This window comes from Pseudomonas sp. PGPPP1 (assembly GCF_002255865.1).
GTDB classification, from domain to species: domain Bacteria; phylum Pseudomonadota; class Gammaproteobacteria; order Pseudomonadales; family Pseudomonadaceae; genus Aquipseudomonas; species Aquipseudomonas cremoris.
Genome location: NZ_NKIG01000002.1, coordinates 285,379 through 400,721 on the forward strand (window position 1 = coordinate 285,379; position 115,343 = coordinate 400,721).

A 115,343-nucleotide genomic window follows, 5' to 3' on the forward strand; every position below is an offset into this window, starting at 1 on the left:
TCGGGGTCCATTTCCATGGACTTGCCTATTTGCAATCCCGGTGTGGTGCTGCAGCCATGGGTGTCCGGGCCCAGCCACGGGTCGTCCACTTCCACCCAGCGTCCCGGGGCAAACCAGGGCACGCCGTTGACTTCCAGGCGGTTGACCTGCCCCGGATTGAAGCGCTCATGGGCACGGAACCAGTCTTCAATACGGTCGTCGATCCAGCCATGAAAGTGCCAGAACACCGGGTTCACGTGTGACGAAAACGGGTCGCCCAAGAAGTCGTTTTCCGGCCCGAACCAGCGTCCGGCGAAGTCGGCCGGGTCTCGCGCCAAGGGGGCTGGCGCGCCATTGGCCGGGTCGCGGGGCACCGAAGCCCAGCGCATGTGCAACCAGTCATGCAGGCCCAGTTCTATTTCGGAACCAAACTGGCCCAGGGTCAGGCGCGACAGGTAGGCCGGGTCGCGGTATTGCGACTCCCATACCTGGAAGTTGCTGTTGTAGGTCTCGGCACTTTTGATATCGCTGACCCACTGGGTAAAGGTGTCATCGCCACTGGAGACCCAGGTCGGGGGCACTGCAAACCCATCGTGGTTATCGAAATAGCGGATGAATCCCTGGCGGTCACGCACCAGTTCGGGTTGCGGCAAGGGAAAGCGCGACCAGGACGGTAAATCCTGCAGGCCACGCGCGGTGCCGAGCATGTGCCGATGCATGAAGAAGAAGTCGACGCCCGAGCCATTGCGGTCCTTGCGCGGCCCGCGAGCGTCCCGCTCGTTGTCGCGTGGCCCGGGCTGCCAACCAATGCCGCGCAGGGCGTCGCGCTTGTCGTCGGGCAGTTTGTGCCAGCGGTCACGCGAAGCATGCCAGAGCTGATGGAACAAGCGATGTTCCGGCGAAATCAGCCACGCTTCCAGCGCCGGGTTGAGCAGCGCACGTTCGCGGGCTTCAGGGAACCTCTGCTTGATCGCGACGAAACGGTTTTCGACTTCCGGCAAGGCCAGCGGTCGGTCGAGCCGTAATACGCGCCCGCTGAGGGAAACAACACCGGCATTGCCAAACGCTGCCCACACTTCGTCCAGCACAACCACACACTCGTAGCAGACAGTGCCGTTGCGACTGTCCACCAGGCGCCAGCTGAGATGGCCCTGCTTGACGTCCGCCAGGTCACCCAGCACTTCATAACGAGGGGCTGCGTCGCTGCGCAAAGCAGCCGCACTGTCGAGATAGCCCCGCACTCCGCGCCCACGTGCAACGATGTCGAGCAGCATTTCCAGGCCTTCGGCAGGCACGCCGTCGAGCCCTGCATCGCGGCCTTCAAAGCGAATAGTCCATACGCCGCGCAAGGCGTTGGCCAACTGCTGGCCGGCCTTGTCCGCCAGCTGTACCGACGCTTCACCGGGCGTAATGGGCTCGTCCGGCTGCGTCAATTGGCGGTGGGCGTAATAGGCCGCCGGCACCGCAGCACCGGTGAGTGCCAGGCCCGCGATGAAACCTCGTCGAGAAATCGTCATTGCCCTACCTGTGTCAGCCCTGAAGCAGGCTTTATCCAAGCTAGAACGAGCACTGTCACGGGAAATTTAGGCGGCTAAATTTCCCGCCTCGCCACTCGTTCCTCCCAGATAGCAAAGGCCTCGCCTGTACCTTGACCCTGGAAATCGACACTGAGATGGCAATGACCAAAAAGCGCTCGAAAAAAACCCTTCTGATCGGCCTGCCCCTGGCGCTGGCCATTGCCGCTGGCGGCGGTTTTCTGGGCTGGAAGTACCTGTTCGATAACGCTGGCTACTCACACAAGGTCATGAAGGAAGCCAGCGAGATGCAGGACCGAATCATCTCCTTTGACAGCCATATCACCCTGCCCCTGCGCTTCGGCGGCGAAGGCGATGAGGCCGATAAGGATGGCCTGGACAAGTTCGACCTGGTCAAGGCCCAGCGCGGGCGTCTGTCGGGCGCAGCACTGACGATCTTCGGCTGGCCGGAAATGTGGAACGGCCCCAACGCCCCACATAAACCCACGCCAGCGTTTGTCGACCAATCCCGCCAACAGCAGGAAGTGCGCTTCAAGGCAATCACCAGCATGGTCCGCGACTTCCCCAACCAGGTAGGCATCGCCTACACCCCGCAGGACTTCCGCCGCCTGCACGGCGAAGGCAAGTTCGCAGTGTTCATCAGCATGCTCAATGCCTACCCACTGGGCGAAGACATCACTCAACTGGACCTGTGGACCGCGCGCGGCATGCGCATGTTCGGCTTCAGCTACGTGGGCAACAACCCGTGGGCCGACTCGTCGCGACCGCTGCCATTTTTCAATGACACCCCGGACGCCTTCAACGGCCTGTCAGACCTGGGCAAACGCGCGGTGCACCGGCTCAACGACCTGGGCGTGATCATCGATGTGTCGCAGATGTCGACCAAGGCACTGGAACAGGTCGCGCAACTTAGCCGCACACCCATCGTCGCCTCGAACTCGGTGCCCCGCGCGCTGGTGGATATTCCGCGCAACCTCAGCGACAAGGAAATGCAGCTGATCAAGAACAGTGGCGGCGTGGTACAGATCGTGGCGTTTCCCGCGTATCTGAAGCCCCTGAGCCAGACCACCCAAAACAAGCTCAACCGCCTGCGCGCCAAGTTCGACTTGCAGCCCCTGCCCAACTTGCACGTGGCACTGATGCCCGGCGACCCGATCATCGCCGCGTGGCCCGAGCAGAAGTTTGGCCAGTACGCCAGCGCGCTCTACGACATTCTTGAGGAGGAACCCTTGGCCAGCGTCAAAGACCTGGGGGACGCCATCGACTATGCCGTGAAGAAAATCGGCATCGACCATGTCGGCATCGCCTCGGACTTCAACAACGGCGGAGGCCTGAAAGGTTTCAAGGATGTCAGCGAAATCCGCAACGTGACCGCCGAACTGATCACCCGTGGCTACTCCGAAGCGGACATTGCCAAGTTGTGGGGCGCCAACTTCCTCCGGGTCTGGGATGAGGTGCAGAAAGCCGCCCAACCTGTCGCCCTCACCACGCCTTGAATCAACAGCGAAGCCTCGTCATGACTGATCGCCGCACCTTTTTGAAAACCGCTGGCGTGCTGGCAGCCAGCCTGCCACTGACGCACCCATGGGCTCCCGCCACAGCCGCCGCTGCACCGCCGCCACCAAAGGACAAATGGCAAGCCCTGCGCAGCCTGTTTGCCCTCGACCCGGACTATGCGCACTTCGCCAACTTCCTGATCACCTCGCACCCTCGGCCAGTGGAGGAAGCGATCCAGCGCTTTCGTGCCGAGCTGGACAGCAACCCGGCCAAATGGCTGGACTGGGACAGCCAGATCGAATGGAAGCGCGAGCACGACGTGCGTGAATGGGCGGCTCGTTACCTGGACGTCAAACCCGCGCAGATCGCCCTTACCGGCAGCACCACCGAAGGCCTGGTGATGATTTACAGCGGCCTGCGGCTCAACGCTGGCCAGGAGATCCTGACCACCGAGCACGAGCATTACTCCACGCGCAACACCCTGAATTTCCGGGTCAAGCGCGAAGGCACCCAAGTGCGCAAGATCACCCTGTTCAAGGACCCACGCCATGTGTCCAGCGATGAAGTGCTGGGCAACATTGCGCGCAACATCCGCCCCAACACACGGGTACTGGGCATGACCTGGGTGCAGTCGGGCAGTGGCGTGAAGCTGCCGGTTGGAGAGATCGGCGACTTGGTGCAACAACACAACCGCCAGCGCGACGAGAAAGACCGGATCCTCTACGTGGTCGACGGTGTGCATGGCTTTGGTGTCGAAGACATGAATTTCGCCGACTTCAAGTGCGACTACTTTATTGCCGGCACCCACAAGTGGATGTTCGGCCCTCGCGGCACCGGGATTATCTGCGCCGCCTCGGAGCAAATGAACGACCTGATACCGACGTTTCCGACATTCTCTGAGAACAAGAATTTCGGCACCATCATGACGCCGGGTGGCTACCACGCCTTCGAACATCGCTGGGCGCTGGGCAAGGCGTTCGAACTGCACCTGGGCCTGGGCAAGGCCGACGTGCAGGCGCGTATCCACCAGCTCAACACCTACCTCAAGCAGCGCCTGCTCAAACACGCCAACCTCGAACTGGTCACGCCGCAAAGCCCGCAATACTCGGCGGGCTTCACCTTCTTCCGGGTCAAGGACCAGGACTGCGATGAGGTCGCCGCCTACCTCAATCAACACCGCATCGTGGTGGATGCCGTGGACCGCGACGTCGGCCCGGTGGTGCGCATGGCACCCGGCCTGCTCAACACCGAACAAGAGATTGACCGTGCGGTGGCGGTGCTCACCCAGAAATATCGAATCCTTTCCTGACACTGACGAAAAGGCTGTAGACCATGTCTCGAACCGCATTTTATCGCCTGTCCCTGGGCGTCATGCTTGCCGGCCTCGCTGCCGGTAGCGCCTACGCCGCCGCGCCTGTTCCGGGCAAGGTGTTCAAGGACTGCAAGGATGGCTGCCCCGAATTGGTGGTGTTGCCGGCCGGCAGTTTTGTCATGGGCACACCCGACGACGAACTGGGCCGCCAGCCGGACGAAGGCCCGTTGCATACCGTGACCTTTGCCAAACCATTCGCCATCAGCCGCTTTCAGGTCCAGGCCAGTGAATGGGATGCCTATATCCGCCAGAGCGGGGTCAAGATCGCCGACGGCGACACCCGCCCCGGCCGCGCCTGCAAGGCCAGCAAGCCGACCTATGCCCAGGGACCGAAGCAGCCTGCTGTGTGCATGGACTTCCAGGACGTCGAAAACTACGTGGCCTGGCTGTCGAAAAAGACCGGCCAGCATTACCGCATGCTCAGCGAAGCCGAACGTGAATACGCCGCGCGTGCGGGCAGCACCGGGCCTTTCCCGTTTCCCATGGACCCGGACACCGAATACGGTATCAGCCGGCACGCCAACACCTATGGCCCCAAGGATGGCTACAGCTTCACGTCGCCCGCCGGTAGCTACCCGCCCAACGCCTTTGGGGTCTACGACATGCATGGCAACGTCTACGAGTGGGTTGCCGACTGCTGGCATGACAGCTATGTGGGCGCACCCACCGATGGCAGTGCCTGGCAGGACAAAAACTGCGAAACCCGGCACATCCGTGGCAACGACTGGGGCGAAGCGCCGATCTTCTCGCGCTCGGGCAATCGCAATGACCGCCCCGCCACCACACGCGGTGACTGGCTGGGGTTGCGGGTCGCGCGCGAGCTCTAAAGCGCTGAGCGTCGCTAAATAACCCCCGCCATCACTCGTTCTTAGGTTAATCGCCTCGATTCCCATCGAGGCGTGCACTGTGCGCCCGGCCATCCGTCCATCGCTGACAAACGCCGCGCCCCGCACTGTCTTTTGTTCACCCCCTGCCTGAAACGGGAGACTTGAATGTCCAGCAAACCTCGCGGCGCCGTCAGCGAACTCTTCGGCCTGCTCAAACCTTTCTGGCCTCTGGTCACGCTGTCCATCGCCCTGGGCATGATCGGCGGCCTCAGTGTCACGGCACTGCTGGCGACGATCAACACCGCGCTGCATTCCCAGAGTGGGCTGACCCAAAACGTCGTGCTGCTGTTTGCCGGGCTGTGCCTGTTGGCACTGACCAGCTCGATTTTCTCCGACATCGGCACCAACTACGTAGGCCAGCACATCATCGCCAAACTGCGCCGCGAGCTGGGCGAGAAAGTGCTCGCCGCCCCCATCGACCAGATCGAACGCTACCGCAGCCACCGCCTGATCCCGGTGCTGACCCACGACGTCGACACCATCAGTGACTTTGCCTTCGCCTTCGCACCCCTGGCCATTTCCCTGACCGTGACGTTGGGTTGCCTGGGCTACCTGGCGATGTTGTCGTGGCCGATGTTCCTGATGATGCTGGTGGCGATCGTGATCGGCACGGCCGTGCAGTTCATCGCCCGCTCGCGGGGCATGCAGGGTTTCGAGTCGGCGCGGGAAGCCGAAGATGAGCTGCAGAAGAACTACAGCGCCATCGCCGAAGGTGCCAAGGAACTGCGCATCCACCGTCCACGCCGCCAGCGCATGTTCGTCAAGGGCATCCAGGACACCGCCAACCGCATCTGCGCGACGCAGGTCCGCTCGATCAATACCTTCGTGGTGGCCAAGGCCTTTGGTTCGATGCTGTTCTTTGTGGTCATCGGCCTGGCGCTGGCGATGCAAACGTTCTGGCCCAGCGGCGACCAGACCGTCATGAGCGGCTTTGTGCTGGTGCTGCTGTACATGAAGGGGCCGCTGGAACTGCTGATCGGCACCCTGCCGATCGTCAGCAAGGCGCAGATTGCCTTTCGTCGCATCGCCGAGCTGTCCAAGCAGTTCTCCTCGCCCGAACCGCACCTGCTGCTCAGTGACTCAGGGGCTGCAGCACCGGCGGTGCGCACCCTGGAACTGAATAACGTCAGCTACACCTTCCCGCGTGTCGAGGGCTTTGAGCCGTTCCATCTGGGCCCGGTAAACCTGCGTATCCAGGAAGGCGATATCACCTTTATCGTCGGCGAGAACGGCTGCGGCAAAACCACCTTGATCAAACTGCTGCTGGGCCTCTATGCGCCGCAAAAAGGCAGCATCGAGCTCAATGGCCAACTCATCGAAGCCGCCAACCGCGACGACTATCGCCAGTTGTTCACCACGATCTTTGCCGACTACTACCTATTCGATGACGTGATCCAGGGCGACAAGCCGATCCCGGCCGACGCCGACCGCTACCTCAAGCGCCTGGAAATCGGGCACAAGGTGACGATTACCGACGGTGTATTCAGCACCACCGACCTGTCCACCGGCCAGCGCAAACGCCTGGCCCTGGTCAACGCCTGGCTGGAAGAACGCCCGGTGCTGGTGTTCGACGAATGGGCGGCCGACCAGGACCCGACCTTCCGGCGGATTTTCTATACCGAGCTGCTGCCCGACCTCAAGCGCCTGGGCAAGACCATCATCGTCATTTCCCACGACGACCGTTACTTCAACGTCGCCGACCAGATCGTGCGCATGGAAGCCGGGCGCGTCGCCACCGAGCTGCAAACCGCCTGACAGCGTCACCGCAAACCCGGAGATAAATATTTTTTCCGGTTTTGCGGAGGACCTGCGTCTTATTGGTACTTAATACGAATCACTATCATTATAAACGCCACTTAAGAGCCCACGATGTCAGCCACTCACAACTTCTCGCCCCTCACCAAGGCCCTCATGATGCGCCGCGTGTTCCAGCCGCGCCTGCTGAGCGCCACCCTCGCCCTGGCCCTGCCCTTCGCTGCACAGGTACAGGCCCAGACCTTCAACTTCAATGTGCCGGCGCAGCCGTTGGCCAGCGCACTGCAGGCTTTTGGCCAACAAGCCAACCTGCAAGTGCTGTACAGCCCGGATGACGTGCAAAACCTGCGCAGCCATGCGATCAGTGGCGCACTGAGTCCTCAGGCCGGCATCGAGCAGCTGCTGGGGAGCAGCCGCCTGGCCTACAGCCTGGAAGGCAACACGCTGACCCTGAGCAACCGCAGCACCACCGGGTCCCTGGAGCTGGGCGCAACGCGTATTTCCGGCCAGGCCCTGGGCGCCGTCAGTGAGAACACCGGGTCCTACACCACCTGGTCCACCAACACGGCCACCAAGCTGAACCTGAGCCTGAAAGAAACCCCGCAGTCCGTCAGCGTCATCACCCGCCAGCGCATCGACGACCAAAACCTGCGCAGCATCGGCTCAGTGCTGGAGCAAACCCCGGGGATCAACGTGCAAAGCCCGGGCAGCGACCGCCTGTATGTGTTCTCCCGTGGCCTGGCCATCGACAACTACCAGTACGACGGCATGCCTACCACCTCGTTCGCCTTCAGCCAGGCATTGCCCCAGGCGCTGTCGGACATGGCGATCTATGACCACATCGAAGTGCTGCGCGGTGCGTCCGGCTTGCTCTCAGGTACCGGCGACCCATCCGGCACGGTGAACCTGGTGCGCAAGAAGCCAACCTCGACCTTCCAGGGTTATGTCAGCGCCGGCCTGGGTTCCTGGGACCTGTACCGCACCGAAGCCGATGTGTCCGGCCCCTTGACCCCTAGCGGCAATGTCCGTGGCCGTGCGGTGGCGGCCTATCAGCAAGGCAACAGCTTTACCGATCACCTGTCGACAGAAAAGACCATCGTCTACGGCGTGACCGAATTCGACCTGAGCGACACCACCTTGCTGACGGTGGGCGCCGAATACCTCTACAACGACCCGCGCGGTTTTTCCACCACCGGCCTGCCGATGCTGGACAACAAGGGCAAGCAGCTGAACCTGTCACGCAGCGACAACCCTGCCAGCCGCGACAGCACCAACCGCCAGGAGTCGGTGAACGCCTTTGCATCCCTTGAGCAAAAGCTGGACCACGACTGGACCCTGAAAGTCGCCGCCAACTCCATGTACGGCACCCGCGAGTACGATTCGGTCATCGTCGGCACCACCACCGGTTTCGTCAATTCGCAAACAGGCGCAGGCCTGGGCTACACCGCGACCAAGGGTGACAACACCCAGGAGCAACAAGGCCTGGACGTGTCGTTGTCAGGTCCGTTCCAACTGCTGGGTCGCGAGCATGAGCTGGTGGTGGGCTTCAACTACCAGAGCTACGAAAACCGCCGCAACGGCTTCGGCAACCTGCTGGCCGACGGCACCAGCAACAACGGCGTCAGCAACAAGCCGGTGAATATCTATAGCTGGAACAACTACGCGCCTCGCCCCTCGTACAACTTCAACCGCGAAGACGACAACATCGACCAATGGCAGAACGGTGTCTACCTGGCGACCCGCCTGAAGCCGACTGACGACCTGTCGGTGATCCTCGGTACTCGGGTCAGCAACTACCGTTACGACGCCATGCTGCATTACAACGTCGCCAACCTGAAAGCGTTCGAGACCAACGACACCCTGCGCGTCAACGGCAAGGTCACCCCGTACGCGGGCGTGGTCTACGACCTGACACCCAACCACTCGATCTACGCCAGCTACACCAGCATCTTCAAGCCCCAGCCTTACCGCGATACCGCCGGCCACATGCTCGACCCACGCGAAGGCGACAACTACGAGATCGGCCTCAAGAGCGACTACTATGATGGCCGCCTGAACACCTCCATCGCGTTGTTCGAGGTCGACCTGGAAAACGATGCGATCGCCGATGGCACGGTGGCTGGCAACAACAACATGAGCGCCTACAAGGCGGCTAAAACCAAGACCCGTGGCATCGACATGGAGGTCAGCGGTGAACTGCTGCCGGACTGGAACATGAACGCCAGCTACAGCCACAGCGTGGTCAAGGACGCCGACAACGAGCGCGTCAAGACCATCATCCCGGCCGACATGGTCAAGGTCTGGACCACCTACCGCCTGCCTGGCGAACTGGACCGCCTCACCGTGGGCGGTGGCGTGAACTGGCAGAGCGGCATCCACATGACCGTGGACAGCTGGCAGCTGACGACCCCGGCCAAAGTGAAACAAGGCGACTACGCGACAGCCAACCTGATGGCGCGCTATCAGCTGTCGTCGCAATGGTCGGCCACCGCTACCATCAACAACCTCTTTGACAAGAAGTACATCAGTTCCCTGGACGAGAACTTCTACAGCGGCTCCTACGGCGACCCGCGCAACGTGATGCTGAGTACCAAGTACCAGTTCTAAACAGCAGCAACAAAAAATGGCGAACCTGAGTGATCGGGTTCGCCATTTTTCATGCCTATCAAATCTTTAGCCGGCGGTGTTGACTGCCCACTGCAAGGCGCGGCGGTAGATATCGTCCACCGAGGCCACAATCCCGCCCATGCGCAAGAAGTCATGGGACAACCCGCGTTCAACCCCCAACGCCACAACGGTCTCGCCCGATGCCAAGGCTTCGGCGTACGCCATCCCCTCATCGAACAACGGATCGTATTGCGCCAGGCTGATATAGGCCGGAGCCTGGGCTGCGGCCAGCGGCGCCAGCAACGGCGAAGCGCGCCAGTCTTGGCGTGCAGCGGCATTGGCGTAATGCTGATAGAACCACTCCAGGGTCTCGCTCTCCAGCAAATAACCTTCGGCATAGGTGCGATGGGAGGTACGTTCGGTGGTCATGTCCGTGACCGGATAAAACAGCAACTGCGCCACGGGCTTAAGCGCGATGTCGGCAGGGTGATTGGCGGCGGTAATCGCCAGCACGGCCGCCAACGTGGCACCCGCGCTGTCCCCCGCCACCACCAGCCGCTGTGGGTCCAGGTGCAACTGCTCGGCCTGTGTGTTCAACGCCGACACGCTGTCGAGTGCATCGTGCACCGCCGTGGGGAACGGATACTCAGGCGCCAACCGATACGCCGGTGCCAGCACCGCGAACTCACCGCTCAGGGCCAGGCGACGGCAGACCGAATCATGGGAGTCCAGGCTGCCCACCACATAACCGCCGCCGTGGAAGTACAGGATCGTCGGCAAGACCTGATCGGCACCCGCCGCCAATCGGTAGAGGCGCCCTTCCAGCACACTGCCATCGCGGGTCGGCAGTTGCACGGTGCGCACGGTGATATCCCCCGGCGGGTTGGGGTCGAGAATCTGCGAAGTCCGTTCAAAATCGCCACGGCCCTGGGCCAATGGCAACGCGTGCAGGGGTTGGCTTTTGCCGGTCAGCCGGCCGAACTCCGCCAGTTCCAGGAACGCGGACAGGTCAGGGTGTACAGACATGGTGGTTATCCCATTGAAGAAAGACAAAACGGGCGACGTCAGACGACGTCGCCCGTGGGCTCAACCCGCGACAGGGCTGAGTGACGATACGTGTTGCTGCAACTGCGCCAGCAACGCCGGGTGCTTGACGATGGCGTAGTGGTCCGCGCCGATGCGCTCGCTCGACGCCACCGTCAGGCAGGCTTCGAACGCGCGCACCGAAGCGTGGGGTAAATCGGCACGCCACCAGCACAACGCCTGGCTGTGGGTCGCCGGCAACGACGATTGGCGACGGGACAAGGCCTTGAGCCGCAGCCCGACCTGGAACGCCCGCGCCGATTCTTCGCTGCCAAAGGTGGCGGTGCCTTGCGCACCCTGCGCCAGGGCGGCAAACAGGTCTGTGAGTGTCGCCAAGTCGGGCTCGGCCTGCGGCAAACGTTCTGCAAGAAACGCTGCATCGGCGTCCACGCCCAGGGTCTGGCGCAAGAACGCCGGCATGCCTTCACGCCAATCGCCATCTTCCAGCAACGGCTGCGGTGCCGGAATGAAGCTGTCCACCAGGCCCAGCAACGAAACGCGCTGCCCCTGTTTTTCCAGCTCACTGGCCACCAGCACCGCCAGGGTGCCCCCCAACGACCAGCCCAACAGCCGATACGGCCCGTGGGGCTGTTTCTGGCGGATGTACTGGGCGTAATCAATCGCCATGGAAGCCAGGGAATCGTCTTCCCAGTGACGGTCGAGCAACATCCGGCATTGCAGACCGTACACGCTGCACTGGCCCTCCAGTTGCCGGGCCAGCGGTTCGTAATCGAACACCGTGCCAAACCCGGCATGCAGGCAGAACAACGGCGCGGCCCCGGTAACGCTGGTATTGAGCAACAGCAGCGGGTCCAGGTCAGCCTCTTGCCCGGCATCGAACCCGGAAAGCTGGGCGATGGTCGGCTTGGCCAACATGTCGCGCAGTTTCAATTCAAACCCGGGGATCGCCTGGCTGCGGACCTTGCTCAACACCTTGAGGGTGCGCAGCGAGTCGCCCCCAAGCTCGAAGAAGTTGTCGGTCACGCCCACCGTTTCAAGCTCCAGCACGTCCTGCCAGATCGCCGCCAACTGCTGTTCAAGCGTGTTACGCGGCGCCACGTATTGCTGGCCCTTGAAGTCCGGGTCTGGCAACGCCTGGCGATCCACTTTGCCGCTGGGGTTCAACGGCAACGCCTGCAACACCAGCAACTGCGCGGGCACCATGTAGTCCGGAAGCTGACGGTGCAGCGCCTGGCGCAACTGTTCGGCCAGACCGGCCTGGGCGTCTGCCACGACGTAACCGATCAACTGCTTGCCGGACGTACAGTCACGCGCCACCATCACGGCGTCACGCACGTCTGGCAGGGTGCGCAGGCGCGCCTCGATTTCCCCCAACTCGATACGGAAACCGCGAATTTTCACTTGGTGATCCAACCGGCCGAGGTAATCGAAGACCCCATCGGCACGCCGCCGCACCAGGTCGCCGGAGCGATACAGGCGCCCGCCCGCTTCAAACGGGCTGGCCACAAAGCGTTCGGCGGTCAGCCCCGGGCGCTGGTGATAGCCCCGCGCCAGCCCTTCCCCACCGATGTACAGCTCGCCTGCCACACCGTCGGGCAACGGGTTCAATTGATCGTCCAACACGTACAGGGAGCGGTTGCCAACCTGTACACCAATCGGCGCATACGCGGCCTGGCACAGTTGGTCGGCGTCGGCAGTCCACAACAACGGGGTGACCACGGTTTCCGTCGGGCCGTAGCCGTTGGTGATCCAGGTCGGGCGCAAGGTGCGCTTGACCTGTTCGAAGGTTTCGTGGGCCACCGCATCGCCACCGAAGCAGTACACACGTACGGCGGGCGGCGTGTCCTGGCCCTCGGCGTAGTCAGCTAATTGCTTGAGATAAGCCGGCGGGAAACAGGCGATGTTGATCGCCTGCTCGTGCAACACCTGCCAGGTTTCTTCTGCCGTCCACAAGCTGTCGTCGCGCAGGACCAGGCAGCCACCGGCCAACAAGGTGGTGAGCCAACGTTCCTGGGCACCGTCGAAGGCGAACGACATAAATAGCAATTCGCGGGTGGTCGTATCCATGGCGTAGCGCTGGGCAATCGCCTGGCAATGCATGCTCAACGGGCCCCGCGCCACCGCCACGCCTTTTGGCTTGCCAGTGGAGCCGGAGGTGTAGATCAGATAGGCCAGGTGGTCGGGGTCCATCGGCAACGCCAGGCCGGTATCGGCGTAACGGCTCAAGTCGAGCGTGTCGATATCCAGCACCTGCACCTGCCCGCCCACCGGCAGGCGTTCACGCAGTGCGGCCCGCGTGATCAGCACCGCCATGTTGGAGTCTTCGACGATCCATTGCAGACGCTCCTTCGGGTAGTCGATATCCATCGGCACATACACGCCGCCCGCTTTGTGCACCGCGTAGAGCGTGACGATCATGTCCACCGAGCGATTCAACGCCACGCCGACGCGCACTTCCGGGCCTACGCCTTGCTCGCGCAGCCGATGAGCCATGCGGTTCGCGCGTTGTTCCAGTGCCAGGTAGCTCAATTGCTGGTCGCCACACACCACCGCCGGTGCCTCGGGCTGACGCTGCACATGGGCCTCGATACGCTCCAGCAACGACGCAGCCGTCGCCTGCGGTGCAGGCAGCACATTGTTGCGGCGCAACTGTTCACGCTGCGGCGCGGTGAGCATGCACAACTGGCCGACCATGCTGTCGTTCGCGTCCAGCATGGCCAACAGCAGCGCCTCGAAACTGCCGCGAATACGCTGCACCGATTCGTCACTGAAGCGGTTACGCAGGTAGAGGAATTCGATCACCAGTGACTCAGTCAGGTTGACCGCCAGGTCCATCGCGTAGTTGGTGACATCGCGGCCCGTGGCGGCGCCGAACTTCAGCGCGCCTTGTTCCATTGCCTGCAGGCGGTCATCCACCGGGTAGTTCTCAAACACAATGATGCTGTCAAACATCGCCCGGCCACTTTGCCCGGCCCAACGCTGGATATCCGCCAGGGACGCGTGCTCGTAATCGCGCGCATCCAGGTTGAACGCCTGCAACTGAGCCAGCCATTCGGTGAGCAACTGCTGGGGCTGGGGCGTCTGCACGATGGGCAGGGTGTTGATGAACAGCCCAAGGATTTCATCGGCCTGGGGCAGGCTCGCGGGGCGCCCGGCGACGGTGGCGCCGAAGCACACCGTGGCCTGCCCGGTGTAGCGCTGCAACAGCAGCAACCAGGCGGCCTGGATCAAGGTGTTGGGGGTCACGCGCCAGAGTTGCGCACGCTCGCGCAGGCGGCGGGTCTGGGTTGGGTTCCAGTCCAGGTAAATCGCCTCATGCCCGCCGGGCTGCTCGGTGGGACGCGGGTACACGTTGCCGGCCAGCTCGGTGGGCCCGGTAACGCCTTGCAGTTGAGTACGCCAGAAGCTTTCCAACGCCGCCGAACCCTGGCGTTGCAGCCAGGCGATGTAATCCTGGTAGCGGCTTTGCCGGGTCGCAGCCTGGCCGTTGTACGCCTGGAACACCTCGCCCAATAGGCGCGAGCTGCTCCAGCCGTCCATCAGGATGTGGTGACGGGTCCAGATCAGGTGGCAGCGGGACTCGTCCAGCCACACCAGGGTCACACGCATCAGCGGCGCCTGGAGCATGTCGAAACCTTGGCGACAATCGGCGCTGATCAACTCGGCCAGGTCATCCGGGCCCACCTCACGCTGGCGCCAGTCCACGATGTGGACCGCCGAGGCGGCTTGGCGGCTGACGACCTGCAGCGGCTCCGCCAGCTCGCTGGCGGTCCAGAAACCGGTGCGCAGGATGTCGTGGCACTGCTGCACCTGGTCCCAGGCCGCAGCGAAACGCTCGACATCCAGCCCCTGCACCGGCACGCAGGTCTGGTTGATATACAGGTCGCCCTCGCCGGCTTCCAGGCTGTGGTACAGCATGCCCTGTTGCATCGGCGACAACGGGTACATGTCCAGCACATTTCGGGCCGGCAGCGGCAGGCCGTCGAGTTGCGCCTGGGTGACACGGGCCAGGGGGAAATCAGCAGGCGTCAGGCCCACCACGTCAGGCGTCAGGCAGTGCTCGACCAGCGCTTGCAACTCCTGACCATAGTCATCGGCCAACGCCTGGATCACCGCGCTGTCGAACATCGCGCCACTGAAGGTCCAGCCCACATTCAACACGCCGCCGTACACCTGGCCGTTAAGGCTCAACAGATTGCCCAGCGGCGCTTCGCTGTCGCGTTCACTGCCCGCCGCCTCGCTGGACGGCACGAACAGCGCGCCCTGCGCTTGGTCGAAACTGGCATCGAATTGGCCCAGGTAGTTGAACGTCACACACGGCAATGCCTGGCTGCGCAGGCGTTGCTGGTCGGCATCCGTGCCCAGGTAACGCAAGGCGCCAAAGCCCAGGCCCTTGTTGGGCACGGTGCGCAGCTCTTCCTTGATCGCCTTGATGCTCTGCGCCAGGGTGGCGCCCGGCGTGAGGCTGACGGGGTATTTGTGGGTGTACCAGCCGACGGTACGGGTCAGGTCCAGCTCGTCGAACAGGTCTTCGCGACCGTGGCCTTCCAGCATCAGCCCCAGGCTGGCGCGCCCGGTCCAACGGCAGATCACCCGACTCAAGGCCGCCAGCAGCAACTCGTTGATGTGGGTACGGTAGGCCGCTGGCGCTTGCTGCAACAGTTGTCGGGTCAGCACCGGGTCGAGGCGCGTGGTGACGGTGATCGCTTCGCGCATCAGCGCGGCCGGTACGTCGCGGCGCCCTGGTAAATCACTGTGCATCGGCTGCAAACGGGCTTGCCAGTACTCGACTTCCTGGCTCAGCCCACCTTCGCTTGCCAGCGCGTGCAGGCGTTCGCTCCACGCCTTGAACGGGCTGGTCTTGGCCGGCAGCCGCAGCGGCTGACCGCTGTGCAACTGCTCGTAGGCCAACTGCAAGTCTTCAAACAGGATGCGCCACGACACGCCATCCACCACCAGGTGATGCACCGCGAGCAGCAAGCGTTGCCCACCCTCGGGCAAGGTCAGTAATACACCGCGCAGCAAGGGGCCGTTGCGTAGGTCCAGGCTGCACTGGACACGCTGGTAGATCGCCAGGCATTCGGCTTCGGTGTCGGCCGATTCACACCACAGCAACCCTTCGGGCGATTGCAGTGCTCGATGCTCGGCGCGCCAGCCCTGGGCGTCCTGGTGAAAACCCAGGCGCAGCGCATCATGATGGTTGACCAGCGCCTGCAGCGCCTGCTCCAACAGCGCGGCCTGCAACGGCCGCTGCGGCGCCAGCAACACCGACTGGTTCCAGTGATGACGTGCCGGAATCGGCGCCTCAAAAAACATCTGCTGGATCGGCAGCAAGCGCAGCGGGCCACTGACCGGACCTTGGTCGATGAGGATCGCGGTATCGCCAGTCTGTGCCACGCGGGCCAGGCTTTGCACCGTCTGGTGCTCGAACAGGTCCCGTGGAGTGAAGCGAATGCCCGCCTGGCGGGCACGGCTCACCACTTGGATCGAGATGATCGAATCGCCGCCCAGTTCGAAGAAGTTGTCCTGCGCGCCAATCTGCTCGCGCTTGAGCACGTCTTGCCAGACCTGGGCAATCCGCTGCGCCAGCTCGCCCTGCGGGGCCTGGTAGCGGTCGGCGGAGTCGAGGCAGACCGGCGCCGGCAGTGCCCGGCGGTCGAGCTTGCCGTTGGCGGTCAGCGGCAGTTGCGCGAGCACCTGCATATGGGCTGGCACCATGTAGGCCGGCAAGCGCTCGCGCAATTGCGCCAGCAAGCCAGTCACCGGCTCGTCGGAGACCACGTATGCCCACAATTGCGCGCCGCTGTCAGCCATGCCGACCACTACCGCTGCGTCACTGACCCGTGCCAGGCCGCGCAGGCAGGCGGCAACTTCCCCGGGCTCAACCCGATACCCACGGATCTTGACCTGATCATCGATACGCCCCTGGTACTCGAAAGCCCCCTCGTGCACCCGAACCTGGTCGCCACTGCGGTACAGCCGTGCGCCGTCGCGGGAGAACGGGTCCGGCACGAAGCGTTCCGCCGTGAGCGCCGGCTGTGCCAAATAGCCCGCCGCCAAGCCTGTGCCACCGATGTAGAGCTGGCCACTGCCGCCATTACCCACCCCTTGCAGGCTGGCGTCGAGCACATGGACACACGTGTTGGCCAGCGGCGTGCCCAGCGGCACTGTGTCGCCGGTCAAAGGCACCGGTGCCGCCAACACGCCAACGGTGGATTCAGTCGGGCCGTAGTGGTTCATCAGCACGCAATCGGGCGCCAGTTGGCGCACGCGATCGCGCAGGCTCGGCGAGCAAGCCTCGCCGCCCAGGATCAGTACCTTGCGCGGCAGCACGGCCGCAGGATGATCAGCACTGAGCAGTGCTGTGAGGTGCGACGGCACGATCTTCAACACATCCACCGCGTGAGTGGTCATGTACGCCGCCATGGCATTGGCGTCCATTGCCAATTGCGTGCCGATCAGGTGCAAGGTGCGCCCCGAGCACAACGCGCCAAACAACACGGTGTGCCCCAGGTCGGCGGCCACCGTGGAGATCATCGCCATGCGCGTGCCACTGTCGGCCGGCAAGCGCTGCAGCAGCGCCTGCACATAGTTGGCCAGCGCGCCGTGGCTGACCATCACGCCTTTGGCGGTACCGGTGGAGCCTGAGGTGTAGATCACATACGCAGTCTGCTCCGGCAGTGGCGCCTGTGCTCGCACAACGGGCAGCGCCTGGGCGGAGCGCTGGTTGACGTCGACCACCGTGAACGCGGCCCCTAGCTGGGCCAGAGGCGAGTCGGCCAGCACCACCTGCACATCGCTGTTGCGCAGCAGATCATGCATGCGCTGAGGCGCGGTGTCCGCTGCCAACGGCAGGTACGCCGCCCCGGCCTTGAACACGCCGAGGATCGCCACCACCAACGCCACCGAACGCTCCACTACCACGCCGACCCGTTCATGGGGGCGTACACCGGCCAGGCGCAAGCGCGCGGCCAGCTCTTCAGCCGCCTGTTCCAGCTCACGGTACGTCAAGGCACCCTGCTCATCGACGACTGCGAGCGCGTCGGGGGCTTTGTCCACTTGAGCGGCGAACAGCGCCAACACGTCCTGCTCGGCGAACGCCACGGGCTCGCCCACGCCCCACTCGCGTACCTGAAGCTGATCGTCGGCATCCAGCGCCGGCAGTGCTTCGATACGTTGTCGTGGGTTCTGCGCGACGGCCGCCAGCAGGCGCTGCCACTGGCCGGCCAAGGTGTCGATCAGCGCGGCGTCGAACAGCTCACGGCTGTAGATGATGTTGGCATCGATGCCTGTCGCGTGTTCGAAGGTATTGAGGGTGAGGTCGAACTTGGCGCTGCGCACCTCGGTCGCCAGGTTCTCGACACGCAACCCGCCGTCCAGCGCTCGCGCCTGGCTTGGCGCGTCATGCTGGTGGTTGAACATCACCTGGAACAACGGCGAATGGCTGAGGCTGCGTTCCGGCTGCAGCGCGTCCACCAGTTGCTCGAACGGCAGGTCCTGGAAGGTTTGCGCCTTGAGGGCCGTGTCGCGCATCTGGGCGAGCAACTGGCTGAAGGTGTCTTCGCCGCGCACCTGCGCCTTGAGCACTTGGGTGTTGACGAAAAAGCCGATCAGCCCTTCGGTTTCTGCGCGGGTACGGTTGGCCACAGGCACGCCCACGCGTACATCCGAGAGACCACTGAGGCGGTGCAGCAAGGCCTGGAAACTGGCCAGCAGCAACACAAACAGGGTCACGCCCTCTGCGGCGGCCAGGGCCTTGAGCTGTTCGGTCAGCGCCGGGCTCAAGCGGATCCGCGCCTGCCCACCGTCGTGACTGCGTGGCCCCACTGGCATGCGCTGACCAGGGAGGCGCAGCGGCTGCGGCGTATCCCCCAGGTGCCCAAGCCAATAAGCCAGTTGGCGGTCGCGCTCGCCATTGTCCATCCACTGACGTTGCCAGGCGGCGTAGTCGGCGTACTGGATGGGCAACGCCTTGGGTTGCGGCACCTGCCCACGACTGAACGCCCCATAGGCCGACAGCACCTCATCGACCATCACGCCCATCGACCAGGCGTCAGAGACGATGTGGTGCTGGGTCACCACCAGCACGTAATCGTCCTCTGCCACTTGCAACAGCGTGGCGCGCACCAAAGGCCCGGTTGCCAGGTCAAAAGGTTGCGCCATTTGTGCTTCGACAACGCGGCCGAGTGCCTCGGGAGACGCGTCGGGCAGCGCTTGCACCGTCAGCGATAACGCGGACGGTGGCTGAATCTGCGGGCTCACCCGGCCATCTTCGGCCTCGACGAACACCGTGCGCAGGCTCTCATGCCGGGCCACCAGCGCGTCGAAGCTGCGCTGTAAGGCCGGCACATCCAGCGAGCCACGCAAGCGAATCGCCAAGGGAATGGTGTACGCACAACTGTGGGGGTCCATTTTCCACAGGAACCACTGGCGTTGCTGAGCGTAGGACAGCAGGAGCGGCTCGTCCTTATCGCGCTGAAACACCGGGGCAATCCCATACAGGTTGATCCCCTTCTGCTTCAGCAGGACGGCCAACGCTTTCCTTTCCGGCACGGAAAGCGCACCTACAGACTCTATTAACTTTTGCACGCCAGCTACCTCGTCAGGAAATCAGTTTCTCAAGCTCTTCAGCAGATAGACGTTTGAGAGCCCCCAACGATTTAGTCAGCTCATCCTCCAGGCTTTGGTGCCCCGATTGCAGGGCGCGTACTTGTTCGCAAAAGGCTTCCAGGTTCGGGGTCTCGAACAGCAACTTGAGCGGCACTTCCACCCCTTGCTGCTGGCGCAGGCGCATCACCACTTGAGTCGCCATCAACGAGTGACCACCCAACTGGAAGAAGTTATCGGCCAAGCCGACCTGCGTGACACCCAGCACCGTTTGCCATACCTCGGCAACCGCCTGCTCATGTTCATCCCGAGGCGCCTGGAAAGCGCCGCGAGACAAGGCGAGATCCGGCGCTGGCAACAGCTTGCGGTCGAGTTTGCCGTTGGCGCTGAGTGGCATCTGCGCCAACACCACCAGATGCGCCGGCACCATGAACTCCGGCAAATGGCTGCGCAACGCCGCCCGAACCTCATCGAGCACCAACGCACCGTCGCCCACCAGGTAACCCACCAGCATCTGCTGGGCACCGGTGCCCGTCGCGACCACCACGGCTTCGCGCACCTGGGGAAGCTCCACCAGGCGCGCCTCGATTTCACCGAGTTCAATGCGCAAGCCACGGATTTTGACTTGATGGTCGATACGCCCGGCGTATTCGATTTCACCCGCCTGGCCAAACCGCGCCAGGTCGCCGGTGCGGTACATGCGCTGGCCCGCCACGAACGGGTCGACCACGAAGCGTTCGGCGGTCAACGCCGGGCGCTGGTGATACCCCCGCGCCAGCCCTTCGCCCGCCAGGTACAACTCGCCCACCACGCCCACCGGCAACGGTTGCAGGTTGGCGTCCAGCACGTAAGTGCGCAAGTTGGCGATCGGGCGGCCGATGGGCACGCTATGACGGTCGTCGTCGCGGCAGGTCCAGTGCGTTACATCGATCGCCGCTTCGGTAGGGCCGTAGAGGTTGTACAAGCCGGCGCCCGGCAAGTGCTTGAAGACCTGCTGCGCCGCTTCCGCCGGCAACGCTTCGCCACTGCAGACAATGCGGGTCAATGAGCGACACGCCTGTACGTTCGGGTCCTGCAGGAACACCTGCAGCATCGACGGCACAAAGTGCAAGGTGCTGATCTGCTCGCGGGTGATCACTTCGATCAACTGCGTGGGGTCGCGGTGCACACCCGGCGCGGCCATGACCAGACGGGCACCGGTCAGCAACGGCCAGAAAAACTCCCACACCGACACGTCGAAACTGAACGGGGTCTTTTGCAGCACGCTGTCCGCCGCCGTCAGGCCATAGGCCTCTTGCATCCAGCACAAGCGGTTGGTCAGCGCGCTGTGACGGTTGCCCGCCCCTTTGGGCTGGCCGGTGGAACCGGAGGTGTAGATCACGTAGGCCAGGTGCTCGCCTTCCACCGCCACGCCAGGGTTATGCTCGGCGGCGCCGGCCAGTGACAACTGGTCGAGCGACAGCCGTTGCACGCCGGCCACCTGCGGTAGCGCGTCGGTCAAAGCCGAATGGCTCAACAGCCAGCGAATGCCGCTGTCGGCTTGCATATAGGCCAGGCGTTCGGTGGGGTAATCCGGGTCCAACGGCACATACGCACCGCCCGCCTTGAGCACCGCCAGCAGGCCGACCACCATCTCTACCGAACGCTCCAGCGCAATGCCCACCAGCACATCCGGCCCTACGCCCAAGCCGATCAAGTGATGGGCCAGTCTGTTTGCACGACCGTTCAACTCGCGATAGCTCAGGTGCTGCGTGCCAGCCGTCAGCGCCACCGCGTCGGGGCTGCGCAGCACCTGCGCTTCGATCAGTTGCTGCACGCTGGACTGCAATGGGTACAGGGTTTGCGTGGCGTTCCACTGATCCAGTTGCTGGGTATATTCCTGCGGGCCCAGCAACTCCAGCTCCCCTACACAGCGCTCACTGGAACCGCTGCTGATAGCACCGATCAAGCGCAGCAGTTGCTCGGCCAAGGCCTGGATGGCGCTCCCATCGAACTCGGCTTCGGCGTACTTGAAGGTCAGCGTCAATTGCGCCCCCGCGTCCACCAGCAAAGTCAGCGGGAAGCTGGTCTGCTCGTGGCCCAGCACCTCACCAAACTGCAAGCCGGCAGGCGCACCGGCCGCCAGGGCTTCGGACACCGGGTAGTTTTCGAACACCAGCAAGTTGTCGAACAGCGCTTCGCCGCTGCGACCGGCCCATCGCTGGATCTCATACAGCGGCGTATGTTCCTGTTCGCGCAGGCTCAGGTTGAGCGCTTGCAGGTCCTGCAACCACTCGCCCAACGGCTGGTTGGCCTGGGGCTGGCTGATGACCGGCAAGGTGTTGATGAACAGGCCAATCTGCCCTTCGATGCCGCGCAACTCTGCTGGGCGCCCCGACACGGTGGCGCCAAACGCCACGGCCTGTTGGCCGGTGTAGCGTTGCAGCAGCAATGCCCAGGCTGCCTGGACCAGGGTGTTGAAGGTAATTTTCTGCTGGCGGGCAAAATGGCTCAGCCCTTGAGTGGCAGCCTGATCCAGCGTTCTGCGGTGCTCACCGCGCCCGCTGGTGCCCTCGCGTTGTGCGTGACGCGGGATCGCCGCTGCCAGCAACGTCGGCCCGGACAACGCAGCCGTCTGCTGCTTCCAAAAGGCTTCGCTGGCGTGCATGTCGCGGTCTTGCAGCCAGGCAATGTAATCGCGATAACGACCGGTGTTGGCGGGCGTGAACGTCCCCGCGTAACGCTGCAAGACTTCCCCCAGCAACTGCGCATTGCTCCAGCCATCCATCAGGATATGGTGGCTGGTGTAGATCAAGTGATAACGACTATCGGCTGTGCGCAGCAACGCCAGGCGCAGCAGCGGCGCACTGTCGAGGGCAAACCCGGCCGCCTTTTCCTCTTCGGCAAACCGGGCGAGCCGGTCCGCCTGATCGGTGGCACCGCGCACGTCGTGGGCGCTGAACGGCAGCACCACCTCATCGAACACCACCTGCACCGGTGTGCCTTGGTCGCCTTGCCAGTAGAAACCGCTGCGCAGTACATCATGGGCCTGCAACGTGGCTTGCCAGGCGCTACGGAATGCGTCGACATCCAGGCCGTCGATGTCCACCCGCAACTGGTTGATGTAGGCGCCGGAGTCAGCCTCGAGCAAGCCATGGAACAACATGCCCTGCTGCATCGGCGACAGCGGGTAAAGGTCGCTGACGTGACGCGGCTCCAGCGGCAACTGGTCGAGTTGCGCCTGGTCCAGGCCGCTCAGGGGAAAGTCTGACGGCGTGAAGCTGCTGTGTTCCGGCTGGCTGCAATGCTCGATCAACTCCAGCAGTTGCGCGGTAAACGCGTCGGCCAGTTGCTGCACGGTGTCGGCGGCGAACATTTCGCGGCTGAACGTCCACTCCAGGCTCCATTCGCCGCCGTACACTTGGCCATTGATACTCAGCCAGTTGCCCAGCGGGGCGTCGTCACCCTGCTCGGCGCCGGCACTTTCCCTGGCCGGGGCGAACAAGGCAGCGTCGTCGTCAAAACTGCCGTCGAACTGCCCCAGGTAGTTGAAGGTGATACGTGGCACCGGCAAGCGTGCCAGTGCCGTCTGTTGCTCAGGCGCGCCGAGGTAGCGGAGGATGCCGAAGTCCAAGCCTTTGTTGGGGATGGCCCGCAGTTGCTCCTTGATCGACTTGATCGATGTGCCCAGTGCCGCGTGGGGCGTCAACCGCGCCGGGAACGCGCTGGTGAACCAGCCGACCGTGCGGGTCAGGTCGATGTCGGTAAACAGCTCCTCGCGACCGTGACCCTCCAGTTGTACCCATGCGTGCGGCGCGCCGGTCCAATGGCAAATTACCCGCGCCAGGGCCGTGAGCAGCAAGTCATTGACCTGGGTGCGGTAGGTGGCGGGAGCCTGCTGCAACAAGCGGCTGGTGTGCTCGCGATCCAGTCGGGTGCTGACGCTGGCAGCGTGCTGCTTGAGCAGGCTGGCCTCGGGATGCTCACAGGGCAAATCTGCGTTATCACGGCTTGGCAGGTTCATCCAGTAGGTGGCTGCGGCCTCGCCCTCTGTACTCAGGTGATACGTGCCCAGGCGTTCGGCCCAGGCCTTGAGCGAGCTGGTCTTGGCCGGCAACGCGGCGCTGCCCTGGCGATAAGCGGCTTGCAGGTCTTCAAACAGAATCCGCCACGACACGCCGTCCACCACCAGGTGATGCACCACCAGCAGCAGCCGCTGGGAGCCGTCCGCCCTGTCGAACAGCACACCACGCACCAACGGGCCCTGTTCGATATCCAGGCTACGCTGGGCCCTTTCACAGGCCTCGAGCAATGCCGCGTCGTCACTCACCGACGCGTGCCAGAGCAACGTCGGGCCGCTGTGGGGGGCACGGTGCTGGGCATGCCAGCCTTGTGCGCCCTCGGCAAAACTCAAGCGCAGCGCGTCGTGGTGATTGACCAACGCAACCAGCGCCTGCTCCAACGCGGCGGCTTCCAGGTGCTGGCGCGGCTGCAACAGTACCGACTGGTTCCAGTGATGACGGTTGGCGACGGCAGACTGGAAAAACATCTGCTGGATCGGCAACAACGCCAACTCACCGCCGACCGGCCCTTGGTCGACCCGCGCCGCAGCCGCGCCCTGCCGCGCAACACTGGCCAGGCCTTGGACGGTCTGGTGTTGGAACAACTCCTTGGGGGTAAAGTCGATGCCCGCCTGGCGTGCCCGGCTCACCACCTGAATCGAGATGATCGAGTCACCCCCCAACTCAAAGAAGTTGTCCTGACGCCCGACCTGCTCGCGCTTGAGCACGTCTTGCCAGATCTGCGCGATGCGTTGCTCCAGCTCGCCCTGCGGCGCGCTGAAAGCCGCGCCTGCGTGCACGGCATCGGGCAATGGCAAGGCCTTGCGATCCAGTTTGCCGTTGGGCATCAACGGCAACGCCGACAGCAGCATGATCTGGCTCGGCACCATGTAGGCCGGCAACACCTCGGCGAGCTGCGCCTTGATACGCTCGGGCAAACCGCTGGTGCCGGTGCCATGGGCGACCACATAGGCCATCAATTGCGTGCCCTGTGCCACCTCCTGGGCCAATACCACAGCCTCACGAACGGCCTCTAGCTCGCCGAGACGCGCCTCGATTTCGCCCAACTCGATACGCAGGCCACGCAATTTGAGTTGGTGATCGAGCCGACCGATGTAGTCCAACACTCCCTCGGCGCGGTAGCGCACGCTGTCGCCGCTGCGGTACAGGCGCGAGCCCTGGCTGTCGAACGGGTTGGGGACAAAGCGCTCAGCCGTCAGGGCAGCGCGATTGAAGTAACCACGCGCCAGGCAGTCGCCGGCAATGTACAGCTCACCCGCACCACCCACCGGGCACACCGCCAAGCCGTCATTGAGCACATAGGTGCGCACGTTATCCAGTGGCCGACCAATCGCGACGATGTCCTGCGCCGCCTGTGGCGTGGCCACGAAGCTGCAGCTGTCGATGGTGGCTTCGGTGGGGCCGTATAGGTTGATCAGCGTGCCTTGCCATACCGCGTCCAGCTGCGTGACCAGGCTGGCCTTGAGCGCCTCGCCGCCGGCCAACACGTAGTTGAGCGAACGCAATTGGGCCGCGTCCGCCTGCGGCAGAACCCCTTGCAGCAACGAGGGCGCCAATTGCAGCACGCTGATCTGCTGTGCGGCCACCAGCGGCCAGAGGCTGGCCCAGTCCTGGCTCAGGCTCGGCGGCGCCATGACCAATTGCGCATCGCCCATCAATGGCAACCAGAACTCCCATACCGACGCATCAAAGCTGAACGCGGTTTTCTGCAACACGCGATCGGTGGCCGTCAGCGGCAGTTGCCCGCGCATCCATTGCATGTGGTTGCCCAAGGCGCGATGGCGAATCGCAACGCCCTTGGGTTGCCCGGTGGAGCCGGAGGTGTAGATCACATACGCCAGGTGCTCCGGGTCCAGGGCCACGGCTGGCACACCGGGATCAATCGCCGGTGGCGTGCCGGACTCGTCCAGCAGTTGCAGCTGCACACCCGTCAATTCGGGCAGCGCCGTTACCACCGGCGTGTGGCTGAGCAGCAAGCGGATGCCACTGTCGGCAATCATGTAGGCCAGCCGCTGCTGGGGGTAATCCGGGTCCAGCGGCACGTAGGCGCCCCCCGCGCGGTGCACCGCCAACAGGGCCACGACCATTTCCACGCTGCGCTCGAAGGCCACGCCCACCAGCACGTCCGGGCCCACGCCTTGCTCGATCAACTGGGCTGCGAGGCGGTTGGCGCGCGCGTTCAACTCGGCGCAATCCAGGCTTCGCTCGCCGACGTGCAGCGCCGGCGCCTTAGGGTCTCGGCGAGCGACCCACTGGTGAACGAACACCTCGGCGGGAGGCGCAACCTGGGTCTGGTTCCACTGTGTGAGCATGCGCTGTTCTTCATCACGGCCCAGTAGCGGCAGGTCGTCGATGCGCACGTGCGGGGAAGTGCTGAAGGCCTCCAGCAGGTTACGCCAATGCGCCGCCATCGCCTCGACGGTGGCGGCGTCGAACAGGTCCACGGCGTAGGTCATCGAGGCCCACAGGCGCTGGTCATCTTCAAAGGTGTCCAGGTTCAGGTCGAATGGTGCGGCATGGTTGTCCCAGGTCAGGGCTTCGACCCGCAAACCGGTACCCGCGCCTTGGTCGGCTTGCGCCGGACCTTGTACCTGGTGGTTGAACATCACCTGGAACAGCGGGTTGTGGCTCAGGCTGCGCTCGGGCTGCAAGGCTTCTACCAACTGTTCGTAGGGCAGGTCCTGGTAGGCCTGGGCCTGCATTGCCGTGTGCTTGACCTGTTGCAACAGCTCACTCACGGTATGGGCGCCATTGACCTCGGTCTTGAGCACCTGGGTGTTGACGAAAAAGCCGATCAGCCGCTCGCACTCGGCACGGTTGCGGCTGGCCACAGGCACGCCGACACGGATATCGGACTGCCCGCTGTAGCGGTACAGCAACACCTGGAATGAGGCGAGCAGCAGCATGAACAGCGTCACCCCTTCGCGCCTGCTGGCGTGCTTGAGGGCGTCGGCCAAGGCCGCGTCGATAGCGATGTCGCAGCGCTGGCCGCGGTGGCTGCTGATGGCCGGGCGCGGGCGGTCATGCGGCAATTGCAACAGGGTTTGCTCGCCGCCCAGTTGCTCGGTCCAATACGCCAGTTGCCGCTCGCGCTCGCCGGCTTCCATCCAGCAGCGTTGCCAGATCGCATAGTCGGCATATTGGATAGGCAATGCAGGCAGGCTCACAGGGCGCCCTTGGCTGTAGCCCTGATACAGCTCGATCAGTTCGCGCACCATGATTTGCATCGACCAACCATCGGACACGATGTGGTGTTGGGCAATGACCAGCACCTGCTCCTCGGGCGCCAGGTGCAACAACCGAACCCGCAGCAACGGGCCGTTCAACAAGTCGAACGGCTGCTGTAGCGTGGCATCGATGAACGCCTTGATCTGCACCGGGCCGCCATTGGCAACCGTATGCTGCTCGATCACCAGCGGCTGGGCCGGCTGTACCACTTGCGCAGCCTCGCCATCCAGGGTTTCGAACACCGTGCGCAGCGCTTCGTGGCGCACCACCAGTTCGCTCAGCGCACGCTCCAGCGCTGCGATATCCAGGGCGCCCCGCAGATGCAGCGCGGCAGGAATATGGTAGGCGCTGCTATCGGGTTCCAACTGCCATAAAAACCACTGGCGCTGCTGGGCATACGACAACGGCACGCGGGCCTCGTCATGCCGGCTGACCGGTATGGGCAACTGCGCCAGGGTGATGCCTTTGCTACCGAGTTTTTCCAGGAACAGCCGACGCTGGGCCGCTGGCAACTTGATGAATCGCTGAACCAGCGAGGTGTTGTCCAATGCCGCCATGTCAGTTGCTCTCCAGTTCAGCGAGGAAGTCGTGCATATCGCTCAGGTCTTGATCCAAATGGGTATTGAGGCTGCCGGCAACCAGCTCGGCATAGGCCTCCAGGGTTGAGGCTTTGAACATCAGCTCCAGTGCCAGGCTGCCGCCCAGTTCCAGCTGGGCTTGGGCCGTGGCCTGGGTCGCGAGCAAGGAGTGCCCGCCGAGCTCGAAGAAGTTATCGTCCAGGCCGACCTGCTCGCGCTTGAGCACGTCCTGCCAGATGCCCGCAAGCGTGCATTGCAAATCGCTGACCGGGGCCACGTAGCGCGAACGCCCGTGTTCCAGGTCGGGCAATGGCAGGGCCTTACGGTCGATCTTGCCGTTGGGGTTGAGCGGAAAACACTCCAGCAGCACCCACTGGGTCGGCACCATGTAGCCCGGCAACGTCGCCTCCAGCGCAGCCTTGAGTTCGCGACCAAGGGCGGCGGCCAGTTGATCCGCAGACTCGGGCACCACATACCCCACCAGCACCTTGCCGTGGTCGCCGTCCTGGGCCATGACCAATGCATCGCGCACACCGGCCTGACGCTTGAGTTGCGCCTCGACTTCACCCAATTCGATGCGGAAGCCGCGAATCTTCACTTGATGATCGATGCGCCCCAGGCAGTCGATCACCCCGCTTTCACGCTGGCGCACCAGGTCACCGGAGCGATAGAGCCGCCCACCGTTGCGGCTGGCAGGGTCGGGCACAAAACGTTCGGCGGTCATGCCTGGGCGGTTCAGGTAACCCCGCGCCACGCCATACCCACCCAGGTACAGCTCGCCGGATACGCCGTCGGGCAGCAGGTTGAGTTGCAAGTCACGCACTTGCAGGCTGCGTTCGCCGATACGGGTACCGATGGGCGCGTAGGCGGCTTCGCATTGATCGGCCGTGCCCGCCTTCCAGATCAGCGGCGTCACCACCGTTTCTGTCGGGCCATAGCCATTGATGATGAATTGCGGCTTGAGCGCGCGACGTGCCAGTTCGAAACTGGCCTGGGGCACCGCATCACCGCCAAAGCAGTAGATGCGCACCGCCGGCGGGTTGCCGACCTTTTGCGCGTGCTCTGCCAACTGCTGCAGGTACACCGGTGGGAACGCCGCCACAGTCACGCCATGGCGATGCAGCGCGTCGAAGGTCTGCTCCGGGGTCCACAGCACCTCGTCACGCAGCAGCACACGGCCGCCGTGGGTCAAGGTGGTGAGCCAGCGTTCATGGGCACCGTCGAAGGCAAATGACATGAACAGCAATTCGCAATCGGCCGGGGTCATGCCATAGCGCTCGCCGATACGGGTGCAATGCATCGCCAGAGGGCCGTGGGTGACCGCAACACCCTTGGGTTGGCCGGTGGAGCCGGAGGTGTAGATCACGTAGGCGAGGTTGTCCGCGTGCACGGTGACCGCAGGGTCGGACGACGGCCAGGACGCGAGGTCCAGGCGGTCGATCTCGACGACGCGTGCCGAGGTGGCCCGGTTCATCTGTACGGTCAGGCTCGAGTCCGTCAGCAGCAACGCCGCCGCGCAATCGCTCATCAGGTAGGCCAGGCGTTCAGCTGGGTGGGTAATGTCCAGCGGTACATAGGCACCCCCTGCCTTTAGCACCGCGAGCAATGCCACCAACAGGTGTTCGCTGCGCGGCAGGGCCACCGCCACGCGCACCTCTGGGCCGACGCCTCTGGCGATCAGCGCATGCGCCAATCTGTTGGCCTGGCGGTCAAGGCTGGCAAAATCCAGGCGGTGTTCGCCCTGGATCACTGCCGTGTGCGTCGGTGCCTGCCGGGCGATCTGCGCAATGCGTTGGTGTACCCACAGCGCCGGCTGTGTGGCAGGTGCCGAACTGGCCGCGATTGACGCCGCTTCCTGCGCCGGGCTCAGCAGCGAAATCGTCGCCAAGCGGGTCTGCGCGCTCTGCACCAGTTGCGCCAGTACGTTGAGCAAATGCCCTGCCAAGCGCTCGATGGCCTGGGGGCTGAACTGGGCAATGGCGTAGTCGAAGTTGAGAATCAGCGTGTGCCCTGCCTCCACTGCCAACGCCAGTGGATAGTGGGTTTGCTCATGGCTGATCACCTGGCCAAACGTCAGCCCGGTGGCAGCGCTTTGTTGCAGGGCTTCGGCCACGGGGTAGTTTTCAAACACTAGCAAGGTGTCGAACAAGGCTTCGCCACCCAGGCCCGCCAGGCGCTGGATTTCAAACAACGGCGTGTGTTCGTGTTCACGCACGGCCAGGTTGATGTGCTGTACCTGCTGCAGCCACTCGCCGACCGTCATCTGCAAGGTTGGAGTGGCAATGATCGGCAGCGTGTTGATAAACAGGCCGATCTGCTCCTCGGCACCTCGCACCTGGGCCGGACGCCCGGCCTGGGTGGCACCGAATGCCACGGCGGATTGACCGGTGTAGCGCTGCAACAGCAACAGCCAGGCAGCCTGCACCAACGTATTGACCGTGACCTTTTGCCCTCGGGCAAAGTTCGCCAACTGCTCACTGGCCAGCGCATCCAGTTCACGCATGTGCGCCGCGCGGCGTGCACTGCTGTCGAGGCTGCCAAAGGTGGCCAGCGCCGGTGCCAAGCGGCTCGGCGCATCCAGGGCCTGCAACTGTTGTTGCCAGAACTGCTCGCTGGCCCCCGCGTCCTGCGCCAGCAGCCAAGCGATGTAGTCGTGGTAACGCCCGGCAGGCGGTGCCACAACCTGGCCGTGGTAGCGTTGCAGCACTTCACCCAGCAAGCGCGAATAACTCCAGCCGTCCATCAGGATGTGGTGGTTGGAGTAGATAAAGTGCCAGCTGTCATCACCGGTTTGCACCAGCACCAAGCGCAGCAGTGGCGCCTGGGCCAGTTCGAAACCGCGCTGGCGCTCGCCTAGGGCCAGGGCATCCAGCGCTGTGCTCAGCTCGGCATGCCCACGCCAGTCGTGTTCGGCAAATGGCAGCGTCGGTTGCCGGTGCACCCATTGCAGCGGGCGCGCCAGCTCGTTCTGCCAGATAAACCCGGAACGCAGGATATCGTGGGCCTGCACGGTCGCCTGCCAGGCCGCCTTGAAGCGCGCCACATCCAGGCCGTGCACATCGACGCGCATCTGGTTGATGTAGTCGCCGCCGTCTTTCTGATACAGCGAGTGGAACAACATGCCCTGCTGCATCGGCGACAGCGGGTAGAGGTCATCCAGGTCCGCCAGCGGCAAGCCCATGGCGTCCAGTTGCGGCTGGGTCAAACCGGCTAGCGGTACATCCGAAGGCGTCAAGCCGGCCACAGTAGCGTCACAGCAATGCTCGACCAGTGCTTCAAGTTGGCGACTGTATTGCTCTGCCAGTTGCGCAATGGCAGCCTGGTCGAAGACTTCGGCGCTGAAGGTCCAGCCAAGGCTCAACTCACCGTCGTAAACCTGGCCGTTGAGGGTCAGCAGGCTGCCCAGGGCCGCCTCGTCGTTCTGGTCGCCGCCTGCGCTTTCGCCAGCGGGTACGAACAGCGCTTGTTCTTCGTCAAAGCTGCCATCGAACTGGCCTAGGTAGTTGAAAGTCACTGCCGCCGGCACGCCTTGCAGCGCGGCGCGGCTGTCGGCGTCGCCCAGGTAGCGCAGCACGCCGTAGCCGATGCCTTTGTTGGGCACGGCGCGCAGTTGCTCCTTGATCGACTTGAGTGCATCACCCAGCGCCAGTGCCGGGGTCAGGCGCACTGGAAACAGGTTGGTGAACCACCCGACGGTGCGGGTCAGGTCGATGCCATCGAACAGCTCTTGGCGACCATGCCCTTCCAACTGCACCACCGTGCTGGCGTGGCCGGTCCAGGTGCACATAACCTGCGCCAGCGCCGTCAGCAGCAGGTCGTTGACCTGGGTGCGATAAGCCGCCGGTGCGTCCTGCAACAGGCGTCGGGTCAGGGTTTTGTCCAGGCGGCTGTACACCGTCACGGCATGGCGATTGAGTTGCCCACCGGCCAGGTTCGCGCCGGGCAGTTCCTGCGGTTGGGTGTCCAGTTGTGCCTGCCAGAACGCACGCTCGGCCAGCAACGCGGGGCTGGTGGCGTAGCGCGCCAAGTGCTGGCCAAAGGTTTGCAGTGCAGTGGTCTTGAGCGGCAAATTTACCGGTTGGCCGGCGGCCAGTTGGCGGTAAACGGTTTGCAGGTCTTCGAACAGAATGCGCCACGACACGCCATCCACCACCAGGTGATGAATCGCCAGGAACAGCTTCTGCTGCCCGTCCACCAAGGTCGCCAACACGGCGCGTACCAGCGGGCCGTGGGCCAGGTCGAGGCTGCGCTGGGCCTTGTCGCACAGCGCTTGCCAACCTTCCTGCGTGCAGCCTTCGGCATGCCACAGAATATCCGCCCGGGCAGCCTGCTGCGGGTAAAGTGCGCGCCAGCCTTCGCCTTCGACAAACCCCAGGCGCAAGGCGTCGTGATGGCCGATCAGCGCTTGCAGGGCGTGTTCCAGGTGCTGTGGTTCAAGGGGTTGTCGGCACCGCAACATCACCGATTGGTTCCAGTGGTGACGCTGGCTGCGAACCTCCTCGAAAAATACCTGCTGTACGGGCAGCAACGGCTGCTCACCCTGCACCGCGCCCTGGTCGATGTGCTGCACGCCCTCGCCTAGCACCGCAACGCGCGCCACACCCTGGACGGTCTGGTGCAGGAACAGGTCCTTGGGTTTGAAATGGATACCCGCCTGCCGCGCCCGACTCACGACTTGGATCGAGATGATCGAGTCGCCACCCAATTCGAAGAAATTGTCTTGCACCCCTACCCGCTCAAGCTTGAGCACCTGCGCCCAGATTTCGGCGAGCTGTTGCTCCACGGCCGTGTGCGGCGCCACATACTGCGCTTCGGCCGGCTGCAACTGCGGCTCCGGCAGCGCTTGGCGGTCGAGCTTGCCGCTGGGCATCAACGGCAAGGCGTCCAACAGCACCCAGTGTGCAGGTTGCATGTAGTCCGGCAGGCTGTCGGCGAGCCCAGCCTTGATCGCGTCCAATGCAGACTCATTGTCCAGCACCAGGTAAGCCACCAGTTGCTGCGCAGCCGAGGTCCGTACGACAACTTCGCGCACGGCAGCTTGCGCCTGCAGGCGAGCCTCGATCTCACCCAACTCAATACGCAAGCCGCGAACTTTGACTTGATGGTCGACACGCCCCACGTATTCAAACAGCCCTGCGGCGTCGCGGCGCACCCGATCGCCGGTGCGATACAGGCGAGCGCCGGTCGTGCTGAAAGGGTCCGGCACAAACTGTTGCGCTGTCAGCCCCGGTCGCCCCAGGTAGCCACGCGCAAGGCCTTCGCCACCGATATGCAACTCACCGACACCGGCATTGGGCAATAGATTGCCGCTGGCATCCAGCACACAGGCCGAACGTGCGCCAACCGGCTCGCCGATGGCAGCATAGGTGCCTTGTGCAAGGCGTTGCGCTTCGCACGCCCAGATCAACGGGCTGATCACCGCTTCGGTAGGGCCATACGCGTTAAACAGTTGTGCAGGGCGAATCACGCTCAATGCCGCCAGTTGGCCCGCGCCCCAGGCTTCGCCCCCCAGGATGCACACGCGCACATCGACGCCCTTTTCGGCGGGGTCGGCGTGTTGCGCCATCGCGTTCAAATAGGTCGGCGGCAGGTCGAGGATGCTGATGGAATGCTCACGAATCTGGCCCAGCAACTGCTCGAACGACCACTGCCCCACCTCCCCCATGACCAGGCGAGCACCGTGGATCAGTGGCATGAAGATCTGCTCGGCGGCCGCGTCAAAGCTGATGGACGCGAACTGCAAATGGCAGTCCTCAGGCGTCACCCCATAACGTTCGCCCGCCGCGCGGCAATGCATGGCCAGCGCGGCGTGCTCGATCGCCACACCCTTTGGCTGGCCCGTCGAACCCGAGGTGTAGATCACGTAGGCCAAGCTCTCGCCACGCACGCCGTGCACCCGAGGTGCGCTGGCCTGTTCTTCGGCACCGTCCAGCAGCAAGCGCTGCACACCTGCGATCACCGGCAAGTGCTCCACGGCATCGGCCTGGGTCAGCAGGACGCTGATGCGACTGTCGCTCATCATGTAGGCCAGGCGTTCGGCGGGGTATTTCAGGTCCAGCGGCACAAAGGCCGCGCCGGCCTTGAAAATCGCCAGCAAGCCCACCACCAGTTCAGCGCTGCGCGGCAATGCCAGGCCGACCAAGGTTTCGGGGCCGACGCCCATGTCGAGCAGACGTTGCGCCACATGGTTGGCGCGCGCATCCAGCTGGCGATAGCTAAGGTGCTGCTCGCCGGCAATCACGGCGATTGCATCAGGCGTCTGGCGCACTTGGCGCTCAAACACGCTGATCACGCTGACATCGTCGCCCGCAGGCCGCTGGCCATGGCTGATAAGGGCACGCTGTTCGACGGCGGTTTGCAGTGTCAGTTGGCCGATGGCCTGGTGCGGGTCGGCGACCATCGCGGCCAGCAACTGACGCCAGTGCCCGGCAAGGGTGTGCAAGGTGGCGGCGTCGAACAGGTCGGCCGCGTAGATGAACGACGCCCGCAGGCCTTGGTCGGTCTCCAGGGTTTCCAGGGTCAGGTCGAACTGCGCCATGCCGCCTTCCAGCACCACTTCTTCTGCTTGCAGGCCAGGCAGGCTGTCGCTGCCAGCAGCTCCCACGGTGTTGAGGTGGTTGTACATCACCTGGAACAACGGGTTGTGCTGCGCGCTGCGCTGTGGGTTGAGCGCCTCCACCAGTTTGTCGAACGGCAAGTCCTGATGGGCCTGGGCGCCCAGCGCAATGGCCTTGCTCTGCTGCAGCACGTCCAGCACCGACTGCTGCGGGGCCAGTTGCAGGCGCAGCACCAGGGTGTTGACGAAAAAGCCCACCACACCTTCCAGTTCCTGGGCATTGCGATTGCTGACTGGCACGCCGATGCGCAAGTCGTCGGTGCCTGCATAGCGTTGCAACAACAGGCCAAACGAAGCAACGAACAACTGGAACAGCGTCAACTGGCTGCGCTGGGCCAAGCTGCGCACGCCAGACGCCAGCGCCGTATCGAGGGTGAAGTCCACGCGCCCCTCGCGATAGCCCTGCCCCTCACGGCGTGGGTGGTCGGTTGCCAACTCCAGCAGCGGGTGTTCAGTGCCCAACTGCGCTCGCCAGTAGTCCAGTTGGCGTTGCATTTCGCCTGCGGCCAACCAGTCACGCTGCCACTGGGCATAGTCGGCGTATTGCACCGTCAGGGCCGGTAGCGCCAGCGTTTCGCCCGCCTGGAATGCGGCATATAACGCGGCAAACTCACGCCCCAGCACGCCCATGGACGCACCGTCGGAGATGATGTGATGCAAGGTCACCACGAGCAGGTGCTGTTGCGGCTCGACCTGGAACACCTTGACCCGCATCAACGGGCCTTCAGCCAGGTCGAACAGCGCATGGGTTTCGGCGAGCACTGCCGGTTCGACCGCCCCCGACAGGGCTTGCCATTGCACGGTGACGCGGGACTCGGCATCGACCTGTTGGCACAAGACATCGCCCTCGAGGACGAAGCGGGTACGAAACGCTTCGTGGCGAGCCGCCAGGGCAGCAAAGGTCTGCTCCAGCGCCTGGTGATCCAGCGTGCCGCTCAGCTTGACGATGATCGGTGTGTGGTAGGCGACGCTTTCGGGCTCCAGTGTCCAGAACAGCCACTGGCGTTGTTGCGCAAACGATGCCAGGCGCGGTTGTTGGCCGCTCAGACGGGCCAGGGCCGGGCGCGTGCTGGACGGATCCCCCAGCGCCACCGCCGCGCAGAACTCACCGAAACTGGCGGTTTCGAACACCGTGCGCAGCGCCACATCCGCCCCCAACACACGGCGTGTGCGGGAGATGATCTGGGTGGCCAGCAAGGAATGGCCGCCCAGCGTGAAAAAGTTATCGTGCAGGCCGACCTGCTCCACCTTCAACACGTGCGCCCACACCTCAGCCAAGCGTTTTTGCAGGTCGGTGACCGGCGCCTGGTACACCGTTTGCGGCAGGTCATGTTGCAACGCGGCCAGGGCTTGCAAGTCGAGCTTGCCATTAAGCGTCAGCGGCAGTGCCTCCAGGCAGACAAACACGGCAGGCAGCATGTAGTCCGGCAACTCGGCGCCCAGCGCCAGGCGCACTTCATCCGTGCTCACGCCGGGCTTGAGCACTATGTAGGCGGTGATGTGTGGATTGTTCGTCGGGCCACCTACCAGCGTGACCGCCTCACGTACACCCACGTGCAGACGCAGACAGGCGTTGATTTCGCCCAACTCGATGCGATAGCCGCGCACCTTGACCTGGTGGTCGACTCGCCCTTTGAAGATGAAGGTGCCGTCGACCGCCTGGCGCGCCAGGTCTCCCGTGCGATACAGACGTTCACCCGCCCCACCGAACGGGTGCGGCACAAAACGTTCGGCGGTCATTGCCGCACGCCCCAGGTAGCCACGGGCAAGGCCTGCGCCGCCCAGGTACAACTCGGCGGCCGCACCAACCATGGCCGGTTGCAACCCGTCTTCGAGCACCCACGCCGTGGTGTTGGGCAACGGACGCCCAAGGGATGCCATGGCCTGTGCGGGCGCCTCGTTTGCCGTGGTGAGTACGCCGACCGTGGTTTCGGTGGGGCCGTAGTGATTGATCACCCGGCAGCCCTCGCCAAACGCTCGGATCCGCGCCAGTAATGCTGGTGATGCCGCCTCGCCGCCCATGATCAGGCACTGGCGTGGCAATCCACTGGCGCGTGGGTTGTCACTGAGCAACGCCTCCAGATGCGAGGGCACGATCTTCAGCACGTCAATCTGCTGGTCGGCCATGTAGGCCGCGAATCGCTCGGCATCCAGGGTCAGGTCCAGACCCAGTACGTGCAAGGTACAACCGGAACACAACGCACCAAACAAGGTGGTGTGCCCCAGGTCGGCGGACAGCGTCGAGACCACTGCCATGCTGCGCGCCTCGGCCAGCGGCAACGTGTGCAGGATGCCTTGGACGTAGTTGACCAAGGATCGATGGCTCAGCCCCACACCCTTGGCTTTGCCGGTAGAACCGGAGGTGTAGATGACATACGCGAGGTGATCGGGATCGAGCGCTACGTCAGGGTTGCTGGCTGGGAACTCCTCAGCAGCGTCGATCAGCAGCGACTGCACGCCGTCCAGCGTGGGCAGGCGATCACACACGGCACGCTGGGTCACCAGCAACCGAATGCCGCTGTCCTCAGCCATATGCACCAGGCGCTGTGCGGGAAACTCCGGGTCCAGCGGTACATACGCCCCGCCCGCCTTGAGAATGGCCAACATGCCGACCACCATCTGCAGCGAGCGCTCGACGGCAATCCCCACGGGCACGTCCGGCCCTACGCCGGCAGCGATCAAGCGGTGCGCCAGGCGGTTGGCCTGCTCGTTTAACTGCCGATAGCTCAAGGATTGTCCGGCAAACGCCAATGCGACCGCATCAGGCACAGTGGCCGCCTGGCGTTCGATCAGGTGATGAATGCACAGCGCCGGGTCGCGTGGGCTCAACAGCACCGGTGCAGTATCGGCGGCCCGCAGCGGCAGATCGCCGATACGCGCATGAGGATCGCGAACCAGGCCCGCCAACAGCGTTTGCCAGTGAGCGGCCAGGCCCTCGATGGTGTGCGCGTCGAACAAGTCGCTGGCATAGGTGAACGCTGCGCACAATTGACCGCCGCGCTCGAACGTATCGAGGGTCAGGTCAAACCGCGTCGTGCGGCTGGCCCATTGAATCGGGCTTAACTGCAAGTCGGCGCTGACCGTCAGGGTTTCCAGGTCGGCAACTTGCGGTTGGTGGTTGTACATCACTTGGAACAACGGATGATGGCTAGCGTCCCGGGCCAGGTTCAAACCTTCGACCAAGCGCTCGAACGGCAAATCCTGATGGGCCTGGGCACCCAGCGCGGCCGCCTTCACATGCTGCATCAACTGGTCGGCTGGCGTCAGGGCATCGAACGGGATGCGCAGCACTTGGGTGTTGACGAAAAAGCCGATCAAGCCTTCGATTTCAACGCGGTTGCGGTTGGCAATCGGCACACCGATACGAATATCGGCCTGGCCGGTGTAGCGATGCAACAGAGTGCCGAAGGCGCCCAGCAGCAACATGAACAGCGTGACTTCCTGCTGGCGCGCGCACTGGCGCAGGCCGTCGGCCAGGCCCTCTGGGATCACCCATTCATGACGCGCGCCGCGCTGGCTTGGTCGTGCCGGGCGCGGGTGGTCAGTGGGCAAGTTCAGAACCGGGTGCTCATCCCCCAGGGTTTCACGCCAGTAGTCGAGTTGGCGCTGTTGCTCCCCCGCTTCCAGCCAACGGCGCTGCCACAGGGCGTAATCGGAATACTGGATCGGCAATGGCTTTAGATTGGGCACCAGGCCGGCGTCCAGGGCGCCGTAAAGCTGGGTGAACTCTTCGATCAGCACACCCATGGACCAGCCATCGGAAACGATGTGATGCAGGGTCAGTAGCAGTACGTGTTCCTGCTCGGCCAGCTTGATCAGTTGCACGCGCAGCAATGGCCCCTGGCTCAGGTCAAACGGCTCCAGCGCTACTCGCTCGGCCTCGGCCTTGACCCAAGCCTCCCGGGCTTCGGTCGGCAGGTCTGAAATGTCCGCGCGGGCGATGTGCAACGGCTGCGTCACCGGCACTTGGCGAGGCTGATCGTCTGCGTCCTGGACAAACACCGTGCGCAACGTCTCGTGGCGCTCGATCAACAGCGCGAACGCCTGCTCCATGGCCGACGCATTCAACCGCCCGCCAAGCCGCACCGCCGTCGGCAGGTTGTACGCACCGCTGCTTGGGTCCAACTGCCACAGAAACCACATGCGTTGCTGCGCATAGGACAGCGCCTGGCGATCCTCCACCTCCACCCCTGCCGGAATCGGGAACCGGGAAAAATCCACCCCTTCCTTCTGCAAGGCCTGCAGGAACAACTGGCGTTTTTCCAGGGGCAACCCGATAAACCGGCGAGCAAGTTTCAAGGAGTCTTCAGCATTCATTTGTTGGGATCCGGAGCAATAGGCAGGAAGCACAAAGGCACGTCGTCCCTATAAAACGAATCGGGCGGGGAAAAATTAGCGGGGGATGGGGCGGCGGCTATTCATAGTGAATGCTGAGCTTCGGGAGCCGTCCTACAAGAAACCGGTACGCCACTGATAGTGCTTGAGGCACTCAATGCCTAGGGTTGGGAGCCCCAGAACCTCGCGCAATTACCTGAGGAAATGCCTAAGTGAAAGGCCAACTGAAATACAAACGCCATGTCGGCTCGGTGGAAACCAGCCTCGAAGACAATTGCCTTTTTGGAAGGCTATTGTCTGTCGATGCACTGGTTAGTTACGAAGGGCAGAACGAACAAGAGCTGGAGCTCGCATTTCGCCAGGCTGTTGACTGCTTCCTTGGAGAGGGTGATGAACTGGCACTGTTACCCCAACCGCCGATACCCCAGCACCGCTGACCCCATTACCACCGCCCCCGCCGCCAGCGCCACCCAGAAACCGCTGGTGGCGCCGAAGTGGTCGATCATCCAGCCGGAGCTGGCGGCGCCGATGGCCACGCCGATGCTGAGGCCGGTGATGAGCCAGGTCATGCCTTCGGTGAGGCGGCTCGGTGGCACAACTTTCTCCACCAGCGCCATGGACACGATCAAGGTTGGAGCGAAGAACAGGCCGGAGATAAAGATCGCCACCGCCAGCCCGGGTATGTTTGTCACCAGCAACAGTGGCAACGTGGTTAACGCTGTAGCAACACCGCAGAACAGAAATTGTCGGGGCAACGGCGCTTTGAGCTTGAGCGTGCCGAAGGCCAAGCCCGCCAGGCATGAACCGATGGCGTACACCGACAGCACGATACTCGCCGCCGCCGGTTGGCCCTGATGCTGGGCGAAGGCGACGCTGACCACATCCACCACACCCACGATCACACCCATGGCCAACAGCAGGATCATCAGGATCAGCACCGAGGGCGAAGCGATCAACCAACCGCTGTGGTGCGCCTGATGGGCGTGCACCGGCGGCTCTGTCTCGCGCTGCAGCACAAAGGTGGTGACACCCACGGCGAGCAGCAACGCCGCCACCAACGGCCCGGCTTCCGGGAACAGCACCACACACAGCCCCACCGAGATCGGCGGGCCGATGATGAAGCACACCTCGTCCAGTACCGATTCCAGCGCAAACGCGGTTTGCAGCTTGGGCTGGCCCCGGTACAACTCGGTCCAGCGTGCCCGCACCATCGCCGACATGTTCGGCATGCAGCCGGCCAGGGCGGCAAACAGGAACAGCGTCCAACTGGGCGCCTGCAAGCGGGTGCACAGCAACAACATCAACAACGCACCGCCGCCGATCAGCGCTGCGACGGGCAATACGCGGCCCTGGCTATAGCGGTCCACAAGGCGTGAAACCTGCGGCGCACAAAATGCCGTGGCCAGCGCAAACACCGCCGCTACCGAGCCCGCGAGACCGTAGCCACCATGCACCTGCGCCAGCATGGTGATCAGGCCGATACCGGTCATGGACACCGGCATGCGCGCAAGCATGCCGGCCAATACAAAAGCGCGAGCGCCAGGGACCTGGAACAACTCGGCGTAGGGGTTTGCCATCCTGCTGACCTCTTCCTGAATGCCCTTGAACTTGCTATCCGCAATGATCAAGGCAAAATACATACGGTGCGTATGTGACAAATCATGCGTAACATACGTAGCGTATGTCAATCACTCACTGACCCACTGCGAGCCATAACCATGAGCCGAGCCCGTGCCGAAATGATCGAAGACACCCGCGCCCGACTGATCGCCAGCGCGCGCCAGGCGTTCGCCACGCAAGGTTACGCCAACACGTCGATGGACGACTTTACCGCCCGTGCAGGCCTGACCCGGGGTGCGTTGTACCACCACTTCGGTGACAAGAAAGGCCTGTTGGCCGCCGTGGTCGCACAACTCGACAGTGAAATGGACGCCCGCCTGCAGCGCATCACAGATGAGGCCGTCGACCCATGGAGCGGCTTTGGCGACCGCTGCCGCGCCTATTTGCGCATGGCCCAGGACAGCGAGATCCAACGCATTGTGCTGCAGGACGCACCGGCGGTACTGGGCGACACGGGCTCCCAACAACACTGCGTCGATTCATTGTGCCAACTGCTGGAAACGCTGATGCAGTGCGGTGTCATCCACCGTGCCCCGAGTCTCGCGCTGGCTCAGTTGATCAATGGCAGCCTGGTCAACACCGCCCTGTGGATCGCCCGGGATGAACACCCGGACGAGCGACTGGAGCAAGGCTTGCAGGGCCTGGAGTTATTGCTGCGCGGCCTGCCCCTCACACCAACCGTGTGATCTGCTTGTGCCGCCACACCAGCCGGTAATACGCCGTCTGCAACGCCAGCATCGCCAGGTAAGTCACCGGAAACGCCATCCACACCCCTTCCAGCCCGAAGTGTGCATTGAGCAGGTAGGCCATCGGCAATTCAACACAGAGCACGCAGAAGATCGAGATGGCGACCGGCATCAACACCACGCCACTGGCCCGCATGATTCCGCCCACCACTGCCTGGAAACCGAACACCAGGATGCTCCACAACATGATGTGCAACAGGTGCTCGGCCTTGACCCGCGCCGCGTCGTCAGTAATGAACAGGCCCAGCAACCAGTGGGACAACACATAGCCAAGCACGATCAGGCCACCGGTCAGGCAGGTGTTGATCAACAGCCCTGTGCGCAGGATCGGCCCGATACGCTCCAGGCGCCCGGCGCCAATGGCCTGAGCACCAAGGATCGAGGCGGTGATGGCAATCGATAGCGCCGGGAACTGCACGTAGTTGACGATCTGCGTCACCGCGCCATAGGCCGCCGTGGCCTGGGAACCATGACTGTTGACCAGGGCGAGAATCACCAACTCCGACAACGACAACACCACCATCTGTAGGCCGGTGGGCAAACCGATGCGTAGAACCTTTCCTAAAATCACGCGATCCAGGCGCAACGCCGCTATCAGTTGTCGATCCGGCGCCATCACATGTTTTTTATGCCGCAGGCGCAACACCAGAAACAGCATTGCCAACGCGTTACCCACCAACCCGGCGTACACCGCACTCTGGATGCCCATGGGCGGCAGGCCGATCCAGCCGCGAATCAACGCCGGCGTCAGCAACAGACCGACCAGGGTCGAGACCATCAGCGCCAGCAACGGCGAGACCGTATCGCTGACACCACGCAGCAACTGGGTGTAGAGGATGAACACCAACAGCAGCGGCATGATCAGCATCATCCTCTGCGCGTAACCCACGGCATCGTCCAAGACATCAATGGGCGTGCCCAACGCTTGCAGCGCCTGGCGCGCAAACAGGCTGCCGAGCACCGCTGCAATCAGCCCCACCAGCGCGCCGAGGGTCAGGGTCGCACCGGTAATCACCTTGACCAGCCCGGTTTCCTGGGCACCCCATGCCTGGCCGATCAACACCGACGCGCCGGCCCCCAGGCCGATCACCAGGGCGATAAAGAAAAACACGATGGGGAACATGCCCGACACCGCAGCCAGCGCCTGGGTGCCGAGCATTTGTCCGACGTAGATGCCGTTGAGGGTGCCGGAAAAACTTTGCAGGAAGTTGGACAGCACCATCGGTGCCAGAAAGATCAGGTAGACCTGCCACAGCGGGCGTTGCACAGGGCTTTGCATGAAAAACAGGGCCTCGGTTAACTAAAGCGTCCGAGGGTTATACCGTAAGTGGATCCCATCTTCCTGTGCTTTCGGGTTCCACCACCAGGCAGGCGTTGCGCACCGTTGCAGTCAGGTGCCGAGCGTTGCCTTGCAACAGGCATTCGGCAAGTGCCGGCTCCAGCTCCACTCGCAGGCGCCTGGCCAGCGCCCGCGCACCAAACCGCACGTCGTGCTGGCGGCACAACCATGCCCGCGCCTGTTCATCTACGTCCAAGGAACGTTGGTGTGCAGCTAATCGTTGGTTGAGCTTGATCAGTTCCACATCCAACAGCGCATCCAACCAGTGCGCGTCAATGGGTTCGAACATCAGGACACGGTCAATGCGGTTGAGAAACTCCGGCTCGAAATGACCGTGCAGCGCCTCTTCCAACACTGCTGATTCATTGCGCACAAACCCGCGCACCAGTCGCCGCCAGCCCTGGGCAAACCGCTGGCGGTGGCGACGGGCCTGTTGCGCGCCGATATTGCTGGTCATGAAGATAAGGCTGTTGCGAAAGTCCAACGTCCGCGTACCGCCCGCCAACGTCAGCTGGCCGTTTTCCAGAATGCCCAACAGACTGCGCACCACTTCCTGGCTGGCTTTTTCCAGTTCATCGAACAACACAATGCCCGGCCGACTGTAGGTACCCTGGATCAACTCGCTGTTGAACAGGCTGATGCCTTCCTTGCTGCCCACATAGCCCGGCGGCGCACCGGTCAGTGCGGCCGCGTAATGTTCCTGGGCCAGGGTATGCATATCGATGCGGCAAAACCCGTCCGCGCGACCGTGCAGCGCCTGGGCCAGCAACCGCACGATTTCAGTCTTGCCCACGCCAGTCGGCCCCATGAACAGGTTGACACTCAGTGGTCGATCACGCTCACCGATATCGGCCTTGACCACCTTGAGCAAGCCTTCCACCTGGGCCAACGCGGCATCCTGGCCGACGATACGGCTGCGCAACAAGGCCATGACCTGAGCCGGTTCAAAGGTAAAGCGCATGCCCTACCCCGCGGTCTTTTCTTTGCCGCCATGGGGCAACTGCCCCACCGGGCACTCGGCGACACCTACGGTACTGCGAGTGATTTTTTCCACATTCTCCCGGGCCTTTTGCGCATCCAGCACCCAGGTGCGGTAAAACTCGAAGGGGCAGTCCGCTACGCCCTTGTCGCCGTCGCCCGAGGCATGCATACCGGTGTAGCCACGGTGCAGCAGCTTGAACAGGTGGTTCTGTGACTGATCATTGGCCCGTGCGTCGCGGATCTGCGACACCGACAACTGCGCATACTGGATGCCCATTTCCTCCTCGCCGCACTCGCCCAAGGTGCGCCCATCAAAACCGATGATCGCCGAGTGTCCGAAATACGAATACACCCCGTCGAACCCCGCCGCGTTCGCCACGGCCACGTAGCAGTTGTTCGCCCAGGCCATGCTCTTGGACATCTGCACCTGCTGTTCCTTGGCCGGGTACATATAGCCCTGGCACCGCACGATCAGTTCGGCGCCTTTCATCGCACAGTCGCGCCAGATCTCCGGGTAGTTGCCGTCGTCGCAGATGATCAGGCTGATCTTCATGCCCTTGGGCCCCTCGCACACATAGGTGCGGTCACCCGGATACCAACCCTCGATGGGGCACCAGGGGATGCACTTGCGATACCGCTGGACGATCTCGCCGAGGTTATTGATCAGTACCAACGTGTTGTACGGCGCCTTGTGGGGATGTTCTTCGTGGCGCTCGCCCGTCAGGGAAAATACGCCCCAGGTATTCGCCTGGCGACAAGCTGCCGAGAAGATCGCGGTTTCTTCACCAGGAATGCTCGCGGCAGTCGCCATCATTTCATCGTGGTCATACATGATCCCCATGGTGCTGTACTCGGGGAACACCACCAGGTCCATGCCGGGCAAGCCCTGTTTCATGCCGATGATGATCTCGGCGATTTTCTTGGCGTTATCGATCACCTCGGCCTTGCTGTGCAGGCGCGGCATCTTGTAGTTCACCACCGCTACACCGACGGTGTCCGGGCTGCTGGAAATGTCGCCATGGCGCATTGCAACGCTCCTGTTCTAGTGACTGATCATCCACGGCCGCGGGCCGGTCTTGGTCTTGAGGCCCAAGGGGTTTGCCTTGCTCGGCACGACTTTCTTACTCGTACCGCAGCAACTGCAACCGGCCGGGTGTTTGCGACTCTCTTGGTATTCGCCAACCGTTTGCGGAGCATGGGCGCTGCGTTCATTGCCGGCGATGGCCTTGCGTTGGTTGGCCGACAAGGTCTGCAGCGCCGGGGCGGACACCAGCAGGTGCCCGCCCGGTCCTTCGCAGTACGGGCACTGGCTGGGTTCGTTGCGCTGGGCGATGGGCCGCAGCATGGTGAAGGTGCCGCACGCGGCGCACGCGTATTCGTAGGTCGGCATGGCTACAGGTCCGGTGCGATAGGCAGGTCGATGCTGCCGTCGAGAAACTTGGTCGGGCCGTTGGCATTCGGGTTGATGTCGAATTCGAAGATTTCCGTGGGCAACCACAAGGTCGCGCAAGCATTCGGAATATCCACCACGCCGCTGATATGCCCCTGCACCGGCGCCGAGCCGAGCAGTGCATACCCCTGGGCTGGCGAGTAGCCGAACTTGGTCAGGTAGTTGATCGCATTCAGGCACGCCTGGCGGTAGGCGACGTTGACGTCCAGGTAATGCTGCTGGCCCTGTTCGTCCACCGAGATGCCTTCGAAGATCAGGTAGTTCTTGTAGTTCGGTGTGATCGGGCTGGGCTTGAACACCGGGTTCTTGATCCCGTACTTGGCCATGCCGCCCTTGATCAACTCGACTTTCATGTGCACCCAGCCGGCCATTTCGATAGCGCCGCAAAAGGTAATTTCGCCGTCGCCCTGGCTAAAATGCAGATCGCCCACCGACAAACCGGCACCGTTGACGTAGACCGGGAAGAAGATCTTCGAGCCCCGGGACAAATCCTTGATGTCGCAGTTGCCGCCATGCTCACGTGGCGGCACAGTGCGCGCGCCCGTTGCAGCGGCATCGTCGCGGGCCTGGCCCTGCATCTTGCCCATGTGCGCCGTAGCAGCCAGCGGCGCGTTGGCCAACGGCGGAACGCGGGTCGGGTTGGTGTCGATCAGTTCCTGTTCGCGACGGTTCCAGTCGGCAAGCATCACCGGGTCAGGCAGGCAGCCGATCAGGCCGGGGTGGATCAGACCGGCGAAGTTCACGCCCGGAATGTGCCGGGAACTGGTGAACATGCCCTTGAAGTCCCAGATGGCTTTTTGTGCGCTGGGGAAGTGATCGGTCAGGAAGCCGCCGCCGTTCTGGCGTGAGAAGAAACCGTTGAAGCCCCATTGGGAATCGGCCTTGGCGCCGATGTCCAACAGGTCCACCACCAGCAAATCACCCGGCTCGGCGCCGTGCACACCGACTGGGCCCGAGAGGTAGTGCACGGTGGACAGGTCCACATCACGCACATCGCTGGCGTCGTCGTTGTTCTTGATCGCGCCGGCGGTCCAGTCGTAGGTCTCCAGGATGAAGTCATCGCCCGGCTTGACCCAGCACGCCATCGGGATATCCGGGTGCCAGCGGTTGTGGATTTGCTCGTTTTCGGTGACAGGTTGGTTGAGGTCGACTTTGATCAGCGTTTCGGTCATGGACTGGCTCCTGGACGGTTGGCTTGGTGCGTTGGAACCAGTCTCGTGGAGCGTGCAAAAACGGGAAATACGTTGGATGACGTATAAAAATCCGGTTGGAACGCGATAAAAAAGTGGGAGCGGGCTTGCTCGCGAAAGCGGCGTGTCAGTCGATGCATTCATCAATTGACAGACTGCATTCGCGAGCAAGCCCGCTCCCACATTGTTGGACGGCGCTGCTTAGACGGAGAGGTATCGGCTTATGGTCGCCTCATCCACCCGATCGCGGGTCTCTTCAATCACGAAGCGGCCCTTTTCGATCACCAGGAAGCGGTCGGCGATTTCCAGGGTGAAGGACAGCACCTGCTCCGACACCACGATGGTCAAGTCCCTCAAGTTGCGGATCTCTTTGAGCGTGCGGGCGATGTCCTTGATGATCGACGGCTGGATGCCTTCAGTGGGTTCATCCAGCAGCAGCACCTTGGGGTTGGTCGCCAATGCCCGGGCAATCGCCAGCTGCTGTTGCTGGCCGCCGGACAGGTTGCCGCCCTTGCGCGATCGCATGTCGTAGAGTACCGGGAACAACGCATACAAGTCTTCCGGCACCTTGCCGCGTGCCGAGGCCGGCAGGCCGGTCTGGATATTTTCCAGCACCGTCATGCTCGGGAATATCATGCGGCCCTGGGGCACATAGGCGATGCCACGCTCCACGCGCTCATGGGTTTCCAGTGCCGACACATCGTGGCCGTCCACACTGACGTGGCCTTTCCACTGCGGCAGGATGCCCATCAGGCTCTTGAACAAGGTGGTCTTGCCCATGCCATTGCGGCCCATCACCGCGACGATCTCACGCTTGGCCACGTTCAGGTCCAGGTCATGGAGGATCTGGCTCTGCCCGTAGCCGCAGGACAACTGGTCGATCTTGAACATGCCTGCTTCCTCAGTGGCCCAAATAAACTTCGATGACTTTAGGGTTGCTTTGCACCGACTCCATGCTGCCCTCGGCCAGCACCTTGCCCTGGTGCAGCACCGTGACTTTGTGGGCGATGCTTTTGACGAACTCCATGTCGTGCTCGATCACCAGCACCGAACGGCCCTGGCTGATGCGGTTGAGCAATTCGGCGGTTTGCGCACGCTCGTTGACGCTCATGCCCGCCACCGGTTCATCGAGCATCAATAACTCCGGGTCTTGCATCAGCAACATGCCGATTTCCAGCCACTGCTTTTGCCCGTGGGACAACAGGTCCGCCTGCTGTTGCAGCAGGTCGCCGAGGAAGATTTCCCGTGCAACCTCCTCCACCCGCGCAATCACTTGGGCGTTGCGCTTGAAGAACAGCGCGCCCCACACTTTGCGACCGGCGGGATAAGACATCTCAAGGTTTTCGAACACGGTGAGGTTTTCGTAGATCGATGGGTTCTGGAACTTGCGCCCCACGCCCGCGCGCACGATGTTGTACTCGCGCATCTTGGTCAGTTCCTGGCCGTCGAACTGGATACTGCCGCTGGTGGCGCGGGTCTTGCCGCAGATCAGGTCGAGTACGGTGGTCTTGCCGGCGCCGTTGGGGCCGATCACCACGCGCACTTCATTACGGTCGATATACAGGTTGAGGTTGTCGACCGCCTTGAAGCCGTCGAACGACACGGTGAGGCCTTCGATGGCCAGCACCGGTTTTTTCATTTCAAAGCCGACGGCGGTCATGGCTGGGTCTCCAGGATCTTGGTTTTGGCCTTGGCCTCGACTTTAACTGGGGCTTTCACCACCGGTTTGCGCCGTAACAGTTTTGCCAACGCCTGGCGCCCATGGCTCTCCCACAAACCGGCCAGGCCATTGGGGAAATACATCACCACCGCAATAAACAACCCGCCCATCAGGTACAGCCAGAGCTCGGGGAAGGACTCGGAAAAATAGGTCTTGCCGTAGTTCACTAGCAATGCGCCATACACCGCGCCGAGCAGCGACATGCGCCCGCCCACCGCAGCGAAGATCACCATTTCGATAGAGGGCACGATGCCGACGAACGAGGGCGACATAAAGCCCACCTGCAAGGCAAACATCGCCCCGCCAATCGCCGAGAATGCAGCAGCCACGCAAAACACGAAGATCTTGAAGCTGGCCACGTCATACCCGGAAAAACGCACGCGCTCTTCCTTGTCGCGCATCGCCATCAGCAGCCGACCCAGCTTGGACGCGAGAATAAAACGCCCGATGAAAATGCACCCAAACAGCAGGCCGGCGTTGATGAAGTACAGGATCATCTTCGCACTGTCGGTACGCAGGTCCCAGCCCAACAGGGTCTTGAGGTCGGTAATACCGTTGACGCCGCCAGTCAGGCCTTGCTGGCCGACGATCAGAACGGTGAGGATCAGTGCAATCGCCTGGGTGACGATGGAGAAATACACATCACCCACCCGCCGCTTGAACAACGCCATGCCGATGATGAACGCCAGCAGTACCGGCACCGCGATCACGGCGAAAACGGTAAAGCTGAAACTGTGAAACGGCTGCCACAACCACGGCAGTTCGGTGATCTGGTTCCAGTCCATGAAATCCGGAATGCCCGGTGTGGATTGGATCTTGGTGCTCTCCGGATCCGAGGCTTCGAGCTTGAGGAACATTGCCATGCAGTAGCCGCCGACACCAAAGAACACCCCCTGCCCCAGGCTGAGAATGCCCCCGTAACCCCAGCACAACACCAGGCCCACCGCGACGAACGCATAGGTCAGGTATTTGCCCACCATGTTCAGGCGGAACGCGTCCAGCGTGAGGGGGAATACCACCAGGATCAACAGCGCCAACAACACGATGCCGATCAGGTTTTGCTGGCCGCCCAGCAGCTTGTCTAAAGCCTTCATCCGGTCGCCTCTACTTGCGCACTTTGATGGAGAACAACCCTTGCGGGCGCAGCATCAGGATCAGAATCACCGAGGACAAGGTCAGCACCTTGGCCATCGAGCCACTGAGGAAAAACTCCGACAGCGATTGGGTCTGGGCAATCACGAACGCCGAGGCGATGGTGCCGAACAGGCTTTGCGCGCCGCCGAACACCACCACCAGAAACGTGTCGACGATGTACTGCGAACCCGCCGTCGGCCCGGTGGAGCCGATGGTGGTGAACGCAGCGCCCGCCACACCGGCCACGCCGCAACCGAGGGCGAAGGTCATGCGGTCGACCTTGCGCGTATTGATGCCCACGGCGCGGCTCATCAAGCGGTTCTGCACGGTGGCGCGCACCTGCAGGCCCCAGCGTGAGCGGTACAGCATGATAAAGATCGCACCGGTCAGCAGCAGGGTCAGCCCCATCATGAACAGGCCGTTGCGCGGGATTTCGATGGCGTCGGTGAAATTCACCGAACCCATCAGCCACGCCGGCGGTTCGGCGCTGACTTCGCGGGCGCCGAATACCGAGCGGAAGGTTTGCTGCATTACCAGGGACAAGCCCCAAGTGGCGAGCAAGGTGTCTAGCGGGCGCTTGTACAAGCGGCTGATCATCGCCCATTCCACCAGCCAGCCAATGGCACCGGCCACCAGGAATGACAGGGCGATGGCGAAGAAGAAGTAATAGGGTTGGAAGCTTGGCGCAAAGTGCGCGGTGAGGCTGGAACACACGTAGGTGGTGTAGGCGCCGATGGTCAGGAACTCGCCGTGGGCCATGTTGATCACGCCCATCTGGCCAAAGATGATCGCCAGCCCCAATGCCATCAGCAACAGCACGCAGAACACGGACAAACCGTTGAACCCCTGCATTGCCGCGATGGCTCCAAATTCCGATAGCCATTCCATGATGATGGTCTCCTGAGCGGGAGGTTGAAATGCAATCTGCTTGTGCTTTATGTGGGAGCTGGCTTGCCTGCGATGCAGACACCTCGGTCTTTCAGTGACACAGAGGTGATGCCATCGCAGGCAAGCCAGCTCCCACAGAAGCCCGGTTTACATACAAAGGGTTACTGGTAGCCTTTAGGAAACGGATTCGGCTCGATCAGATCCGACTCATAGATCACCTTGAACTGCCCGTTAGGCTGCACTTCACCAATGCGCGACTTGCTCCACAGGTGGTGGTTCTCGTGGATCTTCACGTAGCCTTCCGGCGCGGTTTTCAGCTCGATGCCTGGGGAGGCAGCCACCACTTTATCCACGTCGAAACTGCCCGCCTTCTCCACCGCCGCTTTCCACAACCATGGGCCGAGGTACGCCGCCTGGGTTACATCGCCGATCACCGCGTCTTTGCCGTATTTGGCCTTGAAGGCTTCGACGAAGGCTTTGTTGTTCGGGTTGTCCAGGCTCTGGAAGTACTTCATCGAGGCATAGAAGCCAGCCATGTTCTCGCCGCCGATGCCGAGCAGTTCGTCCTCGGTCACCGACAGGGTCAGCAGGGTCTGCTTGGACGAATTCACACCCGCCGCATTGAGCTGCTTGTAGAAGGCCACGTTGGAGCCGCCCACCACTGCTGCGAACACCACGTCAGGCTTTTTCAGCTTGACCTTGTTGATCAGCGAGCCGAACTGCGTGTTGCCCAGCGGGTAGTAGTCTTCACCGACGACGGTGCCGTGCAGCACGTTTTCAATGTGCTTGCGCGCGATCTTCATCGAGGTGCGCGGCCAGATGTAGTCCGAGCCCACCAGGTAGAAGGTCTTGGCGCCTTTGGTCTTGGCGATCCAATCGAGGCTGGCGAGGATCTGCTGGGTCGCCTCCTGACCGGTGTAGATGACGTTTTTCGACTGTTCCAGGCCTTCATAGAAGGTCGGGTAGTAGAGCAGGCCGTTCTCTTTTTCGAAGATCGGCAGCACGGCTTTGCGCGAAGCCGAGGTCCAGCAGCCGAACACGGCGGCGACCTTGTCGTTGACCAGCAGCTTCTTGGCTTTTTCGGCGAAGGTCGGCCAGTCGGAGGCGCCGTCTTCCTGGATCACCTTGATTTGCCGTCCCAGGATCCCGCCCGAGGCGTTGATCTGTTCGATGGCCAGGCGCTCGGCCTGGATCGAACCCGTCTCGGAAATCGCCATGGTGCCGGTGGCCGAGTGCAATTGGCCGACGGTGACTTCAGTGGGGGTCACGGCCAGGCCTTCGTTATCGGCCAGCACGCCCTGGCTGAACAGAGCGGCGGCCAGTAACGACAAGGCCAACAGCGGTTTGGAGCGGATCAATCTTTGTGCCATGGGGCGACTCCTCTGCAATGAGGGGTCCAGCATGGCGGCCTGGGGCCAGCGCGGGTATACGCAGCCTGACGTAACGGCATACGTCGTTTGACGTATGCCGCTGCGCACCATTTTCGAGCAAGATCGCGCCCGTCCAAACACCGCCGGTCAATGTGGGAGCTGGCTTGCCTGCGATAGCGGTGTGTCAGCAGACCTCTCCAGTGCCTGACCCACTGCTATCGCAGGCAAGCCAGCTCCCACATTTTGAATCGGGGCATGGAACTTGCTCACCCAACCTCGCCCACCTCCCGGAGCCTCCCACCGTGCACCCTCCTTCCGGCACCCAGCGCATCGTTAAGATCCGCCGCGACTACAACACCTGGGTCGCCGACGAGACCATGGAAGACTACGCCCTGCGCTACACCCCCAAGTCCTTTCGCAAATGGTCGGAGCTGCGCATTGCCAACACGGCGCTCGGCGCGGTGTCGTTCCTGGCGTTGGAGGCCATCGGCGGCGTATTGGCATTGAGCTACGGCTTCACCAACACCTTTTGGGCCATCCTTGCCATCAGCCTGGTGATCTTTCTCACCGGCCTGCCCATCAGCTATTACGCGGCGCGCTACGGCGTGGACATGGATTTGCTCACCCGGGGCGCCGGTTTCGGCTATATCGGTTCCACCATTACCTCGCTGATCTACGCCAGCTTCACGTTCCTGTTCTTTGCCCTGGAAGCGGCGATCATGGCCCTGGCCCTGGAGTTGTATTTCCATATCCCGCTGGCCTTCGCCTATGTGATCTGCTCGCTGCTGGTGATTCCGCTGGTGGCCTACGGCGTGACCCTGATCAGCCGCCTGCAACTGTGGACGCAACCCCTCTGGCTGCTGCTATTGGTGTTGCCCTACGGCTTTGTGTGGTGGAAAAACCCCGACGCGTTCAGCGACTGGACCAGCTTCGTCGGGCGCAGCGGCGATGGCGGCGGGTTCAACCTGCTGGCGTTCTGCGCCGCCTGCACCGTGGCGCTGTCGTTGGTGACGCAGATCGGCGAGCAGGTCGACTACCTGCGCTTCCTGCCGGAGAAAACCGCTGCCAACCGCAAACGCTGGTGGGCCGCCCTGCTCTGCGCCGGCCCCGGTTGGATCATCCCTGGCGCGTTGAAGATGTTCGCCGGTGCGTTCCTGGCATTTCTCGCCCTGCAACATGAAATCCCCATGGAGCGCGCCGCCGAGCCGACGCAGATGTACCTGGTAGCGTTCCGCTACGTGTTTAGCTCGCCGGAATGGGCCCTCGGCGCCATGGTGCTGTTCGTGTTCATCTCGCAAATGAAGATCAACCTGACCAACGCCTACGCCGGCTCCCTGGCTTGGTCGAACTTTTTTGCCCGCGTGACCCACAGCCACCCCGGCCGCGTGGTGTGGCTGGTGTTCAACGTGGCCATTGCGCTGATGCTGATGGAGCTGGGCGTGTTCGATGTGATCGACCAGGTGCTGGGCCTGTACGCCAATATCGCGATTGCCTGGATCGGCACGCTGGTCGCCGACTTGGTGATCAACAAGCCATTGGGCCTGTCGCCCAAGCACATCGAATTCAAACGCGCGCACCTCTACGACATCAACCCGGTGGGCGTCGGTTCGATGCTGATCGCCTCATTGCTGTCGATCCTCGCCCACTTCGGCCTGTTCGGCACGCTGGCCCAGGCGGCGCCGCCCTTTGTTGCGCTGGGGACGGCCCTGATCATGGCGCCGTTGCTGGCTTGGCTGACCAAGGGCAAGTACTACATCGCGCGCACCAGCGATGCGCAGTTGATTCACCCGGTGGCGCCCGCCACCCACGCAGTGTGCGGGCTGTGCAGCAACCCGTTTGAAACAGCGGACATGGCGTTCTGCCCGGCCTACAGCACGCCGATCTGCTCGTTGTGTTGCTCGCTGGATGCGCGCTGCGGTGACCGCTGCAAACCCCACGGACGGCTGGTCAGCCAGTTTGAGGGCGTCCTGCGCTGGTTGCTGCCCAATACGATGATGCCGCGCCTGCACACGCGGTTGGCGCACTACCTCGGGTTACTGCTGGCGCTGGTGCTGATGCTCGCCGGTGCCTTGGCGTTGATCTACGTGCAGGCGGCGCAGGGGTTACCCCACTCGGAGACCTTGTACCAGGCGTTCTTCAAGGCGTTCCTGACCTTGTCCGTGCTGGCCGCAGTGCTCGCCTGGTGGGTAGTGCTGACCCGCGAAAGCCGTGGTGTGGCCCAGGAAGAATCCGACCGCCAAACCCTGCTGTTGATGCAGGAGATCGACGCCCACAGCCTGACCGACCAGGCGCTGCAACAGGCCAAGGAAGCCTCCGAAGCCGCGAATGCCGCCAAAAGCCGCTACGTCACCGGGCTGTCCCACGAGCTGCGCACGCCGCTCAATAGCATCCTCGGGTTCACCCAGATTCTGCAGCGTGACAGCGCCATGCCAGAGCAGCATCAAGACGCCCTGGCGACGATATTGCGCAGCGGCTCGCACTTGGTGTCGCTGATCGATGGGCTGTTGGATGTGGCCAAGATCGAGGCCGGCAAGTTGCGCCTGGAACTCACCGAAATACCCTTCCCGGAACTGCTCCATGACCTGGAGCAGATGTTCACGCCCCAGGCCCAGGACAAGGGTTTGCGCTTTCGCCTGGACTGCGTGGGCAAGATCCCGGCGGTGGTGCGCGGCGATGAGAAGCGCGTGCGGCAGATCCTGATCAACCTGTTGGGCAACGCGGTGAACTTCACCGACAGCGGTGAGGTGCGCCTGCGGGTCAGCTACATGCGCGAGACCGCCAACTTTGAAATCATCGACACCGGCATTGGTATCGACCCAGGGCAACTGGAGCGGATTTTCCAGCCGTTCGAACGCGGCGACCTGATGCGCCAGGACAACGGCGTAGGCCTGGGCCTGACCATCACGCGCATGCTCACCGCCTTGATGGGCGGCGAGTTGCGGGTGACCAGCGAACTGGACAAGGGCACCTGCTTCCAGGTGCGGCTGTTCCTGTCGCAAGTACGCGCACCGCAAGCGGTGGTGCATGTGGAGCACGACATCATCGGCTACCAGGGCGAACGCCGGCGCATCCTGGTGGTGGATGACCACGTGGACCATCGCAAGGTACTCGCCGGCATGCTCACGCCCCTGGGTTTCGAGGTGATCCAGGCGAGCAATGGCCAGGATGCGATTCGCCAGGTGGCGCTGCTGGCACCGGACCTGATCCTGATGGACCTGTCGATGCCGACGCTGGACGGCTATGAAACCAGCCGTCTGATCCGCCGTAATGCGCTGTCCACCGCACCGATCATCGTGATCTCCGCCAACGCTTTTACCGACGACCGCGAGCGCAGCATTGCCGCCGCCTGCAACGACTACCTGGCCAAGCCGGTGCGCACCCCGGAACTGCTAGGGCGCGTACAGCAGCATCTGGGCTTGCAGTGGCTGCGGCGCACCCAAAGTCGCGTGCCCCCGCCACCGCCGAGCGTATTGCCCAGCCCCGAAGACCTGGCCGAACTCGCCGAACTCAGCGCCATCGGTTATGTGCGCGGCCTGCACGCCAAACTCGACAGCATCCTTGCGCAGCGCCCGGACACCGAACCGTTCATCAGCAAGGTGCGCGGGCTGCTCAAGGGCTTTCGCCTGGATGAACTCAACCGAACCCTCAAGGAGGCCGAACATGAATGCGCTCACCCCCAGCATTGAACCCGGCGTGGTGCTGATCGTCGACGACACGCCAGACAACCTGGCCATGCTCTCGGATGCCCTCGATGACGCCGGCTACATGGTGCTGGTTGCCCTCGACGGCCTCAGCGCGCTGAACCGCGTGCAACGCCGGCGCCCGGACCTGATTCTGCTGGACGCGATGATGCCCGGCCTGGACGGCTTCGAAACCTGCCGCCGGCTCAAGGCACAACCGGCCAGCGCGGATATTCCGGTGGTGTTCATGACCGGCCTGACGGACACCAAGCATGTGGTGCAAGGCTTCGAAGTGGGCGGCAGTGACTATGTGACCAAGCCGATCCAGACCGACGAAGTGCTGGCGCGGGTGGCGGCGCATTTGCGCACCTCGCGCATTTTGCTGTCGGCGCGGGAGGCCCGGCAGCCGAGTGTGTTGACGCTGGAGGATGAGCCGGCGCATCGGTTGTTGTCGGCGCGGTTTGCGCTGACGGAGCGCGAGGTCGAGGTGCTGCGGTGGGTGGCGTGCGGTAAGACCAATCGGGATATTGGCGATATTTTGGGGTTGAGTCCGCGGACCGTGAACAAACACCTTGAACATGTGTATGTGAAGCTCGGCGTGGAAACACGCACGGCGGCAACATCAGTTGCGTTAGCCGCACTCTGAATGTGGGTGAGGTTCTTTTTGTGGGAGCGGGCTTGTGTGGGAGCGGGCTTGCTCGCGAAGGCGGTGGTTCAGTTAGAAGGTCTTTGACTGACACTCCGCCTTCGCGAGCAAGCCCGCTCCCACATTTGATCTTCAGTGTTATCTAAATCGGTTATCCGCCGAAAATTTGGGAGGGCCTGCGCAACGTCGGATCAAACGGATTGATCCTCGGCCCGATCGCCGCCGCCTCGCGCTTCAACAACTCCACCACCATCGGCAACCGGCTCGGCCCCAGCCGATCACTGATGGTCGCCACACTCAGCGCCGCCACCGCGTGCCCATCGCGATTGAGGATCGGCACCGCCAACCCGGCCATGCCTTCCAGCACTCCAGTATTGCGCGCGGCGTAACCCAGGTTGCGCACGTTCTCCACCTCCGAGCGCAACAGCACCTCGTCATACAGGTGAAAGTCCTTGAGCCGTGGCAGGTTGTAGCGGATCACCGTTTCGCGCTCTTCCTCCGGCAGGAACGCCAGGATCGCCAAGCTGCCCTGCCCCACGCCCAATGCTACGCGCCCACCGATATCGCCGGTGAAGGTGCGGATCGGGTACGGGCCTTCGCTGCGGTCCAGGCAGATCGCGTCAAAGCCGGAGCGCGCCAGCAGGAACAACGAATCGCCCAACGAAGCACTCAGGCGCAACATGCTCGGCCGAACCAGGTCGCGCAGGTTGCCGGTCTTGCCTGCGTTCGCCGCCAGCGCGAAGAACTCGAGGCTCAGGCGATAGCGTTTGCTGCGCGCGTCCTGTTCCACCATGCCTTCGTCCATCAGGCTGCGCAGCAGGCGGTGGGTGGTCGGCTGGGACAGGCCCACCTGTTGCGCCAACTGAGTCACGCGTTCGCCGCCTTCGGGCACCTCGCCCAAGGTGCGCAAGAGCGCAAACAAACGTGACACCCCGCCAGCACCGACTTCTTTGCCGCCGTCATTTCGATCAGTGGAATCCATAGCACTCGTTACCTTGGTAAATTCCGGTGAGTGAATAAAAATGAAAATAATAGTCCGATCAGTGAAATTCCATCTTCCGCCCATCCTAGTCTTCGTCCTAATCTGCGTCCACAGGGGCGAAATGAACAACAACGGCAGCCGACTTCGAGATCGAGCGCCAACGCACCCGCAACACCCTTTTCGCATCTGCCCAAAACAACAAAGCGCGTTTCGACGCGACTTAAAAAAGGTGGAACGCACCCATGGCATTTCTCCAACTCAACGCCTTGAGCAAACGCTACGGCGCCGTCGACGCGGTGGTTGCCACCGACCTTGCGGTGGAAAAAGGCGAGTTCGTGTCCCTGCTCGGCCCCTCGGGCTGCGGCAAAACCACCACCCTGCAAATGATCGCCGGCTTCGTTGATGTCAGCGGCGGCCAGATCCTGCTGGACGGACGCGACATCACCCACGCCAAGCCCGCCAGCCGTGGCCTGGGCGTGGTGTTCCAGAGCTACGCGCTGTTCCCCCACATGACCGTGCGCGACAACGTTGCCTTCGGCTTGAAGATGCGCAAGGTGCCGGCCACCGAGATCGCCAGCAAGGTCAAGACCGTGCTGGAGCTGGTGCGCCTGGCCCAACACGCCGACCGCTACCCACGCGAACTCTCTGGCGGCCAACGCCAACGCGTCGCACTGGCCCGCGCCTTGGTGATCGAGCCGCCGGTGTTGCTGCTGGATGAACCGCTGTCCAACCTAGACGCCAACCTGCGCGAAGAGATGCAATTCGAAATCCGCCGCATCCAGTGCGCCGTCGGCATCACCACCTTGATGGTCACCCACGACCAGGCCGAGGCGCTGTCCATCAGCGACCGCGTAGTGGTGATGCAAGCCGGGCGTGTCACCCAGATCGACGCGCCGTACAAGCTGTACGAACACCCGCGCACTCGTTTTATCTCGGACTTCGTCGGCAAGGCCAACCTGCTGCCCGGGGACTACGACGAGCTGCGCATCCCGCAAGTGCGCCACGCAGGTGGCGACGGCGAACTGACCCTGAGCCTGCGCCCGGAAAAAATCCAGCTGGTGGACGCAGGTACAGGCCTCCTGCAAGGCCAGGTGATCAACCGCTATTTCTTCGGCAGCCAATGGCTGTACCACGTCGACACCGCCTTGGGCGAAGTCACCGTGGTGCGCAGCAACGACGGCAATGCACCGCTGCGTTGCGGCACAGCAGTGGGGCTGGATTGGCACGCGAGCCTGCTGCGGGTATTGGCAGCGGATGAGGTGCACCCATGAGTCGAGGGTATTTGCTGTCGCTGCCGGCCCTGGTGCTGTTTATCGGGCTGCTGATTGTGCCGCTGGGGCTGACATTGGTGCTGTCGTTCAACGTGTTCGACTACCAGGTAGGGGTGAAGGCCGATGAGTGGACCTTTGCTCACTATTGGTCGCTGCTGAGCGATTCGTACTTCTACGGAATTTTCTGGCGCACCTTCTGGATCAGCGCCCTGGTCACCCTGCTGTGCGTGGTGATCGGGGTGCCCGAGGCGTACATCCTCAGCCGCATGGGCACGCCGTGGCGCTCGATTTTCCTGATCCTGATCCTCACGCCACTGCTGATCTCGGTGGTGGTGCGTGCCTTCGGCTGGAGCCTGCTGTTGGGGGCCGATGGGCTGGTGAACCAAACCATCCAGTTCCTCGGCGGGCGCCCGGTGAAACTGCTGTATACGCCGTTCGCGGTGATCATCGCGCTGGTGCACGTGATGCTGCCGTTCATGATCATTCCGGTATGGACTTCCCTGCAAAAGCTCGACCCTTCGGCTGAGCAGGCGGCGTTGTCACTCGGTGCGAGCCAGGCCACGGTGATGCGCAAAATCGTCTTGCCGCAAGTCATGCCCGGCGTGCTGTCCGGCACCTTGATCGTGTTCGGCCTGGCGGCCAGCTCTTTCGCCATCCCCGGCTTGCTGGGCGGACGGCGCCTGAAAATGGTCGCCACCGTGGTGTACGACCAGTACTTGTCGGAACTCAACTGGCCCATGGGCGCGACCATCGCGGTGGTGCTGCTGTTGGTCAACCTGCTGATCATGCTGAGCTGGAACCGCATGGTCGAAGGCCGCTACAAAAAGTCCCTGGGGGTTTAAGCGCATGTCCAGAAACGGTCCTTTGGCCCTCGGTTTCCACGGTTTGGTGGTGCTGTTCATGATGGCGCCGCTGGTGGTGGTGTGCCTGGTGGCCTTCACCCCGGAAAACACCCTGAGCCTGCCCACGTCGGGCTTCTCGCTGCGTTGGTTTCGCGCGGTGTTCGAGCGCGCTGACTTTATCCAGGCGTTCTATAACAGTGTGATCCTGGCGTTCACCGCCGCGAGCCTGGCGACGTTGATCGCGGTGCCGGCGGCATTGGCGATCAGTCGCTATCAGTTTCCGGGGCGCAACTTCTTCAGTGCGTTGTTCCTGTCACCGATCATCATCCCGCACCTGGTGCTGGGGGTGGCGATGCTGCGCTTGTTCGCGCTGATGGGCGTCAACGGCAGCTTTACCTGGTTGATGCTGGCGCACGTGGTGATCATTACCCCGTACGTGCTGCGCCTGGTGTTGGCCGCCGCCATCGGTATTGACCGCAGTGCCGAACAGGCCGCGGAATCACTGGGTGCCAGCCGCTTTACGCTGTTTCGCCAGATCACCTTGCCGATGATCCTGCCCGGCGTGGCTGGCGGTTGGTTGCTGGCGTTCATCAACAGTTTCGACGAGGTGACGCTGTCGATTTTCGTCAGCTCGCCCGCCACGCAAACCCTGCCGGTGCGCATGTACGTGTACGCCACCGAATCCATCGACCCGATGATGGCGGCCGTTTCTGCGTTGGTGATCGCGCTGACCGCCGCCACCATGATTCTGCTGGACCGGGTCTACGGCCTGGACCGCGTTTTGGTGGGGAAACATTGATGGCCTTGTTCAAACGCCTGGCCGAGACCCAGCGCCCTGCCGTGGCCTTCACCCTCGACGGCCAACCGGCCAGCGGCCTGCTCGGCGATACCTTGCTGACCGCCGTGCTGACCTGCGCCGAGCACCTGCGTGGCAGTGACTTCAGCGCCGAACGGCGTGCCGGGTTCTGCCTGATGGGCGCGTGCCAGGATTGCTGGGTGCGGCTTGAAGATGGGCGGCGCGTGCGCGCGTGCTCGACGCTGCTGGAAGAAGGCCAGGCGATCAGCCGCGACCTGGGGCGTCAGCCATGAAGCCGGTGGTGATTGTAGGCGCAGGCCCAGCGGGGATCAGCGCGGCGCGCACCCTGCTCGACCACGGCATCAAACCTTGCCTGGTGGATGAGAGCCTGCGCGGCGGCGGGCAGATCTATCGCCGCCAACCGGCAAATTTCCAGCGCTCGGCAAGGCAACTCTATGGCTTTGAGGCGAGCAAGGCCGAGGCCGTCCACCGCACCGTGGATGAGCTGGCACCGTTGATCGACTACCGCCCGGAAACCTTGGTGTGGAACGCCGAAGAGGGTCGCCTGGATATGCTCAACAACAGCCACGCCACGAGCATCGAATACGCACAGATCATTGTTGCCACAGGCGCCACCGACCGCATCCTGCCGGTGCCGGGCTGGACCTTGCCCGGCGTGTACAGCCTGGGCGCTGCGCAGATCGCCTTGAAATACCAGGGCTGTGCCATTGGCGAGCGCGTTGTGTTTTGTGGCAGCGGGCCGTTGCTTTACCTGGTCGCGTATCAATATGCCAGGGCCGGTGCCAAGGTCGTCGCAGTCCTCGACAGCGCGCCGCTCAGCGCCCAGTGCCGCGCGTTACCGGCGCTGCTCGGGCAACCGGCGACCTTGGCCAAGGGCGTGTATTACCGCGCCTGGTTGACCGCCCATGGTATTCCTGTGCATCAGGGCGCGACGCTCACGCACATCGACGGTGAGCAGCGGGTCAGCGGCATTCGTTGGGGCGATCACACCCTTGAATGTGACGCCGTGGCCTTCGCCCACGCCCTGCGCAGCGAGACCCAACTGGCTGACTTGCTCGGCTGTCAATTCACCTGGAACGCACTGAATCGCGCCTGGTTGCCACAGCGGGACAACGCCGGACGCAGCAGCGTCGAAGGTGTGTACCTGGCCGGCGACGGCGCGGGGATCATGGGCGCCGACGCCGCACAGATGGCCGGTGAACGTGCAGCGTTGGCGGTGTTGGAGGACTGCGGTATCGCGATAGATCATCGCCGCCCCGCTGTGCTGGAACAGCAATTGGCGGGCATCCACCGTTTTCGCCAGGGCCTGGAAACCGCGTTCCCCTTCCCCGAACAATGGGCGGCGCAAGCGCCAGATGAGTTGATTCTGTGCCGTTGCGAAGAAGTCAGCGTCGGCGATGTGCGTGCGGTGGTGGATGAAGGCCATTGGGAGATCAATCGGGTCAAGGCTCATTGCCGTGTCGGCATGGGCCGCTGCCAAGGGCGCATGTGCGGGCTGGCGGCAGCGGAAATCGTGGCTGAACGCAGTGGTCGAGCGATTGAACAAGTGGGTCGTTTGCGCGGCCAGGCACCGATCAAGCCACTGCCGTTTGGCGTGGAGGTGCAGCCATGATCGACGTGATCGTACTCGGCGGCGGCATTGTTGGCGCGTCGGCGGCGTTGATGCTCGCGCAAAAAGGCCAACGCGTGGCGCTGGTGGAGCGCGACTTCTGCGGCGCCCATTCCAGCGGCGTGAATTATGGCGGTGTACGGCGCCAAGGGCGACCCCTGCACCAGTTGCCGCTGTCGCAGCGTGCGCATGAACTGTGGGCCGACTTGCCGGGGTTGATCGGCATCGATGGCGAATACGTGCGTTCAGGCCATTTGAAGTTGGCGCGCAGCCACGCCGATTTTGCCGCGTTGCAGGCCTATGCCGAACAGACTCGGGGGTTTGGCCTGGGTTTGCAGTTGCTGGACTACGCCGAGTTACGCGCGCGTTTCCCCTGGGTCGGTGATATCGCCGTGGGCGCCTCGTTGTGCCCGGAGGACGGCCATGCCAACCCACGCCTGGTCTCGCCCGCCTTCGCCCGGGCCGCGCAGCGCTGCGGTGCCGACGTGTACGAACAAGCCGAAGTGACTCGCATCGAACATGACAGCCGCCAGTTTCAGGTGCACTGCGCCAATGGCCTGCACCTGCAAGCGCCGTGGTTGCTGAACTGCGCCGGGGCCTGGGCCGGCACCGTCGCCGCGCAGTTTGGCGAAGCGGTGCCGATGACCTCGGCGCACCCGGCAATGCTGGTGACCGAGCCGCTGCCGGTGGTGATGAACGTGAGCACCGGCGTCGAAGGCGGCGGCATTTATGCGCGCCAGGTTTCCCGGGGCAATTGCATTCTGGGCGGCGGTCGCGGTTTTGCCTTGGGCCCTGCGCAAGCGCGACCGGGACAGGCCGCCGTCCTGGAGATCCTGCGTAATGCCGGCGAACTGTACCCGTTCCTCAAAGGTGCCCAGGCCATCCGTACCTGGAGCGGCACCGAAGGTTACCTGCCCGATCATGAACCGGTGATCGGGCCCAGTAGCACCCAACCTGGCCTGCTCCACGGTTTCGGCTTTGCCGGCGCCGGGTTCCAGCTTGGTCCCGCCGTCGGTGAAGCCCTGGCAGAGATCGTCTGCACCGGAGCCAGCCGTCACCCCATCGAAGCGTTTTCCATCCGTCGTTTCCAAGCCTGAGAGGAAAAACACCCATGAACCCACGTATTGCGCTGTCCTGCTTGTCCCTCGCCCTGCTCGCCTCCACCGCCCATGCGGCGCCCACGCTGTACCTGGGCATGAACGGCGGCACCATGGAACGGGTGTACGCCGACAAGGTGCTGCCCGCGTTCGAAAAGGCCAATAACGTCAAGGTGGTGATCGTGCCCGGCACCTCGTCGGACATTCTCGCCAAGGTCCAGGCCAACAAAGACAACCCGCAGATGCACGTGATGTTCCTCGACGACGGCATCATGTACCGCGCGATTTCCATGGGCCTGTGCGACACGCTCGCGCCAAGCCCGACCCTGGACCAGATCCCCGCCAAAGCGAAGATCAAGGAACAGGCGGTGGCCGTCACCCTCGGCGTCACCGGCCTGGGTTACAACGCCAAGATGTTCAAGGAAAAAGGCTGGGCCCCACCCACTTCCTGGATGGACCTGGCTGACCCGCGCTTCAAGGAAAAAGTGGTGTTCCAATCCCTGGCCTCGTCCACCTTCGGCCTGCACGGTTTCCTGATGTTCAACCGCATCCAGGGCGGCGATGAGACCAACGTCGAGCCCGGCTTCAAGGCCTGGCCAAAGACCATCGGCCCCAACGTGCTGGAATACATCGCCAGCTCGGCGAAAATCTCCGAGATGGTGCAAACCGACGAGGCGGCGATTTTCCCGCTGACCCCAACCCAGGTCACCACCCAGAAACTGCTGGGTATCCCGATGGAATATGCGCAACCCAAGGAAGGCGCGGTGGTGCTCAACGTGGCCGAATGCGTGATCGCCCGCAACGACCAACCGGAACTGGCGCAGAAACTCGCGGCCTACCTGCTCACCGCCGAGGCCCAGGCACCGGCGCTGGAGGAAGGTGACCAGATCCCTTCGAACCCGACCACGCCGACCACCGACAAGACCCGCGCGCGGGTGGAAGCGATGCAGGGTTACCTGCAGACCGCGATCTCGATTGACTGGGACCAGGTCAACCAGGCGCGGCCCGAGTGGAATGCGCGGTGGAGCCGTTCTATCGAGCGCTGATCAGAGCGGCGCAAGCGGCAGCGCACGTTTGTGCGCGGTCTTGCCGTACGCGTCCTCCACAATCACCCTCACCCGCTCGCTCACCGGTTCGCCCATCAGGTACGCGTCAATCTCTGCGTACGTGCAACCATAGGCATGCTCATCCAGCTTACCCGGCACCAATTCTTCAAGGTCGGCGGTGGGGTGTTTGTGGACCAGGTTATCCGACGCACCAAGGGCCGTGGCCAGCAGGCGGACCTGTGTCTTGGTCAGGCCTGACAGCGGCGTGAGGTCGCAGGCGCCATCGCCGAATTTGGTGAAGAAGCCCATCAGCGCTTCGGCGCCGTGGTCAGTACCAACCACCAAGCCGTGGTGCAGGTTGGCCACGGCGTATTGGGCGATCATCCGCGTGCGCGCCTTGACGTTCCCCTTGATGAAGTCGACATGGGCGGCGTTGGCTTCGCTGGCACTGAGGCTGGCCATGAGGCCGTCGACGCTGGCGGCGATGTTCAGGGTGTCAACCTGATCGGGGGTGATGAAGTCCAGGGAAGCTTGGGCATCGCTTTCGTCGGCCTGGGTTTTATAGGGCAGGCGCATGGCGATAAAGCGCGCAGCGTAACCTTCACTGCGCAACTGCTCCACTGTGAGTTGGCACAGGCGGCCGGCAGTCAGCGAGTCGACACCACCGCTGATGCCCAGCACCAGCGCCTTGCAGCCAGAGCCACGCAATGTGGCTTTGATAAAGTCGATGCGCCGCTGAATCTCTTCGGCTTCACCACCTTGCACCAGTTGCCGATTGATATTGAGCTCCCGTGCGATACGTTGTTGCATGTCACACCTCCACATTGCCGACGTTGAACACCTGGGCTGCGTACTGCAAAAACGAGGCGTCTTCGCAAACATTCTTGATCGGGTCATCCGAGAACTTCACCACCGGTTCACCGTGCACCCGCACCAGTTTCATCACGATGCTCAGCGGTTCCACTCCCTCCACATCACACGCCAGGCTGGTGCCCATACCAAACCCGAACTTGGCCTTGCCCCGCACGTGACGCAGGATCGGCAGGCATTTTTCGAAGTTAAGGCCGTCGGAGAACATCAGGTCCCTGGTCATCGGGTCGATGCCCAGTTGCTTGTAGCGGGCCAGCACCTTGTCGGCCCAGGCGATAGGGTCGCCGGAGTCCTGGCGCAGGCCGTCATAGAGCTTGGCGAAGTACAGGTCGAAGTCCTTGAGGAAAAAGTCGGTGCTGATGCAATCGGTCAAGGCGATGCCGAGGCGACCACGGTATTCACGCACCCAGTTTTCCAGTGCGGCGTTCTGGCTCTCGCGCAGGCGTCCTAGTTGCTGGTGCACCATCAGCCACTGGTGGGCCATGGTGCCGATCAGTGGCAGGTCGAATTCGTAGGCCAGGTGTGCGTTGCTGGTGCCGACGAACTGGCCCGGAAAGTCGCGGCGCATAATGTCGACCACTTCGCGCTGGGCCTTGAACGACAGGCGCCGGCGGGTGGAGAAGTCGGACACGCGCAGGTCAGCCAACTCGTCGCGGCTGAGGTTTTTCTCCAGCCAGTCGAACTTCTGGTAGAGCTTGCGGGTGACGTCCTCCAGGGATACGTCCGGGTATTTGTCGCGGTTGCGCAGTTCGCTGACCAAGGCCAACACCGGCTGTTCGAACATGATGCAGTGCAGCATCGGGCCGATAACGCGAATATTCAGCTGGCCGTCGATTTCGCTGACGTGGATATAACGCAGGTTGAAACGGAACAGGCCGAGAAAGCGCTCGTAGTCCGGCGTGAGGTATTCGCGAAAGCGCGGGTTGAACAGGAAGCGCAACTCGCCCTCACGCATGTGCAGGCCCGCGAGCTTTTCCAACTCGTCGCGCAGCTGTGGAATCAGGTGGCCGAGCTTTTCCCTGGAGCGCACGATGAAGTTGTATTCCACATCGACGTTAGGGTACTGGTGCAACACGGCCTGCATCATGGTGAAGGTGTAGTAGTCGGTGTCGAGCAAGCCCTGGATCACCGGGGACTCGTAGTCGTAGGCACTTTCCATGGTAGGTCTCCTTAACGCGTGGCCTGTGTTGCCAGTTCTTCACGGGTGCGGCTGATGACGGCACCCGCCTTGAGCAGATCGTTGACAGCCTGAATGCCGCCCTCCTCGCTGATACCTCGGCAAGCCGGCAGGTGCAGTACCACGTCGAACCCGGCCTTGAGCAATTGCAAAGCGGTGGTCTTGACGCAGTAGTCCAGGGCCAGCCCGCCGACGATCACCCGAACCACACCGTGGGCCCTCAGGTATTCGATAACACCCGTCGACAGCTTGTCGTGCAGGTCGTGGAAGCACGCGCCATAAGGGTGCAGGTCGGGCTCGACACCTTTCCAGATGAAGTAGTCGTAGTCGTACGGAGTGGGCAACTCGTCGAGCAAAGTGAAGCCCTCGGTGCCCGGTACGCAGTGGCTCACCCAGGTGACATCGGCGTGGGCCAGGCCGGTGGGTTGCAGCATCTCGCTGTGCTGCGACACCACCCAGGGCGCGTGCGGGGTGTGGGCGTCCTTGCTGCCAACACGGTGACCGGCGAGGCTGGCCATGTAGTTGAGTTCAGCGCCGATCTGGTCGCCGCCGACCACCGGCAACTCGTTGGGGCACAGGGGCGTGAAGCTCTTTTGGGCGTCGACGTCGAATGAAGCAAGGGCGGTTTTCGCGAGGTTCATGGCGGTTCTCCTGTGGCCTGGAAATAAAAGTACACGTCATGTACTTTCATTGCAAGATACATTTATTTATCTATGCTGGTGGCAGTACATGACATATCTGCTCGATCCGTTAGACTGTGCCCCGCCACTGTTCATAAGGACCCCACATGCCACTTAGCGCCTACCTGCACACCGTCGACCTGTGCGTGTTGTTCTACTGCCGCGTCTCCGGCGAGTTGAAGCTGTTGCTGAACAAGCGCGACACCGAACCTTTCGCCGGGCATTGGGCGCTGCCAGGCGTGGTGGTCAATGGTGGCGTGCAAGACCTGAGCCTCAAGGATGCGGTGGAGCGCTTGCGCGCAAGTGACAAGGTGGGCTTCAAGCTGGCCTGGAACGAACAGGTGGGCACGGTGGGCGACGCGTTTCGCGACCCGCGCTGCTGGTCGTCGTCCACTTACTACCTGGCGATCGTGGCGGATGATGTTGAGTTGGGTGAGCACCAGGCCTGGTTCACGCTGGAGGCCGTAGCCGATGGCAGCATCAAGCTGCCGTTCGATCACAACCTGATCGTCGCGGCGGTGCAGGAGCGGCTGTTGTCCAAGTCGCTGTACAGCAGCTTGCCGCTGATGTTCCTGGGCAATGAATTCAGTGCGCCGGAAGCCACCGCGATTTTTTCCCGGGTGCTGGCACGGCCGGTGTTGAAGACCAGTATTCGCCAGCGACTGTTGAAACTGACCGAGGCCGGGTATTTGCGTGAGACGGGGCGCAAGAAGCAAGGCGAGGGAGGCCGGCCGCAGGCGACGGTGGAGGTTTTGAAGCCTGGCGACATCTACTTCTTTGATCGCAGCTTCGCTGACTAGCACCCATTCCAAGAACAATAAAGGTCAAAGGTGGGAGCTGGCTTGCCTGCGATGGCGGCCTGCCAGCGACTTATTCATAACCTGACGCACCGCTATCGCAGGCAAGCCAGCTCCCACAGTGGATCTACGTTGTTTGGATAGGCTCTAGTTCATCCAGTTGCCGCCATCGACGTTATAGGTCTGGGCAACCACATAATCGGCATCGGTGGAGGCGAGAAAAATCGCCATTCCAGTAAGGTCCTGCGCTGTGCCCATTCGCCCAAACGGCACCTCCTCCCCTACCCGCTTTTTCTTCTCGCCCGGTGCCAACCCTTCATGCCGGGCGAACAACGCATCCACGCCATCCCAATGTTCGCCATCCACCACACCGGGGGCAATCGCATTGACGTTGATGCCCTGCTTGATCAGGTTCAACCCGGCCGACTGTGTAAGGCTGATCACCGCCGCCTTGGTCGCGCAATACACCGCCACCAACGGCTCACCACGGCGCCCGGCCTGGCTGGCCATGTTGATGATCTTGCCGCCATGGCCCTGGCGAATCATCTGCCGCGCCGCTGCCTGTAGGGTGAACAGCGTTCCGGCGACGTTAATCGAGAACAGCCGATCAAAGCTGTCGCGGGTGATGTCGACGATGGGTGCCAAGTCGAACAATGCGGCGTTGTTGATCAGGATATCCAGCTTGCCGGCATGGGTAACCACCGCGGCAATCGCATCGTCGATAGAGCCTTGGTCGGTGACATCCATCGCCACCGCGTAGGCCTGCGGCCCCAACTCAGCGGCCGTGGCCTGGGCCCGCTGCAGGTTGATGTCGGCAATGGCGACCGTCGCGCCTTCATCGATGTAGGCCTGGGCAAAGGCCCGACCAATTCCGCGCGCAGACCCAGTGATCAGCGCGCTTTTCCCTTCAAGTCGTTTCATGGCGAAGTCCTGTAAAAATCACTTGGGATAACCGGCGCGTTTCATCTCGCGCTCGGTGGTGGACTGGGCTTCCAGCAAGGCCTGGTCAACCGACATGCCGCCAGTGAGCGCCGCCGAGAACAGTTTGCCCACCGAGGTGCCGATGGCCTGGAACTCGGGAATGGTCACGTACTGGATACCCACGTACGGCACCGGTTTGGCCGACGGGTGCGCGGGGTCGGCGTGTTTCATCATCTCCAGGGTCACCTGCGCGAACGGCGCGGCCTTCAGGTAGGCGTCGTTGTAGGTGGATTGGCGAGTGCCCGGCGGCACGTTGGTGATGCCCTCTTTTTCGGCGACCAGTTGGATGTAGTCCTTGGAGGTTGCCCAGGTGATAAAGGCCTTGGCCGCGTCCTTGTGCTTGGACGTCGCCGGGATCGCCAGGGACCAGGCGTACAGCCAGGACGAGCCTTTGTCGGTGACTTCGGTCGGCGCGGCGGCGAAACCGACGCTGTCGGCGACCTTGCTTTGGCCCTTGTCGGTGGTGAAGGAACCGGCGACGCTGGCATCCACCCAGATCGCGCATTTGCCGCTGTTGAACAGCGCCAGGGTTTCGTTGAAACCGTTGCTGGACACGCCAGGCGGGCCGTATTGCTTGAGGGTATTGACGTAGAAGTTGGCGGCGGCGGTCCACTCGGGGCTGGTCAGCTCAGGCTTCCATTGCTCATCGAACCACCGCGCGCCAAAGGCGTTGGCCATGGTGCTCAACAAAGCGATGTTTTCACCCCAGCCCGCTTTGCCGCGCAGGCACATGCCGTATTGGTCCTTGTCCTTGGCCGTGAGCTTGGCGGCGAACTCACCGAGCTGGGACCAGGTGGGGTGCGTGGGCATGCTCAGGCCGGCTTGCTTGAACAGGTCGGTGCGGTAATAGGTGACAGTGCTTTCGCCATAGAACGGCAAGGCGTACAGGGTGTTGTTGACCGACAGGCCTTGGCGCACCGAGGGGAAGATATCGTCGGCGTCATAGTCGGCCGGCAATTGGGTCAAAGGCTCCAGCCAGTGCTTGGCCCCCCATAGCGGGGTTTCGTAGGTGCCGATGGTCAGCACGTCGAACTGGCCGCCTTGGGTGGCGATGTCGGTGGTCAGGCGCTGGCGCAGCACGTTCTCTTCGAGCACAACCCAGTTGAGTTTGATGTCTGGGTGCTGCGCCTCAAATACCTTGGACAGGCGCTGCATGCGGATCATGTCGCTGTTGTTGACCGTGGCAATGGTGACGGTGTCGGCAGCGTGGCTGGGCATGGCCAGCGTCAGGCCGGAAAGCAGGAACAACGCTTGCGGGAACTTGAACATAGCGGTTTCTACCTGTTGTTTTTGTTGTTGAGGGCCGATTACAGCAGCTTGCCTGGGCCCTTCACAAACGCCTGGCGGATGTTCGACTGATACTTTTTTAACCGCCGCCTTCAAGTTAAAAAAGTATCAGTTCCGCGTGAAAGCGAGGGTAGCGCACACCGGAGCTGGGCGCGTATTTTGAAGCGATTCAAAGAATCATAAGAAGCCTCGCCATGCCTGCCAGCCGCGCCCAGCTGTTCGAGCACCGCCCCGCCGAACTCGAAGTGATCCTGCCCGAACCGGACCACTGCTTCCGCTGGTTCGAACACGACTACCCCTACGACCTGGCGCGCTGGAACCACCACCCCGAATTCGAAATCCACCTGATCCGCCAAGGCAGCGGCAAGCTGGTGGCGGGCGACTACATCGGCGCATTCAGCGCCGGGCATGTGGCGCTGATCGGCCCAGACCTGCCCCACGACTGGATCGGTGAACTGGCGCCTGGCGAATACCTGAGCGGTCGCGACGTGGTGCTGCAATTCGATGGCGCCGCCCTCCTCGCCTTACGCAAGGCCCTGCCGGAGCTTGGCGATTTGCAGCCATTGTTCGAGCAGGCCCGGCGCGGCCTGGAATTCAGCGGCGACACCGCAGCCCACGCGGCGCGCCTGATGGAAAGCATCGGCCACGCCCAGGGCCTGCAACGGTTGATCCTGTTCCTGCAACTGCTCGACGTGTTGAGAAATGCCCCGCCCGCGCAAACAAAGGCCCTGGCCAGCCCTTGCTACGCGCCGACGCTGGATGCGCGCAGTGCCGAGCGTATCAACCAGGCGTTCGATTACCTGATGCGTGAACTGACCGGCGACGTGCGCCTATCCGTCATCGCCCAGCAATTGGAGATGAGCGAGCCGGGCTTCTCGCGCTTTTTCAAGCGCAACACTGGCCACGGGTTTATCGACCTGATGCGCAAGTTCCGCGTGCAGCGTGCCTGCAGGCTGTTGCTGCAAAGCGAGATGTCGGTGGCAGCTATTTGCTTTGAAGTGGGTTACGCCAACCTGTCCAACTTCAACCGGCACTTCCGGATAGAAATGGGCCAGACACCTAGCGAGTACCGACGATCCTGAAAAACTGATCTTCTTGGGAAAAGGCGTCCCGAAGCCATATAAAAATCAAAATGTGGGAGCTGGCTTGCCTGCTCCCATATTTTTCACCGTGTCAGGGCAGGAAGATGATTTTATCTGCGCTGCCGCTGTTCACTTCGCCATAGCTCTGCAAACCCTCCGCCAAGGCCACTTCCCGTAAACCAGTCGGCAACGGCAACGACCCTTCATCGAAGAACCGCCCAAACTGCTCCAGCATCACCGCGCATTGCTCGCAGTTGTAGAGCAATGAATTGATCCCCACCACCGAACCACCCTTGCGGTACAGCGCCAGGGCCGGCAGTTGCACATGCCCATCCACGGGCGCTGCGATGATGGCGATGCGACCGAACGGTGCCAGGCCTGCGACCGCAGCGGGCAACCAAAACCCGGTGGTATCGAAGATCACATCGGCGCCGCCCTTGAACACGGCATTGACTTGCGCCCCCAACGCTTCAGGCTGGCCCAGGGCAATCGCTTCAAACCCCAGCCCCTGCAACACCTCGACCTGCTCCGGCCGACGCACCGCCGCCAGCACCTGGGCACCGCGGATTTTCGCCAGGGCCAGGGTTGCACTGCCCACAGCTCCATTGGCCCCGATCACCAGCAACCGCGTACCCTTTGTCACGCCGCTGCGCTCCAGGGCATCCCAAGCGGTGGTGTACGGCACACCCAGGCTGGCGGCCTGGGCAAAACTCAAATGGGTTGGTTTGTGCGCCACGCCCTTGGCTGACACGGTGAGGTACTGGGCGTGGGAACCGTCGGCAAAAAAGCCCAGGTCGCGACCGGTGCCCCAAACTTCCTGCCCAACCAGCGCCGGCGGGCCCTCGACCACAACACCCGCGAAGTCACGACCGGGAATGCGCGGCAGTGTGGTGTAGGGAAAACGACCCAGTACGTTTTTGACATCGCTGGGGTTGAGTCCAGCGGCTTTGATCTGTACCAGGACTTCATCGGCAGCCGGTACCGGAGTGGCGATGTCGACGAAACTGAGGTGGGCGAGATCGCCAGTGGCGGAGAATTGCAGTGCTTTCATGGCCAATATCCATCGAAGGGAAAAGAAATCAGGACAACCAACCGCTGACCAACTGACGCCCCATGGGCCAGAGCTTTTCGCCCAGCAGCATGCCCATCAGGCCCACCAGGGCGATGGCCGGCGGTGCGGGTGAGCGGAAGTCCAAGGCGCCGTAGATCACGCCGACAAACAGGCCGATGGCGAGGGAGATCAGGTAGTTCATGAGAGCAGCGCCTTGTGGGTTGATGGGCTCAGTGTAGAGAGCCCAATCCTGAAGTACCGGCCAAGTACTTCAGGATTTCGGCCAAATCCTCAACCCCGGTAGTGCGAGGGTGCCACCCCCAGCTCACGCCGGAACATGTCGCTGAAACTGCTGGGCGAATAGCCAAGGGAGCGGGCAATGCCGCTGACGGGCTCGCCCTGGATCAACTCCGCCACCGCCGTGGCCAGTTGCACTTGGCGACGCCATTCGGCAAAGCCCATGCCCAAGGTGGTCTGGAACAGCCGCGCCAAGGTGCGCACGCTGGCACCGGCTGTTTCGGCGTGGTGCTCGAAAGAAATCTCCAGCGACGGCGCGGCCATGACAGCCTGGCAGGCATTGATCAGGCGGCGGTCGCCGTCTACCGGCATGGCGATGCGGATTTGCGAGCGGCGCGCCCGTTGCAGTTCCAGCAGGGCCAGGCCAACCACCGCGTCGTAGTACGCCGAATCCCCGTTATCACCCTCGTCCACCAGCGTGACGATCAGCTCGCGCAGCAGCCCACCCACTTCTATCACCAGCACCTGGCTGTCCAACGTTGCCGCCAATGCCGGGCGCAGGTAGATGTTGCGCATCTGCAGATCCGACACCACACGAATCCCATGCTCCACGCCGGGCGGCAGCCACACCGCACGTTGCGGCGGCACTACCAGCGCTTCGCGCGGGGTCTCGACCCACATCACGCCACTCATTGCATAAAGCAACTGGCCCCAGTCGTGGCTATGGGGCTCTATGTGCAAACCACGCGGGTAGGTGCGCGCCAAGGGCTGCACGGGGACGGCGTGATCACTGAGGTCGGGGGGCGCAGCCAAGGCCATGGGGAGCACATCTAGCTAGGGTGAGCGGCCATGGTAATGACCGCCACCCGACAAGCCGAGAGAATTTTCAGCCATGCGCCGACTTGGCACACTCACAGCCGGTCGCAGCCGCGCAGGGCTCACCGTGGGCATGGTGCTCGGCGCAGCCTTTGCAGCAATAACTCTTACCGTCTTTCATTACGGCGTTCTTGCCCACCACACATTTGCAGTGAGGGCAGGCACAGGTCTTATCAGGCATGGTCAGACTCCTTTTTCATGGTCGTCCAGGTGCGGCGAGCGCCACACCCTAAGCAGTGACTATAGGCAAGGAATCACGCCGCACCGGTCAATCCGCCCGGCGGGTATTGCTGCGGTACATGAACACCAGCGCCAGCGCCAACAAGAGCATCGCCACGACACGGCTGCCGGACAATTCGATGGCAGGGTTGCCCAGCCAACCAAAGTTGTCGATGAGCATGCCCATGCCCAGTTGCCCGACAATCACCGCCACCGTGGCGACTGCCGTGCCCACGACCGGCACGGCGCCGACCATGACCATCATGTACACAACGCCGAACAAGGCGCCGGTCAACTGCCACTTTGGAACATCCAGCAGGCTGCTGGCCTGGGCGGGCTCGAAGAAGAAAATCAACAACGCCGTCGTCAATGCACCCACGGCAAACGTCAACAGGCTGCTGCGCAACACGCCCACGGTCTGGCCCAGGCGCCCATTGATCGCCGCCTGCACACTCAATACCGCGCCAGCGGCAATCACCAGTACCAATAATAGAATCAGATTCATCGCCTTACCCTCGTGCAATCAGAACAAGTGCCGCCACAATCAACGCCAGGGCGATCCAGCGCTCACCGTTGACCCGTTTGCGAGCCGTGCCGAACCAGCCGAAATGGTCGATCAACACGCTCTTGCCGACTTGGCCCGAGAGGATCGCGATCATGGTCATGGCAATGCCGATATGGGGCGTGGCCAGGGTCAGCACCACCACGTACATCGGCCCCAGGAACCCGCCGATCAGTTGCCAGCGCGGCAAGTCGTTCAGCGCCGGGCCCTTTTGCGGGCCGCTGAACAGCAACAGCAAATACAGGATCGCCGAGCCCACGCCGAAGATGCTCAAGGTCGCCCACAAATGCCCGACCTGTACGCCCAATGGCCCAAGCAAACCGGCTTCGACCGACAAGCCCATGCCCGCCAGGATCACCAACGGCAACAACAGCAACCGCAAGCCGTTTTTTTTCGGAGTGGCCTGCGCCACGCCCTCGATGGAACTCGCCTGCATACATCACCTGCACTTCAATAAAGGAAACATGGCGCGCATTATCCGGTGGCCGTGCTGTGCGATAAATGGGAGCATGCGGACAACACCTTTGCGAAATACGCACAGAACGGAGCCACGATGCAGGGTTTGAATGAATTGAGTTTCAAGGCGCTGCGCCTGTTTGTCGCGGTGCTGGACCTTGGCAGTTTCTCCGAAGTGGCGCGCCGCGAAGGCCTGGCGCCCTCCTCTATCTCCAGGCAAATCCAGTTGATGGAGCAGGCTCTCGGCCAACAATTGCTCTACCGCCACACCCGTGCGGTCAGCCCCACCGAGGCCGGTCGACTGCTAGGAAAGCACGCGCGGCTGATGCTGGAACAATTGGAAGCCGCCGGCCAAGCGTTGCAAGAGCAGGAAAGCGAACCCAGTGGCCTGGTGCGCATCAATGCGCCGATGGTGTTTGGCCAACGCCACCTTTCACCGTGGCTGGGTGAGCTGTGTCGCCGCTATCCAAAGTTGCAACTCGAGATCCAGCAAACCGACACCTACGTCGATCCCCTGCAAGACGGCACCGATTTGCTGTTTCGCATCGGCGTGCTTAACGACTCCAGCATGCAGGCACGCATCTTCGCGCCCCAGCGTTTTCGCATCGCCGCAAGCCCTGCCTACCTGGCCAAACACGGCACGCCCCAGCACCCCGATGAACTGGCCCACCACCAATGCCTGGCCTACAAAGGCATCACCGGCCAACAACGCTGGTTCTTCCGCCGCGACGGCAGCGACTGGACGCCCTACAGCGTCAAGGGCCCCATCACCGGCAACCACGCCGACACCCTGACCCACGCCGCCGAACAAGGCCTGGGGCTGGTGGTGTTTCCGTCCTGGCTGATTGGTGAAGGCCTGCGCGCAGGCACATTGCAGGCGGTGCTCACGGAGTATGAAGTGGCGACGACGCTGGAACCGCAGCAGATTGCGGCGCTGTGGCCCGGCAGCCGGCGGTTGTCGCTGAAGGTGAGGACGGTGATTGATTACTTTGTGGAGTGTTTTGGGCGGGTGCCGTATTGGGACCGGTGAAGTGCACAGCTGAGGATATTTCCTAGTTGGGAAAGTAGGTTCGGTCTGATTTTCGGGGCCAGTATTCCATGCCAGATCTGGCTACCCGCAAACTCCAGCGAATTGCGCTAGGAAGATACGTCATGAATGCGACACCTGCGGCCATTAAAGTCACCATAAGCCAAGCGAGAGCTAGCTTTTCAAAATGGGTCAATCAAGCCAGTGAAGGGAAAGTCATCACTATCACGCGGCATGGGCAAGCAGTTGCCCTTCTCGTTGCTGCGGAAAAAAATAGTAAGAGCCGGATTGGCACAATGAAAGGGAATATCGCGGTACCAGATGATTTTGATGCCTCACTCCCTGACGACCTGTTGAATGCGTTCGAAGCTTGATCTGGACCAACGCTCAAAACACCCACTGCGCAATCAACCACGCATTCGCCCCGCTGATCACCGCAAACAGAAACCACGCCAGCGCCTTCGTAGGCAGCCGATTCACAAACGGTCCCATCAACTGCTTATCGCCCGTCATGCGGATCAACGGATACAGCGCAAACGGCAACTGCAGGCTGAGTACCACCTGGCTGAGGATCAGCAGCTTGCCGATAGCATCGTCGCCCATCAGCCAAACGCCCAGAAACGCCGGGATCAACGCCAACCCGCGCGTGATCAGGCGACGTTGCCAGCAGGGAATGCGCAGGTTGAGGTAACCCTCCATGATTACTTGCCCGGCGATGGTGCCGGTGAAGGTCGAACTCTGCCCTGAGGCCAGCAAGGCAACGCCGAACAGGATGCTGGCGAACGCGCCGCCCACCAGGGGGTCGAGCAGGTGGTAGGCGTCCTGGATCTCGACCACGTCAGCATGGCCAGTGTTGTGGAACGCCGCAGCGGCAAGGACCAGGATCGCGGCATTGACCAGCAAGGCCAGCGCCAGCGAACCGATGGTGTCGATGCGTGCCAGCTTGACCGCATCCTGCTTGCTGGCGAGGTCCTTGCCGATCAGGCGGGTCTGCACGATCGAGGTATGCAGGTACAGGTTATGGGGCATGACCGTGGCCCCCAGGATACCGATGGCCAGGTACAGCGGCGCGGCATCGCTGATGGCTGACAACGATGGGGTAAAGCCGCTGAGCACATCCGGCCAGTAGGGTTTGATCAACACCAGCTCGATGAAGAAACACACACCGATAGTTGCCACCAGCGCCAGCATGATCGCTTCCAGGCGGCGAAAACCACGGTTTTGCAGGGCCAGTATCAACAGGGTGTCAAAGGCGGTTATGACGATGCCAGTAGTCAGCGACACGCCGAGCAACAGGTGAAACGCCAGGGCACAACCCAGCACTTCGGCCAGGTCGGTGGCGATGATGGAGATTTCCGCCAGCAGCCATTGGGTACGTGCCGAGCGTTTGCTGTAGCGTTCGCGGCACAACTGCGCCAAGTCCTTGCCGGTGGCGATACCCAGCCGCGAACACAGGCACTGCACCGCCATTCCGGCCAGGCTGGCCAGCAGCACCACAAACAATAGGTTGTAACCGTAACGTGACCCGGCCTCGATGGCCGTGGCCCAGTTGCCCGGGTCCATGTAGCCAATGGAGATCAACAGGCCGGGGCCAGCGAACATCAGCATGCGCTTGAAGAACGAAGCCTTGGGGTCAACGGCGACGGAGCCGGCCACTTCCGGCGGGCAGAACGGGGCGGTAGCGATTTTCGGCAGGCTGAATTTCACGCGGTATCCCAGGCAAACACACTCGATAGGCAAGCAGCTTATCAGTCCGATGCAACCGTGCGCATTACCGTATCCCGAGGCAGATCGAATGCCTCGACCACTTGCACCACCAGGTCCATCTCCTGATTGAGCGCATCACGCTCCATGCGCTGGCGAATCACCCCGATCACCAGCACCGCCGAGGTAGTGATTGAATACGCAGGGCCGGAAAACGCCCGCACGCCAGTCACCAACAGCATCGCCGCCGCCAACGCCTGGCCCACCACCGGGATCGCCGTTGCGGCACCCCGGCGCAGAATAAAGCCGGTCAGCCCCGCCAACGCCGTGCCACTCAAGGCGGTGGTAGCTGAGCGGCCCATGTCGAACCGGCTGAACAACCCTTGCTCTTTTTGCGCGGCCGCCTGGAGTTCTGCGTCGAATACCTGCCGGTCGGCATGGCTGAGTTTGTCCTTGTACTGTTCGATCAGTTTTTCCGCGACGTGGGTTTCCAAGTCCTCCAGCGCAACGGCCTCCAGGGCACCATCAAACTTGATCCCCAGCCGCTGGGCGACATCTTCGGCGATTTGCCGGTAACTGACGCCATGACCACGTGCCAGATTCATAAAGGTATCGCCGCCCATGCGCTGCAACTCGACCGCCAGCTTGAGCGGCTCGCGCACGCTGGCATCGATGGATGCACTGCGTTTCTGGGCCATCAGTTCGGCGAGGAACTTCAACTCTTCCGGCCGCGCCTGCACCAAAGGCGGGAACAGGTCTGCGTCCTCTTCGGCAAAGCGCACTTCGCTGCTGCGCTGATCGGTGCGGATCATGCCGCGCCGCTCGTGCAACAAGTCGGTGTACTGCACCACTGTCTGCAATTGCGGCCAATAGGCGGCGTGATCAAAGGTCGCTAGATGCACGTTGGTAACCTTGGCCTTGAGTGCGGGTGTCACGGGGATCGCATAACGGCCGATGCAGCGCTCGGTATCCGGTTTCATCGCCAGCGCCCAGTCCTTGCTGGAGTGGCAATTGATCACACGCCCCTTGAGCGGCGCCGCCACGGCATCCCATGGACTGGATGTACAGATCGCCCCGCCCATCAGCAACAGATTGTCCAAGGGCAGTTCACGGGCGGTTTCAGGGCTGGCCAGCAGGCTCTTGACCAGAATGCGTGCGCCCAGGGAATGACCGATCAGGTTGATACGCCGTACCTGCAGGGACTCACCGCGCAGATAACCGGCCAGCTCCGGCAGCAAGCTCTTGGCCACTTCGTCCACCCGCGCCTCGACGCTTTTATAGTGGTCGAGAAAATAGGCAATCGCCTTGCCCACGCCAACCGTCGCAGCGCCCAGGCTACCGCCGCCCAGCATCGCCCCCATCACATCCTTGAACGGTGCAAACAGGTTTTCCAGGAAATGCCCCGCCGGCCAGAACAGCATCAGGTTGGTCGAGCCTTCGATCCCGGCCAACTGTTGCGTGAACTGGCCCAGTTGTTGTCGGTTGAAGAACGCCGAATAACCGTGAACATAGAGATTGAGCACATCGCCCTGAGGCTCGCCGCACAGTACGAACGTGGGCTTGCGGGTGCGGTGCATTTCATCCCACTGGTGCTGCATGGGGCGGTGACTCCGGGTGACGAGGGGTCGCAATAGTAACAAAGGGTGGCCCAGCCCAAGGTGAAAACCTGATGAAGGCCACGCGTCAACGCCGTACGGGCGAGGGAAAAGGCACCGCGTTGGCGCCCTCCTCCTTTCAGAACATCGAGGCCGCCTTGGACTTGGCCAGGTAGCGCGCCGGGGAATCTCCCAGGTTGCGGCGAAACACCGAGGTGAACGCGCTTGAGCTGCTAAAACCCAGTTCGAACGCCACGTCGGTAATGGACGAACCATGACTGAGCCGCGCGGTGGCCTCTAGCAGGCACACCTGCTGGCGCCACGACACAAAGGTCATGCCGGTGCACTCGCGAAAGTTACGCGTAAAGCTGCGCCGGCTCATGCTCGACCAATCGGCCATCTCGCCAATCGAGATCTTCTGCGTGGGCGCGTCGAGAAAGCGTTGACAGGACCGGGCCAAGCGGGATTCCGAGGGCAACGGTGCGCTGAGGGGCAGTTCGGGCATTGCGCCAATCTCATCAATCAACAGGGTTAGCACGCAGCGGTCGCGCATGCTGGGTGAAACGGGCGGAATCGCCAGCGCGGCCTCCAAGAGATGGCGCAACAGCGGCGAAACACCAAAGACCTGGCAATGGTCCTGCAAACCCGCACGCCGGGCCGCGTCGTCATCCAGGTATGTATTGAGCATCACCACATCGCCGCGCATGTGCATCTCATGCGACACACCACCTGGCACCCAGATCGCCCGTTGCGGCGGCACCACCCAGTTACCCAGGTCGGTAAACATCTTCAGCGCACCGGTGGAGGCATAGGCGAACTGCCCACGTCGATGGGTATGCCGTGGAAACACCGTGCCGGACGGGTACTCGCGCAGCGTCACCACCGCTTCGGGGCTGTCGGGTTCATAAGGCGAAAAAGTGAAGGTCGGCGGCATGGCCCGATTTTGTCAAAGTATGACCTGACATAGCAAGCGGGCCACCAAGCCCCCACCTATCATCGTTGCTCCCCAAGCTGGGTTCATCTCGAAGGGATATTCGGAAAATGAGTGTCAAAAACTACTTGGATGTACGAGTAGACGGCGCCGTTCTGATGGTGGGACTCAACCGCCCGCAGAAGCGAAACGCCATGTCTCTCGAAGTCATGCACGAACTGCACGACACCTTCACCAACATTCCCGAAGGCGTTGGTGCAGCAGTGCTATACAGCACCAGCCAGCATTTCTGTACGGGGCTGGACCTTTCGGAAATTCGCGACCAATCGGTCATCGATAACGTCCAGGCTTTCCGCGAATGGCACAAGACGTTCGAACTGATCCAGTTCGGCAAAGTCCCCGTGGTGGCCGCAATCACCGGCGCGGCCATCGGTGGCGGCCTGGAAATCGCCACCGCCTGCAGCCTGCGCGTGGTCGATGACAGCGCCTTCTTCTCGCTGCCCGAAGCCATGCGCGGTCTGTACGTAGGCGTTGGCGCTTCGGTGCGCTTCCCGCGTATCGCCGGCATCGCGCTGATGACCGACATGATGCTCACCGGCCGCACGCTCTACGCCAAGGAAAGCTACGAGCGCGGTGTTGCCCAGTATTTGGTGCCGGTAGGCCAGGCAGTGCTCAAGGCCACCGAATTGGCCCACAAGATCGCGGGCAACCTGCCCATGACCAATTACGCGGTAACCCACGTACTGCCACGCATTGTCGACCAGAGCCAGCAGGATGGCCTGATGACGGAGGCGTTGATTGCCGCAGTGGTGTCTTCCGACACCCGCACACAGGATCGCCTGGCGGACTTCCTGGATCGCAAGAAGGACAAGATCCAGACCGCGCCAGCGGTGTAACTCCCGGTCGTGAAAGTTGCCGGGCGCGCCTCGGCAAACCATGGATGGCCTTCACAGCACATTATCAATCCGGTGAAACCATGTTTCAGCACAGCACTCAAGACGATCTTTATCGCAGCAATGACGCAGCCGATGAACGATTGATCAAAATCGAACGCAGCTGGCACAAACGCGCACAGATCAAGCTGGACTCCCAACGTCCGGATATCCAGCTCGACCTGCAAGCGCCGGACTTTCTCGAGGCACTGCTACCCTTCGCCCATGATCCGCAGTACCAGAACTATCCGCACGCCCTGAAACTGCTGATCCTCTCGGCCGGCTGGGTCATCTACAACCAGAAAACCATCGCCATCGAAACCGAGATCATCTGCCCGTCGTGCATCGACCTGCTGCAGCTGGGCTCACGCCTGAGCTCCGCCAGCGCCGCGACGATTTCCGAAACCCTGGCAGATGAGGCCTACCACACGTTGTTCTCGATCAACATGTGTGAACTGGCGATTACCCAGCGCGGCATGCGCATCAAATGGCCAGAACTGGAGCTGACCCGGCACTTGAGCCAAGCCCAGGCAACGATGTCCGAGGCGGACTTCAAGATCTACCGCCTGGCCTTCTCGCTGGTTTCGGAGACGTTTATCAGCGACTACCTGGCCGACCTCAGTGACGCGCCCGACATCCAGCCGGTGTTTCGTCACGTGGTGGCCCTGCACAAAAAAGACGAGCTGGTGCACAAGCACATCTTCCCGCTGTTCGTGCAGCAGGTGGTCGGTGACTTCACGGCACAGCAAACCACCTTGTTTACCCGGGGCATCGCCAACTCCATCCGGATCTTCCCGATGCGCGAGATTTCTGCGTGGCGAATCATCCTGCCCCAACTGCTCGAAGTGTTCGGCGATCGCTCGCTGCTGCTACCGACTCAATTTATCGAGACCGGCGAAGCGGACTACTCGGCGATGCCCGACATCCTCAGTTCCATTGGCATACATCCCGCAGCCGTACTGCCAGAACTACAAGTGATGACAGAGCCGGTCATCACCGTTTGAACCCAGCGTGCCGCTGATCACTACAAATTCAATCGAGAACTTTTTATGTGTGGATACATTGGCGTCTTCGCCAAACAACCTCGTGCGTTCGACCCGAACATGTTCGATGCCGCCCTGCGCGCCATCCATCACCGCGGCCCGGACAGCTCCAGCCAGTGGTTCGACCCCAAGGGCCAGGCCGCTTTCGGTTACGTGCGCCTGGGCCTGGTCGGGCTGGGCAACGGCACCCAGCCTATCGTTGCCGATGAAGGCGACCTGGTGATGATGGTCAACGGCGAGTTCTACGACTACCAACGCATTCGCGCGGAGCTGGAAGGCCACGGCTGCCGGTTCAAGACTTCCTCGGACAGTGAAATCGCCATGCACCTGTACCGCCGCCATGGCGTACGCGGCCTGAAGCAACTGCGTGGCGAGTTCACCATCCTGATTTACGACCGCCTGCACAAAAAGCTGTTTGCGGTGCGTGACCGAGTGGGCGTCAAGCCGCTGTACTACACCGAACATGAAGGCGCCTGGTACTTCGCTTCCGAGATCAAAGCCTTGCTCGCAGCGGGCGTTCCGGCGCAGTGGGACCACGAGTCCTACGCCAACCGGGGCTTTATCCTGCGTGACCTTACTGTGTTCAACAACATCCGCAGCGTAAAGCCGGGGTGCTGGATCATCGCCGACGAAAGCGGTCTGCAAACCGAGCAATACTGGGACTGGGACTTCCCCGACGCCCAGGCCACCGAGCAACGCAGTGAAGCCGAGATGATCGACTCGCTGCGCCACACCATCGAAGAGTCCGTGCGCCTGCGCCTGCATGCCGATGTGCCGGTGGGCGTCTGCCTCAGCGGCGGCCTGGATTCCTCCGCCATGCTGGGGATTGCCACCGAGCTGACCGGCCAACCGCTGCAGGCGTTCCACTTGTCCTTCGCAGGCGAGCAGGCCTACGACGAACGCCAGTACGCCGAAGTTGCCGCGCGGCATAACCGTGCACACCTCAACGTGTTGTCGGTGAACTCCACTGACATGGCGGACAACTTCGAAAATGCCCTGTGGCACGCCGAAATGCCCTTCGCCAATGCCCATAGCGTGGCCAAGTACCTGCTGTGCAAATACGTGCAAAGCCAGGGCATGCGTGCGGTGTTGACCGGTGAAGGCGCCGATGAGGTCTTCGGCGGCTACCCGCACTATCGCCGCGACATGGTGCTGTACAACCACGAACACCAGGACCCAACGGTGATCGCCGAACTCACCCGCCGTCTGCACGCCAGTGAAGACCGCTACCTGCCCGGCGGCAAAAATGACGTGAAGTGGGTCCAGGACGAACTTGGCCATGGCGTGTCCTGGCTGCAAACCCAATCGGCGCTGTTCGGCCCGTTGGCGCAGTTGTACAGCGATGACTTCCGTGAGCGCTTCTGCAATGTCGATGCCTATCGCCAGTTCTACGACCGGTTGAGCCCGCGGGCGCTCGACGGTTGGGAGCCGGTCAACCGCTCGCTGTACATGGTCGCCAAGTCCAGCCTGCCCAACGTGGTACTGACTTCCTTGGGTGATCGCATGGAAATGGCCGGCAGCCTGGAAGGCCGCCCGCCGCTGCTGGACCATCAAGTGATCGAAGCCGCCTGCCGCCTGCCGGTCAACATGAAAGTGCGCGGCGCCACCGAGAAGTACGCCCTGCGCGAAGCCATGCGCCCTTACGTGCCGCAGGCAGTGCTGGATCGCAAGAAGCAATACTTCCGCGCACCACCGGCGTCGGAAAGCCCGCAATCGAAGCTGTTCGAGATGATCAACGACGTGTTGAGCGGACCGGCGTTGAGCAACGTGCCGTTCTTCGACCCACGTAAAGTACGCGCCCTGCTGGCAACCTTGCCAAGCTTGTCCCCCGCGCAACGCGCATCGGCAGACAACCTGCTGATGGAAATTGCCGGGCTGTGCCTGATGCAACAACGGTTCGCTGTGAACTGACCTGTAGGCGGCGCGCTGCGGATGCGGTGCGTCGCCTGACCCAAGGAGGGTCCATGCTGAAAAAACACTTATCACTCGCCGTGCTCGTGACACTGGTCTGGGGCGTCAACTTTCCCATCACCAAATTGGGTCTGCGCGCGATCGACCCCTTTGTACTCACGGGCATCCGCTTTGCCCTCGCCGCCCTGCCGCTGGTGTTCTTTATCAAGCGCCCTGCCGTCAAGTTCAGTTACGTGGTGGCCTACGGGATCATCTTCGGGCTGGGCATGTGGGGCGTGATCAACTACGGCATCCAGGTGGGCGTGAGTCCAGGCATTGCCTCGTTGATCATTCAACTCAGCGTGTTCTTCACCATGGGCTGGGGCTTTTTGCTGTTCAAGGAAAAGATCCGTGGTGCGCAGATGATCGGCGCGGTGTTGGCCCTGATTGGCCTGGCGGGGATCATTTCGACCCAGGAAGGCAACCATGCGGTGCTGGGCGTCATGCTGATCGTGCTGAGCGCGGTGGCCTGGAGCATCGGCAACGTCATCATCAAGAAGTCCGGGGTCAAGGAGATCTTCTCGTTCATGGTGTGGGCCAGCCTGATCCCGCCAATTCCGCTGTTCCTTACGGCCTGGCTGATGCATGGCAGTGCTGCGTTTGAAGGCTTGCAAGCCAGCCTCGACCTGACGGCAGTCCTGTCGATCCTGTTTCAGGTGTACTTGGCCACGCACTTTGCCTACTGGGGCTGGAACTCGTTGCTCAAGCTGTACCCGGTGTCGACCGTGGCGCCATTGTCGTTGCTGATTCCCGTGTTTGGCATTGCCAGTTCGATGCTGATACTCGACGAGCGTATTTCTACGCCGAACCTGATCTCCATCGGGATCATCATCGCTGGGCTGGCGGTGGGCTTGTATCGCAGGCCGGTGAACGTGGTTACCACCGGACAGGACGTCGGCATGCAGCCCAGCAAATAGCGCGCCTTAGTAGTGAGCGGGGAGTCAACACGCGAAGTTGTCGATTTTCACCTGACCATCGGGAAACGTCGCAATAATTTCCAGCTCACCGCCCATTGCACGAATGTAGTCACGCAACGTGCTGATATACATATCGGTGCGCCGCTCCATCTTGGAAACAGCCGCCTGGTTGATATTCAATGCCTTGGCCAGGCTTTGCTGGCTCAATCGCTGAGCCTTGCGCAGCTCATGCAGGGGCATTTCCTGCAGATGTTGCTGGAACAGCAGCTTGGCTTCCGCACGGGATTGCGGCGTCATGCGCGCTTGAAGTTCAGCGAATTTCTTAGCCATGGTTACGGCCCTCTTTACGCATTGTTTCCAGATGTATGTCATACAACTTTTCTGCCACGGGAACATGCTCCTCATACCATCGGCGTTGTCCGGTCTTGTCACCACCGACCAGCAACAATGCGCATCGGCGTGGATCAAAGGCGTACAACACCCGATAAGGTCTCCCTGCGTGCTGCACGCGCAGTTCCCGCAGGTTGCCATGCCGGGAGCCCTTGATATCGCTACTGTGGGGAAAGCCCAACCCCGGCCCGAAAAGCCCCAGCAGATCAACGCTGGCAGAGACCGAAATCTGCTCCTTTACCCCCAGGCCATCCCACCAGCCTCCGAACTCATCCGTGTATTCAATTTCCCAGCCCATGAAATATGCCATCCAAGGAATATAATCTCAAGAACTTAAAGCTAGGAGATGAAGTGGCCCACCTTCCACCCGTGCCCCCTGGGAAATTGTTTGTACATCCTTCCGATTCGACGGCTAACCGCCCGCCCACCAACAAAAAAAGACGCGATATCCGCCTCACTCGCAGCAAAAACACAATTTTCAAAATGTAAAAAGCGCTCTAATACGCTCCTGTTGATTGGTTTTGAAGATCCTGGAGTTCCCCATGCCCCATGAAGGCAACCTGTTACAAGCAGCCGTGGTGTTCCTGCTCGCCGCCGTGCTTACCGTCCCCCTGGCAAAACGCCTGCAACTGGGCGCGGTGCTGGGCTACCTGTTCGCTGGCGTGATCATCGGCCCATCGGTACTGGGCCTGGTGGGTAACCCGCAGAGCGTGGCGCAGTTCTCTGAATTGGGGGTGGTGTTGCTGCTGTTCATCATCGGCCTGGAGCTGTCGCCCAAACGGTTGTGGGTGATGCGCAAGGCGGTGTTTGGTGTGGGCCTGGCCCAGGTGTTGCTCACCGGGTTGGTGATGGGCGTCGTGGCGCTATGGGTATTTGGCCAGTCTTGGAACAGCGCCATCGTGCTGGGCCTGGGCCTGGCGTTGTCCTCCACTGCCTTTGGCCTGCAAAGCCTGGCCGAGCGTAAAGAGCTGAACCAGCCCCACGGGCGCCTGGCATTTGCCATCCTGCTGTTCCAGGACATCGCCGCCATCCCGCTGATCGCGATGGTGCCGCTGCTGGCGGGCAGTGACCACCCGACCACCGAAGCCCAGGGCCTGCAGCACGTGTTGCAGATCCTCGGCAGCATCGCCGTGGTAATCATCGGTGGGCGCTACCTGTTGCGACCCGTGTTTCGCATCGTCGCCAAGACCGGGCTGCGGGAAGTGTCCACCGCCACCGCTTTGCTGGTGGTGATCGGTACGGCCTGGCTGATGGAACTGGTAGGCGTGTCCATGGCCCTCGGCGCCTTCCTCGCCGGCTTGCTGCTGGCGGATTCGGAATACCGCCATGAACTCGAATCCCAGATCGAACCATTCAAAGGCCTGCTGCTGGGCCTGTTCTTTATCAGCGTGGGCATGGGCGCCAACCTCAGCCTGCTGCTCAGCTCACCGTTGGTGGTGATCGGCCTGACGCTGCTGTTGATCGGCTTGAAGTTGCCGCTGTTGTACGCCGTCGGCCGCGTGGTGGGCGACCTCAATCGCGAAAGCGCCCTGCGCCTGGGCGTGGTGTTGGCGGCGGGGGGTGAATTTGCCTTCGTGGTGTTCAAGATCGGTCGCGACCAGGGCCTGTTCGAACCGCATCTCTACGATGTGCTGGTACTCACCATCACCCTCTCCATGGCCGTGACCCCGCTACTGCTGTTGGTATGCCCGAAGCTGTTCAAGCCCAAGGCCAAGCCAGTGGAGGTGCCAGAGGAATACCGCACCATCGAAAGCGACGCGCCGCGCGTGGTGATCGCCGGCATGGGGCGGATGGGCCAGATCGTCGCGCGGATTCTGCGGGCGCAGAACATCTCGTTTATCGCCCTCGACACGTCGGTGGAAACCATCGAACTGACCCGCAGTTTCGGCGGCATGCCGGTGTTCTATGGCGACCCGCAACGTCCCGAGATCCTGCACGCCGCCAAAGTCGACCAAGCGGAGTTCTTTGTGATCGCCATGGACGACCCGGAGATCAACATCAAGACTGCCGAACTGGTGCGCAACCTCTACCCACACATGAAGATCATCGCCCGTGCGCGTAACCGCCAGCACGTGCACCGCTTGGTAGACCTCGATGCTTCACCGGTGCGCGAGACCTTCTACTCCAGCCTGGAAATGAGCCGCCGCACCCTGGTCGGCCTCGGTTTGACCCAGGCCCAGGCCGATGCACGCATCACCCGCTTCAAGAACCACGACCTGCAACTGCTGGCCGCGCAACATGCGGTGTACGACGACGCAGGCAAAGTGATGCAAACCGCCCAGGAAGCAAGGGCCGAATTGGCGCGGCTGTTTGAGATGGACCGACTAGAGGAAGAGTCCGACAAGGTGTGAGGCTACAGATGAACGATATTGCGAATTTTCTGACAGAATACGCCGCAATTTCGTTCATCCCCTGGAGCGCTTCATGGCCACTTTCACCAAGACCGCCGCCCTGCTGGCCCTGGCGCTTGCCGCTGGCAGCGCGTTCGCCGCCTCCAAGCCGGCCACGCAGAAAGCCGACACCCAAACCATTTCCACTTTGGGCGGCAAGTTCACCTTCAACCTGCCCAAGGCCTACGTTGCCGACACCCTGCCGTCGGGCAAGGCCGAGGATGGCACCGCCGACACTCAAGGCACGTTGTACGCCAACCAGACCACGAAAAGTGTGGTGATCGTCGCCGAAACTGTGCGTAACGACGGGGTAAAGATCCAGGATAACGACGCACAGTTCCTGGACGGCGCCGTAGCAGGTTTCATCAAGGACCAGAGCGCCGCCCTGCCGGACTTCAAGAAACAGAACGAGAAGAAACTGACCTTCAAGGGCCTGGGCCTGCGCCAGGTGGACAGCACCGCCACCCAGGGCGGCGGCAAGACCCTGAACTCCACATTCCTCGGCGGCTCGGGCAACCACTTGCTGGTGATCCAGGCGATTTCCCGAGGCGATGATGCAAAGGGGCATGCCGCGTTGGTGAAGCAGATTACCGGCGGTAAATAACCCGATAATCCAGGCAACACAAAACCAATGTGGGAGCTGGCTTGCCTGCGATAGCTATTGTCCAGTCAACCTCTCTGGGGACTGAAACACCGCTATCGCAGGCAAGCCCGCTCCCACATTTTTACCGTGCTCACTTCAAGCTGTTTTCCATCCAGCCCTTCAAGTCCTGAATCTCCGCCTCACTGATGGTATGCGGCATCCCCATATACCCATGAAACTCCGGCTTCAACCCCAGCCCCACCAACACCTCATTCGCCCGGGTCGCCGACGCATACGGCAGCGCCTGGTCCAACGTGCCATGGCCGATAAAGATTGCCAGCGTGTCCAATGAGCCATTCGGTTTCAGCTCAGCTTTCAACACCGGCAACACACTGCCACTCAGCGCCGCAATCCCACGAACCAGCGCAGGCTTACGCAAGCCCACCTCGTAAGTCATGATCGCGCCCTGGCTAAACCCCACGAGAAACACCCGGTCAGGTTGGGTGTGGTACTTGGCGGTGGCCTGGGTCACGAAGTCTTCGATCAGCTTGGCGCTGCGTTGCAAATCTTCTGTCTCGCCGTCGTAATCACCGTCACCGGGCTTTTTGGCAAACCAACGATAGCCACTCGGGTCCACCGGCATTGGCGCCCGCGCCGACAGATAAGTCCAAGTGGACGGCAGCGCGTCCTTGATGCCAAACAGGTCTTCTTCGTTGCTGCCGAACCCATGCAGGAAAATCACCAAAGGTTCATTGCGCGCATCACCCTGGGTCTGTTCCAGGTACGACAGGGGCAAATCGGTGTGCAGCGTGTCGTCAGCGTGAACGACGCCAGCCACCAGGGTCAGCGCCAGGGCAAGCAGTTTGAGCATGGGGCGTTACCTCAGGGTTTGCGCAGCAGATAAGTGTCCATGATCCAGCCATTTTCCAGGCGTGCGGCCTTGCGCACTCGCTCGATTTCTTCGGCCACTTCACTGACTTTGCCGCAGATCAGGATTTCGTCTGGCGTGCCCAGGTAAGCGCCCCAGTAAATGTCCAGGTCCTGATCGGCGACGGTGCGGTAGGAGTCTTCCGCATCGAGCATCACCACCAAGGTGTCGGCATCACTTGCCTGCCCCGCCGCCAGACGGCGACCGGTGGTGATCTCGATGGAGCGGCCGATGCGGTTCAGCGGCACTTTGTGCTGGGCTGCCAGGGCCTGCACGCTGGTGATGCCGGGGATCACTTCGAATTCAAAGGTGCAACGACCGCTGGCCAGAATCGCCTGCAGGATACGAATGGTGCTGTCGTACAGCGCAGGATCGCCCCAGGCCAAGAAAGCGCCCACTTCATCGTCGGCCATTTCCTCGTTGATCATGCGCTCGAACGTGTGTTGCTTGTCGCGGTTCAGGTCCTGAACGGCGGTGGTGTAGTCGATATCGCCGCGCACGCGCTCGGGGCAATCGGCCTCGACGAAGCGATAGCCGGGCTCGGTGATGTAGGTCTCGCAGATCTCGCGACGCAGGTCGATGAGCTTGTCTTTGCTCTGGCCCTTGTCCATCAGGAAAAACACGTCAGTGCGGTTCAGCGCCTTCACGGCCTGCATCGTGATGTAGTCAGGGTTGCCGGCGCCAATGCCGATGATCAGGATGCGTTTCATGGGTTGCTCTCATTGCGGGGCGTGGATTTTGCCATGTGAGTGTCCAGACGCAAGCGCCATACGTTGTTGAAGCGCAACTCGATGGCGGACAACGGTTCGACATCGATGCGGTAGAACATCGACACCGGGAACTGCAAGACGTAGAGCATCGCCGCGCGAATCACAAAGGGGTGACTAACGGCCACGACATGGCCAGGTTGGGATTCGAGGGATTTTATCCAATCTCCAATCCGCGCGCAGACCTGGTCCACCGACTCGCCACCGTGGGGCGCGCGGGTGCTGTCGCTTAGCCAAGCGCCCAATTCGTCGCTGTTCAACTGGCCGATATCCTGGCCCTTCCATCGCCCAAAATCAGCATCGCGCAGCCCGTCATCAATGACCGCATCACCGCCGAACAAGCTCGCCGTCTGCCGCGTACGCGCTTCTGGGCCGCACAACAGGCGTCGGTTTTCCTTGTAGCGGCCAGCCAGAGACAGCGCCGCACCCTGCCAATCCATTTCCACCGCCTCGTCATCGGGGAAATACCCCTTTTTCTGCAAGGGCGTAACAGCATGGCAAATCAAGGTCAGACGGGTGGTTTGCATCGCAATTGCACTCTGTTTCGACGCGCAGCCAGCATAGACTCGCGAAGCTGTTTCGCATGTTACAACGAACATGAAACAGGAAGCTGGTTGCGTGCGGCTATGGAAGTTCCGCGTGGTATCCCTGGGCCTGGTGTTTGGCGCGGTGGCCGAGCGCAAATTGAGCCAGCCACGCGCACGTTTCAACGCCTGACGCGCTAGATTCCGGGACGGGCCAGGTAGAACACCTGATAGCCCGTTCCGGGATGCTCAACGTCCAGCGCCTTCGCCGACAAGGTAAACCGCACCAGGCGCCAGGCTTGCACATCCAGCGCCAGGAAGACCGCGAACGTATCGCGGTTATCCGCCACCTGCTGATTGCGTTGTTTCTCCTCGGCCAATATCCCGGCCCGATCCGCCCCTGGCTCAAGTGGCCATTCTTCCCGATACAAACTCAACGCACTCTGCGCCGGCCCGCGCTGCACGTCCAACGGCAGCCAACTCTCGATATGCGGGCGACCGAAGCTGTCGAGCACTTTCTGGAAGCGCTCCCCTAGCAAAAAATCGGCGGCCTGCAGCGGGTCGGCCCACAGGTATACCGACGAATACACGTTGCCCCCGTGCTCCTGGGCGATAAACGCCTTGAACAGCAACCCTTTGGCGTGATCCCACAACGGCCCCAATTGCGCGGCACGGCGGCGGATCACGTTCATGTCGTAGTCGGATGGCAAGCGGTGTGAATACTGTTTGGCGAACATATAAAAGCTCCCGTGCAAGATGAGGTGACAGCTTGCGCAGCCGCGATGATTTCAACAAGATATGACTCGATATAGATGCGATAAGGATCTGATATGACTGACGTACTCAAGCCCCTGGATATCGACACCGTGCAGGCCTTCGTCCTGGTGGCCGATTTCGCCAGTTTCACCCGCGCCGCCGACGCGCTCGATACGTCCCAGGCCGCCGTCAGCCTAAAACTCAAGCGCCTGGAAGAACGCCTGGGTTATCGCTTGCTGGAACGCACGCCGCGTCACGTGCGCCTGTCGCCCCAAGGCGAGCAATTCATCGTCGCCGCCCGCGCGCTGCTCAACGCCCACGAACGCGCCCTTGGCGACATGGGAGCCCACGCGCCCCGACGTTTGGTCATCGGTATCAGCGACCATGTGGCCGGGCCGGACCTGCCGCTGTGGCTCAGCCGTCTTGCGGCCTATGACCCGCTGGTGATTCTTGAAGTGCGCATCGCCTCCTCCCGCGACCTGGTAGCCGCCTTCGACCGCAATGAGCTGAACGCCGTGATCGTGCGTAACGAAGGCGACCGGCAGGATGGCGAAGTGTTGGCGGTGGAGCGCTTTGGCTGGTTTGCATCGCCGACCTGGCAACACACGCCGGGCATGCCGCTGCGCATGGCGACCATGGCGGCGCCCTGTGGGGTCCGGCATTTGGCGACGCGCGTGTTGGATGAGGCGCGTATCGACTGGACCGAAGTGTTTGTCGGCGGCGGCGTGATGGCCGTCGGGGCAGCCGTCAGCGCCGGCCTCGGGGTCGCCGCCCTCGCCCATCGCGTGGCCCCGGCCGGTGCGGTGGACGTGAGCGAGCAACACGGCTTGCCGCCCCTGCCGGTGAGTGAGGTGGTGCTCTACAGCCGCATCAGCGATGCGCGCTCGCGGGAAACCTTGCGTGCGCTGAGTGCAACGTTTCGGGGTGTGCTGCAACGCTGAGCCAGATGTGGTTTTTTGGATATACCCGCATTCCCCCCTGTGGGAGCGTGTTCGACACGCCTACTCAATCGAACCAATCCCGCCGCCCCTCAAACGTGCTGACGATCAACTCCACAATCATCTGCACCGCCTCGGCATGTTGCACCTGGGCATTCATTGCCAGCCACACCTGGCGCTGCATACCCTCGGCCAGCAACCCCGGCAACGCCACCAGGCCACGGTCGAAGTTGCTCATGTAGTGCGGCAGCAAACCGATGCAGGCGCCGCAGCGGATCATTTCCAGCATCAACGAATAGGCATGCACCTGCACCACCGCAGCCAAACGTTGCTGTACCACCTGGTTCCACGGTTGCAAGGCACCGACCTGGGCATCCGGCTGCCATTGCACCAGCATGTAGTCGTCGAGGTCTTCGACGCTGTCCGGGCGTGTGATCAGGCGTGAGTAGCGCTTGGCGATATGCGGCAGATACTCCAAGCGTGCCAAGGAACGGGGCGGCTCGGTGGCAAAGCTGGGGCCGGGTACCGGACCGTCGTTGTCCGATAGCCACAGCACCACATCGACGTCTACCGCTTGCAGGGACAAATGGCTGTCGAGGGAGATGATCTCCAGCCGCACACTGGCGTTGCGCCGCAGCAAGGCGATCAAGTCGCGCCCCAGAATGTCATGCAGGATCGGCTCCGCCACCGCCAGGCGAATCAGCGGCTGCTCCACCACTGGCAAGCGCCGTTCATGGGCCAGGGCGATCAGTTGCGCCTGCAATTGCAGGCCATCGCGACTGAGCACCAGGCCGTTGCCCTGATAGGTGAAGAGCGAATGACGCAGGTGTTCTTCCAACTGCGCCAGGCGCTTGCGCAACAGCGTCGCCTTGATATTCAAACTGCGCGCCGCCTGCATGAAACAACCACAGCGCGCGCTCACCAGAAAGTAGCGCGCCACGTCCGGGTCGATCTCGTTGGCCAGGGCCAACCAGGTGTTGCGCGACTCGGCCGGCGCCCGGTACGCGGCGGGCCCGTGGGGGGCAGACGGTTCTAGAAATGCCATGGGAGACTCCCTGTCTTGTGGGTCTGTGCATCCAATGCGGGTTGATGCGTGTTACTCCAGCACCTTGTTCAACTCGGCACCGTCGATGCTCAAGGTCGCGGTGTTGAGCATGCCTTCCAGATAGGCCTTGGCAATCTGCTCTTGCCGCTGGGCACGCAAGGCCTGGGTCAGCCGTTCGCGCAGCTCATCAAGGGTGGCAGTGCGCGCCGGTTGCTGGCCGGTGAGTTTAAGTACGTGGAACCCGGCGGCGCTTTGCACCACGTCCGACACTGCACCGACTTTCAAGCGCGATACCGCCCCGCGCACTTCCGGTACCAGTTGCTGCAAAGGTTGCATGCCCGAATCCCCACCCCGTGCGGCGGTTTCCGGGTCTTGGGAAAATTGCGTGGCCAAGGCTGCGAATTCACCCGGCGCGGCCTGTGCCTTGCGGCTCAACTCCTGGGCCTGGCGGCGCACGCTGTCGACGCTTTGCGGGTCGCTCACCCCAAGGAAAATCTGGCTTACCCGGTACAACGCCGGCGTTACCCACTGGGCCTTGCCGCTGTCATAGGCTTGCTGCAGTTCGGCTGCACTGGGGTAGTCTGCCGGCACCTGGCTGACCGACAGCATGTAGTCGCGGAACACAATCTGCTCGGCGGCGGCGCGGGTCTGTTGCTCCACTTCCGGGCGTTGGCGCCAGCCCTGGGCGTCGGCCTGCTCCAGCACGGCCTTTTGCGCCAGGCGTGAACGAATCCAGGTTTCCAGCGCCCCACGGTTGCCGCGCAACTGCTCGCGGGACTCGGCTGGCAGGCTGGCCAGCACGGTTTTCAGTTCCGGCAGGTCGATCTGCTGGTTGCCCAGGCGTGCCACCGCCGGGCCGCCCGCCGGTGCACCGAGCACCGGAGTCGGCTGCTGGGCCGCAACGGGGTCGCTGCCCGGGCGCAGGCTCAGGCCCACCGCCACCACCAGCAAGGCCAGCGCACCCGCGCCGACCATCAGGGTTGGTTTTTTCACAGTACAGGTGCCTCTTCGCCAACCGGCTCAACCGCTGCCTGGGCTTGCAACTGCGCAGCTTGCTGACTGTATTCACGCAGGTAGACGATGAATTCCTGCAACAGGCGATCCCACAGTTCCAACTGGCTGCGCAGGTGCGTGGCGCCGACACCAGCCACCACCACATCCATCTCCATCAGCAGGAACTCACCCTGCACCGACAAGCGCGCAAAACGGCGCGAAGCGTTCCACACCTGGGCCAAGCCCTCAGGCAACTCGCCCTGGATACGCAGCGCGCAGCTGTAAGTGAAGTCCACATAGTTGCCCTGCTCTGCCGCCGGGTTGCCGAAACGCACGGCGAAACCGATGCCCTGGCTGGCGCTGAGCAATTGCACGATGCCGTTCTGTTCGGTCTGGTTGACGCGGTAGCCGGCTTCTTGAAGCAGTTCAGTCAGGCTTTGGGTGGTCACGCTGGTGATCAATTCGCTCATGGTGATCTCTTCCTTGTCTATCAGTGATTGGCAGTTGCCTGGGGCGCATCAAAACGGCTCTTGTACAGATCGTCGCCAAAGCCCTGGGCCATTTCCTCAAACTTGACCCGGGCGCCGCTGGCGAAGGGCTGGCGAATACTCATCACCTCGGCCACGTCGATCTTTTCGTAGGCCGCCAGCAGTTGCTGCGCTACGCCGTACATCTGTTGATTCTTGACTGAACATTGCTGCACTTGTGTGTCACGTTCGCTCAACTGGGCCTGCAAGCGGGCACGCTCGGCTTCCTTGCCCTTGGCCAGTACCAGCAACTCGTCATAAGCCTTCTTGAACTTGCCGATCTGCTCGTTGCTTGCCGCCACCTGGGCTTGCGCCTGGCTATGCAGGCTCTGTTGCTGGCCGGCCATTTGCTCGGCCACGCCACGGGTCTTTTCCAGCTCGGCGGTCAGTTGCTTGATGTGCGCCTGGGCCTGTTTGGCCTGGGTTTCGGCGGCGATGCGCGCAGCACTGGCCTGGGCCTGTTCGCTTTGCAAGGCCTGCAACTGCTGTGTAGTGCTGCGCAGTTGGGTACGCAGGCGCTCCTCCATGCCTTCGGCACTGGCGCCGGTGGCGACGAACAACAACAGCAGCCCGCAGATTCGCGTGTTCATGTGGCATCTCCTGTGCGCATCAGAAGCGCGTGTTGAGTTCCAGTTGCATCACATCCACTTCAAACGGCTGGCCGTACACTTCGGACGCACTCAACCAACGCGCACTGGCGTAGATGTTCTTGTCGATGCCGTAGTTGCCGCCGATGAAATAACCCTTGGCGTTGGTGCCGCCCAAGTGAAACGAGGAGTCGTTGAAGCCGTCGGGCAAGGCGTCGGGTTGGATGTACTTGTAGCCAGCCAACACGTTCCAGTCGCCACGCTTGCGCATCTCCAGCGCGCTGCCGAGGGTGAACGAGACCATCAACGCATTGCCGCCACTTTCAAACTGACCATTGCTGTTGATGTTGGTGACGATCTCGCCCTGGCTGCGCCGCAGCATCTCGCCCTTGTCGTAGGCCAGGTTGCGGATGTAGTTGCCCTGGCTGCGCAGCTTGAAGTCACCCGGCAACTCGCTGTCCCAGACCGCGTTGAGGTCCAGCACATTGAACTTGGAGGCCAGGCCCACGTATTGCGGCAGCGGAGTCTTTGCTGGGTCCGTCGGGTCCAGCGGAATATCGCGCAGCAGGAACACGGTGTTGCCCTTCTGCATAAAGGCCACCCGCGTGCCGTCGGTGTCGCAGCCGGCGGCGCCGGCCCACGGTTTGCAAGGGCTGGAGCGTTGGCCTTCGATGTCCTTGAACTGGTAGTAGGCACCGGCGATCTTGAGGCTGTTGCTGCGGTTGATCTTCCAGTCGGCGCCAATTTGCCCACCGAACAGCCATTTGGTCTCGCTGTCTTCCTTGTCGATGCCGTTGGTGCTGGCAGCGTCAGAGGTGTACTCCACCGGGAACGCGCCCAAGGTCCCGAACAGGCCCCACTCGTTGCTGAGCTTGTGGTTGAAGATCGCGGCCACACCGTCGAAGTTGAGGTCGTTGGAATACATCATGTCGGTGGAATAGAACGGGTTGCCGATACGCCCGGCGGTCAGGGTCATGTAGTCGGTGGTTTTCCAGGTCAGGTAGCCCTGGTCCAGCCAGATATCTTTTTTGCCAAAACCGCCGCCCAACGTCTGGGTGGTGGACACCGGGTTGTTGTCGGAGCCGGTCCCCAGGCGAATGCCAGCGGTCCATTCCGGCGAAATCACGGCCTTCATGCCCAGGCGGGCACGCAGGCGGAACAGGTTTTCCCGGTCCTCGCGGGTATTGATCATCGGCGGGAATTTGTAGTTGGAGCTTTTGTTGACGTCATACGGGCCGGTGTCATTGACCTTGGCGTAGTCGGTGATCTGGTTGCTGTTGTTGCCCGAGAAATAACGCGACTCGTCGCGCAAACGGATATCGCCATCAAAGCTGATGCGCGAGATCCAGTCCGGGAACGTATTGGGCTGGGCCCAGTTTTCCTGCTTGGCGGTGTTCATCACTTCGGCTTTCACCTGATCGCGAATCTGGTCGCGCACCGCCTGCGGCACGTACTGCACACGCACATCACCGGGCGCTGTCGCGGGGCCTGCGGCGACCACTGGCGCGGCATTGGCCTGGCGTGCCTGCTGGGCTTCTTTCTCGGCCTGGGCAATCAGCCCGTTGGCGGTGTCCTGGGTCAATACACCTTGCTGCACCAACAGCCGGATCAGGTTGATGGTGACGTTTTCCGAGGGGGCGACCGGGGCAGCTGCCGCCTGGCCAACCAGGGTCGCGATGACCATGCCAACCGCCAGGGTCAGTCGATTCACGGGGGAAATCATGTGTACGCAACTCCTGTAGAAAATTGCCAAAAATAAGGTTCGATCAATCGGGGCGACGGCCCTTGAGGGACAGGCGCACCGGCATGGTTACCGAGGCCGGCACCCGCTGCGTGGCATGGGGCGCACGCAGCGCGGCCAACACCTGGGCATCGGTCTGGGCATCGCCGCTGGACTTGGCCAGCTCTGCCCGCGTGACCTGCCCCTCGGCGTTCAACCACAAGTCCGCCTGCACGGTGTAAGCCTTCTTGCGCAACTCCGGGTCTTCGCGCAGCAGGCGCTGGAACACCCCGGCCAGGTACTGCTTGTAGGTGCCGGCACCCAAGCCGCCACCACCGGAACCTGCCATGCCGCCGCCTTTGCCGGCGCCGATGTTGAAACCGTTGTTGCCAGACTGCGCATCGCCATCGATCTGCATCGGGTTGGCCAAGTCATCGGCGGGTGAAGGCGGCGCTTCTTCGGCCGGCTTGACCTCTTCCGGCTCGGGCGTAGGCACCGGCTCCGGGACTTTCTCCTCGACCTGGGGCTCGGGCTCCTTGGGTTTTTCCGGTGGGGGCGGCGGCGGTGGCGGCAACGGAATAATCGTCGGCACCTTCGGCGCTTCGCGGCGTACACCACTCATGTCATTGGCCCACTGCCACAAGAACCAGGCCGCCACAGCGCCCAGCAAAAGGCCTGCGCCCCACTTCAACGGGCGCAACGGCGGCTTGTTCTTCACCGGCAACGGCGTGATCGGGATCTGTGCGGTCATGGCTCAGCCCTGGCTCGGTTTGCCGGTGACCAGCCCGACCTGGGACAGCTCCAGCCGTCGCAGCAAGTCGAGCACTTCGATCACCTTCTGGTACTGCACCAACGCGTCACCGCGCACGATCACCGGGAAGTCCGGGTTCAGCGCTTTCTCGATACGCAGGCGCTCTTCCAGCTCGCCGAGGGTGACCGGGTAGGCATCCAGGAACACCTGGCCGCCATCGTTGACGGAGATGGCCTTGGTCTTGGCCTCCGACAGCGACACCGAGGCACTGGCCTTGGGCAGATGAATCTGAATGCCCGATACCTGGGCAGTGGCGGTGAGGATGAACATCACCAGTACCACCATCAGCACGTCCACCAGGGGCGTGATGTTGATGCTGTCGACGGCGGCATCATCGTCATCGTCGTGGGAGGCGTTTACGGAAGCCATGCTGATTCTCCTCAGGCCGGAACGGCAGCGTGATGCTCGCGACGGTGCGCCGCTTCACTGGACTGGCTCTCGCCGTGCATCTCCGCCAGGCGGGTGATGAACTCGTCGACGAACACCCGCATGTCGGCGCTGACTTCCTTGTTGCGCGTGATCAGGCGGTTGTAGCCAAACAGCGCCGGAATCGCGACGAACAGGCCCATGGCCGTGGCCAGCAAGGCCGCCGCCATACCCGGGGCAATCGCGTTGATGTTCACGTCACCGGCCATGGCCGTGCCGAGGAACACCACCATGATCCCCAGCACCGTCCCGAGCAGGCCGATATATGGGCCGCCGGCGATGGCGTTGGACAGGGTCGAAAGCTTGGAGCTCAGTTGCTGGTTTTCGCGGGTACGCACGCCGTCCATGGAGCAACGGATGGCTTCGATGGTCGCAGCCGAGACCGACGAGGTGTCGGCACCTTGGGCGCGACGGGTGCGGATCTCCTTGACCGCCACCAGGTACAGGCGCCATAGCGAAGAGTGGGTCAGGCGCTCACTCAGTTGGGCGTCATCGGCATACATTTCCAGGCGGGTGCCGATCTGCGCGAAGTGCTCGCGAAACACCTCGTTGGCACTGCTCACACGGCTGACCTGACGGTTCTTGCGCAGCATGATGACCCACGACTGGAACATCATCGCCACCAGCACCAGGATGATCACCCAGGCATCCACCGGCACGGCGTTGAGCAAGAAGCCAAGGCTGCCGAAACCGAAGCCCGACTGCTCTTCATCCACACCGTAGGCCACCAGTTTTGACTCGGCGCCCTGTGCACTGGCGTCGGCCAGCAGCAGCGTGGCCGGGCGTGCCACCTTGGACAGGCGCAGCTCATCGATGGCCCCGGCGAATGGCTGATGCGTGCTGCCCGCGTCGGGCAGGTCTGCACCCAGGGCCAGTTGAGTATTGAATGCCGGCATCGCCACAGCGAGGTTGGCGGTTTCACGACCATTCACATACAGCGTGACTTTTTCACCCTCGGCGGTGAACGCCAGGTGCTGCCATTGGCCGGGGTTCAGCGGTTGGCTCGACACGGCGCGCTGGCCGTCGATTTCCACAAACGGCGTGCCCTGGTTCAACCCCAACAGCAGGCTGTGAGGGCCGTCGCGACGGGCCAATACCACTTGCTCGCCACTGGCCTGGTCCAGACGCAGCCAGGCGCTAAAAGTGAATGCACCAGCGGCGGCGTGTTGCAGCGATGGGCTGGCCGGCAACATCAGCGGTTGGCCGCTGAACTGCAGGGCGCGACCGATCACACCGTCGATGCTTGCGCCGGTGGCGTTGAGCGCGGTGTTGGCGTAGGCCGTGGTGTCCCGTGGCGGCGTGCCGTTGGCACCGTCAAAGTGATAAAGCGCGGTGTAGCTCGGGTCGAACGTCAGCTGGCCGTTACCGGTGGCCGGGGCCTTCTGGTTGCCGTAGTACATCCACAGTTCCTGGCGTTGGGCGCCTTCGACCTTGGGCACATCCACCCAGATCAACGCCATGCCCATCAACGGGTCGAAGCTTTCGATCTGGTGGTTGAACACGGTCTTGTCATCGGCGCTGACAAAGCGCAAATCAGCGCCGTCGTCTTTTACACCGTCAAAGGTGAAGTTGCCGGTGTGCAGGCGCACCAGCAGCGCGGTGCGGCCCAGGGCCTGGTTGATCGCGGCGCCTTGGGCGGTGGTGTCCACGGTGATCTGCTTGCGGTAATGCCAGTCGTCCTGCCACCAGGCATGGGCGGTGGCCGGGAGCGCGAAGCCCAGGCAGATCAACAGGCTCAGGAATAGGCGTTGCATGGGTGAAATCTCCGAAAGAAAAAGTCAGAAAGTCGCCTGCACACTGAAGTGCAGTCGCGAGTCCTGTTTCTGGGTGTTCGGTCCATCGAGCAGCGGGTAGCCCCAATCCAGGCTGCCGGACAACCATTTGCTCAAACTGGCGCGGGTGCCGAGGCCGACACTGGCCAGGCTGTATTCGTCTTCTTGCTCAGGCAGTGGGTCGTGCAGACGCAGGCGCGCACCTTCGGCGAACGCATAAAAGCGCCACTCCTTCACGTAACTGCCCAGGTACTTGGCCAGCGACGGCGTACGCAGTTCCTGGGAGAGCAAGTAGCCCTCGTCACCGGTGCGCTCCGCCGCCAGGTAGCCGCGTACCGAGGTGGCGCCGCCCGCAGAATATTGCTCGTTCGACACCAGTGGCCCCGAGGCCAGCTGGAACGCTGTTTTGGTTGCCGACTGCCAATCGTTGGCAAAGGTGTAGGTGTAATTCAGGTCGCCCTTGAGCACCGCAAAACTGGCGCTGGCCTTGTAGCGCTTGTAGTCGAACTCTTCGGCGTCGCTGCCGTAGCCAAAGAAGGCGCGGGTGCCTACCACCAGGTTCAGGCCCAGGCCCAATTGGGATTGCTCGGTGTAGCGATAGCCGTTGTAGCCGAGGGTGAACGGTGCGTATTTGAGAGGCACCTGGTCACTGCTGGAGCCGAATTTCATCTCTTCATCGAAGTCTTTGAAGTCGATGCCCAGCGAGAACGAATTGGCCCAGGCTTCGGTGGCCGGCAGGCTGTAGATCGCCGACACGCCGTAGGAATGGCCCTTGCCCAATACGTTACTGCCACCAAGGGTGGCGATGTTGCTGTCGGACTGGTAGCCGGAGAACTGCAAGGTCCAGCGCTCATCCAGCGGCGCACTGTAGGAGCCCGACCAGACCTTGGCATTGTTGCTGTCCTGGGGCGCCGTGAAGTAGGTCAGGGAAATGCTGTGGCCCAGTTGCCAGAGGTTGTCGTAGCCCAGGGTTGCGACCGAGCGCAGCTCTTTGGTGTCGGCACTGTAGTCGTTGTTCAGACCGAGGCTGGCGTGCCAGGGGTTCTGGTCTTCCACCTGCAAGTCCACGTCCATGGTGCCGGGGCGCTGGCCTTCTCGCACCAGCGGCGTGACTTGGCGACCGGCACCGCGATTGAGCCCGGCGAGCTGGGTTTGCACCGTGGTGAAATCCGGTACCGCGCCTTCCTTGAGCCCCGGCACTTCATCGCGAATTTCTACCGGCGAGTAATGCTTGGCACCCACCACACGCACCCGGCCGACCTTGGTTTCGCTGACTTGCAGGTAGACGATGCCGTCATCGACCTTCTGCTCCGGCAACTCGACAAACACCGACTGGTAGCCACGCGCCTGGTAGATCTTTTGCAGTGCGTCACGGGCACCCTCGATATCATCCAAGGTCTTTTGCGGGCCGAGAAACGGGTACACCGCTTCTTCAATCGCCGCCGCATCGAGCACGGTATTGCCGCGCACGAAGTACTCATTGACGTCTACCCGGCGTGCCGCAACGGCCTCTTCCGCCAACGCGGGTTGAGCCAAGGCCCCCAGCGTCAGGCAGCACAGCGCCAGCGTTGACTTGAACAGATGCTCCACACCGCCCCCTGATTCTCTAAGTTTTTGCGCCATCGCCGTTTGTACGGCGTTTGGCCTGCTCAATTGTTGGTGGTCGAAAGATGGCTGTGCCGGGCCAGCCAGGTATGCAGCAAGGCGAAGTTCAGCGAGAACTCCGGCATGTGCAGCAAGGCGCCACAAAACACTTCACCGATGATTTTCTGGATGAGTTGCACCGCACGCGGGTTGTTCAGCAGCGTGGCGATGTCGCGGGTCAGCAGGTGGGTGCTCCAGACCTTCTGGTTGAGGTCCAGGCCGACGAACCAGCGGAACAACAGGTTGTAGTTGAGCTGTTCGTGCAGTTGCTGTTCGCTGGGTACCGAATACAGCAGTTGCAGCAGCAGGATGTGCACCAGGGTGTGCGGCGCAATCGACATGCCCGGTTCGGCCAGTAGCGCGTCGCGATGTTGGTCGATGACCTCGTCGATCTGCGGGCGCAACAACACCAGCGAATGGCCCGCGGGGATGTAGTTGGAGACTTCCTTGAGGGCGCCTTGCCAGTCTTCCTGGGAGACGATCCATACCCACGGCGCGCCGTAGCGGTACACCGAAACTGGCTTTTTGCGCGCGGCTTCGACGATCTTCGACAGGCGCTGGTCGAGCTCCTGCATGCCGACTTTCGAGTAACGTTCCATAGTTCCCATATGCCCCACTCCTGGCGTCCTGCTGACGGCTTTGGAGACGACTTTTGATCGTGTCCAGCGCGTTACATAGGGGAGACGGGGGTGGCTGGGAGCTACCGAACTTTTGTCATGAAAGCTTCATTTTTTGATTTTTTTGGGGGGGGGGAGTACATATCCGTTATTTGGGTGAAGGCTGATATGGGTTCCGCTCTTACAGCGGCTCACTTTTGAAGAGCGCAAAAGTAAGCAAAACGCTTCGCCCCACCACTCGGTGTCTCGCCTAGGCTCGACATGCCCTCACTCCGGCTTGAATCCGTGGGCCGCCGCGATGGGCCATCCCTGGCCCAGCGCGGCTAACCCGGCGTCCTGCCGGGTTACCCACGGATTCAAGCCTGCGTTCGGCCAGCGTGGTTTAACGGGGCGCCTAAGATCAAGATCAAAAGCCAAATCAAGAGCCAGAGCGAAAGCCAGAGCAAACCACTGTCTACCTGATACATGGAGATCCAAATGTGGGAGCGGGCTTGCTCGCGAATACAGTGTGTCAGTCAACAAATTCATTGGCTGATCCACCGCATTCGCGAGCAAGCCCGCTCCCACATTTTTTGATCGTGTCCGGCTTCCTTGCCCTGTGAAATCTGCTTTTCTGTGGGAGCTGGCTTGCCTGCGATGCAGGCAACTCGGTCCATCAGGCATACCCAGTTGATGCCATCGCAGGCAAGCCAGCTCCCACATTAAAGCTCCGTACCACTGACAATCTCGGTCGGCTATCAGGCCGCCGCGCTCTTGCTTTTGATCTAGAAGCGCCCCGTCAAACACGCTGGCCGAACGCAGGCTTTGGAGCGTGGGTAACCCGGCAGGACGCCGGGTTAGCCGCGCTGGGCCAAGGATGGCCCATCGCGGCGGCCCACGCTCCAAAGCCTTCGTTCGGGCACACCGAGCCTAGGCGAGACACCGAGTGTTGGGGCAAGAGCCCTTTGGTTACTTTGGGGCTCTTTTCCAAAGTGACCCGCCGTAAGGGCGGAACCCATATCAGCCGTTACCTAAATAACGGATATGTACACCGTCACCCCCCATACAAAGGCAACTCATAAGACTTCTTAACCGTCCTAACCACCAACGTCGACGAATAAGTACGAATCGGAATCTCCCGATAAGTCTCCAGAAACCGATAGATGTAATCGGTGTACTCCGTGGCATCCCTGAACTTGGCAACCATCACAAAATCGAACTCCCCCGTCATCAGGTAGCAGTCCTGGATCTCCGGGTGGCTGGCGAGGATGTGTTGCATCTTGCGGTCAATCCCGTTGCTGTCCTTGTCCAGCTTGATCAAAAAAAACGCGGTCACCTGGATGCCCAACTTGTGCTCATCCAATACCGCAACCTTGGCCTTGATAATCCCCACGCTTTCCATACGGCGGATGCGTCGGTAACAACTGGTGGACGACAACCCTACGCTGTCGCTCAACAAGTCCAGGCTCTGGCCGCAATCCTTTTGCAGCCTGCCCAGAATTTTCAGATCCATGGCGTCTGTCATCGGTTGAAAATCGTCCTTGAAAATTGCAATGAATCCGTCGCGAAGACGGGCCAATTTGCACAAATCCTGCGCAGTGGCTCCTTAACATCGATTCAGCTTAGCAGCCCAGCCAACACCTGGCCCCAGGGCGGCATGAGAGGGATCTTATGATAGTCGCGAAACCGACATGGACCGCTGATATCCAAGGACTTTTCAGCGCGCCGTACTGGATACCAACCGCAGAACGCGCCGCTGTGGCGGCCACGTGGGTGGGCTGCATGAATGCCTACGACGTGTTCCTGGAGGACCTCGACTCGGTCAAGACCTGGTCGCTGACGATTTACCAGCACCTCGCCTCGCGCAACATGCCGCTGACCACTGACGCACAGCAATTCTGGCCCATCGACGCGTTGGAAACCTTTCGCCTGTGGGTCAACCAGGGCTGGCGGCGGGACAGTATTTCGCCATTTGACCTGGCCGAACGCATCCCGCCACCGGCGCTGCCACACCCGGTCAAGCGGGTGCGCCCGGACATCCGCGCCCTGAGCCCCGAACAACTGAACCTGTACCGCGCCAAGCTGGATGATGTGATGCACATTGGCGATCCAGACAGCGGCTCACCGTGGCAGCGCTACGCCTACATCCATACCAATTGGTGCCTGCATTACCAGGAAGCCTTCGCCCTGTGGCATCGCGCCTACCTGCTGTATCTGGAGGCGTTGATCGACTGTCCGATCCCGTATTGGGACTGGATGGCCGAACATGCCAGTGTCGATGGCAGCCCCGAGGCCGGGTTGCCTCAGGCGTTTCTCGATGAAACCTACGTGCACCCGCACACCGGCGAAGTACGGCGCAACCCGCTGCGTTATGCGGCAGCCAAGGATGGCCGCTCGAAAGTCTGCGCCAGCGGCAGCGTCGACGGTGTGGACTGCCTGTACGTCCAGCGCAATCCGTTGTTCTACACCCAGGGCGAGGTGTTCCGCGCTGAACGCACCCAGTTGTATGGCATGAGCCGGATCTTCCAGCAGCAGGTGATCGACGCCCTCGCTTTCACCACCTTCAGTCAACCGCAAGGGGTGCCGGGCTATCCGTGGGCCAACATCACCACGTTCGACCCGCCGCAACCGGACAACCTGTACCCCAACCGCGCGTTGAATTTCGACGGGCTTTACGAGCAACCCCACGACAACTATCACGGCTGGATCGGCGGCGACATGGCCGACAATGCCTACACCGCCTTCGACCCGGTGTTCTGCTCCTACCACGCCAATATCGACCGCATGCTGGAGGTGTGGATCCGCGCCAACCCAGCGGCGCAGTACACCACTCAGTGCCTGTTGCAACCCTTCGCCGGTCACGCAGCAGATGAGGTCACGTTCACCAGCGCCGAAGCCTGGCGCTACACCACGCTGGGTGACATGGCCCAGGACAGCCGGCATATCGGCTACGACTACGGTACGCCGGTGGCGCCACAGTTCGGCGCAGCCAAGCCGGCAGCGTGCTGCCAGGCGCATGCGACAAACACCGGCCCGTGGGTGGTGTTCGACCATGTGCGCTGCACCCACGACACCTTTCTGATCGACGTCTTTCTCAACCAGCCCGATGCCACCGCGCAGCAGGTCAATGCCGACAACCCGCACTACGTCGGGCGTTTCAGCCGCATCGGCATGGGCCTGGTGGATGACAAGGGCCGTTGCATTACCCAGGGCGTATCGCGTGCGTTGAATGCGGCGCGCAGCGTCAAGGCGCTGAACCTGGGGCCGAGTGACGCGGCGCAGTTATCGCTGCGCGTGACCCATCTGGAAAGTGGCCAGGTATTGACCCCCGACGCCTACGCGCCGCTGCCTGGTTTTACCGCCCAACTGGTGTGGGACGACCCACGCCACACCTCTGCCGGCCCCGCCCCGGGCGCCGGTTGCTGTGCCACTGCTGCATCCACCCACGCTGGAGAATCGACATGAGCACGCCGTTCAAGCAATTCACCTCGCCCGCCGAACAAGCCCCCAAGGACTACAACCGGCTGGGCCTGGAAAATCAGCTGCCGCAGTTTGAAACGGACTGGAACAACAACGTCACCGGCTGGACCCAGATGTCGGTCATCGGCAACCCCTGGTCGAACCTCAACGACGCCCCGCGCTCGGGGTATTACAACCCGCTGGAAAGCGGCTACGGCACGCTGACCCCAGTGACGATCACCTGGCAACCGTTCCCCAATCGGCTGTGGACCTTCTTCTACAACAATGGCGCCGCCGTGGTGCCCCAACTGAATGGCCAGGCCATGACCCTGGACCAAGTGATGCAGTTGACCGACCACGGCCAGATCACCCTCAACGGCACGCTCTATTCGCTGTACCCGGACCCGGCCGCCACCCAGCTGCAGATCCCCAGCGTGCTGTGCAAGTCCATCAACTGGAACGGCCCCTACGCCGACTTCTCGCCCAATGGCCCACGGGGCTGGCTGGATGAGTATTGCGAGTGGTCGATCACCCGCGACCCCGACGGCAATATGCGCAGCATCCAGTTCACCAGTGAGAACCCGGCGTATTTCCTGACCATGTGGAACATCGACCCGAACGCGGTGCTGGGGCTGTACCAGGCGTACGTCGACCCTCAGGTAAAACTCGAAGACCTGTACCTGCGCTACACCGCCGACGGCCCCACCGGCAAGGCCGGCGACCCGGTGATCGATGAGACCACGGGCCGCCCTGCCTACGACACCGTGAACAAATGGAATTCGGGTACCGTACGGCTGCCGGGTGTGTCGGGCGGTGCGATGCACCTGACGTCCGGCCCCAATACCCTGAGTGCCGAGATCTACCTGGCGGCCGCGGCCACGATCCTGCGGCCGATCAAAAGCAGCGCCAACCAGCAAAGCCTGATCTGCTGCGCCCAATATGGGCAGAACTACCGCAACTCCGACCCGCATATCGGTTTTTCCGCCAACCAGGCGGCGGTCAAGAACCTGCTGTCCCTGACCAACCCCATCGGCCTGTACCTGCAACAACCGAAATCCTTCAACACCTGGAAAGGCCCGCAAGGCCAGGATGTGAGTGGTTATTGGCGCGTTACGCGTGGCAGTGCCGGCACGGGGCCGAACACGTCCGACCAGATCCTGCAGGCGGTCTTTGAAGTGCCACTCAGTGCAGGGTTCTCGATCAACGACATCACCATCAACGGCACGCCGATCGACTATGTGTGGGTGATCGCCGAGCAGCTCGACGTCGCCCTCAGCGTGACCCCGGCGCCGCTCACCGCCACGCCCGGCGAAAGTGACTGCGTGGCGGCGAACAACACCGATGCGCAACCCTGGCCGGTGCAATTGCTGCCGCTGGACTTGTTCTACGGCCAGTCGCCCACCGACTTGCCCGCCTCGTTGGCACCCGGTTCATCCGGCCAGTTCGTGCTGGTGGTCCAGGGCGCCGACCTCAAGACCACAGCGGCGAACGCACGGGTACAGTTCTCCAACCCTGGGGTTACGGCCCAGGTCAGGCAGTTCTTGCCGGATGCCTCGGCGATTCCCGGGCAAACCGATGGTGGCGGTACCCAGGGCTACATCATGACCATCAACGTGAGCAGCACGGCCGCGCCGGGACTGGTTACCGTGCGCGCCCTCAACCCTGCCGAAGCCGCCAACCCCAGCGCCACCCAGCACCCGTGGGAAAGCGGCCTGGCGCTGGTGCCCGACGCCTGAGTGCCACCCGCCGCCCATGCCAGGCATGGGCGGCTTTCCCAAAGCCTTGAGCAAGGAACGCAATCATGTACGGATGGCCTCGCCCGCTTCGCCGGGCACGCTTGAGTGTATTGGGGTGGCTGGCCTGTGCGCTGCTGCCCCTGCTGGCGCCACAACCGGCCAGAGCGTCGGACGCGCAATCGTGCGTCCAGCAACTGGTGTTCAACCCTGCCAGCGGTGGGTTTCTACCCGTCAATAACTTCGGTACCGAGCAAGCGTTTCTCAACTGTTTTGGCTGGCAGTTGTTTATCGCGATGAACTGGCCGGTCAACCCCGGCTGGCCCGCCAACCCGGCCCTGGCGGGAGAGCCCGACCCCAACAGCAGCGCCGCACACTTCGGCGTACCGCCGACGCCCGGCCAACCGATGAGCAACGCGCCGGTATGGGCCAGCTACAAGGACGCCAGCGACATCTTCCTGCCCGGTGCTGCCAAGCCCTCCGGCTGGGGCGTGCAAACCCTGGTGCCGTCCAATTGCACCGCCAGCAACACCCTCAAGGCGTTCTCGTCGGGAGCGCGAAAGTTCATCACCGCCACCTCGGAAAGCGCGATCAACCGTGCGCATCGCTTTCACCTGTCCAGCGGCACGCAGGTCACCTTGCCCGATTCGATCATGGAAGCCTCCGGTGGCTGGCTGACGGATCAGGCCGGCAACCTGGTGTTTTTCGAGCGCAAAGTCGGCAAGGCGGAGTTCGACTACATCGTCGACAATGGCCTGTACGACGCCGCCAACCAATTGATCGTGGCGCAGAACAGCGACAACCGGCACCCGGCAGGCCTGTCGTTGCCGGCCGGCAAGCTAGTGCGTGAACTGCCGACCAACGCCCTGCCCCAGGAAGAACTCGGCGCCCTCGAGCTCAAGGCCGCTTGGCGTGTGCTCACCAACCAGCCGCAATTGTATGGACGCTACCTGACCACCGTGGCCTGGCTGCAACGCCCCGACACCCTCAAATGCACCCAGGAAGTAGTGGGCCTGGTGGGCCTGCACATCATCAACAAGACCCAGACCCAGCCGAACTTTATCTGGACCACTTTCGAGCAAGTCGACAATGTGCCCGACGCCGGTGACACGCCGCCGCCCCAGGGCTACACGTTCAACAACCCTGCCTGTACGGGCGACGCATGCACGCCGAACGTGGCGCGGGTGCAATGCGACGCCACCCACACACCGCCCAATTGCACCCCACTTGAGCAACCGGTGCAGGCCACCCGGGCCAATGCCTTGCCACAGGACATGCAGGCGCTGAATGCGGCAGTACAGCAGACGTTTGCCCAGCAGACCCAAGGTCAATCGGTGTTCCAGTACTACAAACTGGTGAATGTGCTGTGGTCCAAGACGCCCAACGCCCCCAACGAACCTGGGCCGGGGCCGAACGTGAAGACGCCGTTGTCCTATGGGCCGTACGTCAGCGATCAAAGCGTGCCCGTGGCCAACACCACCCTGGAAACCTACGTGCAGAACGACAACTGCAACGACTGCCACCAATACGCGGCCATCGCCGGTAAATCCAACCTGGCCTCGGACTTCTCGTTCCTGTTCGGCAATGCCGATTCGGCGAAAAACACCCGCCTGATCAAGCGCATCGAAGGCTTCAAGACCCTCAAGGATGATCACTAAAAAAAGGGGCGATCATTGATCGCCCCAAACGGTTACATCGAGAGGTCCTTCAAAAGTCTTACAGGCTGATTTGCTTGCGCTCCTCATCCGTCAACCGTGCTCGCGCCTGTTCACCCAGCGGCCCGGCACCCAGCACTTGCACCGGGCTGTTGGGGTTGTAGCCCGAGGTTTTCTGGCCTTCCTGCGGGCTGCGTTCAACCGGCTCGCTGCCAAAGCTCAGCACTTCCACCGTGACAATCGAGGGGCGGCCTTGCTTGGCCGCTGCCTGTTGGCTACGCGCTGCATCCTCCGCCGCCTGAGACGCCGCTGCGCCCGCAGCACTGGCCGAGCTCATGGCGCCGGTGTTGACGGCGGCTGTCACCGGCACCCCGGAAGACTTGCCCTGAGTCTGGATATTCGCCGCGTTCACCACCCGCAACGCGGCGATGTTGATGTTGCCCGACACCCGGATGCCCGCCTCGCCCGCATCGATGGTGCCCAACGGCGCGATCAGGTCGATGTCCCCCGCCGGCACTTCAGGAATCGGGTTCAACGTGGCGATCCCCGCGCCGGTGCTCGGCACCGACGGCGACAGGCTCACGTTGCCCCAGTTGTCGTAGACCCGCTTGGGCGGCGTGTACACCACGGTGGTCTTGGAACCCCGCCCGGCGTTGATATCACCCTCGGCGGTCCAGCCCATGATCGAGCCGCCAAAGGTGGTCATGATGCGGCTTTGGCCCAGCAGGATGCTGCCCAGGGAGTACAGCTGGATATCGCCTGCGCCCTGGGTAATCACGCCCGCCGTCGACGGTGGTGCCGCACCTTCGATACCGAAGGTCTGGCTGCCACCTGGGGTGAGCATCTGGATCGAGCCACCGAAGTTGGTGTGCACGCCCGCGCCGCCGAACATCGTGATGTCGCCTTTGTAGGTGATCGGGTTGCCCGCCACGTCGCGCTCGGGGAACAACGCTGCGATCGCCGCGCGGCCACGCAGGTAACTGCCCTGGCGCACACTGCCGTCCTGGTTGTACTCACGCCCCGCCGCCTTGAGTTCGGCGAAGTACACATCGCGGGCAAACACCCGTTGCTGCTCGGCAGGCAGTGCCGCGTAGTAGCCGCGAGCCTGTTCGGCGGTGCCGGCAAAACCGAAGCGCTCGGCGAGCCAGCTGACCAGTTCGTTTTCGTAAGTCTTGGCCACTTTGCCGCCCTGGATCGACTCACCCGGTTGCGCCAGGTTGGCAGGGTTCAGGTAAGCCTCGACGAAGCGCTGATAATCCGGGCCGTTGGGACCGACACCGGCTTGCATGACGATGCTTGCGCCGGGGCGGGTGTCGCCGGGTGCCACGGCACCCACGCTGTTCACGCCAACCTTGTCTTCCATCAGGATCGTGCGCCCCGCCGTCAACTCCAGGGTGCCTGGGCCTGCGACGTTGAAACTGCTATAGAGAATGTCGCGTCCGGCACTGACGACGGAAATATCCGTAGGGCCGTTATGCACGAACAGGTTGCCGGTGGTGGTATAGAAACCGGTGTTCCCGTCGCCGCCGCTGGCGCCACTGAGCAGGGTGCCGCTCCTGACGATATCGCGTCCGGCCAACATCCAGACCGGGCCCGCGCCCTCGTAATAGGTCTGCCTGTAGCGCGGATCGCTGGATGTCGTGATCGTGATCTGACGCCCACTGTTCACCCCCAGCAGGTCACCGCTCAACGCATAGAACCGTGCTGGTTCCAAGTCATCGCCCCACGCCAGGCTGGCGGTGTTGGCGCCGAAGGCGAACAGCGGATGGAGCCCCAAGCGCACCACGCTGCCATCGCTGGACACGTTGCCGCTGCCCACGACAGGCCGCCCATCCGCCAGGAACCCCATGAAAGCCGGCTTCAAGATGGTTGCCAGGCTGGCCGGGGCCGCACCGGAGCGGCTGACGGTCAGGTCCCCCCCGTAGATCGAATCCCCTGCCAACAATTCCAGTTGCCCATTGCTCGACGGCGCCAGCACCAGCGCTTTGACAGCGGGTACGTTGGCCCCGTCCTGCGCCGCCGCACGCCCGTAATACAGGCTGCCACTGGCGGCGACCGCACGCAGGGTGGCGGGATAGACCGCCGCCATATCGGTTTCCAGCGTCTGGGTCAGTGGCGTGAGGTTGCCCCCTGCGGAGAACAGGTCCACCGCCGTGCGGTCGGTCCACAGGCTGAACCAGTTTTGCGCAAACCCGTTCGCGAAGCCCGAAGCGTTCATTTGTGGCGCCCGCCCAGGATCGGCCACCTCCTGCACCACCAGGTCGCCACGGGTCGCCAGGCTGAAGGTCGCATCCCCCGGCAGCAGGCTCATGCCGCCGCCCGGCAAGGCGGACGTCGAGCGCAATGGATCGTACGCACGCACCTCGCTGGGGCTCTGCTCTCGGTTCTGATTGCCATAACGCAAGGTCAGGCTGCCCAGCGCACCGCCGGTCAACTGCACATGCCCGCGCAGGTCCACCAACGCCCCATTGAGTTGGTCGATGGCGTACCCGGCGGCCGGGTTCACACCCCCCCCCACCCGCAGGTTCAGGTCGCCACCGCCGGTCAGTTGTACGCTGCCGTCAGCCGCTACGCGCCCCGTACTGCCGACCGCCAAGACCAAGCCTTGGCTACGGGCGTTGACAGCGTTGTCGCTGCTGCGCACAGCGGTGAGGACACCCGCATTCCCGTCTACGTCGACATTCAGATTGCCACCGCCCAAGGTCCCAAAGCCGGTGAAACCCACCATCTGGTCGGTCTTGCCCGTAATGCCGGCGGCATAGGACCCGAAGTTGATCCACCAGGCAGTGGCTTGTGCCTGGCTGCCGTTCAATCCGTTGCCTTGGCGCCACAGCCAGTTACCGACGTTGACGGAGTCATGGTCAAGATCATTGACCGGGCGCCCAACGCGTACGGATGCCGCACTGAGGGCGTTACCGCTAAGGTTTCCACCCACTTTCAACAACAGGTTGCCGCCCCCATTCGGGTACCAGGCGCGATAAAGGCTTTCGGTTCCGCCATCGACCAGCTTCTCGTTGCCACCCGCCGCATTGCTCAAGACCTTGCCATTGCTGCCCACGGCGCGCTTGAGGTTATACGGGTCATTGGCCGACGTACCGGTGGACGAGCTACCGGCGGTGTACACGCCGAACAACGACTCCATGCTCAAGTTACCCGCGGCCAACAGTTCCAGGTCTGCCGCGCCGGTGCGCACCACGCTGAAGCGGGTGCTGCCGCCTGACGCCAAGGCGTAGCCCCCTTCGCCCGTAGCGCAGTACTCAGGGAGGTCATCACACATGCCAAGGTACGCATCGTTTACAAAGTCAATCGGTTGGCCGGCCTTGCTGGCGTCGCCAAACCAGTCGATGGCTCCCACTTCGGTCCACACCACCGAGCCTTCGCCGGGCACCCCGAACATCCCGTAATGGCTGTCGGCAAGGCGCAAGTTACCGGTGGATGGATGCGGCTGCAGCAGGCGGCTGTCTGCCGCCTGAGTATCGGCCCCGGCCACCAGGCGTATCGACCACGACTGCGAGCCCTCTTCCAGCATCTTCGCAACCGCCCAGTTTTTGCCCTGGCGTCCGGCATCGGCGACACGCAGCGCTACCGACTCCACGCCGCCCGGCAGTTTGACGTTGGTACCCGACGGCAACAGCGCACCGCGTGGCAGGACTTTATCGCCGGCCAAGGTCAGGTTTGCAGCCAACGGCACGCCTTTGGGCCAGGTCATGCTATCGAAGCTGGCTCGGCTGCCCAGCAGCGTGCCAGCCTCCAGGACGGTGCCAGCGGCGAGCGTCTGGTTCTGGCTCAGCAACGTGCCGGCGGCAAACAAAAGCGTGCCGGATGCATCGTGGATATCCGCCGCCAACACCGTCCCGGCCTGAAGCTCCAGGGTTTGAGTGAGCTTTGCCGCGACAGGCAAGCGGGTTCCCTCAGGCAGCGACAGGGCATTGGTCTGCACATCGAAATTCAGCGTGATACCGGCGGGGAACTGCGTGCCAGCTGCCAGGGTCACGCCGCTGCCCGGCACCACCACCGTGCCGCCGGTGTAGTCAATGCCGGCACGCAGTACCCAGCCATTGTCATCGTCAGTCTCAGCTGGCGTTGCAAAGCCGTCATTGATGCTGCCGTAGATATTCAAGTCGCCACCGGCGCGCAGGGTCAGGCTGCCGGCTTCGGTCAACTGCGGCGATTTGAGGCTGGCATAGCGGTAGCCGGACAGGTCCAGGTCGCCTTGCACCACCAGGTCGCCGTCCGGAGTCTTGCTGATGATTTCCACCCCAGGACGCACGTGGAACACGTCGCCGTAGGTCGCGTTGTTCAAGCCGGCGAGTTTGTTTTGCAGCAGGTTGTTGTTGCTCAGGACCGCCTCGATGAACTTGGTACTCAACTCATGCTTTTTGTCCAGATAGGCCTTGTCGATCGCCTGGTAGGGGCGCCCGCTGGGTGTGTCGTCGGTTTTGGTGGGGGCATCGTCGTAGCTGATCATGCCGTTGACGGCGATGGAGCGTGCACCCTCGATCGTCAGTTGCCCGCGGGCGTCAATCGCGATGTCATTGCTGGTGCCGTCCGGGTTGATAATCCGCGGGGCATTCAGCTCCAGGGTGCCACGGTTGCGCCCGTCATTGCCGGTGGCGTCGGTGCCGTGGCGCAGGTCGATACGCGCACCGTCGGTCAGGGTCAACAGGCCATTGCCGGAGCCCAGCACCACGATGGCGCGGTTGGGCGAGTCAATGATCTGGCCATAGCTGTCCACGCGCAATTGCGTGCCGTGGGCATCGAGCACAGCACTGCCATCCAGGATCAGGCCGTTCTTGGCGGCCAGGTTGATGTTGCCGACCCGCTGGCCGCTGGCGTCCACCCGACCGGTCACCCGCAGGCTGCCGTTGTCCACCGACACGTTGACGGTGTTGGCCTTGACGTCATTGCCGATGACCAGGTCGCCCTGCTTGAGCTGGAAGCTACGCGCACCGTACACCTGGCCACTGTTGAGACGCTGGTTGAGCGCCGCAAACTGCTCGGTGAGGGTACCGCTGGTGCCCAGGCGCTGAGCCTGGATCTCCACCGTGCCGGCCAGGTAAGGCACCCATGTACCGCCAGCATCGTAGTCACCGCTGCTGCTGGCGACGATCTTGCCCGCCAGGTCGACGATCCCCGCCGCGCCATCCACCGCCACGGCGCGCAGCTTGCCCGCCTGGTTGTGCTGCGCCGACAGGTCGATGCTCGAACCGGCCGCCTGCAACACATTGCCCGCGCGGCTTTCCAGCAGCACTTCGCCGCCGGCGCTGTATTTGGTCAGGTCGTTAAAGGCAATGGCACGGCCGGCCACATCGATCAATGAGGTGTCGGTCAACACCACGTCGCCCCGCGCGCCCAGCGTCACCTTACCGCTGGGCAATACCACGGCGCTGGCCAGGCGAATGCTGTCGCCTTGCAGTGAAAGCTCGGCGCCATATCCCTCTGCCTTGCCCACCGGGCCACCCGAGGAACGAACGTCAATGACGCCACCGGCGGTGATGCGATTCACCGAGCCGGCCTCACCGGTCATCAGCGGCGTGACAATGTTCAGGTTGCCGCCACTGTAGACAAAGCCCTTGCGTGGATCGTAGGCGCCCTGGCTCTGGTACACCGACAAGCTGCCCTTGTGGTTGGTGGTAATGCGCTGGCTGGCATTCAAATTGACGTTGGCAAAGCCCAGTGCCAGGCGATCAAAGGATGCGGTTCTACTCGGCTGGGCAAAGTCCCCGTAACCGAATTCGATGCGCTCGGCGTTGATATCCAGGCGCCCGCTACCGGTGCCAGCTGCGCCGGCGATCGCGGGAATAGGCCGCGCCTCGGCCCCCTGCCAGATCAGGTTGGCGGTGTGGATCGTCGCCACGTCATTGGCGCTGCCCGAACCATAGATCGCCGGAGTGGAGATCATCAGGTTGTTCAGCAAGGACTTGCCGGTCACCGCGTCGTAGGTGTCCAGGGTGGTGGTGCCGTAAAAGTTGAAGCTGTCACGTGCGGACAGTTGCAGGGTTTCCAGCGCCGGGGCGCCGAACTGGGTGTCACCGCGCAGCAAGCGTTCAAGCAACTGCTGGCTGAGGGTCATGCCCGTTGGCAGGCGCTTGCCCGCCGCCGCCTCGGCCAAGGCTTCGGGGCTGCCAACGTTGATGCTCGACACCCCCACGTTCAGGTGACGGGTGCCGTAGCGCACTTCGTCGCCCATCTGCAGGCTGCTGTCGGTGAGCGCAACAATAGAGCCCTCGGAATACAAGGCGGTCTGCCCCGTGCAAGCTGCACTGTTACATACGCCCAGTTGGATGCCCGCACTGGCGTCAGGTTGCTGCGCACCGATCACGTTAAGCAAGCCGTTAGATACCGCCAACATGTTAGCCACGCTGTAGATGAAGCCGTCACGCGCGTCATAACTGGCCTTGCCACGGCCAATGGTATTGATCGAGGCACCCTGCTCGACGACGATGTTACCGGTGGAGGTCAGCATCAGCACTTCCGGCGCTGCCAGGGTCGCGCCCTCCCTCAAGATAATCGACCCGGTGCTGCCTTTGGTCGCAAGGATGTAGTTGCCGCCCTGACCGTACCTGACCAATGTCATCCCACCGATCACCAAGCGTGAAGCGCCTAAGGCGTTGAGGCTTTCAGCGACCACGCTGACGCCACCGAAACCGGCGCTGGCGCCCTTGCCCGCCGCCACGATCTCGATCGATTTTTGGGATCCATTCGCGTTGATAAGGGCCACGGTGCCTCCGTAACCGCCATCAGCCGCCTCGAAGCGGCCGACCCCCTGGAACGAAAACGCGTCAGTACCCGCCCCCGGGCGCAACGCCAGTTGCAAGGTCTTGGCATCCACCGGCAGCAATGCCCGCGGTATGCCGAGCTTGGCCGCATCGGCCGCCGCGTATTGCGCGTAACTCATTTCGTTGTACTGGGAGTAACGGCGCAGGGTGTCGGCCGAAGTGAGGATCACTTGGCTGGCCGTGCTGTCACTTATGCCGGTGTTGGCGATGGACAGGCGCCCACCGGTAGACCATGAGCCATTGCGCATTTGCTGGGTTGCACCGAGGCTGCCCAGGCCTGCCAGGCCATTGATTTCCACGCGAAAAGCACCCGGCATCAGGGCATAGGTCGACGGCATCAGGGTATAGGTGCCCGCTGCCAGCCCCGGCACGCCCGCGCCAATGGTTATTTGCTGGCCGATCATCGGGTCCACCGCGCCGCCTTCCGGCGCGACGGGCGCATAGCCTGGCTGCACGCCCGGCACAATGGCATACACCGGGTTGGTAGCCAGCCCCGGCAGAATGAAGCCGCCGTTCACGCCAAACTGCACCAACGGGTTGTAGCGTGCATCGGTGGAACCGCCGCGCCCGGAAATAAAACCGGCGCCGAGCAATTCGCCACCACCGGACAGGTCCACGGTAGCGTCAGGCTGCACGACCACTGACTGTCCACCCAGGATCATCCCGACATTCAAGCTGCCGGCTTCGGTTGCGCCACCTTGTCCGATGAACGTCACCGTCTTGCCGTTGTACTTGTAGACCTGGCCGTCCACGGTGCCGCCATAAGGCAGCACCAGGCCCTTGCCACTCACCGAGGTCACGCTGCCCGGCAACAGTTCGACACGGCTAGAGCCCAGGTTGCCGATTTCGATCAGGCCCAACGGGGCGCGTACTACCCCACCCTGCTTGATGGTCGGGCCGCCCAATTGCAAGCGACCAAACGCCGAGTACGGGATGGCAGCGTTGCTGTCGCCCGTACGAGCGATGGTCAAGGTGCGCGTCGGGTCGTAGTTGAAACCCGTGTCATTGGAGGCATTGCCATTCAGATAGCCGGCCAGCACCCGGGCACCGACCTCCGTCGCCGGGTACAACTGCGCCGCGCGCAGGGTCATGTCACCCTGAGTCACCAATTGAGTACTGATCCCCTGGGCAATCACGTCCGCACCGGCGCCAGCGAGGAAGCGCAAGTCACCCTGGCTCGTCAGTTGCACATCATCAAACCCGCGACGCTCCAGGCTGACCTGAGCGTTATTGGCTTGGGGCAGGTTGCTCTTGTTGCCAAACAGCACGCTGCCGCGCACATCGATCAGGTTCGCGCTGGCGTTGAACTGCGCAGTGGTTGCCAGCTGAGACGGATTGGCCAGCACCGGAACCGCACGCACGTAGGCTTCTTTGCCGGACTCTGCGGGGGCAAGGATGCCGGCCAACAACAGGTACG

General features: G+C 62.4%; 79 protein-coding genes (2 of these 79 only partly in view). 30 read left to right on the forward strand and 49 right to left on the reverse strand.

Going from position 1 to position 115,343, the window contains the following annotated elements:
• Positions 1-1,496: the 5' portion of a pyoverdine maturation tyrosinase PvdP gene (pvdP, locus tag CFE47_RS05870; protein ID WP_286835899.1), read on the reverse strand. The gene continues 103 nt to the left of window position 1, outside the view; 1,496 of the gene's 1,599 nt are visible here — the first part of the coding sequence; it begins with the start codon at positions 1,494-1,496; its stop codon lies off the left edge, out of view.
• A 161-nt stretch (positions 1,497-1,657) separates the two neighbouring features.
• Between pvdP and pvdM the strand changes: the two genes are divergently transcribed.
• From pvdM to CFE47_RS05895, 5 genes are all read left to right on the forward strand, one after another.
• Entirely contained in the window at positions 1,658-3,010 is a 1,353-nt protein-coding gene (gene pvdM / locus CFE47_RS05875) for a pyoverdine-tailoring dipeptidase-like protein PvdM (protein ID WP_286835900.1), read from the forward strand.
• A gap of 20 nt (positions 3,011-3,030) precedes the next feature.
• Complete coding sequence (gene pvdN, locus CFE47_RS05880; protein ID WP_286835901.1) at positions 3,031-4,320, forward strand: pyoverdine-tailoring periplasmic protein PvdN; 1,290 nt, start codon at positions 3,031-3,033, stop codon at positions 4,318-4,320.
• A 62-nt stretch (positions 4,321-4,382) separates the two neighbouring features.
• Positions 4,383-5,210, forward strand: coding sequence for a dihydropyoverdine dehydrogenase (pvdO, locus tag CFE47_RS05885; RefSeq protein ID WP_286835982.1), 828 nt, complete (start codon positions 4,383-4,385; stop codon positions 5,208-5,210).
• 165 nt (positions 5,211-5,375) lie between these two features.
• The gene (locus CFE47_RS05890) at positions 5,376-7,025 is read left to right on the forward strand and encodes a cyclic peptide export ABC transporter (protein WP_185710296.1); all 1,650 of its coding nucleotides are present in this window, start codon (positions 5,376-5,378) and stop codon (positions 7,023-7,025) included.
• A 114-nt stretch (positions 7,026-7,139) separates the two neighbouring features.
• Positions 7,140-9,632 (forward strand): TonB-dependent siderophore receptor, encoded by a 2,493-nt coding sequence (locus tag CFE47_RS05895; RefSeq protein ID WP_286835902.1) that lies wholly within the window; start codon positions 7,140-7,142, stop codon positions 9,630-9,632.
• Between the two features lie 66 nt (positions 9,633-9,698).
• Here the strand turns inward: CFE47_RS05895 and CFE47_RS05900 are convergent, their stop codons facing one another.
• From CFE47_RS05900 to CFE47_RS05915, 4 genes are read right to left on the reverse strand one after another with little or no spacing between them, the layout of a single operon-like run.
• Positions 9,699-10,658: an alpha/beta hydrolase gene (locus tag CFE47_RS05900; protein WP_286835903.1), complete on the reverse strand. Its 960-nt coding sequence runs from the start codon at positions 10,656-10,658 to the stop codon at positions 9,699-9,701.
• A gap of 60 nt (positions 10,659-10,718) precedes the next feature.
• A complete protein-coding gene (locus CFE47_RS05905; protein WP_502695446.1) occupies positions 10,719-19,265 on the reverse strand; it encodes an amino acid adenylation domain-containing protein in 8,547 nt (2,848 codons plus the stop codon).
• 13 nt (positions 19,266-19,278) lie between these two features.
• Entirely contained in the window at positions 19,279-27,129 is a 7,851-nt protein-coding gene (locus CFE47_RS05910) for a non-ribosomal peptide synthetase (protein ID WP_286835905.1), read from the reverse strand.
• A 1-nt stretch (position 27,130) separates the two neighbouring features.
• Complete coding sequence (locus CFE47_RS05915; RefSeq protein ID WP_286835906.1) at positions 27,131-38,083, reverse strand: non-ribosomal peptide synthetase; 10,953 nt, start codon at positions 38,081-38,083, stop codon at positions 27,131-27,133.
• Between the two features lie 230 nt (positions 38,084-38,313).
• On the opposite strand from CFE47_RS05915, the gene CFE47_RS05920 reads away from it, so the two are divergent.
• Positions 38,314-38,538 carry a hypothetical protein gene (locus CFE47_RS05920; RefSeq protein WP_286835907.1) on the forward strand — a complete coding sequence of 75 codons (225 nt, stop codon included), beginning with the start codon at positions 38,314-38,316 and terminating at the stop codon, positions 38,536-38,538.
• Here CFE47_RS05920 and CFE47_RS05925 read toward each other — a convergent pair.
• Entirely contained in the window at positions 38,506-39,678 is a 1,173-nt protein-coding gene (locus CFE47_RS05925; protein ID WP_286835908.1) for an MFS transporter, read from the reverse strand. The genes CFE47_RS05920 and CFE47_RS05925 overlap by 33 nt on opposite strands.
• A gap of 141 nt (positions 39,679-39,819) precedes the next feature.
• Here CFE47_RS05925 and CFE47_RS05930 point away from each other — a divergent pair, with 141 nt between their 5' ends.
• The gene (locus CFE47_RS05930; RefSeq protein ID WP_286835909.1) at positions 39,820-40,407 is read left to right on the forward strand and encodes a TetR/AcrR family transcriptional regulator; all 588 of its coding nucleotides are present in this window, start codon (positions 39,820-39,822) and stop codon (positions 40,405-40,407) included.
• Here the strand turns inward: CFE47_RS05930 and CFE47_RS05935 are convergent.
• The 10 genes from CFE47_RS05935 to urtA form a co-directional block, all read right to left on the reverse strand.
• Complete coding sequence (locus CFE47_RS05935; protein WP_286835910.1) at positions 40,391-41,746, reverse strand: MATE family efflux transporter; 1,356 nt, start codon at positions 41,744-41,746, stop codon at positions 40,391-40,393. The two genes, CFE47_RS05930 and CFE47_RS05935, sit on opposite strands and share 17 nt — an antisense overlap.
• A gap of 37 nt (positions 41,747-41,783) precedes the next feature.
• The gene (locus tag CFE47_RS05940; protein ID WP_286835911.1) at positions 41,784-42,767 is read right to left on the reverse strand and encodes an AAA family ATPase; all 984 of its coding nucleotides are present in this window, start codon (positions 42,765-42,767) and stop codon (positions 41,784-41,786) included.
• A 3-nt stretch (positions 42,768-42,770) separates the two neighbouring features.
• Complete coding sequence (locus CFE47_RS05945; protein ID WP_286835912.1) at positions 42,771-43,814, reverse strand: aliphatic amidase; 1,044 nt, start codon at positions 43,812-43,814, stop codon at positions 42,771-42,773.
• A 15-nt stretch (positions 43,815-43,829) separates the two neighbouring features.
• Positions 43,830-44,177: an FmdB family zinc ribbon protein gene (locus CFE47_RS05950; protein WP_185710285.1), complete on the reverse strand. Its 348-nt coding sequence runs from the start codon at positions 44,175-44,177 to the stop codon at positions 43,830-43,832.
• Between the two features lie 2 nt (positions 44,178-44,179).
• Complete coding sequence (gene fmdA, locus CFE47_RS05955) at positions 44,180-45,409, reverse strand: formamidase (RefSeq protein WP_122673366.1); 1,230 nt, start codon at positions 45,407-45,409, stop codon at positions 44,180-44,182.
• A gap of 219 nt (positions 45,410-45,628) precedes the next feature.
• Positions 45,629-46,318 carry an urea ABC transporter ATP-binding subunit UrtE gene (gene urtE / locus CFE47_RS05960; protein ID WP_286835913.1) on the reverse strand — a complete coding sequence of 230 codons (690 nt, stop codon included), beginning with the start codon at positions 46,316-46,318 and terminating at the stop codon, positions 45,629-45,631.
• Between the two features lie 10 nt (positions 46,319-46,328).
• A complete protein-coding gene (gene urtD / locus CFE47_RS05965; protein ID WP_025855702.1) occupies positions 46,329-47,087 on the reverse strand; it encodes an urea ABC transporter ATP-binding protein UrtD in 759 nt (252 codons plus the stop codon).
• Entirely contained in the window at positions 47,084-48,241 is a 1,158-nt protein-coding gene (gene urtC / locus CFE47_RS05970; protein WP_286835914.1) for an urea ABC transporter permease subunit UrtC, read from the reverse strand. Before urtC ends, urtD begins: the two co-directional genes overlap by 4 nt.
• A 10-nt stretch (positions 48,242-48,251) precedes the next feature.
• On the reverse strand, positions 48,252-49,169 hold the full coding sequence (gene urtB, locus CFE47_RS05975; protein WP_176996539.1) for an urea ABC transporter permease subunit UrtB: 918 nt from the start codon (positions 49,167-49,169) through the stop codon (positions 48,252-48,254).
• Positions 49,170-49,330: 161 nt separating this feature from the next.
• Positions 49,331-50,539 (reverse strand): urea ABC transporter substrate-binding protein, encoded by a 1,209-nt coding sequence (gene urtA, locus CFE47_RS05980; RefSeq protein WP_286835915.1) that lies wholly within the window; start codon positions 50,537-50,539, stop codon positions 49,331-49,333.
• Positions 50,540-50,841: 302 nt separating this feature from the next.
• Here urtA and CFE47_RS05985 point away from each other — a divergent pair, with 302 nt between their 5' ends.
• Together CFE47_RS05985 and CFE47_RS05990 are read left to right on the forward strand one after the other, a co-directional pair.
• Positions 50,842-54,225: an ATP-binding protein gene (locus tag CFE47_RS05985; RefSeq protein WP_286835916.1), complete on the forward strand. Its 3,384-nt coding sequence runs from the start codon at positions 50,842-50,844 to the stop codon at positions 54,223-54,225.
• Positions 54,200-54,865 carry a response regulator gene (locus CFE47_RS05990; RefSeq protein ID WP_286835917.1) on the forward strand — a complete coding sequence of 222 codons (666 nt, stop codon included), beginning with the start codon at positions 54,200-54,202 and terminating at the stop codon, positions 54,863-54,865. The genes CFE47_RS05985 and CFE47_RS05990 overlap by 26 nt, the downstream gene beginning before the upstream one ends.
• Positions 54,866-55,016: 151 nt before the next feature.
• Here the strand turns inward: CFE47_RS05990 and CFE47_RS05995 are convergent, their stop codons facing one another.
• On the reverse strand, positions 55,017-55,847 hold the full coding sequence (locus CFE47_RS05995; protein WP_286835918.1) for an IclR family transcriptional regulator: 831 nt from the start codon (positions 55,845-55,847) through the stop codon (positions 55,017-55,019).
• 242 nt (positions 55,848-56,089) lie between these two features.
• Between CFE47_RS05995 and CFE47_RS06000 the strand changes: the two genes are divergently transcribed.
• The 7 genes from CFE47_RS06000 to CFE47_RS06030 are packed head-to-tail and all read left to right on the forward strand — an operon-like array spanning position 56,090 to position 62,529.
• The gene (locus CFE47_RS06000; protein ID WP_286835919.1) at positions 56,090-57,118 is read left to right on the forward strand and encodes an ABC transporter ATP-binding protein; all 1,029 of its coding nucleotides are present in this window, start codon (positions 56,090-56,092) and stop codon (positions 57,116-57,118) included.
• The gene (locus CFE47_RS06005) at positions 57,115-57,960 is read left to right on the forward strand and encodes an ABC transporter permease (RefSeq protein ID WP_286835920.1); all 846 of its coding nucleotides are present in this window, start codon (positions 57,115-57,117) and stop codon (positions 57,958-57,960) included. The genes CFE47_RS06000 and CFE47_RS06005 overlap by 4 nt, the downstream gene beginning before the upstream one ends.
• Before the next feature lie 4 nt (positions 57,961-57,964).
• On the forward strand, positions 57,965-58,759 hold the full coding sequence (locus tag CFE47_RS06010; RefSeq protein WP_185710275.1) for an ABC transporter permease: 795 nt from the start codon (positions 57,965-57,967) through the stop codon (positions 58,757-58,759).
• A complete protein-coding gene (locus CFE47_RS06015; RefSeq protein ID WP_185710274.1) occupies positions 58,759-59,049 on the forward strand; it encodes a (2Fe-2S)-binding protein in 291 nt (96 codons plus the stop codon). Before CFE47_RS06010 ends, CFE47_RS06015 begins: the two co-directional genes overlap by 1 nt.
• Entirely contained in the window at positions 59,046-60,389 is a 1,344-nt protein-coding gene (locus CFE47_RS06020) for an FAD/NAD(P)-dependent oxidoreductase (protein WP_286835921.1), read from the forward strand. The genes CFE47_RS06015 and CFE47_RS06020 overlap by 4 nt, the downstream gene beginning before the upstream one ends.
• Entirely contained in the window at positions 60,386-61,483 is a 1,098-nt protein-coding gene (locus CFE47_RS06025) for an NAD(P)/FAD-dependent oxidoreductase (protein ID WP_286835922.1), read from the forward strand. Before CFE47_RS06020 ends, CFE47_RS06025 begins: the two co-directional genes overlap by 4 nt.
• A gap of 14 nt (positions 61,484-61,497) precedes the next feature.
• On the forward strand, positions 61,498-62,529 hold the full coding sequence (locus tag CFE47_RS06030) for an ABC transporter substrate-binding protein (protein ID WP_286835923.1): 1,032 nt from the start codon (positions 61,498-61,500) through the stop codon (positions 62,527-62,529).
• On the opposite strand, the gene nadE is transcribed toward CFE47_RS06030, so the two are convergent.
• Genes nadE through CFE47_RS06045 form a run of 3 tightly spaced genes read right to left on the reverse strand, consistent with a single transcriptional unit; the run spans position 62,530 to position 65,217 of the window.
• The gene (gene nadE, locus CFE47_RS06035; protein ID WP_286835924.1) at positions 62,530-63,339 is read right to left on the reverse strand and encodes an NAD(+) synthase; all 810 of its coding nucleotides are present in this window, start codon (positions 63,337-63,339) and stop codon (positions 62,530-62,532) included.
• 1 nt (position 63,340) lies between these two features.
• Positions 63,341-64,558, reverse strand: a complete 1,218-nt coding sequence (pncB, locus tag CFE47_RS06040; RefSeq protein ID WP_286835925.1) for a nicotinate phosphoribosyltransferase — start codon at positions 64,556-64,558, stop codon at positions 63,341-63,343.
• A gap of 11 nt (positions 64,559-64,569) precedes the next feature.
• Positions 64,570-65,217 carry a nicotinamidase gene (locus CFE47_RS06045; RefSeq protein WP_286835926.1) on the reverse strand — a complete coding sequence of 216 codons (648 nt, stop codon included), beginning with the start codon at positions 65,215-65,217 and terminating at the stop codon, positions 64,570-64,572.
• A 146-nt stretch (positions 65,218-65,363) separates the two neighbouring features.
• Between CFE47_RS06045 and CFE47_RS06050 the strand changes: the two genes are divergently transcribed.
• Positions 65,364-66,056 carry an NUDIX hydrolase gene (locus CFE47_RS06050; protein ID WP_286835927.1) on the forward strand — a complete coding sequence of 231 codons (693 nt, stop codon included), beginning with the start codon at positions 65,364-65,366 and terminating at the stop codon, positions 66,054-66,056.
• Between the two features lie 144 nt (positions 66,057-66,200).
• On the opposite strand, the gene CFE47_RS06055 is transcribed toward CFE47_RS06050, so the two are convergent.
• Together CFE47_RS06055 and CFE47_RS06060 are read right to left on the reverse strand one after the other, a co-directional pair.
• Positions 66,201-66,974, reverse strand: coding sequence for an L-iditol 2-dehydrogenase (locus CFE47_RS06055; protein WP_286835928.1), 774 nt, complete (start codon positions 66,972-66,974; stop codon positions 66,201-66,203).
• Positions 66,975-66,992: 18 nt separating this feature from the next.
• The gene (locus tag CFE47_RS06060) at positions 66,993-68,252 is read right to left on the reverse strand and encodes an ABC transporter substrate-binding protein (protein WP_502695449.1); all 1,260 of its coding nucleotides are present in this window, start codon (positions 68,250-68,252) and stop codon (positions 66,993-66,995) included.
• A gap of 263 nt (positions 68,253-68,515) precedes the next feature.
• On the opposite strand from CFE47_RS06060, the gene CFE47_RS06065 reads away from it, so the two are divergent.
• On the forward strand, positions 68,516-69,403 hold the full coding sequence (locus CFE47_RS06065; RefSeq protein ID WP_286835930.1) for an AraC family transcriptional regulator: 888 nt from the start codon (positions 68,516-68,518) through the stop codon (positions 69,401-69,403).
• A gap of 91 nt (positions 69,404-69,494) precedes the next feature.
• Here the strand turns inward: CFE47_RS06065 and CFE47_RS06070 are convergent, their stop codons facing one another.
• The 6 genes from CFE47_RS06070 to CFE47_RS06095 all read right to left on the reverse strand — a co-directional run bounded on the left by CFE47_RS06070 (position 69,495) and on the right by CFE47_RS06095 (position 72,784).
• Positions 69,495-70,454: a quinone oxidoreductase family protein gene (locus CFE47_RS06070; RefSeq protein WP_286835931.1), complete on the reverse strand. Its 960-nt coding sequence runs from the start codon at positions 70,452-70,454 to the stop codon at positions 69,495-69,497.
• A gap of 28 nt (positions 70,455-70,482) precedes the next feature.
• On the reverse strand, positions 70,483-70,656 hold the full coding sequence (locus CFE47_RS06075; protein WP_010564275.1) for a DUF1427 family protein: 174 nt from the start codon (positions 70,654-70,656) through the stop codon (positions 70,483-70,485).
• Between the two features lie 89 nt (positions 70,657-70,745).
• Positions 70,746-71,510: an AraC family transcriptional regulator gene (locus CFE47_RS06080; protein ID WP_286835932.1), complete on the reverse strand. Its 765-nt coding sequence runs from the start codon at positions 71,508-71,510 to the stop codon at positions 70,746-70,748.
• A gap of 67 nt (positions 71,511-71,577) precedes the next feature.
• Positions 71,578-71,748 (reverse strand): metallothionein, encoded by a 171-nt coding sequence (locus tag CFE47_RS06085; RefSeq protein ID WP_185710261.1) that lies wholly within the window; start codon positions 71,746-71,748, stop codon positions 71,578-71,580.
• A gap of 87 nt (positions 71,749-71,835) precedes the next feature.
• Entirely contained in the window at positions 71,836-72,291 is a 456-nt protein-coding gene (locus tag CFE47_RS06090; protein ID WP_185710260.1) for a DMT family transporter, read from the reverse strand.
• Between the two features lie 4 nt (positions 72,292-72,295).
• On the reverse strand, positions 72,296-72,784 hold the full coding sequence (locus CFE47_RS06095) for a DMT family transporter (RefSeq protein ID WP_286835933.1): 489 nt from the start codon (positions 72,782-72,784) through the stop codon (positions 72,296-72,298).
• 117 nt (positions 72,785-72,901) lie between these two features.
• On the opposite strand from CFE47_RS06095, the gene CFE47_RS06100 reads away from it, so the two are divergent.
• A complete protein-coding gene (locus CFE47_RS06100; protein WP_286835934.1) occupies positions 72,902-73,834 on the forward strand; it encodes a LysR family transcriptional regulator in 933 nt (310 codons plus the stop codon).
• 122 nt (positions 73,835-73,956) lie between these two features.
• Complete coding sequence (locus CFE47_RS06105) at positions 73,957-74,205, forward strand: type II toxin-antitoxin system Phd/YefM family antitoxin (protein WP_286835935.1); 249 nt, start codon at positions 73,957-73,959, stop codon at positions 74,203-74,205.
• 13 nt (positions 74,206-74,218) lie between these two features.
• On the opposite strand, the gene CFE47_RS06110 is transcribed toward CFE47_RS06105, so the two are convergent.
• From CFE47_RS06110 to CFE47_RS06120, 3 genes are all read right to left on the reverse strand, one after another.
• Complete coding sequence (locus CFE47_RS06110; protein WP_185710256.1) at positions 74,219-75,538, reverse strand: Nramp family divalent metal transporter; 1,320 nt, start codon at positions 75,536-75,538, stop codon at positions 74,219-74,221.
• Between the two features lie 41 nt (positions 75,539-75,579).
• Positions 75,580-77,133, reverse strand: coding sequence for a DUF726 domain-containing protein (locus CFE47_RS06115; protein ID WP_286835936.1), 1,554 nt, complete (start codon positions 77,131-77,133; stop codon positions 75,580-75,582).
• Between the two features lie 136 nt (positions 77,134-77,269).
• Positions 77,270-78,064 carry an AraC family transcriptional regulator gene (locus CFE47_RS06120; RefSeq protein WP_185710254.1) on the reverse strand — a complete coding sequence of 265 codons (795 nt, stop codon included), beginning with the start codon at positions 78,062-78,064 and terminating at the stop codon, positions 77,270-77,272.
• Positions 78,065-78,171: 107 nt separating this feature from the next.
• On the opposite strand from CFE47_RS06120, the gene CFE47_RS06125 reads away from it, so the two are divergent.
• The 4 genes from CFE47_RS06125 (at position 78,172) to CFE47_RS06140 (ending at position 82,903) form a co-directional block, all read left to right on the forward strand.
• The gene (locus CFE47_RS06125) at positions 78,172-78,957 is read left to right on the forward strand and encodes a crotonase/enoyl-CoA hydratase family protein (RefSeq protein ID WP_185710253.1); all 786 of its coding nucleotides are present in this window, start codon (positions 78,172-78,174) and stop codon (positions 78,955-78,957) included.
• Between the two features lie 80 nt (positions 78,958-79,037).
• Positions 79,038-79,997 (forward strand): diiron oxygenase, encoded by a 960-nt coding sequence (locus CFE47_RS06130; protein ID WP_185710252.1) that lies wholly within the window; start codon positions 79,038-79,040, stop codon positions 79,995-79,997.
• A 45-nt stretch (positions 79,998-80,042) separates the two neighbouring features.
• A complete protein-coding gene (asnB, locus tag CFE47_RS06135; RefSeq protein ID WP_286835937.1) occupies positions 80,043-81,947 on the forward strand; it encodes an asparagine synthase (glutamine-hydrolyzing) in 1,905 nt (634 codons plus the stop codon).
• A gap of 53 nt (positions 81,948-82,000) precedes the next feature.
• A complete protein-coding gene (locus CFE47_RS06140; RefSeq protein WP_286835938.1) occupies positions 82,001-82,903 on the forward strand; it encodes an EamA family transporter in 903 nt (300 codons plus the stop codon).
• A 24-nt stretch (positions 82,904-82,927) separates the two neighbouring features.
• Here the strand turns inward: CFE47_RS06140 and CFE47_RS06145 are convergent, their stop codons facing one another.
• Positions 82,928-83,233: an XRE family transcriptional regulator gene (locus CFE47_RS06145; protein ID WP_185710249.1), complete on the reverse strand. Its 306-nt coding sequence runs from the start codon at positions 83,231-83,233 to the stop codon at positions 82,928-82,930.
• Positions 83,226-83,591 carry a type II toxin-antitoxin system RelE/ParE family toxin gene (locus CFE47_RS06150; protein WP_286835939.1) on the reverse strand — a complete coding sequence of 122 codons (366 nt, stop codon included), beginning with the start codon at positions 83,589-83,591 and terminating at the stop codon, positions 83,226-83,228. Before CFE47_RS06150 ends, CFE47_RS06145 begins: the two co-directional genes overlap by 8 nt.
• 244 nt (positions 83,592-83,835) lie before the next feature.
• On the opposite strand from CFE47_RS06150, the gene CFE47_RS06155 reads away from it, so the two are divergent.
• Both CFE47_RS06155 and CFE47_RS06160 read left to right on the forward strand, forming a co-directional pair.
• Positions 83,836-85,644 (forward strand): monovalent cation:proton antiporter-2 (CPA2) family protein, encoded by a 1,809-nt coding sequence (locus CFE47_RS06155; RefSeq protein WP_286835940.1) that lies wholly within the window; start codon positions 83,836-83,838, stop codon positions 85,642-85,644.
• A gap of 73 nt (positions 85,645-85,717) precedes the next feature.
• A complete protein-coding gene (locus tag CFE47_RS06160; protein WP_185710246.1) occupies positions 85,718-86,287 on the forward strand; it encodes a DcrB/PsbP domain-containing protein in 570 nt (189 codons plus the stop codon).
• A 130-nt stretch (positions 86,288-86,417) separates the two neighbouring features.
• On the opposite strand, the gene CFE47_RS06165 is transcribed toward CFE47_RS06160, so the two are convergent.
• The 4 genes from CFE47_RS06165 to CFE47_RS06180 form a co-directional block, all read right to left on the reverse strand.
• Positions 86,418-87,137 carry an alpha/beta hydrolase gene (locus CFE47_RS06165; protein ID WP_286835941.1) on the reverse strand — a complete coding sequence of 240 codons (720 nt, stop codon included), beginning with the start codon at positions 87,135-87,137 and terminating at the stop codon, positions 86,418-86,420.
• An 11-nt stretch (positions 87,138-87,148) separates the two neighbouring features.
• Positions 87,149-87,904, reverse strand: coding sequence for a precorrin-6A synthase (deacetylating) (gene cobF / locus CFE47_RS06170; RefSeq protein ID WP_286835942.1), 756 nt, complete (start codon positions 87,902-87,904; stop codon positions 87,149-87,151).
• Positions 87,901-88,488: a histidine phosphatase family protein gene (locus CFE47_RS06175; protein WP_286835943.1), complete on the reverse strand. Its 588-nt coding sequence runs from the start codon at positions 88,486-88,488 to the stop codon at positions 87,901-87,903. Before CFE47_RS06175 ends, cobF begins: the two co-directional genes overlap by 4 nt.
• A 194-nt stretch (positions 88,489-88,682) precedes the next feature.
• Positions 88,683-89,222, reverse strand: a complete 540-nt coding sequence (locus CFE47_RS06180) for a DUF4865 family protein (RefSeq protein ID WP_286835944.1) — start codon at positions 89,220-89,222, stop codon at positions 88,683-88,685.
• Between the two features lie 93 nt (positions 89,223-89,315).
• Here CFE47_RS06180 and CFE47_RS06185 point away from each other — a divergent pair, with 93 nt between their 5' ends.
• A complete protein-coding gene (locus CFE47_RS06185; RefSeq protein ID WP_286835945.1) occupies positions 89,316-90,182 on the forward strand; it encodes a LysR family transcriptional regulator in 867 nt (288 codons plus the stop codon).
• 64 nt (positions 90,183-90,246) lie between these two features.
• Here the strand turns inward: CFE47_RS06185 and CFE47_RS06190 are convergent, their stop codons facing one another.
• The 11 genes from CFE47_RS06190 to CFE47_RS06240 all read right to left on the reverse strand — a co-directional run bounded on the left by CFE47_RS06190 (position 90,247) and on the right by CFE47_RS06240 (position 101,813).
• Complete coding sequence (locus tag CFE47_RS06190; RefSeq protein ID WP_286835946.1) at positions 90,247-91,224, reverse strand: LysR family transcriptional regulator; 978 nt, start codon at positions 91,222-91,224, stop codon at positions 90,247-90,249.
• A gap of 51 nt (positions 91,225-91,275) precedes the next feature.
• Positions 91,276-92,217 carry a peptidylprolyl isomerase gene (locus tag CFE47_RS06195; protein WP_286835947.1) on the reverse strand — a complete coding sequence of 314 codons (942 nt, stop codon included), beginning with the start codon at positions 92,215-92,217 and terminating at the stop codon, positions 91,276-91,278.
• Entirely contained in the window at positions 92,214-92,687 is a 474-nt protein-coding gene (locus CFE47_RS06200; protein ID WP_185710238.1) for a YbjN domain-containing protein, read from the reverse strand. Before CFE47_RS06200 ends, CFE47_RS06195 begins: the two co-directional genes overlap by 4 nt.
• Before the next feature lie 20 nt (positions 92,688-92,707).
• A complete protein-coding gene (locus CFE47_RS06205; protein ID WP_286835948.1) occupies positions 92,708-93,334 on the reverse strand; it encodes a DNA repair protein in 627 nt (208 codons plus the stop codon).
• 19 nt (positions 93,335-93,353) lie between these two features.
• Complete coding sequence (locus CFE47_RS06210; protein WP_286835949.1) at positions 93,354-95,054, reverse strand: putative porin; 1,701 nt, start codon at positions 95,052-95,054, stop codon at positions 93,354-93,356.
• Between the two features lie 43 nt (positions 95,055-95,097).
• Positions 95,098-95,802, reverse strand: coding sequence for an energy transducer TonB family protein (locus CFE47_RS06215; RefSeq protein ID WP_286835950.1), 705 nt, complete (start codon positions 95,800-95,802; stop codon positions 95,098-95,100).
• Between the two features lie 3 nt (positions 95,803-95,805).
• Positions 95,806-96,231, reverse strand: a complete 426-nt coding sequence (locus CFE47_RS06220; protein ID WP_065905942.1) for an ExbD/TolR family protein — start codon at positions 96,229-96,231, stop codon at positions 95,806-95,808.
• Between the two features lie 11 nt (positions 96,232-96,242).
• Complete coding sequence (locus tag CFE47_RS06225) at positions 96,243-98,042, reverse strand: DUF2341 domain-containing protein (protein WP_286835951.1); 1,800 nt, start codon at positions 98,040-98,042, stop codon at positions 96,243-96,245.
• Between the two features lie 24 nt (positions 98,043-98,066).
• On the reverse strand, positions 98,067-99,650 hold the full coding sequence (locus tag CFE47_RS06230; RefSeq protein ID WP_286835952.1) for a ShlB/FhaC/HecB family hemolysin secretion/activation protein: 1,584 nt from the start codon (positions 99,648-99,650) through the stop codon (positions 98,067-98,069).
• A 59-nt stretch (positions 99,651-99,709) separates the two neighbouring features.
• Positions 99,710-100,303, reverse strand: coding sequence for a transposase (locus CFE47_RS06235; protein WP_185710316.1), 594 nt, complete (start codon positions 100,301-100,303; stop codon positions 99,710-99,712).
• A 1,051-nt stretch (positions 100,304-101,354) separates the two neighbouring features.
• Entirely contained in the window at positions 101,355-101,813 is a 459-nt protein-coding gene (locus CFE47_RS06240) for an Lrp/AsnC family transcriptional regulator (protein ID WP_286835953.1), read from the reverse strand.
• A gap of 158 nt (positions 101,814-101,971) precedes the next feature.
• Here CFE47_RS06240 and CFE47_RS06245 point away from each other — a divergent pair, with 158 nt between their 5' ends.
• The 3 genes from CFE47_RS06245 to CFE47_RS06255 all read left to right on the forward strand — a co-directional run bounded on the left by CFE47_RS06245 (position 101,972) and on the right by CFE47_RS06255 (position 107,150).
• Positions 101,972-103,765 (forward strand): tyrosinase family protein, encoded by a 1,794-nt coding sequence (locus CFE47_RS06245; RefSeq protein ID WP_286835954.1) that lies wholly within the window; start codon positions 101,972-101,974, stop codon positions 103,763-103,765.
• Positions 103,762-105,495, forward strand: coding sequence for a DUF8225 domain-containing protein (locus CFE47_RS06250; protein WP_286835955.1), 1,734 nt, complete (start codon positions 103,762-103,764; stop codon positions 105,493-105,495). The genes CFE47_RS06245 and CFE47_RS06250 overlap by 4 nt, the downstream gene beginning before the upstream one ends.
• 65 nt (positions 105,496-105,560) lie before the next feature.
• A complete protein-coding gene (locus tag CFE47_RS06255; RefSeq protein WP_286835956.1) occupies positions 105,561-107,150 on the forward strand; it encodes a hypothetical protein in 1,590 nt (529 codons plus the stop codon).
• A gap of 58 nt (positions 107,151-107,208) precedes the next feature.
• On the opposite strand, the gene CFE47_RS06260 is transcribed toward CFE47_RS06255, so the two are convergent.
• Positions 107,209-115,343, reverse strand: the 3' portion of a protein-coding gene (locus CFE47_RS06260; protein ID WP_286835957.1) for a filamentous hemagglutinin family protein. 4,150 nt of this gene lie beyond the right edge of the window; 8,135 of the gene's 12,285 nt are visible here — the last part of the coding sequence; the start codon falls outside the window, past its right edge; the stop codon is at positions 107,209-107,211.

Coding starts and splice junctions, on each gene's coding strand:
- nadE (WP_286835924.1), bottom strand. CDS start 63,339: ATGCAACAACGTATCGCACGGGAGCTCAATATCAATCGGCAACTGGTG.
- CFE47_RS05890 (WP_185710296.1), top strand. CDS start 5,376: ATGTCCAGCAAACCTCGCGGCGCCGTCAGCGAACTCTTCGGCCTGCTC.
- urtE (WP_286835913.1), bottom strand. CDS start 46,318: ATGTTCAAGATCGACCAGTTGTCCTGCGGCTACGGGCAGAGCCAGATC.
- CFE47_RS06250 (WP_286835955.1), top strand. CDS start 103,762: ATGAGCACGCCGTTCAAGCAATTCACCTCGCCCGCCGAACAAGCCCCC.
- CFE47_RS06220 (WP_065905942.1), bottom strand. CDS start 96,231: ATGGCTTCCGTAAACGCCTCCCACGACGATGACGATGATGCCGCCGTC.
- CFE47_RS05940 (WP_286835911.1), bottom strand. CDS start 42,767: ATGCGCTTTACCTTTGAACCGGCTCAGGTCATGGCCTTGTTGCGCAGC.
- CFE47_RS06225 (WP_286835951.1), bottom strand. CDS start 98,042: ATGCAACGCCTATTCCTGAGCCTGTTGATCTGCCTGGGCTTCGCGCTC.
- CFE47_RS06080 (WP_286835932.1), bottom strand. CDS start 71,510: ATGGCCTTGGCTGCGCCCCCCGACCTCAGTGATCACGCCGTCCCCGTG.
- CFE47_RS06075 (WP_010564275.1), bottom strand. CDS start 70,656: ATGAACTACCTGATCTCCCTCGCCATCGGCCTGTTTGTCGGCGTGATC.
- CFE47_RS05950 (WP_185710285.1), bottom strand. CDS start 44,177: ATGCCGACCTACGAATACGCGTGCGCCGCGTGCGGCACCTTCACCATG.
- CFE47_RS06180 (WP_286835944.1), bottom strand. CDS start 89,222: ATGTTCGCCAAACAGTATTCACACCGCTTGCCATCCGACTACGACATG.
- CFE47_RS05930 (WP_286835909.1), top strand. CDS start 39,820: ATGAGCCGAGCCCGTGCCGAAATGATCGAAGACACCCGCGCCCGACTG.
- CFE47_RS05895 (WP_286835902.1), top strand. CDS start 7,140: ATGTCAGCCACTCACAACTTCTCGCCCCTCACCAAGGCCCTCATGATG.
- CFE47_RS06215 (WP_286835950.1), bottom strand. CDS start 95,802: ATGACCGCACAGATCCCGATCACGCCGTTGCCGGTGAAGAACAAGCCG.
- pvdM (WP_286835900.1), top strand. CDS start 1,658: ATGACCAAAAAGCGCTCGAAAAAAACCCTTCTGATCGGCCTGCCCCTG.
- CFE47_RS06115 (WP_286835936.1), bottom strand. CDS start 77,133: ATGCAGCACCAGTGGGATGAAATGCACCGCACCCGCAAGCCCACGTTC.
- CFE47_RS05925 (WP_286835908.1), bottom strand. CDS start 39,678: ATGGCAAACCCCTACGCCGAGTTGTTCCAGGTCCCTGGCGCTCGCGCT.
- CFE47_RS06155 (WP_286835940.1), top strand. CDS start 83,836: ATGCCCCATGAAGGCAACCTGTTACAAGCAGCCGTGGTGTTCCTGCTC.
- asnB (WP_286835937.1), top strand. CDS start 80,043: ATGTGTGGATACATTGGCGTCTTCGCCAAACAACCTCGTGCGTTCGAC.
- CFE47_RS06090 (WP_185710260.1), bottom strand. CDS start 72,291: ATGAATCTGATTCTATTATTGGTACTGGTGATTGCCGCTGGCGCGGTA.
- CFE47_RS06245 (WP_286835954.1), top strand. CDS start 101,972: ATGATAGTCGCGAAACCGACATGGACCGCTGATATCCAAGGACTTTTC.
- CFE47_RS06000 (WP_286835919.1), top strand. CDS start 56,090: ATGGCATTTCTCCAACTCAACGCCTTGAGCAAACGCTACGGCGCCGTC.
- CFE47_RS06175 (WP_286835943.1), bottom strand. CDS start 88,488: ATGCAAACCACCCGTCTGACCTTGATTTGCCATGCTGTTACGCCCTTG.
- CFE47_RS06120 (WP_185710254.1), bottom strand. CDS start 78,064: ATGCCGCCGACCTTCACTTTTTCGCCTTATGAACCCGACAGCCCCGAA.
- CFE47_RS06205 (WP_286835948.1), bottom strand. CDS start 93,334: ATGAACACGCGAATCTGCGGGCTGCTGTTGTTGTTCGTCGCCACCGGC.
- urtB (WP_176996539.1), bottom strand. CDS start 49,169: ATGGAATGGCTATCGGAATTTGGAGCCATCGCGGCAATGCAGGGGTTC.
- CFE47_RS06190 (WP_286835946.1), bottom strand. CDS start 91,224: ATGGCATTTCTAGAACCGTCTGCCCCCCACGGGCCCGCCGCGTACCGG.
- CFE47_RS06030 (WP_286835923.1), top strand. CDS start 61,498: ATGAACCCACGTATTGCGCTGTCCTGCTTGTCCCTCGCCCTGCTCGCC.
- pvdN (WP_286835901.1), top strand. CDS start 3,031: ATGACTGATCGCCGCACCTTTTTGAAAACCGCTGGCGTGCTGGCAGCC.
- CFE47_RS06235 (WP_185710316.1), bottom strand. CDS start 100,303: ATGGAACGTTACTCGAAAGTCGGCATGCAGGAGCTCGACCAGCGCCTG.
- CFE47_RS06125 (WP_185710253.1), top strand. CDS start 78,172: ATGAGTGTCAAAAACTACTTGGATGTACGAGTAGACGGCGCCGTTCTG.
- CFE47_RS06085 (WP_185710261.1), bottom strand. CDS start 71,748: ATGCCTGATAAGACCTGTGCCTGCCCTCACTGCAAATGTGTGGTGGGC.
- CFE47_RS06105 (WP_286835935.1), top strand. CDS start 73,957: ATGAATGCGACACCTGCGGCCATTAAAGTCACCATAAGCCAAGCGAGA.
- CFE47_RS06185 (WP_286835945.1), top strand. CDS start 89,316: ATGACTGACGTACTCAAGCCCCTGGATATCGACACCGTGCAGGCCTTC.
- CFE47_RS06050 (WP_286835927.1), top strand. CDS start 65,364: ATGCCACTTAGCGCCTACCTGCACACCGTCGACCTGTGCGTGTTGTTC.
- CFE47_RS06255 (WP_286835956.1), top strand. CDS start 105,561: ATGTACGGATGGCCTCGCCCGCTTCGCCGGGCACGCTTGAGTGTATTG.
- CFE47_RS06150 (WP_286835939.1), bottom strand. CDS start 83,591: ATGGGCTGGGAAATTGAATACACGGATGAGTTCGGAGGCTGGTGGGAT.
- CFE47_RS06010 (WP_185710275.1), top strand. CDS start 57,965: ATGTCCAGAAACGGTCCTTTGGCCCTCGGTTTCCACGGTTTGGTGGTG.
- CFE47_RS06055 (WP_286835928.1), bottom strand. CDS start 66,974: ATGAAACGACTTGAAGGGAAAAGCGCGCTGATCACTGGGTCTGCGCGC.
- CFE47_RS06025 (WP_286835922.1), top strand. CDS start 60,386: ATGATCGACGTGATCGTACTCGGCGGCGGCATTGTTGGCGCGTCGGCG.
- CFE47_RS06210 (WP_286835949.1), bottom strand. CDS start 95,054: ATGATTTCCCCCGTGAATCGACTGACCCTGGCGGTTGGCATGGTCATC.
- pvdO (WP_286835982.1), top strand. CDS start 4,383: ATGCTTGCCGGCCTCGCTGCCGGTAGCGCCTACGCCGCCGCGCCTGTT.
- CFE47_RS06045 (WP_286835926.1), bottom strand. CDS start 65,217: ATGAACCTCGCGAAAACCGCCCTTGCTTCATTCGACGTCGACGCCCAA.
- CFE47_RS06200 (WP_185710238.1), bottom strand. CDS start 92,687: ATGAGCGAATTGATCACCAGCGTGACCACCCAAAGCCTGACTGAACTG.
- cobF (WP_286835942.1), bottom strand. CDS start 87,904: ATGAAACGCATCCTGATCATCGGCATTGGCGCCGGCAACCCTGACTAC.
- CFE47_RS06130 (WP_185710252.1), top strand. CDS start 79,038: ATGTTTCAGCACAGCACTCAAGACGATCTTTATCGCAGCAATGACGCA.
- pncB (WP_286835925.1), bottom strand. CDS start 64,558: ATGGAAAGTGCCTACGACTACGAGTCCCCGGTGATCCAGGGCTTGCTC.
- CFE47_RS06095 (WP_286835933.1), bottom strand. CDS start 72,784: ATGCAGGCGAGTTCCATCGAGGGCGTGGCGCAGGCCACTCCGAAAAAA.
- CFE47_RS05910 (WP_286835905.1), bottom strand. CDS start 27,129: ATGGCGGCATTGGACAACACCTCGCTGGTTCAGCGATTCATCAAGTTG.
- CFE47_RS05900 (WP_286835903.1), bottom strand. CDS start 10,658: ATGTCTGTACACCCTGACCTGTCCGCGTTCCTGGAACTGGCGGAGTTC.
- CFE47_RS05945 (WP_286835912.1), bottom strand. CDS start 43,814: ATGCGCCATGGCGACATTTCCAGCAGCCCGGACACCGTCGGTGTAGCG.
- CFE47_RS05995 (WP_286835918.1), bottom strand. CDS start 55,847: ATGGATTCCACTGATCGAAATGACGGCGGCAAAGAAGTCGGTGCTGGC.
- CFE47_RS06165 (WP_286835941.1), bottom strand. CDS start 87,137: ATGCTCAAACTGCTTGCCCTGGCGCTGACCCTGGTGGCTGGCGTCGTT.
- CFE47_RS06160 (WP_185710246.1), top strand. CDS start 85,718: ATGGCCACTTTCACCAAGACCGCCGCCCTGCTGGCCCTGGCGCTTGCC.
- fmdA (WP_122673366.1), bottom strand. CDS start 45,409: ATGACCGAAACGCTGATCAAAGTCGACCTCAACCAACCTGTCACCGAA.
- CFE47_RS06140 (WP_286835938.1), top strand. CDS start 82,001: ATGCTGAAAAAACACTTATCACTCGCCGTGCTCGTGACACTGGTCTGG.
- CFE47_RS06070 (WP_286835931.1), bottom strand. CDS start 70,454: ATGAAAGCACTGCAATTCTCCGCCACTGGCGATCTCGCCCACCTCAGT.
- CFE47_RS06240 (WP_286835953.1), bottom strand. CDS start 101,813: ATGGATCTGAAAATTCTGGGCAGGCTGCAAAAGGATTGCGGCCAGAGC.
- CFE47_RS05990 (WP_286835917.1), top strand. CDS start 54,200: ATGAATGCGCTCACCCCCAGCATTGAACCCGGCGTGGTGCTGATCGTC.
- CFE47_RS06060 (WP_502695449.1), bottom strand. CDS start 68,252: ATGCCCAGCCACGCTGCCGACACCGTCACCATTGCCACGGTCAACAAC.
- CFE47_RS06065 (WP_286835930.1), top strand. CDS start 68,516: ATGCCTGCCAGCCGCGCCCAGCTGTTCGAGCACCGCCCCGCCGAACTC.
- CFE47_RS06005 (WP_286835920.1), top strand. CDS start 57,115: ATGAGTCGAGGGTATTTGCTGTCGCTGCCGGCCCTGGTGCTGTTTATC.
- CFE47_RS06020 (WP_286835921.1), top strand. CDS start 59,046: ATGAAGCCGGTGGTGATTGTAGGCGCAGGCCCAGCGGGGATCAGCGCG.
- urtA (WP_286835915.1), bottom strand. CDS start 50,539: ATGGCACAAAGATTGATCCGCTCCAAACCGCTGTTGGCCTTGTCGTTA.
- CFE47_RS05935 (WP_286835910.1), bottom strand. CDS start 41,746: ATGCAAAGCCCTGTGCAACGCCCGCTGTGGCAGGTCTACCTGATCTTT.
- CFE47_RS06100 (WP_286835934.1), top strand. CDS start 72,902: ATGCAGGGTTTGAATGAATTGAGTTTCAAGGCGCTGCGCCTGTTTGTC.
- CFE47_RS06145 (WP_185710249.1), bottom strand. CDS start 83,233: ATGGCTAAGAAATTCGCTGAACTTCAAGCGCGCATGACGCCGCAATCC.
- urtD (WP_025855702.1), bottom strand. CDS start 47,087: ATGACCGCCGTCGGCTTTGAAATGAAAAAACCGGTGCTGGCCATCGAA.
- CFE47_RS06015 (WP_185710274.1), top strand. CDS start 58,759: ATGGCCTTGTTCAAACGCCTGGCCGAGACCCAGCGCCCTGCCGTGGCC.
- urtC (WP_286835914.1), bottom strand. CDS start 48,241: ATGAAGGCTTTAGACAAGCTGCTGGGCGGCCAGCAAAACCTGATCGGC.
- CFE47_RS05915 (WP_286835906.1), bottom strand. CDS start 38,083: ATGAATGCTGAAGACTCCTTGAAACTTGCTCGCCGGTTTATCGGGTTG.